The 103,057-nt window shown below is 71.8% G+C and carries 97 protein-coding genes and 1 pseudogene; 57 read left to right on the top strand and 41 right to left on the bottom strand.

Features of this window, described 5'->3' with window-relative positions:
* The 8 genes and pseudogenes from ACIQMX_RS38590 to ACIQMX_RS38555 form a co-directional block, all read right to left on the bottom strand.
* Window positions 1-1,418: pseudogene (locus tag ACIQMX_RS38590) on the bottom strand (cell division protein FtsK); the annotation flags it as partial.
* Between the two features lie 89 nt (window positions 1,419-1,507).
* Window positions 1,508-1,831, bottom strand: coding sequence for a hypothetical protein (locus ACIQMX_RS38585; protein WP_402485295.1), 324 nt, complete (start codon window positions 1,829-1,831; stop codon window positions 1,508-1,510).
* Window positions 1,832-1,843: 12 nt separating this feature from the next.
* Window positions 1,844-2,041, bottom strand: a complete 198-nt coding sequence (locus ACIQMX_RS38580; RefSeq protein ID WP_402485293.1) for a hypothetical protein — start codon at window positions 2,039-2,041, stop codon at window positions 1,844-1,846.
* 77 nt (window positions 2,042-2,118) lie between these two features.
* A complete protein-coding gene (locus ACIQMX_RS38575; RefSeq protein WP_402485290.1) occupies window positions 2,119-2,427 on the bottom strand; it encodes a hypothetical protein in 309 nt (102 codons plus the stop codon).
* Window positions 2,424-3,278 (bottom strand): hypothetical protein, encoded by an 855-nt coding sequence (locus ACIQMX_RS38570; RefSeq protein ID WP_402485287.1) that lies wholly within the window; start codon window positions 3,276-3,278, stop codon window positions 2,424-2,426. The genes ACIQMX_RS38575 and ACIQMX_RS38570 overlap by 4 nt, the downstream gene beginning before the upstream one ends.
* On the bottom strand, window positions 3,275-3,640 hold the full coding sequence (locus ACIQMX_RS38565) for a DUF6907 domain-containing protein (RefSeq protein WP_402485284.1): 366 nt from the start codon (window positions 3,638-3,640) through the stop codon (window positions 3,275-3,277). The genes ACIQMX_RS38570 and ACIQMX_RS38565 overlap by 4 nt, the downstream gene beginning before the upstream one ends.
* Window positions 3,637-3,864 carry a hypothetical protein gene (locus ACIQMX_RS38560; RefSeq protein WP_402485281.1) on the bottom strand — a complete coding sequence of 76 codons (228 nt, stop codon included), beginning with the start codon at window positions 3,862-3,864 and terminating at the stop codon, window positions 3,637-3,639. The genes ACIQMX_RS38565 and ACIQMX_RS38560 overlap by 4 nt, the downstream gene beginning before the upstream one ends.
* A complete protein-coding gene (locus tag ACIQMX_RS38555; RefSeq protein WP_402485278.1) occupies window positions 3,861-4,409 on the bottom strand; it encodes a hypothetical protein in 549 nt (182 codons plus the stop codon). Before ACIQMX_RS38555 ends, ACIQMX_RS38560 begins: the two co-directional genes overlap by 4 nt.
* Before the next feature lie 589 nt (window positions 4,410-4,998).
* Between ACIQMX_RS38555 and ACIQMX_RS38550 the strand changes: the two genes are divergently transcribed.
* Window positions 4,999-6,087 (top strand): acyltransferase family protein, encoded by a 1,089-nt coding sequence (locus tag ACIQMX_RS38550; RefSeq protein ID WP_402485275.1) that lies wholly within the window; start codon window positions 4,999-5,001, stop codon window positions 6,085-6,087.
* A 31-nt stretch (window positions 6,088-6,118) separates the two neighbouring features.
* Here ACIQMX_RS38550 and ACIQMX_RS38545 read toward each other — a convergent pair whose 3' ends face one another.
* Together ACIQMX_RS38545 and ACIQMX_RS38540 are read right to left on the bottom strand one after the other, a co-directional pair.
* Window positions 6,119-6,760 (bottom strand): response regulator transcription factor, encoded by a 642-nt coding sequence (locus ACIQMX_RS38545; RefSeq protein WP_363071664.1) that lies wholly within the window; start codon window positions 6,758-6,760, stop codon window positions 6,119-6,121.
* A 2-nt stretch (window positions 6,761-6,762) separates the two neighbouring features.
* The gene (locus tag ACIQMX_RS38540; RefSeq protein WP_402485272.1) at window positions 6,763-8,082 is read right to left on the bottom strand and encodes a sensor histidine kinase; all 1,320 of its coding nucleotides are present in this window, start codon (window positions 8,080-8,082) and stop codon (window positions 6,763-6,765) included.
* Between the two features lie 133 nt (window positions 8,083-8,215).
* Between ACIQMX_RS38540 and ACIQMX_RS38535 the strand changes: the two genes are divergently transcribed.
* Together ACIQMX_RS38535 and ACIQMX_RS38530 are read left to right on the top strand one after the other, a co-directional pair.
* Window positions 8,216-8,950 carry an ABC transporter ATP-binding protein gene (locus ACIQMX_RS38535; RefSeq protein ID WP_402485269.1) on the top strand — a complete coding sequence of 245 codons (735 nt, stop codon included), beginning with the start codon at window positions 8,216-8,218 and terminating at the stop codon, window positions 8,948-8,950.
* A complete protein-coding gene (locus tag ACIQMX_RS38530; protein WP_402485266.1) occupies window positions 8,944-11,469 on the top strand; it encodes an FtsX-like permease family protein in 2,526 nt (841 codons plus the stop codon). The genes ACIQMX_RS38535 and ACIQMX_RS38530 overlap by 7 nt, the downstream gene beginning before the upstream one ends.
* Before the next feature lie 75 nt (window positions 11,470-11,544).
* On the opposite strand, the gene ACIQMX_RS38525 is transcribed toward ACIQMX_RS38530, so the two are convergent.
* Window positions 11,545-12,225: a phosphotransferase gene (locus tag ACIQMX_RS38525; RefSeq protein ID WP_402485263.1), complete on the bottom strand. Its 681-nt coding sequence runs from the start codon at window positions 12,223-12,225 to the stop codon at window positions 11,545-11,547.
* A gap of 197 nt (window positions 12,226-12,422) precedes the next feature.
* Here ACIQMX_RS38525 and ACIQMX_RS38520 point away from each other — a divergent pair, with 197 nt between their 5' ends.
* Both ACIQMX_RS38520 and ACIQMX_RS38515 read left to right on the top strand, forming a co-directional pair.
* Window positions 12,423-13,781 carry an alpha-lytic protease prodomain-containing protein gene (locus ACIQMX_RS38520; protein WP_402485260.1) on the top strand — a complete coding sequence of 453 codons (1,359 nt, stop codon included), beginning with the start codon at window positions 12,423-12,425 and terminating at the stop codon, window positions 13,779-13,781.
* A 123-nt stretch (window positions 13,782-13,904) separates the two neighbouring features.
* Window positions 13,905-14,768: a carbohydrate-binding protein gene (locus ACIQMX_RS38515; RefSeq protein ID WP_402485257.1), complete on the top strand. Its 864-nt coding sequence runs from the start codon at window positions 13,905-13,907 to the stop codon at window positions 14,766-14,768.
* Window positions 14,769-14,996: 228 nt separating this feature from the next.
* Here the strand turns inward: ACIQMX_RS38515 and ACIQMX_RS38510 are convergent, their stop codons facing one another.
* On the bottom strand, window positions 14,997-16,703 hold the full coding sequence (locus ACIQMX_RS38510) for a bifunctional 3'-5' exonuclease/DNA polymerase (RefSeq protein WP_363071652.1): 1,707 nt from the start codon (window positions 16,701-16,703) through the stop codon (window positions 14,997-14,999).
* Window positions 16,704-16,848: 145 nt separating this feature from the next.
* Here ACIQMX_RS38510 and ACIQMX_RS38505 point away from each other — a divergent pair, with 145 nt between their 5' ends.
* From ACIQMX_RS38505 to ACIQMX_RS38495, 3 genes are all read left to right on the top strand, one after another.
* Window positions 16,849-17,760 (top strand): NADP-dependent oxidoreductase, encoded by a 912-nt coding sequence (locus ACIQMX_RS38505; protein ID WP_363071650.1) that lies wholly within the window; start codon window positions 16,849-16,851, stop codon window positions 17,758-17,760.
* An 85-nt stretch (window positions 17,761-17,845) separates the two neighbouring features.
* Complete coding sequence (locus ACIQMX_RS38500) at window positions 17,846-19,027, top strand: DUF2786 domain-containing protein (protein ID WP_363071648.1); 1,182 nt, start codon at window positions 17,846-17,848, stop codon at window positions 19,025-19,027.
* Between the two features lie 339 nt (window positions 19,028-19,366).
* Complete coding sequence (locus tag ACIQMX_RS38495) at window positions 19,367-21,514, top strand: FUSC family protein (RefSeq protein ID WP_363071646.1); 2,148 nt, start codon at window positions 19,367-19,369, stop codon at window positions 21,512-21,514.
* A gap of 15 nt (window positions 21,515-21,529) precedes the next feature.
* Here the strand turns inward: ACIQMX_RS38495 and ACIQMX_RS38490 are convergent, their stop codons facing one another.
* A complete protein-coding gene (locus tag ACIQMX_RS38490) occupies window positions 21,530-22,048 on the bottom strand; it encodes a hypothetical protein (RefSeq protein ID WP_363071644.1) in 519 nt (172 codons plus the stop codon).
* A gap of 251 nt (window positions 22,049-22,299) precedes the next feature.
* Here ACIQMX_RS38490 and ACIQMX_RS38485 point away from each other — a divergent pair, with 251 nt between their 5' ends.
* On the top strand, window positions 22,300-22,542 hold the full coding sequence (locus ACIQMX_RS38485) for a DUF397 domain-containing protein (protein WP_250969074.1): 243 nt from the start codon (window positions 22,300-22,302) through the stop codon (window positions 22,540-22,542).
* A 129-nt stretch (window positions 22,543-22,671) separates the two neighbouring features.
* On the opposite strand, the gene ACIQMX_RS38480 is transcribed toward ACIQMX_RS38485, so the two are convergent.
* Window positions 22,672-23,172 carry an ATP-binding protein gene (locus tag ACIQMX_RS38480; RefSeq protein WP_363071642.1) on the bottom strand — a complete coding sequence of 167 codons (501 nt, stop codon included), beginning with the start codon at window positions 23,170-23,172 and terminating at the stop codon, window positions 22,672-22,674.
* A 332-nt stretch (window positions 23,173-23,504) separates the two neighbouring features.
* Between ACIQMX_RS38480 and ACIQMX_RS38475 the strand changes: the two genes are divergently transcribed.
* From ACIQMX_RS38475 to ACIQMX_RS38455, 5 genes are all read left to right on the top strand, one after another.
* On the top strand, window positions 23,505-24,386 hold the full coding sequence (locus tag ACIQMX_RS38475) for a helix-turn-helix transcriptional regulator (RefSeq protein WP_363071640.1): 882 nt from the start codon (window positions 23,505-23,507) through the stop codon (window positions 24,384-24,386).
* A 54-nt stretch (window positions 24,387-24,440) separates the two neighbouring features.
* The gene (locus ACIQMX_RS38470) at window positions 24,441-25,898 is read left to right on the top strand and encodes an aldehyde dehydrogenase family protein (RefSeq protein ID WP_402485250.1); all 1,458 of its coding nucleotides are present in this window, start codon (window positions 24,441-24,443) and stop codon (window positions 25,896-25,898) included.
* A 113-nt stretch (window positions 25,899-26,011) separates the two neighbouring features.
* Window positions 26,012-26,653, top strand: coding sequence for a PadR family transcriptional regulator (locus tag ACIQMX_RS38465; protein ID WP_363071636.1), 642 nt, complete (start codon window positions 26,012-26,014; stop codon window positions 26,651-26,653).
* A 74-nt stretch (window positions 26,654-26,727) separates the two neighbouring features.
* Window positions 26,728-27,678, top strand: coding sequence for an ATP-binding cassette domain-containing protein (locus tag ACIQMX_RS38460; protein ID WP_402485247.1), 951 nt, complete (start codon window positions 26,728-26,730; stop codon window positions 27,676-27,678).
* Window positions 27,675-28,466: an ABC transporter permease gene (locus ACIQMX_RS38455; RefSeq protein WP_363071632.1), complete on the top strand. Its 792-nt coding sequence runs from the start codon at window positions 27,675-27,677 to the stop codon at window positions 28,464-28,466. The genes ACIQMX_RS38460 and ACIQMX_RS38455 overlap by 4 nt, the downstream gene beginning before the upstream one ends.
* A 64-nt stretch (window positions 28,467-28,530) precedes the next feature.
* Here ACIQMX_RS38455 and ACIQMX_RS38450 read toward each other — a convergent pair whose 3' ends face one another.
* Window positions 28,531-29,955, bottom strand: a complete 1,425-nt coding sequence (locus tag ACIQMX_RS38450; RefSeq protein ID WP_363071744.1) for a glutamate decarboxylase — start codon at window positions 29,953-29,955, stop codon at window positions 28,531-28,533.
* A gap of 131 nt (window positions 29,956-30,086) precedes the next feature.
* Entirely contained in the window at window positions 30,087-31,373 is a 1,287-nt protein-coding gene (locus ACIQMX_RS38445; protein ID WP_363071630.1) for an ion channel protein, read from the bottom strand.
* 135 nt (window positions 31,374-31,508) lie between these two features.
* On the opposite strand from ACIQMX_RS38445, the gene ACIQMX_RS38440 reads away from it, so the two are divergent.
* A complete protein-coding gene (locus ACIQMX_RS38440) occupies window positions 31,509-32,267 on the top strand; it encodes a MerR family transcriptional regulator (protein ID WP_363071628.1) in 759 nt (252 codons plus the stop codon).
* A gap of 47 nt (window positions 32,268-32,314) precedes the next feature.
* On the opposite strand, the gene ACIQMX_RS38435 is transcribed toward ACIQMX_RS38440, so the two are convergent.
* Entirely contained in the window at window positions 32,315-32,680 is a 366-nt protein-coding gene (locus tag ACIQMX_RS38435) for a YbjQ family protein (protein WP_363071626.1), read from the bottom strand.
* Between the two features lie 148 nt (window positions 32,681-32,828).
* Between ACIQMX_RS38435 and ACIQMX_RS38430 the strand changes: the two genes are divergently transcribed.
* Window positions 32,829-33,539 carry a VTT domain-containing protein gene (locus ACIQMX_RS38430; protein ID WP_363071624.1) on the top strand — a complete coding sequence of 237 codons (711 nt, stop codon included), beginning with the start codon at window positions 32,829-32,831 and terminating at the stop codon, window positions 33,537-33,539.
* A gap of 30 nt (window positions 33,540-33,569) precedes the next feature.
* On the opposite strand, the gene ACIQMX_RS38425 is transcribed toward ACIQMX_RS38430, so the two are convergent.
* Together ACIQMX_RS38425 and ACIQMX_RS38420 are read right to left on the bottom strand one after the other, a co-directional pair.
* Entirely contained in the window at window positions 33,570-35,267 is a 1,698-nt protein-coding gene (locus ACIQMX_RS38425; RefSeq protein ID WP_402485243.1) for a threonine/serine exporter family protein, read from the bottom strand.
* 142 nt (window positions 35,268-35,409) lie between these two features.
* The gene (locus tag ACIQMX_RS38420) at window positions 35,410-35,904 is read right to left on the bottom strand and encodes an inorganic diphosphatase (protein ID WP_123525235.1); all 495 of its coding nucleotides are present in this window, start codon (window positions 35,902-35,904) and stop codon (window positions 35,410-35,412) included.
* Window positions 35,905-35,990: 86 nt separating this feature from the next.
* On the opposite strand from ACIQMX_RS38420, the gene dacB reads away from it, so the two are divergent.
* The 6 genes from dacB to folE all read left to right on the top strand — a co-directional run bounded on the left by dacB (window position 35,991) and on the right by folE (window position 43,618).
* On the top strand, window positions 35,991-37,496 hold the full coding sequence (gene dacB, locus ACIQMX_RS38415; protein ID WP_402485240.1) for a D-alanyl-D-alanine carboxypeptidase/D-alanyl-D-alanine-endopeptidase: 1,506 nt from the start codon (window positions 35,991-35,993) through the stop codon (window positions 37,494-37,496).
* 49 nt (window positions 37,497-37,545) lie between these two features.
* The gene (locus ACIQMX_RS38410) at window positions 37,546-38,679 is read left to right on the top strand and encodes a zinc-dependent metalloprotease (RefSeq protein ID WP_363071618.1); all 1,134 of its coding nucleotides are present in this window, start codon (window positions 37,546-37,548) and stop codon (window positions 38,677-38,679) included.
* 201 nt (window positions 38,680-38,880) lie between these two features.
* Window positions 38,881-39,972, top strand: coding sequence for a tRNA lysidine(34) synthetase TilS (tilS, locus tag ACIQMX_RS38405; RefSeq protein WP_363071616.1), 1,092 nt, complete (start codon window positions 38,881-38,883; stop codon window positions 39,970-39,972).
* 96 nt (window positions 39,973-40,068) lie between these two features.
* Window positions 40,069-40,608 carry a hypoxanthine phosphoribosyltransferase gene (gene hpt, locus ACIQMX_RS38400; RefSeq protein WP_037777945.1) on the top strand — a complete coding sequence of 180 codons (540 nt, stop codon included), beginning with the start codon at window positions 40,069-40,071 and terminating at the stop codon, window positions 40,606-40,608.
* 194 nt (window positions 40,609-40,802) lie between these two features.
* Window positions 40,803-42,827 (top strand): ATP-dependent zinc metalloprotease FtsH, encoded by a 2,025-nt coding sequence (gene ftsH / locus ACIQMX_RS38395; RefSeq protein ID WP_363071614.1) that lies wholly within the window; start codon window positions 40,803-40,805, stop codon window positions 42,825-42,827.
* A gap of 185 nt (window positions 42,828-43,012) precedes the next feature.
* Window positions 43,013-43,618: a GTP cyclohydrolase I FolE gene (gene folE, locus ACIQMX_RS38390; RefSeq protein WP_093547466.1), complete on the top strand. Its 606-nt coding sequence runs from the start codon at window positions 43,013-43,015 to the stop codon at window positions 43,616-43,618.
* Window positions 43,619-43,780: 162 nt separating this feature from the next.
* On the opposite strand, the gene ACIQMX_RS38385 is transcribed toward folE, so the two are convergent.
* The 6 genes from ACIQMX_RS38385 to ACIQMX_RS38360 all read right to left on the bottom strand — a co-directional run bounded on the left by ACIQMX_RS38385 (window position 43,781) and on the right by ACIQMX_RS38360 (window position 48,743).
* Window positions 43,781-44,263, bottom strand: coding sequence for a DUF3180 domain-containing protein (locus ACIQMX_RS38385; protein ID WP_402485234.1), 483 nt, complete (start codon window positions 44,261-44,263; stop codon window positions 43,781-43,783).
* 90 nt (window positions 44,264-44,353) lie between these two features.
* Window positions 44,354-44,965, bottom strand: a complete 612-nt coding sequence (gene folK, locus ACIQMX_RS38380; RefSeq protein WP_363071610.1) for a 2-amino-4-hydroxy-6-hydroxymethyldihydropteridine diphosphokinase — start codon at window positions 44,963-44,965, stop codon at window positions 44,354-44,356.
* On the bottom strand, window positions 44,962-45,321 hold the full coding sequence (gene folB / locus ACIQMX_RS38375) for a dihydroneopterin aldolase (RefSeq protein WP_328894785.1): 360 nt from the start codon (window positions 45,319-45,321) through the stop codon (window positions 44,962-44,964). Before folB ends, folK begins: the two co-directional genes overlap by 4 nt.
* Window positions 45,322-45,531: 210 nt before the next feature.
* Complete coding sequence (locus ACIQMX_RS38370) at window positions 45,532-46,014, bottom strand: nuclear transport factor 2 family protein (protein ID WP_363071608.1); 483 nt, start codon at window positions 46,012-46,014, stop codon at window positions 45,532-45,534.
* Complete coding sequence (gene folP / locus ACIQMX_RS38365; RefSeq protein WP_363071742.1) at window positions 46,011-46,808, bottom strand: dihydropteroate synthase; 798 nt, start codon at window positions 46,806-46,808, stop codon at window positions 46,011-46,013. The genes ACIQMX_RS38370 and folP overlap by 4 nt, the downstream gene beginning before the upstream one ends.
* A 93-nt stretch (window positions 46,809-46,901) precedes the next feature.
* Entirely contained in the window at window positions 46,902-48,743 is a 1,842-nt protein-coding gene (locus ACIQMX_RS38360; protein ID WP_363071606.1) for a phosphatidylglycerol lysyltransferase domain-containing protein, read from the bottom strand.
* A gap of 140 nt (window positions 48,744-48,883) precedes the next feature.
* Here ACIQMX_RS38360 and ACIQMX_RS38355 point away from each other — a divergent pair, with 140 nt between their 5' ends.
* On the top strand, window positions 48,884-50,005 hold the full coding sequence (locus ACIQMX_RS38355) for an alpha/beta hydrolase-fold protein (protein WP_363071604.1): 1,122 nt from the start codon (window positions 48,884-48,886) through the stop codon (window positions 50,003-50,005).
* A gap of 219 nt (window positions 50,006-50,224) precedes the next feature.
* Here the strand turns inward: ACIQMX_RS38355 and ACIQMX_RS38350 are convergent, their stop codons facing one another.
* Window positions 50,225-51,415, bottom strand: coding sequence for an ABC transporter ATP-binding protein (locus ACIQMX_RS38350; RefSeq protein WP_402485229.1), 1,191 nt, complete (start codon window positions 51,413-51,415; stop codon window positions 50,225-50,227).
* A 128-nt stretch (window positions 51,416-51,543) separates the two neighbouring features.
* Here ACIQMX_RS38350 and ACIQMX_RS38345 point away from each other — a divergent pair, with 128 nt between their 5' ends.
* From ACIQMX_RS38345 to ACIQMX_RS38330, 4 genes are all read left to right on the top strand, one after another.
* Entirely contained in the window at window positions 51,544-52,257 is a 714-nt protein-coding gene (locus ACIQMX_RS38345; protein WP_363071600.1) for an ABC transporter permease, read from the top strand.
* 3 nt (window positions 52,258-52,260) lie between these two features.
* The gene (locus ACIQMX_RS38340; protein ID WP_306070622.1) at window positions 52,261-52,935 is read left to right on the top strand and encodes an ABC transporter permease; all 675 of its coding nucleotides are present in this window, start codon (window positions 52,261-52,263) and stop codon (window positions 52,933-52,935) included.
* A 155-nt stretch (window positions 52,936-53,090) separates the two neighbouring features.
* Complete coding sequence (locus ACIQMX_RS38335; protein ID WP_363071598.1) at window positions 53,091-54,077, top strand: ABC transporter substrate-binding protein; 987 nt, start codon at window positions 53,091-53,093, stop codon at window positions 54,075-54,077.
* A 101-nt stretch (window positions 54,078-54,178) separates the two neighbouring features.
* Complete coding sequence (locus tag ACIQMX_RS38330) at window positions 54,179-55,213, top strand: hypothetical protein (RefSeq protein ID WP_402485225.1); 1,035 nt, start codon at window positions 54,179-54,181, stop codon at window positions 55,211-55,213.
* A 24-nt stretch (window positions 55,214-55,237) separates the two neighbouring features.
* On the opposite strand, the gene ACIQMX_RS38325 is transcribed toward ACIQMX_RS38330, so the two are convergent.
* Window positions 55,238-56,380 (bottom strand): NADH-quinone oxidoreductase subunit D, encoded by a 1,143-nt coding sequence (locus tag ACIQMX_RS38325; protein ID WP_363071594.1) that lies wholly within the window; start codon window positions 56,378-56,380, stop codon window positions 55,238-55,240.
* Window positions 56,381-56,437: 57 nt separating this feature from the next.
* A complete protein-coding gene (locus tag ACIQMX_RS38320; RefSeq protein WP_363071592.1) occupies window positions 56,438-57,439 on the bottom strand; it encodes an SAM-dependent methyltransferase in 1,002 nt (333 codons plus the stop codon).
* Window positions 57,440-57,535: 96 nt separating this feature from the next.
* Here ACIQMX_RS38320 and ACIQMX_RS38315 point away from each other — a divergent pair, with 96 nt between their 5' ends.
* The 3 genes from ACIQMX_RS38315 to ACIQMX_RS38305 all read left to right on the top strand — a co-directional run bounded on the left by ACIQMX_RS38315 (window position 57,536) and on the right by ACIQMX_RS38305 (window position 60,110).
* The gene (locus tag ACIQMX_RS38315) at window positions 57,536-58,750 is read left to right on the top strand and encodes a sensor histidine kinase (protein WP_363071590.1); all 1,215 of its coding nucleotides are present in this window, start codon (window positions 57,536-57,538) and stop codon (window positions 58,748-58,750) included.
* A gap of 73 nt (window positions 58,751-58,823) precedes the next feature.
* Window positions 58,824-59,498, top strand: coding sequence for a response regulator (locus tag ACIQMX_RS38310; RefSeq protein ID WP_402485221.1), 675 nt, complete (start codon window positions 58,824-58,826; stop codon window positions 59,496-59,498).
* A gap of 3 nt (window positions 59,499-59,501) precedes the next feature.
* On the top strand, window positions 59,502-60,110 hold the full coding sequence (locus ACIQMX_RS38305; RefSeq protein ID WP_363071586.1) for an AAA family ATPase: 609 nt from the start codon (window positions 59,502-59,504) through the stop codon (window positions 60,108-60,110).
* Between the two features lie 21 nt (window positions 60,111-60,131).
* Here the strand turns inward: ACIQMX_RS38305 and ACIQMX_RS38300 are convergent, their stop codons facing one another.
* Both ACIQMX_RS38300 and ACIQMX_RS38295 read right to left on the bottom strand, forming a co-directional pair.
* Entirely contained in the window at window positions 60,132-61,250 is a 1,119-nt protein-coding gene (locus ACIQMX_RS38300; protein ID WP_402485218.1) for a DUF5937 family protein, read from the bottom strand.
* Between the two features lie 80 nt (window positions 61,251-61,330).
* On the bottom strand, window positions 61,331-62,548 hold the full coding sequence (locus ACIQMX_RS38295) for a threonine aldolase family protein (protein ID WP_402485215.1): 1,218 nt from the start codon (window positions 62,546-62,548) through the stop codon (window positions 61,331-61,333).
* A gap of 195 nt (window positions 62,549-62,743) precedes the next feature.
* On the opposite strand from ACIQMX_RS38295, the gene ACIQMX_RS38290 reads away from it, so the two are divergent.
* The 10 genes from ACIQMX_RS38290 (at window position 62,744) to ACIQMX_RS38245 (ending at window position 71,242) form a co-directional block, all read left to right on the top strand.
* A complete protein-coding gene (locus ACIQMX_RS38290) occupies window positions 62,744-63,691 on the top strand; it encodes a Rossmann-like and DUF2520 domain-containing protein (protein ID WP_402485299.1) in 948 nt (315 codons plus the stop codon).
* A complete protein-coding gene (gene panC, locus ACIQMX_RS38285) occupies window positions 63,688-64,704 on the top strand; it encodes a pantoate--beta-alanine ligase (RefSeq protein WP_402485212.1) in 1,017 nt (338 codons plus the stop codon). The genes ACIQMX_RS38290 and panC overlap by 4 nt, the downstream gene beginning before the upstream one ends.
* Window positions 64,701-66,437: an L-aspartate oxidase gene (locus ACIQMX_RS38280; RefSeq protein WP_363071576.1), complete on the top strand. Its 1,737-nt coding sequence runs from the start codon at window positions 64,701-64,703 to the stop codon at window positions 66,435-66,437. Before panC ends, ACIQMX_RS38280 begins: the two co-directional genes overlap by 4 nt.
* A gap of 2 nt (window positions 66,438-66,439) precedes the next feature.
* Window positions 66,440-67,483: a carboxylating nicotinate-nucleotide diphosphorylase gene (nadC, locus tag ACIQMX_RS38275; RefSeq protein WP_402485209.1), complete on the top strand. Its 1,044-nt coding sequence runs from the start codon at window positions 66,440-66,442 to the stop codon at window positions 67,481-67,483.
* Complete coding sequence (locus ACIQMX_RS38270; RefSeq protein ID WP_219567364.1) at window positions 67,483-68,280, top strand: type III pantothenate kinase; 798 nt, start codon at window positions 67,483-67,485, stop codon at window positions 68,278-68,280. Before nadC ends, ACIQMX_RS38270 begins: the two co-directional genes overlap by 1 nt.
* Before the next feature lie 518 nt (window positions 68,281-68,798).
* Window positions 68,799-69,374: a hypothetical protein gene (locus tag ACIQMX_RS38265; protein WP_363071740.1), complete on the top strand. Its 576-nt coding sequence runs from the start codon at window positions 68,799-68,801 to the stop codon at window positions 69,372-69,374.
* Between the two features lie 42 nt (window positions 69,375-69,416).
* Window positions 69,417-69,596 carry a hypothetical protein gene (locus ACIQMX_RS38260; RefSeq protein ID WP_363071572.1) on the top strand — a complete coding sequence of 60 codons (180 nt, stop codon included), beginning with the start codon at window positions 69,417-69,419 and terminating at the stop codon, window positions 69,594-69,596.
* A 112-nt stretch (window positions 69,597-69,708) separates the two neighbouring features.
* The gene (locus ACIQMX_RS38255) at window positions 69,709-70,194 is read left to right on the top strand and encodes a BlaI/MecI/CopY family transcriptional regulator (RefSeq protein ID WP_402485207.1); all 486 of its coding nucleotides are present in this window, start codon (window positions 69,709-69,711) and stop codon (window positions 70,192-70,194) included.
* A gap of 63 nt (window positions 70,195-70,257) precedes the next feature.
* Complete coding sequence (locus tag ACIQMX_RS38250; protein ID WP_363071568.1) at window positions 70,258-70,761, top strand: amino-acid N-acetyltransferase; 504 nt, start codon at window positions 70,258-70,260, stop codon at window positions 70,759-70,761.
* Between the two features lie 145 nt (window positions 70,762-70,906).
* A complete protein-coding gene (locus ACIQMX_RS38245) occupies window positions 70,907-71,242 on the top strand; it encodes an Lsr2 family protein (RefSeq protein ID WP_148020023.1) in 336 nt (111 codons plus the stop codon).
* On the opposite strand, the gene ACIQMX_RS38240 is transcribed toward ACIQMX_RS38245, so the two are convergent.
* Window positions 71,221-71,841 carry an SCO3374 family protein gene (locus tag ACIQMX_RS38240; RefSeq protein ID WP_402485205.1) on the bottom strand — a complete coding sequence of 207 codons (621 nt, stop codon included), beginning with the start codon at window positions 71,839-71,841 and terminating at the stop codon, window positions 71,221-71,223. The two genes, ACIQMX_RS38245 and ACIQMX_RS38240, sit on opposite strands and share 22 nt — an antisense overlap.
* Window positions 71,842-72,283: 442 nt before the next feature.
* On the opposite strand from ACIQMX_RS38240, the gene ACIQMX_RS38235 reads away from it, so the two are divergent.
* The 3 genes from ACIQMX_RS38235 (at window position 72,284) to ACIQMX_RS38225 (ending at window position 77,432) form a co-directional block, all read left to right on the top strand.
* The gene (locus tag ACIQMX_RS38235) at window positions 72,284-74,812 is read left to right on the top strand and encodes an ATP-dependent Clp protease ATP-binding subunit (RefSeq protein WP_148020025.1); all 2,529 of its coding nucleotides are present in this window, start codon (window positions 72,284-72,286) and stop codon (window positions 74,810-74,812) included.
* A gap of 221 nt (window positions 74,813-75,033) precedes the next feature.
* Window positions 75,034-76,227, top strand: coding sequence for a PQQ-binding-like beta-propeller repeat protein (locus ACIQMX_RS38230; RefSeq protein WP_363071563.1), 1,194 nt, complete (start codon window positions 75,034-75,036; stop codon window positions 76,225-76,227).
* A 491-nt stretch (window positions 76,228-76,718) separates the two neighbouring features.
* On the top strand, window positions 76,719-77,432 hold the full coding sequence (locus tag ACIQMX_RS38225; protein ID WP_363071561.1) for a M23 family metallopeptidase: 714 nt from the start codon (window positions 76,719-76,721) through the stop codon (window positions 77,430-77,432).
* A gap of 21 nt (window positions 77,433-77,453) precedes the next feature.
* On the opposite strand, the gene ACIQMX_RS38220 is transcribed toward ACIQMX_RS38225, so the two are convergent.
* Window positions 77,454-78,038: a TetR/AcrR family transcriptional regulator gene (locus ACIQMX_RS38220; RefSeq protein ID WP_363071559.1), complete on the bottom strand. Its 585-nt coding sequence runs from the start codon at window positions 78,036-78,038 to the stop codon at window positions 77,454-77,456.
* Window positions 78,039-78,161: 123 nt separating this feature from the next.
* On the opposite strand from ACIQMX_RS38220, the gene ACIQMX_RS38215 reads away from it, so the two are divergent.
* On the top strand, window positions 78,162-79,736 hold the full coding sequence (locus ACIQMX_RS38215; RefSeq protein WP_363071557.1) for an MDR family MFS transporter: 1,575 nt from the start codon (window positions 78,162-78,164) through the stop codon (window positions 79,734-79,736).
* 77 nt (window positions 79,737-79,813) lie between these two features.
* Here the strand turns inward: ACIQMX_RS38215 and cseC are convergent, their stop codons facing one another.
* The 5 genes from cseC to ACIQMX_RS38190 all read right to left on the bottom strand — a co-directional run bounded on the left by cseC (window position 79,814) and on the right by ACIQMX_RS38190 (window position 84,425).
* Window positions 79,814-81,193, bottom strand: coding sequence for a two-component system sensor histidine kinase CseC (cseC, locus tag ACIQMX_RS38210; protein ID WP_363071555.1), 1,380 nt, complete (start codon window positions 81,191-81,193; stop codon window positions 79,814-79,816).
* Window positions 81,190-81,894, bottom strand: coding sequence for a two-component system response regulator CseB (gene cseB / locus ACIQMX_RS38205; protein WP_363071554.1), 705 nt, complete (start codon window positions 81,892-81,894; stop codon window positions 81,190-81,192). Before cseB ends, cseC begins: the two co-directional genes overlap by 4 nt.
* 10 nt (window positions 81,895-81,904) lie before the next feature.
* Complete coding sequence (locus ACIQMX_RS38200; protein WP_363071552.1) at window positions 81,905-82,684, bottom strand: hypothetical protein; 780 nt, start codon at window positions 82,682-82,684, stop codon at window positions 81,905-81,907.
* A complete protein-coding gene (locus ACIQMX_RS38195) occupies window positions 82,672-83,316 on the bottom strand; it encodes a SigE family RNA polymerase sigma factor (RefSeq protein WP_363071550.1) in 645 nt (214 codons plus the stop codon). The genes ACIQMX_RS38200 and ACIQMX_RS38195 overlap by 13 nt, the downstream gene beginning before the upstream one ends.
* A 206-nt stretch (window positions 83,317-83,522) precedes the next feature.
* The gene (locus ACIQMX_RS38190; RefSeq protein ID WP_363071548.1) at window positions 83,523-84,425 is read right to left on the bottom strand and encodes an A/G-specific adenine glycosylase; all 903 of its coding nucleotides are present in this window, start codon (window positions 84,423-84,425) and stop codon (window positions 83,523-83,525) included.
* 337 nt (window positions 84,426-84,762) lie between these two features.
* Here ACIQMX_RS38190 and ACIQMX_RS38185 point away from each other — a divergent pair, with 337 nt between their 5' ends.
* Window positions 84,763-85,587, top strand: coding sequence for a hypothetical protein (locus ACIQMX_RS38185; RefSeq protein WP_402485197.1), 825 nt, complete (start codon window positions 84,763-84,765; stop codon window positions 85,585-85,587).
* 376 nt (window positions 85,588-85,963) lie between these two features.
* Here ACIQMX_RS38185 and disA read toward each other — a convergent pair whose 3' ends face one another.
* Together disA and radA are read right to left on the bottom strand one after the other, a co-directional pair.
* Window positions 85,964-87,088, bottom strand: coding sequence for a DNA integrity scanning diadenylate cyclase DisA (gene disA, locus ACIQMX_RS38180; RefSeq protein ID WP_363071546.1), 1,125 nt, complete (start codon window positions 87,086-87,088; stop codon window positions 85,964-85,966).
* Between the two features lie 125 nt (window positions 87,089-87,213).
* Window positions 87,214-88,626, bottom strand: coding sequence for a DNA repair protein RadA (gene radA / locus ACIQMX_RS38175; protein ID WP_148020034.1), 1,413 nt, complete (start codon window positions 88,624-88,626; stop codon window positions 87,214-87,216).
* Between the two features lie 184 nt (window positions 88,627-88,810).
* Here radA and ACIQMX_RS38170 point away from each other — a divergent pair, with 184 nt between their 5' ends.
* Window positions 88,811-90,736, top strand: coding sequence for a hypothetical protein (locus tag ACIQMX_RS38170; protein WP_402485194.1), 1,926 nt, complete (start codon window positions 88,811-88,813; stop codon window positions 90,734-90,736).
* A 102-nt stretch (window positions 90,737-90,838) separates the two neighbouring features.
* Here ACIQMX_RS38170 and ACIQMX_RS38165 read toward each other — a convergent pair whose 3' ends face one another.
* Window positions 90,839-91,678 (bottom strand): hypothetical protein, encoded by an 840-nt coding sequence (locus ACIQMX_RS38165; RefSeq protein ID WP_363071542.1) that lies wholly within the window; start codon window positions 91,676-91,678, stop codon window positions 90,839-90,841.
* A gap of 84 nt (window positions 91,679-91,762) precedes the next feature.
* Here ACIQMX_RS38165 and ACIQMX_RS38160 point away from each other — a divergent pair, with 84 nt between their 5' ends.
* From ACIQMX_RS38160 to proC, 10 genes are all read left to right on the top strand, one after another.
* Window positions 91,763-92,713 carry a Ppx/GppA phosphatase family protein gene (locus tag ACIQMX_RS38160; protein WP_363071540.1) on the top strand — a complete coding sequence of 317 codons (951 nt, stop codon included), beginning with the start codon at window positions 91,763-91,765 and terminating at the stop codon, window positions 92,711-92,713.
* Window positions 92,714-92,820: 107 nt separating this feature from the next.
* A complete protein-coding gene (locus ACIQMX_RS38155) occupies window positions 92,821-93,630 on the top strand; it encodes a sugar phosphate isomerase/epimerase (protein ID WP_363071736.1) in 810 nt (269 codons plus the stop codon).
* Window positions 93,627-94,304 (top strand): TetR family transcriptional regulator, encoded by a 678-nt coding sequence (locus ACIQMX_RS38150; protein WP_363071538.1) that lies wholly within the window; start codon window positions 93,627-93,629, stop codon window positions 94,302-94,304. The genes ACIQMX_RS38155 and ACIQMX_RS38150 overlap by 4 nt, the downstream gene beginning before the upstream one ends.
* A 182-nt stretch (window positions 94,305-94,486) precedes the next feature.
* A complete protein-coding gene (gene ilvD / locus ACIQMX_RS38145) occupies window positions 94,487-96,337 on the top strand; it encodes a dihydroxy-acid dehydratase (protein ID WP_402485189.1) in 1,851 nt (616 codons plus the stop codon).
* Between the two features lie 143 nt (window positions 96,338-96,480).
* Entirely contained in the window at window positions 96,481-96,927 is a 447-nt protein-coding gene (locus ACIQMX_RS38140) for an acetyltransferase (protein ID WP_402485186.1), read from the top strand.
* A gap of 125 nt (window positions 96,928-97,052) precedes the next feature.
* Window positions 97,053-97,625, top strand: coding sequence for a hypothetical protein (locus tag ACIQMX_RS38135; protein ID WP_402485184.1), 573 nt, complete (start codon window positions 97,053-97,055; stop codon window positions 97,623-97,625).
* 24 nt (window positions 97,626-97,649) lie between these two features.
* Window positions 97,650-98,438, top strand: coding sequence for a class I SAM-dependent methyltransferase (locus ACIQMX_RS38130; protein WP_402485182.1), 789 nt, complete (start codon window positions 97,650-97,652; stop codon window positions 98,436-98,438).
* A gap of 74 nt (window positions 98,439-98,512) precedes the next feature.
* A complete protein-coding gene (locus ACIQMX_RS38125) occupies window positions 98,513-99,280 on the top strand; it encodes an ABC transporter ATP-binding protein (protein WP_402485179.1) in 768 nt (255 codons plus the stop codon).
* Window positions 99,277-100,044, top strand: coding sequence for an ABC transporter permease (locus ACIQMX_RS38120; protein ID WP_363071526.1), 768 nt, complete (start codon window positions 99,277-99,279; stop codon window positions 100,042-100,044). The genes ACIQMX_RS38125 and ACIQMX_RS38120 overlap by 4 nt, the downstream gene beginning before the upstream one ends.
* Window positions 100,045-100,103: 59 nt before the next feature.
* Complete coding sequence (proC, locus tag ACIQMX_RS38115; RefSeq protein WP_363071524.1) at window positions 100,104-100,913, top strand: pyrroline-5-carboxylate reductase; 810 nt, start codon at window positions 100,104-100,106, stop codon at window positions 100,911-100,913.
* A gap of 55 nt (window positions 100,914-100,968) precedes the next feature.
* Here proC and ACIQMX_RS38110 read toward each other — a convergent pair whose 3' ends face one another.
* Window positions 100,969-101,553, bottom strand: a complete 585-nt coding sequence (locus tag ACIQMX_RS38110; RefSeq protein WP_402485174.1) for a cysteine hydrolase family protein — start codon at window positions 101,551-101,553, stop codon at window positions 100,969-100,971.
* Window positions 101,554-101,627: 74 nt separating this feature from the next.
* Between ACIQMX_RS38110 and ACIQMX_RS38105 the strand changes: the two genes are divergently transcribed.
* Window positions 101,628-102,650 carry a GlxA family transcriptional regulator gene (locus ACIQMX_RS38105; protein WP_402485171.1) on the top strand — a complete coding sequence of 341 codons (1,023 nt, stop codon included), beginning with the start codon at window positions 101,628-101,630 and terminating at the stop codon, window positions 102,648-102,650.
* Window positions 102,651-103,057 lie beyond the last annotated feature (407 nt).

The raw sequence follows: 103,057 nt of genomic DNA, 5'->3' as shown, positions 1-103,057 counted from the left end.
ACGAAGATGACCGGCAGGTTGTACCGGGCTACCAGGTCCGGGGTCAGCTTGCCCTCGGGGCACAGCGAGGTGGGCAGGTCCCGCAGGATCGCGAACCGGCGTTCCATCTCCAACAGCAGCTCCTGCAACATGGCCTTGAGCGCCTGGCAGGCGTCGTCCTCGGCGCCCATGACCAGGCGGTGCGCGACGGCCTTCATCGGCATCCAGTCCGCACCGCCCTTCCCATCGGCGACGTAGTGCCGCACGTGGCTGTCGAGCAGCCCAGCCGCGGTCATGAGGCGCTGCGTGAACGTCTTACCGCGGCGCGGGAGGCCGCCGAAGAACAGCGACTGCCACATCACCGGCACCTCGATGCGGTTGCCGCGGGCATCCTGCCCGAACGGGATCGGCTCCCAGATCGAGAACCGTTCCGCCGTGGCGAGCGGCGACGGGTTCGGCGTCCCCAGGTACGGGTCGTCGTCGGCGACCCACATGCTGACGCGGCCGGCGTTGCCGCCCTTGGCCGCGCGGACGCGGGACATGATGACCTGGATCTCATCGACCCCGAGTTCCTGCGCGATGACCTCCCGCTTCGCGAGCACGTCCGAGGCGGTCTTGCCGCCGCCCCGGGGCAGGTCAAAGATCACCGCCCAGCCACGGCCGTCACGAACCGGGCCCATCGTGCACGACACCCGCGGCGCTTCCTCGTCTCCCCGGCCGCTTTTCAGGAGGCCAGCAGCGCGCAGGGCGTCGTTGAGCTGCTGCGCGGACATGTCGACGCGCAGCGGCGGGGCGCCCTGGTCAAGGAACTGGGCATCCCTCCCCCTGCCGAGGTAGGCCAGCGGGGTGACGACTGCGGCGGCGACACCGGTCTGCACGAGCGGGTCGGCCAGGGCGATGCCGATCGTGGCCGCGGCGACCGCGACGGCCGCCGTACCGAACCGCCAACGGCGGGTGCGGGTGCGGATGCCGTGGGCGAGCTGGAGCCGGGCGGCCAGCTCGATGTCCTCGGGGCGGGCCTTGGACTGGGCCTTGAGGGCCCGGACCACGGCGGTGTGGTCCTGCGCGGACAGGGTCGGCCACAGCCCGACGGTGGCCCGGAAGAAGCCGCGGGCGGCCAGCAGCACGGTCCGCACGAGGTACTTCGGGGTGCGCACGCTGTGGTAGCGGGCGTGCCACCACGACAGCCGCACGAACGCCGCCGTGTTGGCCCGGATCGAGGCGGCCGACCTCGCCCACGCGGGCAACACGGGGGCGTCGGGCACGGTCAGCCAGTCAGCGAGCGGGTTGTCCGCCCGGTCGACAGCCTCGACAACGTCGACGGCCGCGGGTTCCGCCGGCGCGGGGGCGGGTGTCTCGGTGTCGAGGGCGTCCGGGGGGATGGGGTGCAGCTTGGTCAGGGTGTGCCCGTTGACAGGGCGGGCGATGGTTTCCGACATGATGGTCTCTCCTGCTGCTCGCATGGGTGGTCAGGTGGCACGGGGCGGCCGAACGTCCTTGGCCGGTGTGCGGCCGCCCCGTGGCGTGTTCAGGAGTTCTCGGCCCGGTTCACGGCCCGCTCGGAGCGGCGCAGCTGCTGCTCGGCGTCCCGGACCTTCTGCCGGGCGGAGGCACGGTCCTGCCGGGGCGCGGTGCGCATGGCGGCCTTGGCGTTGGCGACGGCCTGCCGGTCCGTCTCCCGCACCGCGTACAGGGCGTTCAGCTCCCGCTGTCCGCGCTCGGCGGCCGCGGCGTCGATGCGCTCGATGCGCCGCTCCAGGGCGGGGTCGACGCAGTCGGCGAGCGCCTGGCGGAAGCCCTTGCGGAACAGCTTGTTGCGTTCGCGCTTCTCGGCCGGGGTGTAGCTGTGCATGGCGGGGTCCTCTCAGGAGTTGTTGGCGAGCAGGGCAGCGGCCTTCGCGATGTCGGCGTAGACCGCGGCCAGGCCGCCCAGGGCAGCGATGACCGGGGCGTTGTGCTCGGTGTTGTGGGTGCTGCCGTCCGCGTAACTGGCGGCCTTGTCGGCGTAGTGCACGGCCCGGGTCAAGGCTCGGGCGGCGGTGTCCTGCGGGCTGGTGGCCATGAGGCGTCCTTTCCTGCGGGCCGGCCTGTTCCGGCTCCCCTTGGCGCCCGGTCCTCACCGGGCGCCGCGGGCAGCCGTCAGTCCTTCCGGCGGACGTCCTGCCACACCGACCGCAGCACGAGCACGCACACCGTCAGGGCGACAGCGGAGATCGCGACGGCGACTGCGGACACGGCCACGGCGAGCAGCAGCACCGACCCGCCGACCCCGATCGCGAGCCACTTCGCCACGCCCCCCGCGTCGCGGCCGGCAGGCGGGTGCTGGCACCCGGGCGCCTGCTGCTGGGCAAGCTGCTGCGCCTGGAGCACGGCGAGGATCAGGGCCACCTGCTCGCTGTTCGCGGCCGCGTCGACGGCGTCCTGCGACGCCTTGTTCAGGTCGCTCATGCCGACACCTCCTCGGCGACGAGGGCAAGCGACACCGGGGCCGCCGCCGCTGCCTGTGCCTCGGTCAGCTGGGTGAACACCTTCGCCACGTACGACGCGCTGCGGGTGGACAACCGGGCGGTCTCCCGCACACCCGCCCCGTTCACCCACCCCGCCTCGATGACCTCCCGCGCCTGCTCAGCGGACAGCCGCGTGTTCACCTTCGGCGGGTCCGGGACCGGGGGCACGGTCAGGGTGAACACCCGGTGCGCACCACAGATGACCTGCCGTTCCAGCCCCGGGGCCGCATCGGCGGCCGGGAGCTCGACAGGGGCGGGGGTGTGCACGGGGACAGCGGTGGACACCGGGTACACGGACTGCTGTTCACCCAGAACGGGCGCGGCGACGACCGGCAGCAGGGCGACCCCCTCGGGCACCACCTTCGGCACCGGGCGGACGACCACCGGGTCCCCGTACCGCTGCGGCGCCGGCACTACAGGCACGGGCTCGGTGTCGGGCGCCTCGGCGGCCGCTGGCTGCTCGGTCTCCTGCCCGGTCCCGGTGATCGTGTGAAGGCGGTACAGGACCAGCGGCGCGATCGCGGACACCCCGACGACCAGCGACACCGACACCGACAGGAGACCGGCCGTCACGAGGTGGCTGGCCGCGTTCACGAGGATCATCGCGACGACCGCGGCGAGGACGTCCCGGTGCTGGCGCATCGCCCGCACCGTCCACACGTCCAGGGCGCCCGGCACAGCCGCGGCCACCCACTGGTTGTAGCCGACGGCCCGCGCCAACTCGTACTCGGCGGACGCGGTGGCGACCAGGGCGCACGCGAGCGCCGCCCACTTCAGGTAGTCCCGGTTCATCGGCCGGCCTCCTCGGTACGGAGCACCGCGAGTTGCAGCGCGAGAGGGCGGAGCTGGGCGGAGGCTGCGGCGAGCACGGTGGCCAGGGCCTCGACACCCTCGGGGGCGAGCGAGGCGGCGTCGGTCACGGCCTCGATGTACAGGTGGATGTCGCGGGGGCCGCTGCCGTGCGGGTACTGGGAGAGCTGCGCGACGAACACGGCCTGGTCGTCGGTGCCGAGGAAGTGCTCAGTTCCCCGGTGCCCGAGGTCGCACAGCGCGTTGACGGGTTCACCGTCGTGCCCGACGCACCAGCCGGGCTCGGGCACGGTGACGTCGCCGCAGTCGAGGGTGGGCACCGTGACGGTGCGGTCCTCGCTCATCGGCTGGCCTCCTCGTCGAGGGCGGCGACCAGGGCACGGAGACGCATCTCCAGGGTGACGGCGGCGCGCAGCATCTCGGTGTGGTCGTGGATGTTCGCGGTGGCCTTGTCGTCAAGGGCGTTCCGGGCGAGACGGAGCGCCGCGTCGAGGGGCGGCACGTAGGAGTCGCCATCGACGGCCGGGTCATACAGCGGCTGGTGGGCCGCGCTGGTGTCAACGCTCATCGGCCGGCCACCTTGTCCAGCAGCGCCAGCAGCTGGTCACTGCTTATGCGGGTGTCGTCGTACATGACGACGCAGCGCCCCTTGCCGCGCTGCTCGATGCGAGCGGGCAGTTCGTCGGCCGGGAGGCTCGTGATGACCGTGCACCCGATGTTCGTGAACGCCACAGCACGGGCGCCCGGGTACAGGGCGTTCGCCTCGGCGATGAGCTCGCGGGCGTTCTCCAGCGTGGTCTGCGCCGGGTCGAAACTCGCCCGCAACGCGGCGCCCTCCCGGCTGAACATGACCGGCACGCCCAGGACGTGCGGGTGCTCCTCGAACACCGGGGCGGACTGCGCCTCGGCGCGCAGCGCGGCCAGCCGGGGGAACTGCGCGTTGACGCTGCGCTGTGCGCGGCAGACGTCGGGGTCGGTGCAGGCGAACAGCTGCACACCGGACGGGGAACGGTCACCCGTCGGCCGCTGCTCGGTGTCGTCCGCCCCGCAGACGAAGCAGGCCAGCCCATCGAGCTGGGCGGCGGTGAGGTTGGTGGGTACGGTTGTGCGCATGGTTCGGTCCCTTCACAGAGGGTCGATACCTAGGCCCCGGGCGGCGCGACAACGCCGCCCGGGGCCGCCTCACGTTCTGAGGTGGTGTGTCCACCATACACACCATGGTGTTCAAAGTGAACACAATGCATGTGGTGGGATTACCTCGACGCAGTACGCATGCCGTACGCATGAGAACTAGATAGAACGATGGAAAGCGATAGAGGGCGATATAGCATTTCCGCAGGTCAGCGGCCCATGCGGCAGTCCTGGCAGCTCGGGCAGGCGCCTTGAAAGACCTCGTAATGCGTAGGTCTCGGGTTCGAATCCCGAAGGCGGCTCGGATCAGCCCCAGGACTCACTCGCCGTGACCTGGGGCTTTTTCATGTCCGGGGCATGGTGCGCCGACTTCGGCGGGACGGCCCAGGGGCTCCGTGTGTCCCCGGTGGCCGGGCGGTGGCCGGAGGGGGAATACCGTGGGGCGGCGCGGGGTCTCTTCGGCGCCGTCTGTCGGGGGCCGGTGTGTATGATCGCCGACCGGGCCGGTCGGCCGGCCTTCTGCGCCGCTGCAATGGACTCGATCAGCAGGGTGTTCTGGAGGAGACGGCGGATGACAAGCGCCATGGGCGGGGAGATACCGGGTCCGGCAGGCGAGAGGGCCGTGCTGACGGCGCCCCCCGCGACGGAACGTTCGGCTGCGCCCGCGCCCCGTCGGGACGGCAGGGATCCCTTTTTCGACAATGCCAAGTTCCTGCTGCTCGTCCTGGTGGTCTGCGCGCATTTCTGGGCCGACTGGATCAACCACAGTGATGCCGTCAGGTCTGCGGCGGCCTGGGTCTACTCCTTCCACATGCCCGCTTTCATCGTGCTTTCCGGCTACCTCTCCCGCAGTTACACCGGGCGCCCGGATCAGGTGAAGCGGCTGATCACCGGGGTTCTGGTCCCGTACCTCATTTTCGAGACCCTCTACGCGCTCTTCCGGCAGTACGTCCTCGACGAGGGCGAGATCGACATCACGATCCTCCAGCCCTGGTTCGTCTGCTGGTTCCTCGTCGCTCTGTTCATCTGGCGGATCACCACGCCGGTCTGGCGAGCCGTGCGGTGGCCGGTGGCCGTCGCTGTCGTGATCTCGATGCTTTCGGGCCTCACCAGCAACGGGAACATCCTGCAGTTCGCCCGGGTGCTCCAGTTCCTGCCCTTCTTCGTGCTGGGTCTGCAGCTGCGCAGGGAGCACTTCGAGTGGCTGCGCTCCCGGAGCATCAGGGTGGTCTCGGCCGTGGTGATGTGCCTCGCGCTGCCCTTCTTCTATGTGGCGGCTCCGCGGCTGAACGACTGGGAATGGTTCAGCTGGCGGCACGACTACACCGAGCTGCACGTATCGCTGTCGTTCTGGTTCTTCATGCGGATCGCGCTGTTCGTGGCCGCGGCCGTCATGACGGCCGCGTTCTTCTCCCTCGTCCCGAACCGCAGGACCTGGTACACGGTCATGGGCACGCGCACCATGTACGCCCTCCTGCTGCACCCGCTGCTCTACCGTGCGGCGGTGGACGCCGGGGTCTACGACCGGCTCGATTCGCCGTGGGGCAAGCTCGCGCTGACCGCCGTGGCCGCCGTGGCCGCCGTCGTGCTGATGACGGCTGTGGTGCAGCGGATCTTCCGGCCTCTCGTCGAGCCCCGTCTCCAGCGGTTCATGGCCTGAGTTCCCGGGGTGCGGGGGTGCCCGGCGCCGGTCAGCCCCGCAGGTACGCCAGCACCGCCAGCACCCGGCGGTTCGTGCTGTCGTCCAGCGAGAGGTCGAGCTTGCCGAGGATGCTGCCGAAGTGCTTGCTGACCGTGCCCTCGCTCACCGTCATCGCCGCGGCGATCGACGCGTTGGACCTGCCCTCCGCCATCAGGGACAGGACCTCCTGCTCGCGCGCCGTCAGCCGTTCGAGCGGGTCGCGGCGGCGGCGGATCAGCTGGCGGACCACCTCGGGGTCCACGACCGTGTTCCCGGCGGCGACCCGGTTCAGGGCGTCGACGAACTCCTCGACGTGACCGATGCGTTCCTTGAGCAGATAGCCGACGCCCGCACCGTCGGCGGAGTCGAGGAGATCCTCGGCGTAGGCGCGCTGGACGTACTGGCTGAGTACGAGGACGGGCAGTTCCGGCTGCCGGGTGCGCAGTTCGATCGCGGCGCGCAGGCCCTCGTCGGAGAAGCCGGGCGGCATGCGCACATCGGTCACCACGATGTCCGGGCCGTGCTCGGCCACGGCCGCGATCAGCTCGTCCGCCGTGCCGGCGCCCGCCACCACCTGATGGCCGAACCGCTCCAGCAGCCCGATCAGGCCTTCGCGCAGGAGCACGCTGTCCTCGGCCAGTACGATGCGCACGCTCACGTCCTCGTGTCCGCAGGTGGGAGGGGGACCTGCAGCCGAAACACCGTGGGCCCGCCGGGCGGACTGGACACTAGCAGGTGGCCGTCGAGCACCGAGATACGGTCGGCCACGCCCTGGAGCCCCGTGCCGCCGCGGGTGTCGGCGCCGCCCGTACCGTCGTCCCGGACCTCCACCGTCAGCCGGTCCCCGTCCGTCCGGCCGCTCACCCGGGCGCGCCCCGCGCCGCTGTGCTTGGCCACATTGGCCAGTGCCTCGCAGACCGCGAAGTACACGGCTGTCTCGACCGCTCGGGGAAGCCGGTCCGGCAGGTCGAAGTCCGTGTCCACCGGGACCACCGACCGGTCCGCGACGTCCTCGACCGCCGCTCGGAGGCCGCGGTCGGTGAGGACCTGGGGATGGATGCCCTGGATGAGCTCCCTGATCTCCACCAGCGCGATCCCGGCCTCCTCATGGGCCTTGGCGAGCAGCCCGGCCAGTGGTTCGGCCGGGTTCTCCAGCCGGGCCAGACCGAGGGTCATGGACAGGGCGACCAGCCGTTGCTGTGCGCCGTCGTGCAGATCGCGTTCGATTCGCCGGCGCTCTGCCTCGAAGGCGTCCACCAGGCGCATCCGGGAGCGGCCCAGTTCCCGGATGCGGGAGTCCAGCCCGGCCTCCGGCGCGGAGAGCAGCTGCCGGGTCAGTGCCGCCCGGCCGGCCGCCAGGACCCCGAGCGGATACGCGAACAGCGGGAGCAGCACCAGTCCGGCGAGGAGCGCCGCGAAGGCGGGCGGGTAGCTGTGGATCAGCCAGATCTTGAGTACGCGCGCCTCCTCGCCGCCGCTCGCCGCCAGCATCACGGGGGCGGCGGTCAGGCCGCAGCACACGACGAGGGCCGTGCCCGCCGCCAGCGCCTCCAGCGGCCACAGCACCAGGGCGAACAGCAGCGCGTAGCCGAACTCCCGCCAGGTGGACCGCTCCTGGAGGCGGGTGCGCAGCCAGGCGGAGAGGCCGGTGCCGTCCGGTTCGCGGTGTGCCGGGGCGAGGGGCCGCGGGTCGAGCAGCCGTAGCCTGCGCCGTTCCAGGGCGGCCAGCGGGATGCCCGCGAGCACGAGGGTGAGGAGCAGCGGGATGCCGATGAGGAGCACGGTCAGCGTGCTGCCCGCGACGGCCAGGAGGAGGAGCGCGGTGAGGGTCGCGAGGCCCAGCGGCACGCTCGTCAGCAGGTAGAGCGTGGCGCGCCAGGGCCAGGCGCTGCGCAGGTAGCGACGCTGCCGCAGGGCCTGCCGGAGGCCCTGGGAGGGTGCGGGGGCGGCGGAGGGGCCGGCGGGGGAGGGCATGGGGGAACGGTAGGCCGGGCCCGGTGGGGTGGACCACCCGGCGAGGTGGAGCGTGGGGGTGGAGCTACCTCCACCTCCGGGACTCCCCTTCGCTGCGATGTGCCGCGCGAGCCGCGGCGGTTGAGTGGCCGTCATGAATCAAGCAGCTGTCCGGCTCCGCTCGGTCACCCGGTCCTACGGCAGGAACACCGGCGCGGTGACCGCGCTCGACGGAGTCACCCTCGACGTCCCGCGGGGCACGTTCACCGCCGTCATGGGCCCGTCGGGCTCCGGCAAGTCGACCTTGCTCCAGTGCACCGCCGGTCTCGACCGGCCCACCGGCGGACAGGTGTTTCTCGGTGACACCGAACTGACCGGGCTCAGCGAGCGGAAGCTGACGCTGCTCCGCCGCACCCGCATCGGTTTCGTCTTCCAGGCGTTCAACCTGCTTCCCTCGCTCAACGCCGAGCAGAACGTCGCTCTTCCGCTGCGGCTGGCGGGCCGCCGGCCGAAGCGGGCGGAGGTCCTGGACGTACTGGAACGGGTGGGGCTGCGCGAGCGGGCCGGGCACCGGCCCGGTGAGCTCTCCGGCGGCCAGCAGCAGCGCGTTGCCCTGGCCCGTGCCCTGGTCACCCGGCCCGATGTGCTGTTCGGCGACGAACCCACCGGAGCCCTGGACTCCACGACCGGCCGGCAGGTGCTGACGCTGCTGCGGACCATGGTGGACGGCGGTCAGACCGTGATCATGGTGACGCACGACCCGGTCGCCGCCTCGTTCGCGGACCGGGTGCTGTTCCTGGCCGACGGCCGCGTGCGGGACGAGCTGTCCTCCCCGTCCGCCGAGCAGGTCGCGGCGCGCATGACGCGGATGGCGGCCGTGGCGTGCTGAGCATCGCGCTGCGCGGCATGCGGACCCGCTGGGTCACCTTCGTCGGCTCCTTCCTCGCGCTGGCCCTCGGTGTCGGGATCGTCGCCACCACCGGGCTGGCCCTCGCCGCCACGTTCGACGCGCCCCGGCACGGCCCCGAGCGGTTCGCCGCGGCGCCCGTCGTGGTCCGGGGCGAGGACCGGCTGCGGGTACGGACCCCGATCGGGTTCCGCACGCAGGAGTTGACCTCGCCCCGCCCGGTCCCGGCGGAGCTCGTCACCGCCCTCGCGGCCCTGGGCCCTACGGTCGAGGACCGCACGTTCCCCGTCACGGTCCGCGGTGCCCGCCTCGGCGGGGACGGTGCGGGAACGGCCGACGGCGCCCGCCCCGGCGGGGGAACGGCCGGCCACCCGTGGCCCGTCGCGGCCGCCACGCCCTACCGGCTGGCCACCGGACGGGCCCCGGCCGCCGCCGGAGAGGTCGTCGTCACCGCGGGGAGCGGCTCCGGTGTGCGTACGGGGGACCGGATCACGGTCACCACCGGCTCGGGGACCGCCGGCCGGACCGTCGTCGGCACGGTGCGCCCCGCCGGGTTCGAGACCGCGGTGTTCTTCACCGCGGCCGAGGCGGCCAGGATCTCCCCGGCCGTCGACGCGGTGGTGGTGCACGCGGAACCTGCGGCGGTGCGCGCGGTCGTGGGCCGCGAGGACCGGATGGCGGTGCTCACCGGCGACGACCGCCGCCGGGCGGATCCGGACCCGGACCGGGACGCCGAGGCACTCGTCTCCGTGAACGCGCTGCTGGGAACGGCCGCCGGCATCACCGTGTTCGTCTCCGTCTTCGTGGTCGCCTCGACGTTCTCCTTCGCGGTCGCCCAGCGCCGCCGCGAGTTCGGCCTGTTGCGCACGGCGGGCGCGACCCCCGGTCAGGTGCGGCGGACGGCGTACGCGGAAGCGGTCGTCATCGGCGTACTGGCGTCGGCTGCGGGCTGCAGGCTGGGCGTCCTCGGTGCGCCCCGGCTCGCCTCCTGGATGACCGGTGAGCGCATCGCGCCGCACTGGTTCGTGATCGGGGACCAGAACTGGCCGCTGCACGCCGCCTTCTGGACCGGAGTGGCGGTGGCGCTGGCCGGAGCGGTCGCCGCCGCACGCCGGGCCGGACGGGTGGGGCCGGTCGAGGCGCTGCGTGAATCCGCCGTGGACAGCGCCTCGATGCCCCTGAGCCGGGTGCTGCTGGGCGCGGCCGTGCTGCTGACCGGGGCCGTGCTGATGGGCGCCGGGCTCCTCCAGGACCCCGGCAGCCTCCTCAAGCGCAAGACGTACGTCACCCAGCCGATGCTGCTGATCGTCGGGTGCGCCCTGTTCGCGCCCGTGCTGGTACGTCCCGTCACCCGCTTCCTCGCCTGGCTGCCCGCCCGACTGCCGGGCGCCACCGGCATGCTGGCCAGGGAGAACGCCTCCGCCGGGCTGCGCAGGACGTCTGCCGTCGCCGCGCCGGTGCTCGTCACCGTGGCGCTGGCCGCCTCGCTGATGGGCACCACGGCGACGCTCGACGAGGCCCGGGCCGCCGAGGCGCGCACCCAGGTGACCTCGGACTTCGTGGTCACGGCGGGCAGCGAGGGCGCCGAGCTCCCGCCGGAGTTCGTGGAGCGCGCCCGGCGGATCCCGGGCGCCGTCGTCAGCGCCTCGCGGTCCACCTCCGTGACCGTTCTGGAGGAGGGCACGGCACTCGTCACCTCCGAGGCGCGGGCGGTGGACCCGGCCGATGCGGCGGCGGTGTCGGAGCTTCCCGTGGTGGCGGGCAGCCTCGCCGGGCTCGACGACGGCTCGCTCGTCGTCAACGAGGAGTGGATGACCACGACGGTCGGCGAGCGCGTCGGCGTCTGGCTGGCCGACGGCCGCAAGGTCACCCTGCGGGTGGCGGCCGTGCTGAGCACCGGCACGGGGAACAACGGGGTGTATGTGACCCCGCGCAACGCGGGCGGCGCCGCGGTCGACCGGATCGACGTCAGGGTCCGGGCAGGCGAGGCGCGTTCGGCCGTCTCGGCGCGGCTGGCCGCGGCGGGCCGGGCGACGGGTACGGAGGTGGCGACGAGGGCCGGGTGGCTGGCGGAGAACCACCGCAGGAGCAGCGGGAACACCCGGCTCGGGCTGTTGATGATCCTGCTCATCGCCGTGGTGTACACGGGCATCGCCCTGGCCAACACGCAGGTGATGGCCACCTCGGACCGGGTGCGCGATCTGGCGGTGCTCCGGCTCGCCGGGGCGACGAAGGCCCAGGTGCTGCGGCTGGTGGGGGCTGAGGCGCTGGTCGTGGTGGCGGTGGGGGCGGTACTCGGCGGGGCGGTGGCCGCGCTGAACCTGCTCGGCGTACGGGCCGCGCTCGCGCTGCTCGGCGTCGGCTCGGGGGTGGTCGTTCCCTGGGGGGCCATCGGCTCGGTCGTCGCGGTGAGCGCGCTCCTGGCCGTGGTCTTCGCGGTGCTGCCGGCCGCGCTCGTGCTGCGCGTCGGGCCGGTCGGACGGGCGGGCGCGCGGGAGTAGGGCCTGGCGTTCGGATCAGGCCCGGCCGCGCGAGCCCGGCATGACCCGGACGAGAGCTGCCGGGCGGGCGGGGCCTCAGCGGGAGAGCGCGGCGACCAGGGACGCCGCCTCGCCGATGAGGTCCCGTTCGGCCGGGCTCATCGTCGGGTTGGCGTCCCGGCGGGCCGCCGCGTCGGCGAGATGGCGGGCCGGGATGCCGCCGTCCGCGATGAGGAGCGGCATCAGGGCGGTCAGCAGTTCGCGTCCGCCGTCCGCCGCCGGGTGGGCCGGATCGACCGCCACCTGGGCCAGGATCAGCGCCGACATGGCCCGGTCCAGGGCCGGCGGGCCCTCCTCGGCATTGCTCCAGTCGATCACCACCGGGCCGTCGGGCGTCAGCATCACGTTGTCCGGGTGCAGGTCGAGGTGGAGGATCCGGTCCTCGGGATCCGGCGAGAGCCGGGCCGGGACGGTGTGCAGTTCGGCCAGCAGCCGGGCGAGCAGGGCGGAGCCCTCGGCGGCGTCGATGCCGCCGCCGAGGAGGGACTCCAGCATCGTCGGACCGTTCAGCCGTTGCAGGACCAGATCGCCGGGACCGGCCGACGGGGGATGCGGGCCGAGCCGGGGGACCGGGTAGCCCGAGGCCGAGAGGTAGGACATGACCGGCAGTTCGGGGGAGGCGTCCAGCCCGTAGCGGTAGCGGCGCAGGACCCACGCCTCGTCCAGTTCGTATACGTCGGCGTCGCGTCCGCTGCCCAGCAGTTGGCCTATTCGCATGGGTGGAACCTACTCGTGACGGGTGCCCACGGGGAGATCGTTCGCGCGTGTCCCCGTACTGCGGCCGGTCAGGACGGCTTCCGAACCGCCCCATAACGCGATGCGATGGGGCGGACGGGATCTCCTGGAGATGACGTGTACGCGGCTACGTTGACGGCAATTCCCCCGAAGTCAAGGAGAGTTCCGTGGAGAGATCCATGCTCCGCAGACGTGCACTGGCCGCGTGTACCGCCACCGTGGCCGTCGGCGCGCTCGCGCTGGCCGGGCTGACCGGCTCCGCGTCCGCCGACCCTTCCCCGAGCCTGTCGCCGGCCGCGGCGGACCAGCTCTCGCCCGGTCTGCTGAAGGCCATGCAGCGCGATCTGGGACTCACCGCCGACCAGGCGGCGCAACGGATCGGCAACGAGTCCCGTGCGGCCGCCGTGGCCGCCGGGCTGCGCCGTTCGCTCGGCACCGGATTCGCCGGCGCCCGGCTGAGCGGCGACGCGGCGGAGCTGACCGTCGCCACGACCGATGCCGCGGACACCGGAAGGATCTCCGGGGCCGGCGCCCGGGCCGTCGTCGTCGAGCACAGCCTGGCCGAACTCGACTCCGCCAAGGCCGCCCTGGACCGGGTGGCGCTGCGCAAGTCCCCGCAGGACGTACCCGTCTGGTACGTCGACGTGCGCACCAACCGTGTCGTCGTCCAGGCCGCACGGGCCGACGCCGCCGACACCTTCCTCGCCGCGGCCGGCGTCGCGCGGGATCTGGTGACGGTCACCCGAAGCGCCGGGCAGCCGCGCACGTTCGCGGATCTGCGGGGCGGCGACGCGTACTACATGAACGGCTCCGGGCGCTGCTCCATCGGCTTCCCCGTCAAGCGCGGCACCCAGGGCGGCTTCGTCAGTGCCGGTCACTGCGGAACCCCGGGTGTCAGCACCAGCGGATACAACCAGCAGGCCCAGGGCTCCTTCCAGGGATCCACCTTCCCCGGCCGTGACTACTCCTGGGTCGCCACGAACACCGGCTGGACACCGCGCCCGCTGGTGAACGGATACGGCAACGGCGATGTGACGGTCACCGGGTCCACCGAGGCGCTGGAGGGTTCGTCCGTCTGCCGCTCCGGCTCGACGACCGGCTGGCACTGCGGCACGGTCCAGCAGCGCAACACCAGCGTCACCTACCAGGAAGGCACCGTCTCCGGGGTGACCCGCACCAACGTGTGCGCCGAACCGGGCGACTCCGGCGGCTCGTTCATCTCCGGAAGCCAGGCCCAGGGCGTCACCTCCGGCGGGAGCGGCAACTGCTCCCAGGGCGGTACGACGTACTTCCAGCCCCTGAACCCGGCGCTCCAGGCGTACGGACTCACCCTGGTCACCAGCGGCACCCCGACCGACCCGCCCACCGACCCGACGGACCCGCCGACCAACCCGGGCGGCACCTGGGCGGCCGGCACGTCCTACGCGGCCGGTGACGTCGTGACGTACGGCTCCGCGAGCTACCGCTGCCTCCAGGGACACCAGGCGCAGCCCGGCTGGACGCCCCCGAACGTCCCCGCGCTCTGGCAGGCCCTGTAGCGCGGGCAGCCCGGCCGAGACCCCTCCGGCGACAGAGGAACGGGGGGCGGGGGTCCGAACCTGACCTCGGGCCCCCACCCCCGCCCCGCACGTGCCCTCCCCCACCACCCCGAGGAATCAGCCATGACCCCCGACCTGACCCCCGTCCCCGATCGGGCACCCGGCCCGTCCGGCGGTGACCGGCCCATCAGCCGCAAGGCCCTTCTCAAGGCGGCCCTGGTCGCCACCGCAGTCCCGCTGCTCACCGGGGGCGGGGTCGCGCTGGCCCGCGACGCCGGTGCCGCCGGAGTACGGCTCGCCCCGACGCCGGACTGCGACGACGGCGACGACCCCACGCACGACCAGATGGAGGGCCCGTACTTCAAGCCCAACTCCCCGCTGCGCACCAGCCTGGTGACCGCCGGCACCCCCGGCGTTCCGCTGACGGTCAGCGGCTATGTCTTCGGCCGTGAGTGCCGGCCCGTCCCCGGAGTGCTGCTCGACTTCTGGCAGGCCGACACCAACGGTGCGTACGACATGAGCGGGTACGCCTTCCGGGGCCACCAGTTCACCGACCAGTCCGGGGCGTTCTCGCTCACGACGATCGTGGCGGGGCTGTATCCCGGCCGCACCCGGCACATCCATGTGAAGGCCCAGGCACCCGGTTCGGGCATCCTCACCACCCAGCTGTACTTCCCGGGCGAACCGCGCAACAGCACCGACGCCCTGTACGACCCGGCGCTCCTGATGAACGTCCGGTCCGTGGGCTCCGGGAAGGAGGGGACCTTCGACTTCGTCCTCGACGTCGCCCAGGACCCCACTGATCCGACCGATCCGCCGACCGGCCCGACGGACCCGCCGACGGGCGGCAGCTGGACGGCCGGAGCGCTCTACAACGCGGGCGACCGCGTCACGTACGGCGGGGTCACCTACCGCTGTCTGCAGGCTCACACCGCCCTGACCGGCTGGGAGCCGCCGAACGTCCCCGCGCTGTGGGAGCGCGGGTAGACGGGCAGACCGGCGGGGTACCTCCGCCGCGCGCGCCCGCCCCGGGCCTCTTCCCGGGGTGTGCGCCGCGCCAGGCCCGGGCCGGATCCTTCCGGCCCGGGCCGCTTCCCTGCCGCGCGTGAACGCGGGTTGGGGCCGCTTCCCCGGCACGTGCGAACTCCGCTGAAGCAGGTTCCCAGCGGGTTCGGGCACGTTCCCTGCCGCGCGTGAACTCCGTCCGCCTCCGGTTCACTTCGCGTCGGAATACCGTTCCACCACCGCCGTGGTGAACGGGAAGCGGACCGGTGTGTCACCGAAGGCGGTCCGCCCGGCCAGTTCGCCGGCCGCCCGGATCGCCTCCACCACGGTCCCGGCCTCCTCCTGGGGGCAGTGCACGATCACCTCGTCGTGCTGGAAGAAGACCAGCTCCGCCCGGAGCCCGGCCGCCGTGATCGACTGCCGCAGCGCGGCCAGGAGCAGCAGCGCCCAGTCGGCCGCACTGCCCTGCACCACGAAGTTACGGGTGAAGCGGCCCCGCGCACGGGCGTTGGAGGAGGCGTAGCCCGGGGTGAACGCGCCGTCCGCCGCCGAGCCGTCCGGCGTCGGGTCCTCGCTCTCCTGCGGGATGCCGGCCTCCCCGTCGTCCCCGCTGCCCGCGGCGGGCGGGCTGGTCCGGCCCAGCCAGGTCCGTACGAGACGGCCCTCCTCGCCGGCCTTCGCCGCGTCGTCCACGTAGGCGACCGCGTGCGGGAACCTCCGGCGCAGGGCCGCCAGGTTCTTCAGCCCGTCCCCGGACGTCTGGCCGTAGACCGCGCCGAGCAGCGCGATCTTGGCGTGGTCGCGGTCGCCGTGGAAGGCGCGGTCGGACAGCGTCGTGTACAGGTCGCCGTCATGGCCGGCCACCTCCATCAGGCCGCGGTCGCGGGAGATCGCGGCCAATACCCTCGGCTCCATCTGGTCGGCGTCCGCGACGACCAGGCGCCAGCCCTCGTCGGCCACCACCGCCCGCCGGATCACCTTCGGGATCTGCAGCGCACCACCGCCGTTGGTCGTCCAGCGGCCGCTGACCGTGCCGCCGGGCTGGTACTCGGGGCGGAAGCGGCCGTCGCGGACCCAGTCCTGGAGCCAGCTCCAGCCGTGGGCCGTCCAGATCCGGTACAGCTTCTTGTACTGGACGAGCGGGCGCACCGCCGGATGATCCAGCTCCTCCAGCTCCCAGCGGCGGGTCGACCGCACCTTGATGCCCGCCTGCGCGAAGGCCTTCACCACGTCGGCGGGAAGGTCCGGACGGACCCGGCGGCCGAACGCGGCGGACACCTCGTCGGCGAGCTCGGCCAGCTTCCGGGGCTCGCCGCCGCCCGCGTACCGCTCGCCGAGGAGCTCGTGCAGCACCTCGCGGTGGACGTCGGCCCGCCAGGGCAGGCCCGAGCGGTTCATCTCGGCGGCGACCAGCATCCCGGCGGACTCGGCGGCCGTCAGCAGGCGCATCCGGCCCGGCCGGTCCGTGGCGTCGTGCCGGGCGAGCTGGTCCGCGTACACCTGGAGCAGGGCGTCGAAGGGCAGCCCGGTCCCCGACTGCGGCTCGAACAGGGAGGACTGGGAACCCGGGACCGCGGATCGCGGCGGCGGATCGGGCGGCACCGGGCCGCGCAGCAGACGGGCGTGGGCGGCGGCGGCGGAGCGGGGTTCGCCGAGCCGGCCCTCGTGCCCCAGCAGGAGCGACTCGGCGACCTCGATGTCGTAGCAGCGCGCGACCGGGACGCCGGCGGCCAGCAGCCGTGGGTAGACCTCGGCCGTCGAACGCCACACCCAGCGGGTCACACCGGGTCGCGAGCGGACGGCCTCGACGAGGTCCGGTTCGGTGACGGCCGGGGCGGTGGGACGGCCGGTGCGGTCCAGCGGGGCGAGGCGCGCGCCACCGCTCTCCGTGACGGCCACAGCCCAGCGTTCGGTCATGGATTCGAGTCTGGCACCCGGCACTGACAGCGAGGCGGAGCGCGCGCGGGGGGCGACGCTGGAAGGATGGGCCGGGCCCGGGCAAGCGGGACTTTTCGTAGCATGCCCGGTCCGGATCCGTTGCGACGAGGAGGCACACGACCCGATGGAAGCAATCGTTTTCGAGGAGTTCGGCGGACCCGAGGTACTGCACCCGGCCCGGGTCGAGGACCCGCATCCCGGTCCCGGGCAGGTGCGGGTGAAGGTCCGGGCCGCCGCGGTCAACCCGATGGACTACAAGATCCGGCGCGGCTGGATGGAGGACGTGTTCCCGACCTCGCTGCCGGCGATTCCCGGCGTCGAGTTCGCCGGGGTGGTCGACGTGACCGGTGAAGGGGTCACCGGCGTCGCGGTGGGCGACGAGGTGCTGGGCTGGAGCGCCACCGGTTCCTACGCCGAGTACGCCCTGGCCGACGCCTCCCTCGTCGCCCGGAAACCCCCGGAGCTGAGCTGGCCGGACGCGGCCGCCCTGACCATCGCGACGAACACCGCCCAGCGCGTCCTGGACGAGCTCGCCGTGGAGGCGGGGGAGACCCTGCTGCTGCACGGTGCCGCCGGAGCGGTCGGATCGGCCGCCGTCCAGCTGGCATCGGCCCGCGGCGCGACGGTCATCGGCACGGCGTCCCCGCGCAACCACGACTACCTGCGGGTGCTCGGCGCGACCCCGGTGGCGTACGGGGACGGGCTGGTCGGCCGGGTCCGCGCACTGGCTCCCCAGGGTGTGGACGCGGTCTTCGACGCGGCGGGGCGCGGGGCGCTCCCGGACTCCATCGAGCTGCGCGGCGGCACCACCGACCGGATCGTCACCATCGCGGACCCGGACGCGGGCAAGCACGGCGTCGCGTTCTCCGGCGGCGGCTCCCGGTCCGGGAAGCAACTGGCCGAGCATGCCCGCCAAGCGGCCGACGGCGAGCTGCGGGTGCCCGTCGCCGAGACGTTCCCGCTCGACGAGGCGGCCAGGGCGCAGGAGCTGAGCGAGGCGGGGCACGTACGCGGGAAGGTCGTCCTGCTGCCGTGAGGGACGGATGGGTGCGCGGCCCGGCAGAAGTTGTCCACAGGGTGTGGATGAAGTCCGGCGAGTCCGCCCTGCCTACCCTGACCTCATGGAACCGGTGATCGACCAGGCCTTCGCGGCAGCCCTGTACTCGGACGACGACTCCGGCCTCGACACCGGCGCGTCGCTTCTCGCCGCCGACCCGGCCTCCGACGCGGAGCTGCTGCGCCGGGGCGAGGAGTTCGTCCGGCGCGCCTGGGACCGGGGCTGGCTGCCCGCCGACCTCGTGCGCCTGGTCCGTCGCGAACTGGACGAGCACGCGGCCGGCCTGGCCGCCGGGCTGATCGGTTCGGAGGTCCGGCGCTACGAGGTGCTCCCGCCCCGCTGGCAGGCCCAGCTGGACGAGCTGCCCGCCCCGCCGCCGACGGGGCGGCCGGACCGCTTCTCGTACGCCTCCGCGCTCCTGGCGCTCCACCGGCTGCTGCTGCGGCTGCCCGCGATCGAACCCGTCGGGCCGCCGCCCGGCGCGTTGCGCGATGCCCTGCACCTGCCGCCCGCGCACGACGAACCGCGCATGCTGACCCGGATCCGCGCCCTGCTGGCCAAGGCCGAGGCGACGGGCTTTCCCGAGGAGGCGGAGGCGCTCACCACCAAGGCGCAGGAACTGATGGCCCGGCACAGTATCGACGAGGCCCTGCTGGCGGCCCGTACGCACAGCGGCAGTGTGCCCGGCGCCCGCCGGATCGGGGTGGACGCCCCGTACGAGACGGCCAAGGCGATCCTGCTCGACGCCGTCGCCTCGGCGAACCGCTGCCGGGCCGTGTGGAACAGCGACCTGGGCTTCTCCACGGTGGTCGGTTTCGAGCCGGACCTGGAGGCCGTGGAACTGCTCCACACCTCGCTGCTGGTGCAGGGCACGGCGGCGATGACCCGGGCCGAAGCGGGCCAGCGGGCCGGCGGCCGCAAACGGACCAAGACCTTCCGGCAGTCCTTCCTGATGGCCTACGCCCAGCGGCTGGGCGCCCGGCTGGCCGACGGCACCGCCCGCGCCACCGCCGAGGCCGAGGCGGAGGGCGCGGTTCCCGGCGCGTCGTCCGCCGGGGCCGCTCTGCTGCCCGTGCTGGCGGCCCGGGACGTGGCGGTCACCGGCGCCGCGGAGAAGATGTTCCCCGAGACCACGACGACCCGGGTCCGCGGTGCCACGGACCTTGACGGCTGGACCCACGGCACGGCCGCGGCGGACCGGGCCCGGATGGGCAAAGGCGGAAGCACCCCGGAGATCCCCGGCTGAGAAACGGCCCTTCCGGCCGGGCGCCCCCGGTGGCACCGCTGGTCCTGGCGCCCGGGCTGCGCCGCGGGGCGGGGTCTGCGGGCCGGAAGGGTGGCGCTCTTACGCGTGGTCCGTGAACCGGAAGGGCCGTGCCGCTGGTCCTGGCGCCCGGGCTGCGCCGCGGGGCGGGGTCTGCGGGCCGGAAGGGGTGGCGCCCCTTCCCGGGGTCCGTGGGCCGGAGGACGGCGCTCCTCCGCGGGGGCCGCGAGCCGGAAGGGCGGCGCTCCTCTGCGGGGTCTGCGGGCCGGAAAGCGGAACCGACAACTCGGGCATATCGGGAAATCCGGTTAGGCTCTGGGCATGAGCTGGCTCCGGGCGCTGAGGGAGACCGCGCGCTCGGGGCTGACGATCGAGCGGAAGCGTCTCGAACCGCTGATCGCCATCCGCGGCGCGGCAGGTCTCGCCCTGGTGATCGGGGTGACCCTCGCGCTGTTCGGGCCCGTGGTCGCCGCCAGCTCCGCGTTCGGCGCCTACCAGGCGGCGATCGCCACGTTCCAGCGCAGCTGGCGGCCCCGGCCCGTGCTCGCCCTGGTCTCCGGCTTCAGCCTCGGCTTGTCGACGTTCCTCGGCTACATCACCAACACCCATCTCCCGCTCTTCCTGGTCCTGCTGGTGGTCTGGACCTTCCTGGCCGGGCTGGCCTGGGCGGCGGGCCCGACGGGCGGCATCATCGCCGCCTCCAACGTCGCGATCATGCTGGTGACGGTCACGCTGCCCACCTCCGTCGCCGAGGCGGCCCTGCACGCCCTGATGATCACCTTCGGCGGGGTGGTCCAGGCGGCCCTCATCGTGCTGTTCCCGGTCCGCAGATGGGGCGCCCAGCGAGACGCCCTGGCCGACGCGCTGGCCGCCGAGGCCGACTACGCCCGCAGGCTGCGCCACGACCCGGTCGCCCACTTCGACCCGGTGCCGCTGATGGAGGCCCGGGAGGCCGCCGCCGTCACCGCCCGCCAGGCCCGCCGCCGCCCCGCCGAACTGCACGGCTCACGCGGCGCCGCCGAGCGGATCAGGCCCGTCCTCGCCTCGCTCGCGGACCCGGCGATGGGCGTCCCGTCCGAGGGGCCCGAACGCGACCGGGTCCGTGAGCTCCTCGCCGCGGCCGGCTCCCTGCTCGACGCGGCCGCGCGGGCCATCCGCCACGGCGACCCGGTGCGCCTGCCCGCCCCCGCCGTCGCCGCGCTGAAGACACCCGACACCGGCGCGCTGCTCACCGGCCCCCCGCTCCGCGCCGCCGACCGGCTGGCCGCCCTGCTCTCCGACGTCATCGAGGCCGCCGAGGGCGAGGGCACGAAGGAGGAGCGGGCCGGGGCCGCGGAGGCCGCCGAAGCCATCGAGGCCGGGCGGGGCGGCCGGCTCCCCGCCGAGCACCACCGGCGGCCCACCCTGCTGCGGCTGGTCCCGGTCGTGATCGCCTCGATGCGCCGCGAGCTGCACCACGGCTCCCCGATCCTGCGGCACGCGATCCGGATCTCCGTCGTCGCCCCGGCCGGCTACCTGCTGGGTCTCGCGCTGCCGTACGGCCACGGCTACTGGGTGCCGATGGCGGCCGTCATGGTGATGCGGCCGGAGTTCTCCCGTACGTACGAACGTTCCGTGGCGCGCTTCGGCGGCACCGTCGTCGGGGTCTTCGTCGCCAGCGTGATCGTCCAGGCGTCCCACCCGCGAGCCGCGCTGTCCGCCGTGCTCGCCGTGGTCTGCGCCCTGCTGATGTACCTGCTGATGCGCACCGGCTACGCCGTCAGCCAGGCGTGCGTCGCCGCGTATGTGGTCTTCCTGCTCGGCATGGCGGGCGACGACCTCTCGCAGACCGTGCTCGAACGGGTCCTGCTGACCCTTCTCGGCGGGGTCCTGGCGATGATCTCGTACGCCGTCTACCCGGCCTGGGAGACCCCGCGGCTGCGCGGCCGGCTCGGCGACTGGCTGAAGGAGGACGGCCGGTACGCGGCCTCGGTCGTCGACCAGTACGCGGATCCGGCCGACCGCGGCCACGACGACGTCCGCCAGGCCCTGCTCGCCACCCGAAACGCCCGCGTCGCCTGGCAGGAGGCGGTGGCCACCGCCCAGCACGAGCCGGTGCGCAACCGCGGCCTCTCGCGCGCCGCGGCCGACGACACCCAGCACGCGCTGGCCCAGCTCGGCCGGGTCGCGATGCTGATGGAGGCGCACCTGCCGGAGGGCGGTGCCACTCCCGTACCGGCCGCCGCTCCGCTCGCCGACGCGCTGCGCCGGGCCACCGAGCAGGGCGCCAAGGCGGTGCGGGAGCGGCGGGTGCCGGACTGGACGGCGGTGCGGGAGGCGCTGGCGCAGTGGGACGAGGAGGAGAGGCTGCGCGAAGGAGGCGGGGACCCGGTCGTACGGAACGGGGCCGACCTCCTGCTCAAAGCCCTGGAGGAGTTCTCCGAGGGCCTGGAAGGCGGCGCGTCGAGCTCCCGCGCCTCCCGTGACTGAGTGACTGACGGGTGGTCAGGACCGGGCCGCCGATCGGGGGTCAGGGGTCGGCAGATCGGGCAGGCCCTCCAGGGAGTCGGCGTCGGTCTTGGCGAGCGTGTCCTTGGTGCCGCCGTCCCACGTGACGACGACGGTCCTGCCGTCGTTGGACTCGACGGCTCCCGCGGTCCGGGCGGTGTCGCCGTCGGCGCACTTCAGTGACAGCACCGGTTTGTCCGTGTCCTTGGCGGTCCCCGAGCAGACATGGGAGTCGGCGACGACGACGGCCTTCCCGGATGCGACGGACAGCACCACGGCCTTGCCGTCGGTCTGTCCGGCCCAGGCGCCTTCCAGCGCCTTGACCCCGCCGGTGGCGTCGTCCGCCCCGGAGCCCGAGTCGTCGCCGCCCGTGCTGCCGGCCGGGGCCGGGGTGGCGGTGGAGCCGGAACTCCGGTCCGCGCCTTCCTTGTCGCCGTCGCTGCCGCACCCGGTCAGGGCGAGAGCGGTCAGCAGTCCGGTGGCGAGGACGACGCCGGTACGTACGTGCCTGTACATGCTGAATTCCCCCTGGTAGACGAATGACCGTCCAAGCTACCAGCCGGTCACCAACGGAGCGGAGCGGTCAACTCCCGGAATCGGGAGCGGAACAGCTCTTTCGTTCGTCTTTCTTCTGCAGAGAGCTGTAACCGAGGGAACACCGCGCGTGCACGTGCATCTGCCCATGCATCCGCTCATGCACCAGGAATTGAACACAGCTATGATCCGAGACAGTTGACACTTGCACTTTGCAACTCGGGGAGCGTCCTGTGCACCACGTGTACAACGGCATGGCGGCCACAGAGCTCCGCGGAGTCGTCTGGCAGAAGAGCAGGCACAGCAACTCCCAAGGATCCTGCGTGGAGTTCGCGAAGCTGCCCGACGGCGATGTGGCGATGCGCAATTCGCGCCACCCCGACGGGCCGGCGCTGGTCTATACGCCCGCGGAGATAGAGGCTCTGCTGCTCGGCGTGAAGGACGGCGAGTTCGACCACCTCATAGCGGAGGCGTGAGCGCTTTACGCGGGGCGCGGGTCCGGGTGGCCGCTGCGCTGCGGACTCCCGTGCTCGCGCTGTCGGGGCGTCATACGTGCGCGGGGCAGAGCCTTTTCGCCCACGCGTCGCACGCCTCCCGTCCGCCTGTCAGGCGGGCTCGGAGAGCCTGAAAAGCGCCCAGACGACCTTTCCGCGCGGAACGGGCCCGGCGACGGCGCTTCCCGTCGCCCATACGGGTGAAGGGTGCCAGCCCCAGCAGTCGCTGAAGGAGTCCACCAGGAAGAGCCCGCGGCCCGACTCCGCGGAGTCCTCGGCCTCGGACGCGACGGGGCTCGCCTGGCTGGGATCGCGCACCGCGCAGACCAGGCGCGAGGTCCACCGCATCAGGTGCAGGCGGACCGGCGGGTCCTGGGGCTCGCGCGGCGTGTCCGTGGGCAGGGCGTGCCGCAGGGCGTTGGTGACCAGTTCGGACACGACCAGGGCGACGTCGTCGAAGCGCTCGCTCAGGCCCCAGCCGCTCAGGGTCGCCCGGGTGAACTGCCGGGCCCCGCCGACGGCTTCGTAGCGAGCGGGCAGGGCGCAGGTGGCCGAGCCGGAGACGGCGGAGGGGTCGATGGGGGGAAGCCCCTGCCGTAACGGCTCGAGCATCGTCGATCCATTCGTCCCCATGCGAGGCACTCCCGAGAATCGCGGCTGTATCGGTACTGCGGGTACGCGGCTACAGCGGCACAACACGAACGAGCACGCAGGTGCGCGTCGCCCATGGTTCCGAATGCGCAGAGCAGATGCAAGGGCAGATGCACGTGCACGCGCCTGACCTGTCCGATAGCGTGCCGGTTCTTGCTCATTTCTTCCTGTGCGGAGTTTCGGGACCTTCGGGAAGTCTTCCCATTTCCGTAATCGAATGAGTACGGGCTGAAGCGTTTTGATGGCAGAATCCGGCTCTTGGGGTTCGGGGGGGCCCCGATGCCCAGGAAGCGATGGGGAGGGTTGGACCGGTGGCGGCAGGCGAGTCGAGTGGATCCGTGGTGCGGCGCATCCTGCTGGGTTCGCAGCTGAGGCGGCTGCGGGACTCACGCGGCATCACGCGCGAGGCGGCCGGCTACTCCATCCGGGCCTCCGAATCGAAGATCAGCCGCATGGAGTTGGGACGGGTGAGCTTCAAGGCCAGGGACGTCGAGGACCTGCTCACGCTCTACGGAGTCACGGACGAGGCGGAGCGCGGCTCCCTCCTCGGCCTGGCCCGTGAGGCCAACGTGGCGGGCTGGTGGCACAGTTACGGAGATGTGCTTCCTGGCTGGTTCCAGACGTACATCGGCCTGGAAGGCGCCGCCTCACTCATCCGCATCTATGAAGTCCAGTTCGTGCACGGTCTGTTGCAGACCGAGGATTACGCGCACGCGGTCGTCTCGCGAGGCATGCGGGGCGCTCCCGCCGCCGAGATCGACCGCCGGGTCGCGCTTCGGCTGGAGCGCCAGAAGGCCCTCGTGTCCGAACGGGCCCCCCGCTTCCACGCCGTTCTGGACGAGGCGGCGCTGCGCCGCCCGTACGGCGGGCGGGAAGTGATGCGCACCCAATTGCGCCATCTGATCGAAATGTCGGAACGGCCGAACATCACGCTCCAGGTCATGCCTTTCAGCTTCGGCGGGCATGCGGGTGAGAGCGGTTCCTTTACGATGCTGCGATTCCCGGAATCCGATCTGTCGGACATTGTCTATTTGGAGCAGCTGACAAGTGCGCTCTATCTGGACAAGGCCGAAGAAGTCGCCCAGTACGAAAAGGCAATGACCCGGCTCCACGACGAGAGCCCCGGGCCGGAGGAGAGCCGTGATCTGCTCCGTGGTCTTCTCCAACTCTCCTGATATTTCAGTACGATGACGTTCCGACAGGAGTCTGCACCTGCAGTAAGGGATCGCATGTCCTTCTTCCACGAGCTGGCAGCCCAGTACATCGACGGTGAATGGCGCACCGGTACCGGCTCGTGGGACATCATCGATTTCAATCCCTACGACGGTGAGAAGCTCGCCGCCATCACCGTCGCCACGGCGGACGAGGTCGATGCCGCCTACCGTGCCGCCGAGCGCGCCCAGCGGGAGTGGGCCGCCACGAGTCCGTACGAGCGCCGCGGCGTTCTGGAGCGGGCCCTGCGGATCACCGAGGAACTGGCCGACGACATCGTCGAGGCGGTCATCGACGAACTGGGCGGCACCCGGGCGAAGGCGCTGTACGAACTGAGCGGCGCCCAGGACTTCCTGCGCGAGGCGGCGCGTCAGGCACTGCACCCGGAGGGCCGGATCCTGCCCTCCCCGGTGGACGGCAAGGAGAACCGCCTCTACCGGCTCCCGGTCGGCGTCGTCGGTGTCATCAGCCCCTTCAACTTCCCCTTCCTGGTGACGATGAAGTCCGTCGCGCCGGCCCTGGCGCTCGGCAACGCGGTCGTGGTCAAGCCCAACCAGAACGCGCCGGTCACGGGCGGTGGGCTGATCGCCCGGATCTTCGAGGAGGCCGGGCTGCCGGCCGGGCTGCTCAATGTCGTCGTCACCGACATAGCCGAGATAGGCGACGCGTTCATCGCGCACCCCGTCCCCAAGGTGATCTCGTTCGCCGGGTCGGACCGCGTGGGCCGTCACGTCGCCGCGACGGCGGGTGCGCTCTTCAAGCGCACCATTCTCGAACTCAGCGGCAACAGCGCGCTGGTGGTGCTCGACGACGCGGACATCGACTACGCGGTCGACTCCGCCGTCTTCAGCCGCTTCGTCTACCAGGGCCAGGTCTGCATGGCAGCCAACCGGATCCTGGTGGACCGGGCCGTCGCCTCCGAGTTCACCGAGAAGTTCGTGGCCCGGGTGGCCGCGCTCCGGACCGGCGACCCGCGGGACCCGCAGACGCAGATCGGCCCGGTCATCAACACCTTCCAGGCCGACGCGCTGACCGCCCTCGTCGACCAGGCGCTCGCGGACGGAGCCACGGCGCCGGTCCGGGGCCGCACCCGCGGCAACCTCGTCGAGCCGACCGTGCTCACCGGGCTCCAGGCCGGATCGCCGCTGCTCTCCCAGGAGATCTTCGGCCCGGTGGCGCTGCTGATCGAGTTCGACGGCGAGGAGGAGGCCGTGCGGATCGCCGACGACAGCCCCTACGGGCTCAGCGGCGCCGTGCACACCGCCGATGCCGAACGCGGAGTGCGCTTCGCCCAGCGGATCGACAGCGGCATGTTCCACGTCAACGACGCCACCGTCCAGGACGATCCGCTGGTCGCCTTCGGCGGCGAGAAGGACTCCGGGAACGGCCGGCTGAACGGCGAGGCGACGGTCGAGGCCTTCACCACCCGGAAGTGGATATCGATCCAGCACGGCCGGAGCCACTTCCCGCTCTGAACCCCGGAGCGACTTCCGGCCCCGGAGCCACCACCCGCCTGCCCCTGAGCCCTGCGCCGTTCCCGATCGCCGCACCGATACTCTCGTCAAAGTTGAGTAGAGAGGTGGGTGGGATGTCAGCGATCCGGTTGTTGGTCCTCTGCGCCGTGCGGCAGCACGGCCGGGCGCACGGCTATCAGATCCGCAACGACCTGGAGTACTGGGGCGCGCACGAGTGGTCCAACGCCAAGCCGGGGTCGATCTACCACGCACTGAAGCAGATGGCGAAGCAGGGCGTGCTGCTCGCCCACGAGGTCGCGCCGAGCACGGTGGGCGGCCCGCCGCGCACCGAGTACGAGATCACCGAGCAGGGCGACGAGGAGTACTTCACGCTGCTGCGCGCGGCGCTGACCTCGCACGACCAGAAGCTGGACGTGCTGTCGGCCGGGCTGGGCGGGATCGTCGACCTGGAACGGGCCGAGGCGGTGGCCCTGCTCAAGGAGCGGGTGGCGGGCCTTGCCCGGTGGCGGACCTCGGTCACCGAGTACTACACGCCCGAGGAGGGGCCCGAATCGATCGGGCACATCGGCGAGATCATGAACATGTGGGTGCACTCGGCGGACTCGGGGGCGGAGTGGACCCGGGGCCTGATCGAGCGCATCGAGGGCGGGGCGTACACCTTCGCGGGCGAGGGTGATCCGTTCGTCGGGGTGCTGGCCGAGGGGGAGGTGAACCCGTATGCGAGCGGGGTCGCCGATCCGGGGGATGCTCACTAATCAAGTTTGACGAATGCGGTTCGGTCCGTTACCTTTCCCGTTCTAGTCAAGTTTGACTAATAGGGGGTGTGGCGATGTCTGACGACGCGATCGTCGTCGAAGGAGTGCACAAGCGCTACGGCACGAAGCGCGCGCTGGACGGCCTCGACCTCAGGGTCGCCCGTTCCACCGTGCAGGCGGTACTCGGCCCGAACGGGGCGGGGAAGACCACCGCGGTCCGCATCCTGTCGACGCTGTCGCGGTACGACGAGGGCCGTGTCGAGGTGGCGGGGCACGACGTGCGGCAGCGGCCGGCAGAGGTCCGGCGCCGGATCGGGCTGCTCGGCCAGAACGCGGCGGTGGACGAACAGCTCGGCGGGCGGCAGAACCTGGAGATGTTCGGGCGGCTGTACCACCTGGGCGCACGCCGGGCGGGAGCCCGGGCGGACGAACTGCTGGACCGGTTCGGTCTCGCGGACACCGGCCGCAAGGCGGTCGCGGAGTACAGCGGCGGCATGCGGCGGCGGCTCGACCTGGCCGCCTCGCTGATCACGGATCCGGAGGTGCTCTTCCTCGACGAGCCGACGACCGGTCTCGACCCGCGCGGCCGGGCCGAGGTGTGGGCGGCCGTGCGGGCCCTGGTCGGCAGCGGCACGACCGTACTGCTGACCACGCAGTACCTGGAGGAGGCCGACCAGCTCGCGGACCGGATCTCGCTGGTCGACGGCGGGCGCGTCGCCGCGGAGGGCACGGCCGACGAGCTGAAGGCGCGGGTGGGCGGCGACCGGATCGACGTCGTCGTCCGCGACGGCGCGCAACTGGACCGGGCGGCCGCCCTGCTCGTGGGCGGAGCGGTGAAGGACCCGGACCGGCGGCTGGTCGGCGCACCCGCGGGGGACCGGATGGCGACGCTGTCGCGGACCGTACGGGTCCTGGAGGAGGCGGGTATCGAGGCGGAGGACATCGCGGTGCGCCGCCCGACGCTGGACGAGGTGTTCCTGTCCCTGACGGGGAGCGGTCAGGACGACGTGGAGGTGACGGTATGAGTATGAGTACGGCGGGCTGGGCGGCAGTCGATTCCTGGACCATGACCCGGCGCGAACTGGCGCACTGGGCACGGCAGCCCGTGCAGGTCGTCGTGGGGCTGGTCTTCCCCGTGATGCTGCTGCTGATGTTCAACTACCTGGTCGGCGGCGGCCGGGGGGTCGACGGGGACACCACCGACTACCTGGTTCCCGGCATGCTCGCCCTCACCATGGCCTTCGGCCTGGAGTCGACCATGCTCGCGGTCACCCAGGACCTCGACAAGGGCGTCGTCGACCGGTTCCGCTCGATGCCGATGGCCTCCGGCGCGGTGCTGGTCGGGCGGGCCGTCGCGGACATGCTCCAGTCGGTGGCCGGGCTGGCCGTGATGACCGGGGTGGGGTACGCGATCGGCTGGCGCTGGCACCACGGGCCGCTCGCGGCGCTGGGGGCCGTGGGGCTGCTCCTGCTGCTGCGGTTCGCGATGCTGTGGCTGGGCATCCTGCTGGCGCTGGTGGCGGGGCGGCCGGAGATGGTGCAGGCGGTGCAGATCCTGGTCTGGCCGGTCGGCTTCCTGTCCAACGTCTTCGCGGTGCCGGAGTCGATGCCGGGATGGCTGGGCGCGGTCGTCGAATGGAACCCGATGTCGGCCACGGCCACGGCGGTGCGCGACCTGTTCGGCAACCCGGGCGGTGGCGGGGACTCCTGGGCCGCCGGCCATGCCGGACTGCTGGCGGTCGCGTGGCCGCTGGTGCTGCTGGCCGTCTTCTTCCCGCTGGCGGTCCGGCGGTTCGCGCGGCTCAGCCGCTGACGGGGGGCGTACGGCTCCGGCCCCCGCCCGGCGTTCACGGGCGGGGGCCGGAGGGCGCAGCCGCTCAGTGGTGGAACGACGTCGCCGGGCCGTGCTCGGCGCTCAGCGGGTGGTCCTGGCCGCGCAGCTCGGGCAGCAGCAGGCGCAGGTCCTCCAGCAGCAGCTCCGCCAGGTCGGACGAGAAGCCGTTGCGGCACACGATCCGCAGCACGGAGAGGTCCTCGCGGTTGGCCGGGAAGGTGTACGCGGGCACCAGCCAGCCGCGTTCGCGGAGCCGGCGTGACACGTCGAAGACGTCGTACGCCGTCACCTCCGGCTTGGTCGTCACCGCGAAGACGGGCAGCTGGTCGCCCCGGGTGAGCAGCCGGAAGTCGCCGAGCTCCTCGAACTTCGCAGCCAGCCCCGTCGCGACGTCCCGCGACGCCTGCTGTACGGCCCGGTAGCCCTCCCGGCCCAGCCGCAGGAAGGTGTAGTACTGCGCCACGACCTGGGCGCCCGGCCGGGAGAAGTTCAGCGCGAAGGTGGGCATGTCGCCGCCGAGGTAGTTGACCCGGAAGACGAGTTCCTCGGGCAGTTCGGCGGGCGAGCGCCACAGGGCCCAGCCGACGCCCGGGTAGACCAGGCCGTACTTGTGCCCGGACGTGTTGATCGAGGAGACCCGGGGGAGGCGGAAGTCCCACACCAGGTCCTTGTCCAGGAACGGCGCCACCATCGCGCCGGACGCGCCGTCGACATGGACGGGGATGTCGAGGCCGGTGCGCTCCTGGAGGGCGTCGAGGGCCGCACAGAGCTCGGCGATGGGTTCGTAGCTGCCGTCGAAGGTGGAGCCGAGGATGCCGACTACCCCGATCGTGTTCTCGTCGCAGAGATCGGCGGCGGCCTGCGGATCGAGATGGAAGCGGTCGCCCTCCATCGGGACGAGCCGCGGCTCGACCTCCCAGAACGTGCAGAACTTGTCCCAGCAGACCTGCACGTTGACGCCCATGACCAGGTTGGGCCGGGCGGTCGCCGGATAGCGGTCGGCGTTCTTGGCCGCCCAGCGGCGTTTGAGCGCCATGGCGGCCAGCATGCAGGCCTCGCTGGACCCGGTCGTCGAACAGCCGACGGCCGTGGCGGGGTCGGGGGCGTTCCAGAGGTCGGCGAGCATCGCCACGCAGCGCCGTTCCAGTTCGGCGGTACGCGGGTACTCGTCCTTGTCGATCATGTTCTTGTCGCGGCACTCGCCCATCAGGACACCCGCCTGGGGTTCCATCCAGGTGGTGACGAAGGTGGCGAGGTTGAGCCGCGAGTTGCCGTCGAGCATCAGCTCGTCGTGGACGAGTCCGTAGGCGGTGGCCGGCGGCAGCGGTCCGTCCGGCAGTCTGTGCCGGGGCGGAGCGGATTCCATCCCGGCGGTCGGGTCGGCCTCCCCGAAGAACGGGTTGAGCGCGAGCCGGCGTCGCGGGTCGGACGGTTCGGTGCCGTGTGCGGAGCCCTTGTGGAGCGCCATCGCAGACCTGCCCTTCTCGGCTGTCGCCGACATGACGGAATGAATCCGGCTATACGGACAATCTCTGACGATACGGATGCCGGAGAGGTCCGGCGCGCCGGACACCCGCCCGCCCGGCCGCATCGCCCGCCTCAGCGCAGCGGCGTGCCGTCCGCGCGCAGCTGCATCAGCGGCCGCCCGGTCACGAGCAGCCAGGCCGGGAGCGTGGCGACGCAGAGCAGGGGCAGCAGGGTCATGTCGGAGGCCAGTACGGCCGCCGTGAACAGGCTGAGCCAGCCCTGCCGGGTGATGGCGAGCAGGATGCCGAGCACCCCGCACGTCACCGCGAGAGCCAGCGGGACCCCGTCGACCAGGGCGTGCGCGCACAGCCCGAGCGCGACGCCGCAGAACACCGCCGGGAAGATCCGGCCGCCCCGGAAACCGCAGGCGGCCGCGATCATCAGGGCCGCGGTCTTCACCACCGCCATGCCCCCGAACTCGCCCGCCGACCAGCCGTCCGGATCGGCGGCGAGCACCTTCACCTCGTCGAGCCCCTTGAACAGGGTGAGGTGTCCGCCCAGCGCTCCGAGCAGGCCGAGGATCAGCCCGCCCGCCGTCATGGCCAGGACCGGGTGCCGCAGGGCGAGGAAGGCGCGGTGGGCGTAGGGGAAGGCGTACACCGCCGCCAGCCCGAGCAGCGCGCCCGCGGCGGCGATCACGACGGCGGAGAGCAGGTCGCCCCAGTCGGCCCCGGTGTACTCGGGCAGCGACAGGTCGAAGCTGGGGTGGGCGGCCAGCGTCATGGTGAGCGCTCCCGCGGCGCCCGCCGCGAGCGGCCCGAAGAGGCGGTCCCAGAGTGCACCCTGGCCCGGGGTGCCGGCGAGCGTCTCGGTGAGGATCAGCGCGGCGGCGACCGGGGTGCCGAAGAGTGCGCCGATGGTGCCCGCCGCGGCGAGCGCCAGCCAGAGCTGGGCCGGGGCGCTCGGTGCGAACCGGCGGCCCGCCCAGCAGGCCAGCGCGATGTTGACGGCGGTGATCGGATTCTCCGGACCAAGGCTGACCCCGCCCGCCAGCGCCAGGACCGTCACGATCAGGAGCCCCGGCAGCACGGCCGGCGGCAGGGGCGGGTCGACCAGCCCCGTGGTCGCCGGGTCGGGTCCGGCGTGGCCGGGCACCGTCCGGATGGCCAGTCCGGTCACCAGGCCGATCGCGGTGAGCATCACGATCATCCACAGCGAGGAGTACCGGCCGATCGACAGGGCGTCGGGCAGCGTCTCCCACAGGACGTCCTGCAACTGCTCCGCGAGCAGGCTGACGCCGAGCAGGACGAGGGCGGAGACCACGCCGACGGCCAGTGCGGGCACGATGAGCATCAGCAGGCGGCGCGCGGGGGCCGGTTCGGCGGAGACCGGGGAACCGGCGGCGGATTCGGTGGCCATCGGCTCACCATAGCGACGCAAAAGCCTTATAACTCCTCAAATGGTCCAGCGTCTGCGGTATTTCGGCTTGCACCTCACGTCACGTCAGGGCCGAGGCTCGGACACGTACCGAGCACAGGGAAGGAGCGGGGAGCCATGGAGCACTCCGTGGGACAGGTCGCCGGGTATGCCGGGGTCACGGTGCGCACGCTGCACCACTACGACGGCATCGGGCTGCTCTCGCCCGGCGGGCGCAGCCACGCGGGCCACCGGCGTTACGACGACGCCGACCTCGACCGGCTGCAGCAGATCCTGTTCTACCGGGAGCTCGGCTTCCCGCTCGACGAGATCGCCGCACTGCTCGACGATCCGGACGCGGACCCGCAGGAGCATCTGCGCCGCCAGCACGCGCTGCTGTCGCACCGGATCGCCGAACTGCAGCGGATGGCCACGGCCGTCGAGACAGCCATGGAGGCACGGAAGATGGGCATCAACCTCACGCCCGAGGAGAAGTTCGAGGTCTTCGGCGACAAGGACCCGGAGCGATACGCGGAGGAGGCCGAGCGCCGCTGGGGCGGCAGCGACACGTACGCCGAGTCGCAGCGCCGGGCCGCCCGCTACACCAAGGAGGACTGGCAGCGGATGCAGGCCGAGGTCACCTCCTGGGGCGAGCGCTACGACGCGCTCATGGAGGACGGCGAGCCGGCCACCGGCGCGCGGGCGATGGACCTCGCCGAGGAGCACCGGCTCCACATCACGACCTGGTTCTACGAGTGCACGACGGAGATCCACCGGGGACTGGGCGAGATGTACGTCGCCGATCCGCAGTTCAAGGCGTTCTACGACTCGATGCGGCCGGGGCTTGCCGAGCACCTGCGCGACGCGATCGACGCCAACGCGGAGCGCCGGGAGTAGCGGGCGTCACGCGTACGGGGGCGGGGCGCCCCGCCCCCGTACGCCGTTCAGTTCCTGCTGATCACCGCTGCGGTGCCGTACGCACAGATCTCCGTGCCCACGTCCGCCGCCTCGGTCACGTCGAAGCGCATCATCAGCACCGCGTTGGCGCCGCGGGCCCGCGCCTGTTCCACCAGTCGCTCCATGGCCTGGTTGCGGGTCTCGACGAGCGTCTTGGTCAGCCCCTTCAGCTCGCCGCCGATCATGGACTTCAGTCCGGCGCCGATCTGGCTGCCCAGATGGCGCGACCGGACCGTCAGGCCGAAAACCTCGCCGATGACCTGCGTCACCTGGTGGCCGGGTACGTCATTGGTGGTGACGACCAGCACATCGGACTGTGCCGTCTGGCCGCCGCCGTAATCCTCAATGCCCATGGTGTGGCACCTCCTGGGACCGAGTTTTGCCCTGGTTCATCCTGTGTGCATCTCCACGGGGGCCAGTGGAACCGGGAGGGGGTCTGCGGCGTTGATAGCTTTGGGCGGCCACGCAGCCGCCATCGACCACATCCTGGAGCCCGGACCCTTGAATACGCTTGCGCTCGGACCGAGCTGGCTGGACCCGGACCACCTCATCGGGCAGTTCGGGCTGATCGGTGTGCTGGTCATCGTCTTCGCCGAGTCCGGGCTGCTGATCGGGTTCTTCCTGCCCGGCGACTCGCTCCTGTTCACCACGGGTCTGCTGGTGACGACGGACAAGCTGGACACGCCGCTGTGGCTGGTCTGCGTGCTGGTCGCCCTGGCGGCGATCATCGGCGACCAGGTGGGCTATCTGTTCGGCCGCAAGGTCGGCCCCTCGCTCTTCAACCGCCCGGACTCCCGCCTCTTCAAGCAGGAGAACGTCGAGAAGGCCCACGAGTTCTTCGAGAAGTACGGGCCGAAGTCGCTGATCCTGGCCCGCTTCGTGCCCATCGTGCGCACGTTCACGCCGATCATCGCCGGTGTCAGCCGGATGAACTACCGCTCGTTCATCACGTTCAACATCATCGGCGGAATCCTGTGGGGCGTCGGCGTGACGCTCCTCGGCGCGGGGCTCGGCCAGATCGAGTTCGTCCACAAGAACATCGAGGCGATGCTGGTCCTGATCGTGCTGATCTCGGTCGTGCCGATCGGCATCGAGTTCCTGCGCGCCCGCAGCAAGGCGAAGAAGGAAATGGCGTCGGGCGAGGACGAGGACCCGGCCGCCGGTGGCAGCGCGGCCGCAGGCCGCCGCGGTGGCCGCCACGCCAAGCGCTGACGCCGCTCCCGGTCAGCCCGCAGGCCCCCGTCAGAAGCCGCGCGTCCGCTTGGCCGCGCGGCGGTTCGCTCCGCCGACCGCCCCCGGCACCCGCATGAACAGCCGGGAGATCTCGCTTCCCAGATTGACCCCGATCGCGATGGCCAGCGCCGTCGCCACCGCGGTCGACAGGGAGGCGAGCCCCCGGTCCAGCTCGTTCTGCGCGACACCCAGCAGACCGAAGTACGTGGCCGAGCCGGGCAGCAGCGGACCGATCGCGGCCGTGATGAACGGCAGCGACGAGGTGTAGCGGTAGCGCGAGAACAACTGCCCGAACAGCCCGACGAGCCCGGCAGCCGCGGCCGTGGCCGCCACTGCGGAGAGATGGCCCGTCCGTGCCATCGCCCCGTAGATGACCCAGGCCACGCCGCCGTTGAGCGTCACCGCCAGCACCGTGGACCGCTCCTGCTGGAGCAGGATCGCGAAGGCCAGCGTCAGCACCATCGACGCCAGGATCTGCGTCACCGGCCGGTCATGGGAGATCAGCCGCGCCTCCGGATCCAGCTCGGCACCCAGCTGAAGCCCCCCGTAGAGAGCCAGCAGCACCCCGGCGACGATCGCGATGAAGAAGTACATGACCTCCAGCAGGCGCGCCGACGCGGTGATGTAGTAGCCGGTCAGGCCGTCCTGCACCCCCGCGACCAGCGCCCGCCCCGGCAGCAGCGCGAACAGCCCACCGGTGATCACCGCCGACGGCCGTACGTCCGACCAGTGGGTGAGGGTCAGCGCCACGCCCATCGCGGCCGGCGGCATCGCCGCCACGACGAACTGGTAGAACTCCGGCAGCCCGCGTCCGGCACACAGCCAGGCCAGCCGGTCACCGAGCATCGCGCCGAGCGCGGCGATCACGAACACCAGCGGCCCACCGCCGACCAGCACCGATGCCGCGCCCGCCAGACTGCCGGCGGCCATGGTGAGCACCCAGCCGGGGTACGGATGCCGGTTACGGCGGATCTCCGCGAGGCGCCGGTAGGCTTCCTCCAGCGAGACCTCGCCCTCCACGGTCGTGATGTCGTCGATCAGCCGGAAGACCGCGGCCAGCCGGGTGTAGTCGGTGCCGCGGCGGCGCACGGTCCGGCTCGCCGTCACCGGGTCCTCGACCAGCGAGGGCTGATGCGAGATCGACAGCAGCGTGAAGGTGACGGTCGGCTCGCAGCGGTCGAGCCCGTAGCTGCGGGTCACCGCGAACATGGCCGCCTCGACGTCCTCGGCGCCCTCACCGCCGGCGAGCAGCAGCTCCCCGATACGCAGGGTCAGGTCGAGCACGCGCGGCACGGCGGGGCCCGCGTCGTCGTGCCGCTGGACCGGTTCCGGCGCCGGGCGGTCGGCGACGGGCATCCGCAGCATCGTGCGCATCCGGTCCTGCCAAGGGGCCTCCTTGGTCAGCCGGATCATCGGGATGCCGTGCGCGGGCGTGAACGCGGGCGGCGAGCTCCGGGCGTCGTAGGTGCTCGGCGGGGCGAAAGCGGAACCGATCGTGTCCGATCCGGAAGCGGAACCCGTCCCCGGGCCGGCCGCCGGACCCTGTGGCTCGGGTGTCACACCGGTCGGCAGCGAGAACTCGGACGTCGGATGGTCGTCCTCCGGCGGCGACGGGGACTTGTCGACCCCGGCGGGCTGTGAAAAGGCGCTGCGCGCCTCGTCGGACTGGGGCTTCTGGTCATCGGGACCGCCCGGTTCCGCCACCACTCGACCTCGTTCCTCGTCGGCTGCGCGTCTTCGGCCGCACTCCTGCCCAGTATGGCCACGCCTATGGGCGGTCATGCGAACGGGCGGCACACCCGTGAAGGTGTGCCGCCCGGCAGCTTGCTCAGAACGCGCAAGCGGAACGTCAGTGCGCGCCGCCCTGCGCCTCAAGGCGCTTGTACGAGTTCTCGATCTCGGCCTCGGCCTCGACCCGGCCGACCCAGTCGGCGCCCTCGACGGACTTGCCGGGCTCCAGGTCCTTGTAGACCTCGAAGAAGTGCTGGATCTCCAGGCGGTCGAACTCCGACACGTGGTGGATGTCGCGCAGGTGCTCCACCCGGGGGTCGGAGGCCGGCACGCACAGCAGCTTGTCGTCGCCGCCGGCTTCGTCCGTCATCCGGAACATGCCGATCGCGCGGCACTTGATGAGGCAGCCGGGGAAGGTCGGCTCCTCCAGGATGACCAGCGCGTCCAGCGGGTCGCCGTCCTCGCCGAGGGTGTTCTCGACGAAGCCGTAGTCGGCCGGGTAGCTGGTCGAGGTGAAGAGTCGACGGTCCAGGCGGATCCGACCGGTCTCGTGGTCCACCTCGTACTTGTTCCGCGAACCCTTCGGGATCTCGATAACGACGTCGAACTCCACGGGTGGCTCCTCCATGATCAACACATACGACTGATGGTTAAGTGTCCCCCACGGAGTTGTGTGCTCGCGAAAGGGGCTGGTCAACGGTGGCCGAGCCGGTGAAAAGACCGTCGATCAATCCGTTCTCCGCACAGACCAGGACGGCACTCGCGGACCGGCTGGGCATGCGCGGAGGACTGAGCAACCGGCAGTTCACGGCCGTCTCCGCTGCCCTGGGCCTGGCGCTCGCAGCCGGCGCCGCCTTCGCCGCCGGTCCCTGGGACTCGGGTCAGCGTAAGGCCGAGCAGGACTGGGCGGCTGCCCGGGACCGTACAGGTGGCGCACATCACGAGCCCGCCGCCCCCGCCGAGCCCGCCCCGGCGCCCAGCGCCCCGGCCGTGCTCGCGGCACTCGGCACGGGTGCCGACAAGCCCGCACCGGACACCGCCGCCGCCCCGGACGGAGCAACGGCCGGACTCCGCGCCTTGCTGGACCCGCTGCTGAAGAACGCGGCACTCGGTACCCGGCGCAGTGCCGTCGTCATCGACACGGCCACCGGCAAACGGCTGTACGGGCTGGGGGCCGACACCCCCATGACGCCCGCGTCCACCGTCAAGATCGCCACCACGGTCGCGGCCCTGACCGCCCTCGGCCCGGCCCACCGCATCCCGACCACCGCCCGGGCCACCGCCGATCTGCGCACCGTGACGCTGGTCGGCGGCGGCGACCCCACCCTCGACCGGGCGGCCCTGCGCTCCCTGGCCGGCGACACGGCCCGCGCCCTCAAGGACGGCGGCGTCCGCTCGGTACGGCTGCGGTACGACACCTCCGGCTACTCGGGACCCGCACTTCACCCGATCGGCCCCAACGAGAACATCGCGCCCGTGAGCGCCCTGATGATGAACGAAGGGCGGCTCGACGACACCTCCAGCGGACCCGCCCCGCGCAGCGACGACCCGGCCCGCGACGCCGCCGACACCTTCGGTGAACTGCTGGACGAGGCCGGGATCGACATCGGGGACGGTGCCGCCCCCGGCCGCGCGGCGGCGAAGTCCCGGCCCGTCGCCCGGCACCTGTCCGCCCCGCTGTCCGCCCTCGTCGAGCGCGCGCTGACCAACAGCGACAACGACATCGCCGAGGCACTCGCCCGGCAGACCGCGCTCGCCACGGGCGAACCGGCCGACTTCAAGGGCGGCCGACGGGCCGTCACCGGGCAGCTGAAGAAGCTGGGCCTGCCGCTGAAGGGCGTGGCCGTCGCCGACGGCAGCGGACTCAACCGCAAGGACAAGGTCACCGCCGCGCTGCTCGCCGGGCTCCTGGCCCGCGCGGCCGACCAGGAGCACCCGGAGCTGCGCTCCGTCCTCACCGGTCTCCCGGTCGCCGGCTTCAGCGGCACGCTCAGCGACCGCTACACCACGAAATCCGGCGGCACCGGGCTCATCCGCGCCAAGACCGGCACCCTCACGGGCGTCAACAGCCTCTCCGGCACGGTCGTCGACCCCCACGGCCGGCTGCTCGCCTTCGCCTTCCTCGCGTCGGGAACCACCGCTCCTTCCGAGGCCCAGTCCGCACTCGACGCACTCGCGACCGCACTGGCCGCCGGACGGCGATGACCGGCTCAACACCTCACCGCATCAAGGGCAGAGCACGTACGGTTGACGCATGACGAGCATCGGTGGTGCCGGGATGGTCGACTGGAATCTCGCGGTCGCGACCGCGACCCGGCTTGTGCGCCCGGGTCCCGAGATCAGCCGCGAGGAGGCCCGCGAGGTCGTCGCGGAGCTGCGCAGGCATGCCAAGGCGGCGGAGGAACACGTCCGTTCCTTCACCCGGATGATTCCGGAAGGGGCCGAACCGGAGGACACCCCGGTCCTGGTCGTCGACCGGGCGGGCTGGATCAAGGCGAACGTCGCGGGCTTCCGGGAACTGCTGCGCCCCCTCCTGGAGAAGATGGAGGAGCGGCGCGGCGGTGGCGCGGGCGGTGCCGTGCTCGGCGCGGTCGGCTCCAAGGTGACCGGTGTGGAGGTGGGGATGCTGCTGTCGTTCCTGGCCTCCCGGGTCCTCGGTCAGTACGAGACGTTCGCCCCCGCCACCCGTGAGCTGCCGGCCTCGGCCGACGGCGGCGGCAGGCTCCTGCTGGTCGCGCCGAACATCGTCCACGTCGAGCGGGAGCTGGAGGTGGACCCGCACGACTTCCGCCTCTGGGTCGCCCTCCACGAGGAGACCCACCGCACGCAGTTCACCGCGGTGCCCTGGCTCCGCGACCATCTGCAGGGTGAGATCCAGTCATTCCTCGACGAGACCGACGTCGACCCCATGACGGTGCTCGAACGGCTCCGCGAGGCCGCCCAGTCGCTGGCCGGAGGCCGGCCCGAGGGCGAGGAGGGCGAGGACGGCGGCCGCAGCCTCGTCGAGATCGTCCAGACGCCCGCCCAGCGCGAGATCCTCGGCCGGCTCACCGCGGTGATGTCCCTGCTCGAAGGACACGCCGACTACGTGATGGACGGCGTCGGCCCCGAGGTCGTGTCCTCCGTCGGCGAGATCCGGGAGAAGTTCCAGCAGCGCAGGGCGCGCGGCGCGAGCCGCCTCGACCAGGCGCTGCGCAAGCTCCTGGGACTCGACGCCAAGCTGCGCCAGTACCGCGACGGCGAGCGGTTCGTGCGCGCCGTGGTCGACGAGGTCGGGATGGACGGCTTCAACCGGGTCTGGACCTCGCCCAACACCCTCCCGACCAAGGCGGAGATCGCCAGACCGGAGGACTGGATCGCGAGGGTGCACCGTAAGGCAGAGTCATGATCACGGCTCGCGCACAGGCCCGGGACCCGAGGGCAACGCGCCGGTAATCACCCATCCGAGGGACCGTAGGGGCATGGGAAGGCGTGCAATGCTCGATGAACGGGTTTGCTCTGTCACCATCGACGCACTCTGAGTGACGGCACTTTTCTCTGTCCCGCCACTCGGAGGCACCTCTCCAGAACTTCACGAAGGGCACCGGACATGGGTCCCCATCCTGCGGTCGCGGCGATACGCCTGGCGGTCCGCCGCGTACTCCACGACATCATCACCGACTGCGCCGAACAGGCCGAACGCACCGGGCGCGCCCCCCGCGCCCTGCATCCCGAGCTCGCCGAAGCCGGGACGGGCAGCCGGCGCTCCGCACTTCCCGAACGTCCCGACACCCCCCTGGTCCTGGTCGCGTGCTCCGGCGGCGCCGATTCCATGGCGCTCGCCTCCGCCCTCGCCTTCGAGGCCCGGAAACTCGCCGTCCGGGCCGGTGGCATCACCGTCGACCACGGCCTTCAGAACGGCTCCGACACCCGCGCCACCGAGGTCGTCGGCCGCCTCACCGCCATGGACCTCGACCCGGTCGAGGCCGTCGCCGTGCGGGTCGGCCACGACGGCGGGCCCGAGGCCGCCGCCCGCGACGCCCGGTACGCGGCGCTGGACGCCGCCGCGGAGCGCCACGGCGCCGCCGCCGTCCTGCTCGGCCACACCCGCGACGATCAGGCGGAGACGGTGCTGCTGGGCCTCGCCCGCGGTTCCGGCATCCGCTCCCTCTCCGGCATGGCCGCCGCCTCCGGACCGGCCGGCCGCTACCGCCGTCCCTTCCTCCAACTCGACCGGCAGACCGCCCGCACGGCCTGCATGGCCCAGTCCCTGCCCGTCTGGGACGACCCGCACAACATCGACCCCGCCTACACCCGCTCCCGGCTGCGCCACGAGGGCCTGCCCGCCCTGGAGAAGGCGCTGGGCAAAGGAGTCGTCGAGGCACTGGCCCGTACGGCGCAGCTCTCCCGAGACGACGCCGACGCCCTGGACACCTGGGCCGCCGAGGCCGGACGTGATGTACGCGACGACGCGGGCCGGCTGGAGTGCGCCAAGCTGCACGCGCTGCCTCCCGCCGTCCGCCGCCGCGTCCTGCGCCGCGCGGCCATAGAGGCGGGCTCCCCGGCCGGATCCCTCTTCGCCCGGCACATCGAGGAAGTCGACCGCCTCATCACCGGCTGGCGCGGCCAGCAGGCCATCAACCTCCCCGGCCGCGTCGAAGCCCTGCGCCAGGGTGGCAGACTGGTGATTCGGCAGAGCTGACGTACAAGCGGCTGACATGCAGGCGAGCGGCCGCGCAGGCCCGGGCACCGTCCCGGACCGGCAGGCAAGAAAGAGACGCGGGTGAACGAGAAGGACATGGGCACCGACCTTCAGTCGGTGCTCCTCACCAAGGAAGAGATCGACGCGAAGCTCGTCGAGCTGGCCGCGAAGATCGACGCGGAGTACGCGGGCAAGGACCTGCTCCTCGTCGGAGTCCTCAAGGGCGCGGTGATGGTCATGGCGGACCTGGCGCGCGCGCTGTCCACCCCCGTCACCATGGACTGGATGGCCGTCTCGTCGTACGGCGCGGGCACCCAGTCCTCCGGTGTCGTCCGGATCCTCAAGGACCTCGACACCGACATCAAGGGCAAGCACGTCCTGATCGTCGAGGACATCATCGACTCGGGCCTGACGCTGTCCTGGCTGATGTCGAACCTGGGCTCGCGCGAGCCCGCATCGCTGGAGATCTGCACCCTGCTGCGCAAGCCGGACGCGGCGAAGGTCGCGCTCGACTGCAAGTGGGTCGGCTTCGACATCCCCAACGAGTTCGTCGTCGGCTACGGGCTGGACTATGCGGAGAAGTACCGCAACCTGCCCTTCGTCGGCACCCTCGCCCCGCACGTGTACGGCGGCTGAGGCGGCACGGCGAACCCGCCCCGGCGGCGGGGAACCCTCACCGATTTCCCGCCGTTGAGCCTTCGAAGGCCGGTTTGACAGACGTCCCCGACGGTCGTCGGTGACAATGCTGGGGTACCGTCCGAAGAACAGTCTTTACTCACAGCAGCATTTACCTACGGGCAGGAGGGACGGGGCGACTTCGCTCCGTATGGATGGACGTGAAGCGATACTTCCGTGGGCCGGTCATGTGGATCGTGCTGGCCGTCCTCGCCGTGGTCGTGTTGATGAATGTCGTCGGCTCGGGTGGCGGCTACAAGACGGTGGACACCGGCAAGGTGATCCAGGCGATCAGTAAGAACCAGGTGGATGAGGCCAAGCTCACCACCGGTGACGATCACATCATCAAGATCGAGCTGAAAAAGGGTCAGAAGCTCTCGGGCGAGTCCGGCAGCAAGTTCCAGGCGAGCTACATCGGCAACCAGGGCGTCGAGCTCGCCGATACGCTGCAGAAGAAGTTCGAGAGCGGTGACATCGAGAACGGCTACACCGTCTCGCCGTCGAAGCAGTCCCCGTTCGTCTCGATCCTCTTCTCGCTGCTGCCGTTCGTCCTCATCGTGGTCGTCTTCCTGTTTCTGATGAACCAGATGCAGGGTGGCGGCTCCAAGGTCATGCAGTTCGGCAAGTCCAAGGCCAAGCTGATCACCAAGGACACCCCGAAGACGACGTTCGCCGACGTGGCGGGCTCGGACGAGGCGGTCGAGGAACTCCACGAGATCAAGGAGTTCCTGCAGGAGCCGGCGAAGTTCCAGGCCGTCGGCGCCAAGATCCCCAAGGGCGTCCTGCTGTACGGGCCTCCCGGTACGGGCAAGACGCTGCTCGCACGCGCCGTCGCCGGCGAGGCGGGCGTCCCGTTCTACTCGATCTCCGGCTCCGACTTCGTCGAGATGTTCGTCGGTGTCGGTGCCTCCCGTGTCCGTGACCTCTTCGAGCAGGCCAAGGCGAACGCCCCGGCGATCGTCTTCGTCGACGAGATCGACGCTGTCGGACGGCACCGCGGTGCCGGCATGGGCGGCGGCCACGACGAGCGCGAGCAGACGCTGAACCAGCTGCTCGTCGAGATGGACGGCTTCGACGTGAAGGGTGGCGTCATCCTGATCGCCGCCACGAACCGTCCGGACATCCTCGACCCGGCGCTCCTTCGCCCGGGCCGTTTCGACCGGCAGATCGCGGTCGACCGGCCGGACATGCTGGGCCGTCTGGAGATCCTCAAGGTCCACCAGAAGGGCAAGCCGGTCGCACCGGACGTCGACCTCGGCGCCGTTGCCCGTCGTACGCCCGGTTTCACCGGTGCCGACCTGTCGAACGTGCTGAACGAGGCGGCGCTCCTGACGGCGCGCAGCAATCAGAAGCTGATCGACAACAACATGCTCGACGAGGCCATCGACCGCGTCGTGGCGGGTCCGCAGAAGCGGACCCGGATCATGTCCGAGAAGGAGAAGAAGATCACCGCGTACCACGAGGGCGGACACGCCCTGGTCGCGGCGGCCTCACCTCAGGCGGACCCGGTCCACAAGATCACGATCCTCTCCCGCGGCCGCGCCCTCGGTTACACGATGGTGCTCCCGGAGGAGGACAAGTACTCCACGACGCGCAACGAGATGCTCGACCAGCTGGCTTACATGCTGGGCGGGCGCGCGGCCGAGGAGCTGGTCTTCCACGACCCGACGACCGGCGCTGCGAACGACATCGAGAAGGCCACGGCGACGGCCCGCGCGATGGTCACGCAGTACGGCATGACGGAGCGGCTCGGCGCGATCAAGTTCGGTGGCGACAACACCGAGCCGTTCGTGGGCCGCGAGATGGGCCACCAGCGCGACTACTCGGAAGAGGTCGCCGCGCTGGTCGACGAAGAGGTCAAGAAGCTCATCGAGACCGCGCACAACGACGCGTGGGAGATCCTCGTCGAGAACCGCGACGTTCTGGACGCCCTGGTTCTCCAGCTCCTTGAGAAGGAGACCCTCGGCAAGGCGGAGATCGCCGAGATCTTCGCTCCGATCGTCAAGCGTCCGGCCCGCCCGGCGTGGACCGGCTCCGCCCGGCGCACGCCGTCCACCCGGCCGCCGGTGCTCTCGCCGAAGGAGCTCGCCCTCACCAACGGCGCCACCACGGCGAACGGCTCGGTCACGGACACGGTTCCGGTGACCGAGGCGATCCCCGAGGAGCGTCCCGAGAGCTAGACACCGACCCCGGTGTGGCCCCTGTCACGGGGGCTTCACCGGGCCCGGAATGGATGCCGCGCCCCCCAGGTTTTAGCCTGTGGGGGCGCGGCTTTTCCCTTGGGGCTGTCCGACCCCGATTCCCGGACAGGCCCCACACCTGCGTGGATGTCCACGCAGTGACAGCTCTGAGGAACGAGGCACAGATGACCGACCCGGTGACGCTGGACGGCCAGGGTTCGATCGGCGAGTTCGACGAGAAGCGGGCCGAGGCGGCCGTACGCGAGCTGCTCATCGCCGTCGGGGAGGACCCGGACCGGGAAGGGCTGCGGGAGACGCCGGGGCGGGTGGCGCGGGCGTACAAGGAGATATTCGCGGGCCTGCACCAGGAGCCCGAGGACGTCCTGACGACCACGTTCGACCTGGGCCACGACGAGATGGTGCTGGTCAAGGACATCGAGGTGTTCAGCACCTGTGAGCACCACCTGGTGCCGTTCCGCGGAGTGGCGCACGTCGGGTACATCCCGGCGACCAGCGGCAAGATCACCGGCCTGTCGAAGCTGGCCCGCCTGGTGGACGTCTACGCCCGCCGGCCGCAGGTCCAGGAGCGGCTCACCACGCAGATCGCCGAGTCCCTGATGGAGATCCTGGAGCCGCGCGGCGTCATCGTCGTCGTGGAGTGCGAGCACATGTGCATGTCGATGCGCGGGATCCGCAAGCCCGGGGCGAAGACCCTGACCTCGGCGGTGCGCGGACAGCTCCGCGACCCCGCGACGCGCGCCGAGGCCATGAGCCTGATCATGGCGCGCTGACGCCGGGCGGGAAACGGGCAGAACAGGCGGCACCAGCAGGCTGCGAACGGGCAGAACGGGCGGCACAAGCAGGCTGCGAACGGGCAGAACGGGCGGCACGAGCAGGCTGCGGAATGCGGAGAACGGGCGGCACAAGCAGGCTGCGGAACGGGCGGCGGCGGTCTACGCCGCCGCCGCGTTCTTGTTGTCGTCCTCGTCGTCCGGGAGCTTGCAGACCCGCTCCAGGAACAGGGCCGCCGCGATCACCGCGATGCCGGCCAGGACCGCGAAGCCCGCGTAGATGGCCTGGTCGCGGCGGGCCGGGATGTCCAGGGAGCCGAGCAGGAAGACTCCGATGCCGCCGTACATCCCGGCCACCAGGGCGACGACGAGGGCGCTGGCCTGGCCGAAGACCACGGCACGGGCCGCCATCAAGGGCTCGACGCCCTTCGCGCCCGGCCGGCGCTCGCGCTGGGCGCGCAGCCGGGAGCGGAGGGAGAGCGCCGTCGCCAGCAGGACCACGGCGATCACCGCGAGTACGACGGGGGCGAACAGCGGGACGCTCGGCAGGGTGCCGAGGGAGTCCCAGAGGCGGGCTCCGGCCCAGGACAGCACCCCGGCCCCGGCGAAGAGGCCGGCCAGTACTCCGAGCCGTAGTTGCTTCACCGGGTGAGCCGCCCTTCGCCGCCTGTGGATGTCCAGGCCGGTGGATGTTCCGGCCTGTGGATGTCCTGCTGTTTCCTTCGAGCCTAACGACTACTCGGGCAGCCGGAGTTCCAGGTCGGCCCGGGGCAGTACGCCGTCGCGTCCCACACCGGCCAGCAGAGCGGCGACGGCGCCGGCGCCGGGCAGTTGGGCCTCGGGATCCACGTCGTGCCACGGGGCGAGCACGAAGGCGCGCTCGCGGGCCCGGGGGTGGGGGAGGGTGAGCTCCGGGTCGTCGGAGACGACGTCGGCGTACGCGACGATGTCCACGTCGATGGTGCGCGGCCCCCAGCGCTCCGCGCGTACCCGGTCGAAGGCCTCCTCGATGGCCTGGCCGCGCTCCAGCAGGGAAGACGGGGGCAGCGTCGTCTTCACGACGACGACCGCGTTGAAGTACGACGGCTGGGAGCCGGGCTCGACGCCCCATGGCTCCGTCTCGTACACGGGGGAGACGGCCTTGACCCGGAGGCCCGGGGTGTCCTCCAGGGCGTCGATGGCGCCCTGGAGGGTCTCCAGGCGGTTGCCCAGGTTGGAGCCCAGGGAGATCACGGCGCGTTTGGGGTTGGAGAGGGTCATGTCCGCGGCGTCCACCTGCTCGACCACGGAGGCGGGAACCGGCTGTACGGTCGGGTCGCTCTGCCCCTCGGTAGAAAATGCAGTCATGCTCGGCTCCGGGTGATGGTGACGGTGACGTCGTCGAAGGGGACGGTGATGGGCGCATCCGGCTTGTGGACCACGACCTCCACCTCCTCGACGCCTTCGTGCTTGAGGCACTGCTGGGCGATGCGTTCCGCGAGCGTCTCGATCAGATCGACCGGTTCGCCCTGGACCACGGCCACGACCTCTTCGGCGACCACGCCGTAGTGCACGGTCCTGGTGAGGTCGTCCGCGGCTGCCGCGGGGCGGGTGTCGAGGCCGAGCACCAGGTCCACGATGAACGTCTGTCCCTCTTCCCGTTCCCGGGGAAAGACGCCATGGTGCCCACGGGCCTTGAGGCCGCGCAGCGCGACACGATCCACGCGAATCACTCCTGCTGTTGTTGTCGACGGGGCACGGAGCCACGTGCGGGCGGCCGCGTACCCATTTCCGAATCTACCTGCGAGCGCCGACAGTCCCGCCCCGCGGGGCTGTGGACATGGCGGTACGGGACAGGTAGCCGCTGATACCCCGATGTGCCCGGTTCCAATCCCGCGAGCTGCCTTTCGGGCGCACAGCGGCGTTGCAGCCGTTCAGGACGGGGAGTCTTCGTCCTCTTCCTCACCGGTTTCGGCCAGTACGGGCGAGCCGTGGTGGGACCAGAGCTTCCAGCCGTCCGGAGTGCGGCGGAACACATTGGTCGCGACGACCAGTTGGCCGACGAGCGGCCCCAGGGAGCTGCCCTCCTCGGCGGGACCGCCGCTGAGGATGTTCTCGGTGCACGTCACCAGGGCGGTGTCGCCCGTCATCGAGATCCCGACGTCGGTCAGGAAGAACTGGATGTACTCGGTGTTCGCCATGATCAGGGCGTAGCTGCGCAGTACCTCGCCGCGTCCCGTGAGCACCGGCCAGCCGGGGTGGACGCAGGAGACGGTGAGGTCCTCCCCGGGCAGCCAGAGCCCGGTCAGCTCGTCGAGGTCGCCGCGCTCCATGGCTTCGTAGAAGGCGGTGTTGGCCCGCTCGACCGCCTCGATGTCGTCGGCGGCGGAGGTCTGCTCGTCCTGCGGCTCGTTCACGCGGCTCCCTCGACCGCGCGGGCGACCCGGACGGCGTCGGCGGTGGCCCGCACCTCGTGGACCCGGACGGCCCAGGCACCGGCCCGGGCGGAGAGCGCGGAGACCGCGGCGGTGGCCGCGTCGCGCTCGCGGGCGGGCGGCGGGGCTCCGGCTTCACCGGCCAGTACGTGCCCCAGGAACCGCTTCCGCGACGCGGCGACCAGCAGCGGGCGGCCGAGGCCGTGCAGCGCGTCCAGCCGGGCGATGAGCGACAGGTCGTGGGCGGCGTCCTTGGCGAAACCGAGGCCCGGGTCGATCACGATCCGTTCGGGGGCGACACCCCCGGCGACCACGGCGTCCATCCGGACCCGCAGCTCCTCGACGACCTCGGCGACGACGTCCCCGTACACCGCCCTGCTGTTCATGGACTCGCTGAAGCCGCGCCAGTGCATGACGACGAACGGCACCTCGGCGGCGGCGACGACCGGCACCATGTCCGGGTCGGCGAGCCCGCCGCTCACGTCGTTGACCAGGACCGCTCCCGCGGCGACGGCCTGCTCGGCGACCCGGGCCCGCATGGTGTCCACGGAGACCGTTACCCCCTCCGAGGTCAGGCCGCGGACCACCGGGACCACGCGCCGCAGCTCCTCCGACTCGTCCACCCGGCTCGCGCCGGGGCGGGTCGACTCACCGCCGACGTCGACCAGGTCGGCGCCCTCGCCGACCAGGTCGAGGCCGTGCTTGACGGCCGCGGTGGTGTCGAACCAGCGGCCCCCGTCGGAGAAGGAGTCCGGGGTCACGTTGACGACACCCATGACCGCGCAGCGGTCCCACTCCGGCAGGCCCTGCACCGTGCCTCGTCCATGCAACGTACTCATACGACCAGCGTAGGCCCGTACGGGGACCGGTCACGCCGGACGGACACCGTGCTCCCCCGTGGAGGCCCGCACGTGCGGGCACGGGCGCCGCCCGCCGGCCGGCAGCCGGCGGGCCAGCGGGCGGGGGAGCGCGAAGCTGACGAATCCTTCCGCCTGCATGGCCGCCAGCGAGATCCGGGGCAGGTCGCGGGCGGTGCGGTAGACCACGAACCGGGGCTCCCAGCGGGGCCGGAACTTGGCGTTGAACTTGTACAGGGACTCGATCTGGAACCAGCGCGACAGGAAGACGAGCAGCCCGCGCCAGACCCGCAGCACCGGCCCGGCCCCCAGCTTCTCGCCGCGGGCCAGCGCGGAGCGGAACATCGCGAAGTTCAGCGAGACGCGTGCGATGCCGAGCCGGGGCGCGGCCTGCAGGGAGGCGACGATCAGCAGCTCGTTCATCCCCGGGTCCGCGGCGCGGTCGCGGCGCATCAGGTCGAGGGACATGCCGTCGGTGCCCCACGGGACGAAGTGGAGCACGGCCTTCAGATCGCCGTACGGGGAGTCCGCGTCCTGCTCCCCGGCCTTGTGGGCGGTGGCGACGAAGCAGTCCTGGTCGGCGCCGTCGCCGATCCGGCCGAGTGCCATGGAGAAGCCGCGCTCGGTGTCGGTGCCGCGCCAGTCGGCGGCGGCCCGCCGGATGCGGACCAGTTCGGCCTCGCCGATGTCGGCGACGCGCCGGACCCGCGTCCGGTACCCCCCGCGCTCAATGCGCTTCACCATCTGGCGCACGTTGCGCATCGCGCGTCCGGCGAGCGAGAAATCCGCGACGTCCACCACCGCCTCGTCGCCCAGTTCCAGGGCGTCGAGTCCGGTCTCGCGGGTCCAGACCTCGCCGCCGGTCTCGCTGCAGCCCATCACGGCGGGGGTCCAGGAATGCGCCCTGGCCTCGTCCATGAAGCGTTCGATGGCGCCGGGCCAGGCCTCCACGTCGCCGATCGGGTCGCCGCTGGCCAGCATCACCCCGGACACCACGCGGTAGCAGACGGCGGCCTTGCCGCTGGGGGAGAAGACCACGGCCTTGTCGCGGCGGAGCGCGAAGTGCCCCAGCGAGTCGCGGCGGCCGTGCCGCTCCAGCAGGGCGCGCAGCCGGACCTCGTCGTCCTCGGTGAGACGGGCGGCCGGGTGCTCGGGCCGGAAGGCGAGGTAGATCGTGGTGACGGCGGTCAGCAGGCCGAGCGCGCCCAGTGAGTAGGCCACGGTCCAGGAGGTGTCCCCGGCGTAGTCGACCGGGCCCTCGAAGCCGAACAGCCCGTACAGCACGTGCTGGAGCCGGTCCGCGATGCCGGGGTTCCCGACCAGACGGCCCGGGTGGACGCTCACGATGACCAGGCCGAGTCCGAGCGATCCCGCGCCGAGCAGGACGAAGTTGGCCAGTGCCCTCCAACGGCTGCGCGGGTCGGGGAGCGCGGCGAACTCACTCCGGTGGCGCACCAGCAGGTAGCACAGCGTCAGCGAGACGACGGCGCCCAGGACCGAGTGCCGGTAGGTGAACTGGGCCACCGCACCGGCCGGGAGCAGGACGACGGCGGCCCGCCAGGCCCGGCGCTTGTGGCGCTTCAGGCCGTGGGCCAGGAGCAGCAGCAGGACACCGGCGCTCAGTGAGAGCGCGGCGGCGAAGGGGCCGAGGGCGCCGGGGAGCACCTCGGCGAGGGTGTGCATCCGGCTGTGCCGGAAGCGCGGGAAGACACCCGCGGCGACGTCGATCAGGCCGACGGCGGTGCAGGCGGCGCCGACGAGTGCCGGCACGGTCTCGGGCCGCGGTCCGTGTACCAACTTGCGTACACCATTCGGAACCGATCCCGATTTATCCCCATCTAGCGTGACAGACATCGCTTCCCGTGGTTCCGCGAGAGATTCTTGGAGTCCGTCGGCCGGAGCCCTGCGGACGATGTGCGACCTCTAGGACGAGGCTTCCGGCCCGTGGGTTCACCCGGCACCCGGAAATTTCCTGACAAGAAAGTTCTACCGTCATGGGCCTTACCGGCAACGCAGTGCTGATCCTGGCGATCACGCTGGCCGTCGTGCTGTTCGCCGTCACGATCTGGTGCTGGCCCGGGCTCGCCCGGCGCAGCGTTCCCGTGGTGTTCGGCAGGGTGGGTCTGTTGCTGGCGACGCAGGTGGCGGTCTTCGTGGCCGTCGGGCTGATGGCCAACAACTCGTTCCTCTTCTACGGCTCCTGGGCCGACCTGTTCGGCCGGCAGCAGGATCTGGGCGTGGTGACCGACCATGCCCGGGGGACCCTGGCGGAGAAGAACATCGTCCGGGTGGGGACGCGGCGGCCCGATGTGCCGGGAGGCTCCCGTCCCGCCTCGGCCGGGCGGATCGACAAGGTCGTGATCGCGGGCCGGAGCTCGGGGATCCAGACCTCGGCCTATGTGTACCTGCCGCCGGAGTACTTCCAGGAGGCCTACGCCCGGCGGAAGTTCCCGGCGGTGGTGGTGCTGACCGGATACCCGGGCACTGCGGAGAACCTCATCAAGGGCCTCGACTACCCCAAGACATCACTCGGACGGGTGCGGGCGGGCCGCTCCCAGCCGATGATCCTGGTGATGCTGCGGCCGACCGTGGCGCCGCCGCGGGACACCGAGTGCGTGGACATAGCGGGCGGTCCGAAGACCGAGACCTTCTTCGCGGAGGACCTGCCGAGCGTCGTCTCGGCGGCGTACCGGGTCGGGCACCACGCCCGTAACTGGGGGATCATCGGCAACTCGACCGGTGGCTACTGCGCTCTGAAGATCGGCCTGCACCATCCGGGACGCTTCGCGGCGAGCGCGGGGCTCTCCGCGTACTACAAGGCGGCCGAGGACCCGACGACCGGTGACCTCTTCCACGGCGACCGGCGGGCGCGCGAGCGCGCCGATCTGCTGTGGTCCCTGGACCACCTGCCGCAGCCCGCGTCGTCCTTCCTGGTGACCACATCCCGCCGGGGCGAGGCGAACTACGCCGCCACGCGGAAGTTCGTGGCCAAGGTGAAGGGGCCCGCGCGGGTCTCGTCCATCGTGCTGGACAGCGGCGGGCACAACTTCAACACCTGGCGCAGGGAGATCCCCGCGGCCCTGGAATGGATGAGCAGCCGGCTCAGCGAGAACTGAGCGCAGGTCCCGCCGGATCCCACGGTGGGCCGTCCGGCGGGAGCTGGGCGCGGGCGCGGCGGTGGGGCGCGTCCGTCCCCACGCGGCGGGAGCTGGGCGCGGGGGCCGGGGCCGTGTCTGTTTCCACGCGGCGGGAGCCGAGCGCGGGCGCCGCGGCGGGGCGCGTCCGTCCCCACGCGGCGGGAGCCGAGCGCAGCCGCCGGGCCGGGCCGGGCCGCGTCAGTCGCCCGAGGTCTTCGCGACGACCGCCACGCTCTCGACGGCCACCTCGGCGCGCGGCACGGCCCGGTCGTCGGCGCTGATCGAACGGCGCAGCGCCTCGTGGAGCCGGGCCGGGGTGAGCACTCCGAGGAACCGGCCCTCGCTCTGCTCGTCGATGACCGCGATCCAGCCGGCGTCGTGCTGGAGCATGGTGGCGAACGCCTGCTTGAGCGGGGCGCCGACGGGCAGCCAGGCCTCCATCCGGCGGGCGTGTTCGCGCACCGTGCCCCGGGTGTCGTCGCCCAGTGCGGCACCGGCCGGGATCCAGCCGTGCAGCCTGCCGTCACCGTCCAGGACCACGGCCCAGCGCGCGCCCTCCGCGCGCAGCCGCTCGGTCGCCCGGTCCAGCGGGTCGTCGAGGTGGACGACCGGCGGCCGGTCGAGGTCGCTCTCCTCGACGGGGGTGACCGAGAGCCGTTTGAGGCCGCGGTCCGCGCCGACGAAGTCGGCGACGTAGTCGGTGGCGGGGGCGCCGAGCACGGTGGCCGGTGAGTCGAACTGCTCGATCGAGCCCTGTCCGTAGACGGCGATGCGGTCGCCGAGGCGGACGGCCTCCTCGATGTCGTGCGTCACGAACAGCACGGTTTTGCGGACCTGGGCCTGAAGCCGCAGGAATTCGTTCTGGAGCCGTTCCCTGACCACCGGGTCGACCGCGCCGAAAGGCTCGTCCATCAGCAGCACCGGCGGGTCCGCCGCCAATGCGCGCGCTACGCCGACGCGTTGGCGCTGGCCGCCGGACAGCTGTTCCGGATAGCGGTTGCCATAAACGGAAGGATCCAGTCCGACCAGGTCGAGGAGTTCCGCGGCGCGGGCCCGGCCCTTTCCCCGTTTCCAGCCGAGGAGATGGGGGACGGTCGCGGTGTTCTCCAGTACGGTCCGGTGCGGAAACAGTCCGACCTGCTGGATCACATAGCCGATGCGGCGCCGGAGTTGGACGGGGTCGATGGCGGATATGTCGTCCCCGTCGAGGAATATCCGGCCCTCGGTCGGTTCGATCAGCCGGTTCACCATCTTCATGGTGGTCGTCTTGCCGCAGCCCGACGGTCCGACGAGCGTGACGAGTTCACCTTCGGCGACCTCGAAGGAAAGGTCGTCGACGGCGGTGGTGCCGTCCGCATACCGCTTGGTGACGTGCTCGAAACGGATCATGGTTCCCCATTGTCGCGCGTGTTCTGTGAAGGACGTGTTGCTGGAATACAACGGCCTCGGCGATTGTCAGTGGTCGAGGATAGGCTCGCCGGACATCAGTACGAGAGGCGATCGGGAGGTGGGGGCGGATGGCCGGACAGAACTGCCTGGTGACGAACGACTGGATCTGCGGTGAGTATCTCCGCTCCCGCAGCCAGGAGTTGACGGACGCGACGGTCCAGCACATCTGGATCACCGCGGTCTCGGTGGCGATCGGGGTGGCCGTGGCCTTTCCGCTGGCGCTGCTCGCCCGTCGTGGCCGGCACTTCGCCGGACCCGTGCTCGGGCTGACGACGGTGCTCTACACGGTGCCGTCGCTCGCGATGTTCTCGCTTCTGCTGCCGCTGTTCGGGCTCTCCGCGGCCCTCGTCGTCACCGGGCTCGTGCTGTATTCGCTGACGATTCTCGTACGGAACATCCTGGCGGGTCTCCAGGCCGTTCCGAAGGAGGCGAAGGAGGCCGCCCGGGGCATGGGGTACGGGCCGGTGCGGCTGCTGTGGGAGGTCGAACTCCCGCTGGCGATGCCCGCGTTGATGGCGGGAATACGGATCGCCACGGTGTCCACGATCGCGCTGACCACCGTCGGGTCGATCGTCGGCCGCGGCGGCCTGGGCAACCTGATCGAGGACGCTCTGCCGAGCTTCTTCAAGGCCCAGGTGCTGGCCGCCTCGGTGCTCTGCGTGCTGCTCGCGGTGGTCGCGGATCTGCTGCTGCTCGGCGTCCAGCGGTTGCTGACCCCCTGGACCCGCATACCGGCCGCCCGTGATGCCGCGGGCGCACCCGTTCCGGCGAAGGCGGGCTGACCCGTGGGAGTTCTCGGCGAGGCCTGGACCTGGCTCACCACCGGCGCCAACTGGTCGGGGGAGAGCGGGGTGGCCCACCGGCTCGGCGAGCATCTCTACGTCAGCGGAGTGGCGCTCGCCCTGTCCTGCGCCATCGCCCTGCCCATCGCCCTGTACCTCGGGCACATAGGGAAGGGCGGTGCGCTCGCCGTCAATATCTCCAACGTGGGGCGGGCGATCCCGGTCTTCGCGGTGCTGGCCCTCTTCATGGTCTCGCCCCTGCGCAACGCGGGATACATACCGACGATCATCGCGCTGGTGCTGTTCGCCGTGCCGCCGCTGCTGACCAACGCCTACGTCGGGATGACGGAGGTGGACCGTTCGGTGGCGGAGGCCGCGCGGGGCATGGGCATGTCGGGCGGCCAGCTCTTCCTCCGGGTCGAACTGCCGCTGGCCTACCCCATGATCATGACCGGGCTGCGTTCGGCGGCGGTTCAGGTCGTGGCCACCGCGACGATCGCCGCGATGGTCGGCCAGGGCGGTCTCGGCCGGATCATCACCGCCGGCTTCAACACGTACAACACCCCGCAAGTGGTCGCGGGCGCCCTGCTGGTCGCCGTCCTGGCGCTGCTGGTGGAGACGGCACTGGTCGGCATCGACCGGCTGCTGTCCCCGCTGCGCCGCCGCAGGACCGCATGAGCGGCCCCGCTGCGCCGCCGCAGGACCGCATGAGCGGCCCCGCTGCGCCGCCGCAGGACCGCACGGGCGTCCGGCGGACCCGCTCGACCGATCACGCACATCGCAACCGATAACGCACATCGCATATGGCCTCGTTGCCGTGGACGGAGAACAGTATGAGCAGGACCTCGCGCCTGGCCGGCGCGGTCATCGGCATCGTCGCGCTCGCGGGCTCGCTCGCCGCCTGCGGAGGCGACAGCCTGGAGAAGGACAAGGGCGGATCCGCCGCGTCCGACGCGGACAAGGGCTCGGGGAAGAAGGGCTCGCTGGTCGTCGGCGCCGCCGCCTTCACCGAGTCCAAGGTGCTCGCGGAGCTGTACGCCGGAGTTCTGTCGGAGGCCGGATACAGCACGTCGGTCACCACGGTGAAGAACCGCGAACTCTACGAACCGTCCCTGGAGAAGGGTGAGATCGACGTCGTGCCGGAATACGCGGCGACGATCGCGGAATTCCTCAACGCCAAGGTGAACGGGGCGAAGGCGGCCGAGGCCGAGCCGGTCGCCTCGGGCGACACCGCGGCCACGGTCGCCGCCCTGGAGAAGCTCGCCACTCCGCGCGGGCTGAAGGTGCTGCCGGCCGGTGCGGCCGTCGACCAGAACGCCTTCGCGGTCACCAAGGAATTCGCCGACAAGAACAAGCTCAAGACACTCTCGGATCTCGGCGCCTCCAAGATCAAGGTGAAGATCGCGGCGGGCGACGAGTGCGAGGTGCGGCCGTTCTGCGCACCCGGGCTGAAGAAGACGTACGGCATCGACGTCACCGGCATCGACCCCAAGGGAGTCGGTACGCCGCAGTCCAAGCAGGCGGTCAAGGACGGCAAGGACCAGCTTGTCCTGACCACCACCACGGACGCGGTGCTGGACACCTTCGGCCTGGTCTTCCTGGAGGACGACAAGAAGCTGCAGAACGCGGACAACGTGCTGCCCGTCCTCAATGCCGAGGACGCCGGTGCGCAGGACATCGCCGACGCGCTCGGCAAGCTCACCGACGCGCTCACGACACAGGATCTGGCGGAACTGAACCGCAAGGTCGACGCCGAGCGCGCCAAGCCCGCGGATGTGGCCAGGGAATACCTGGAGACGAAAGGTCTGATCAAGAAGTAGCAAGGGCGGAATGCGCGATTCAGGGGCCGTCAGGTAACTGCCGGGGAACAGATTGCCGGGCGGCCTCCCAAGAGGACCGTACGCACGGTAAATTTCAGGCCATGTCACGTGGACGCCATCGCCATTCGCCACCTCTGCACAGAATCCTTCCGCCTTCGGTCGTCGCCGGAGCGGCGGTCCTCTGTGGAGCGGGAGCCTGGCTGCTCGCCGAACCGCTGGTCCTGCGCGGGCTGGTGGCCGCAGCGGCGGCCGCCGCCGTCACCGGCGCGTATCTGATGCGCAGCTGGGACCGGGAGGCGGGCCGCCGCGTAGCGGAGCTGACGCGCGCCCGCGCGAGTGACGAGTGGCGCGCCGAGGAACGCGTGGCGGAGCTGGAAGCCGATCTGGAGGAGTCGCGCGAACTGCGCGCCCGCCTGGAGACGAAGCTGCGCCGCAAGCGCGTGGAGCTCGCCGGGCTGCGGGGCGAGCACGCCGCGCTGCTGCGGCGGTACGCCAACGCGGAGACCGAGCGCGCCAGTGTCCTGGAGAGCCGCAGGCAGCTCGCGCTGGAGGCGGCCGCGCCGCCCCGCGAACTGCCCGCGGCGCGCAGCACCCCGACCCCGTCCGCGTATCTGCGGGCCGCCCAGGCCCTCGACGACCTCTCGCGCAACGGGGCGCTCCAGGAGGCCCGGCGCACCGCCGAGCAGGCCAGGGCGCGCGATCTCGCCGAGCGGGCCCGGGAGGCGGAGGAGCCGCGGGGCAAGCACGCGGCGGCCGCGGACCGCCGGGCAGCCGCCGGGCAGTCGGGCGCCGAGCAGCACCGCCGTCCGCAGGCCGCCCTGCCGGCGAGCCGGCCGGACCGGGCCCTGCCCGCCCCGCGCCCGGTTCCGGCCGCCAGCGCGGTCGTTCCGTACGCGGCGGCGCGCCGCCACCTGGTGCCGCAGGGCAGCTTCGACTTCTTCGGCACGCAGAAGGCGCACGAAGCGATCGAGTCCGTACAGAACGAGGACCTCGCCGACGTGGTGGGCGAGGAGGCGCTGGCCGCGCACCGTACGGGCGCGGCCGAGAACCGCGCCGTCGGCAAGGTCATCGACCTCACCGCGCACGACGAGACCGAGCAGCTGGACGTGGCGGAGCTGCGCAGCGCGATCTCGTAGGACCGGGCAGCGGCGGCCCGTCGGTTACTTGTCGATGTCGCCGACGACGAAGAACAGCGAACCGAGAATCGCCACCATGTCGGCGACGAGCGTGCCCGGCAGCAGTTCGGTGAGCGCCTGGATGTTGTTGAACGAGGCGGAGCGGAGCTTCAGCCGGTACGGGGTCTTCTCGCCCTTGGACACCAGGTAGTAGCCGTTGACGCCGAGCGGGTTCTCGGTCCAGGCGTAGGTGTGGCCCTCGGGGGCCTTCAGTACCTTGGGCAGCCGCTGGTTGATCGGCCCCGGCGCCAGGTCCGCCATCCGGTCCAGGCAGGCGTCCGCCAGGTCCAGCGCGTTGTGCGTCTGCTCCAGCAGGCACTCGAACCGGGCCAGGCAGTCGCCCTCGGTACGGGTGACGACCTTCAGGGTGTCCCGGAGCTCTCCGTACGCCAGATACGGCTCGTCGCGCCGCAGGTCGAAGTCGACGCCCGAGGCGCGGGCGATCGGTCCGGAGACCCCGTAGGCGTGCACCGCCTGTGCCGACAGGACGCCCACCCCGCGGGTACGGCCCCGGAAGATCTCGTTGCCGAGCACCAGCTTGTCGTAGACGTCCATCCGGGAGCGGACCGACGCGACGGCCTCCCGGGCGCGGCCGAGCCAGCCCGCCGGGAGGTCCTCCTTGAGGCCGCCGACCCGGTTGAACATGTAGTGCATCCGGCCGCCGGAGACCTCCTCCATCACGGCCTGGAGCTCCTCGCGCTCCCGGAACGCGTAGAACACCGGGGTGATCCCGCCCAGTTCCAGCGGGTACGAGCCGAGGAACATCAGGTGGTTGAGGACCCGGTTCAGTTCGGCGAGCAGGGTGCGGGTCCACACCGCGCGCTCCGGCACCTCCATGCCGAGCATCCGCTCGACGGCCATCACGACGCCCAGTTCGTTGGAGAACGCCGACAGCCAGTCGTGGCGGTTGGCGAGCATCACGATCTGCCGGTAGTCACGGGCCTCGAAGAGCTTCTCCGCGCCGCGGTGCATATAGCCGATGACCGGTTCGGCGTGCTGGATGCGTTCGCCGTCCAGGACGATGCGCAGACGGAGCACGCCATGGGTGGAGGGGTGCTGGGGGCCGATGTTGAGCACCATGTCGGTGCTTTCCGCCGCGCCGCCGATGCCGACTGTCGTCTCCGTCATGGGGGACAGTATCGCCTGCGGTCCGGCGTCGCGGGGCTCCGCCCCGGACCCCGCTCCTCAAGCGCCGGAAGGGCCGGACCGTGCCGGGCCCGGGACGCGTTGCGTCAGCCAGCCGAAGTCGCCCAGTCCGCCCCGGGCCGTGAGTTCCGCGGCCTCGCCCGCCGAGGCCAGCGCCCGCACGTAACCCGCCGGATCGCGCGACGCGAGCGACAGCGGCGGGCGTTCACCGCTGACGCCCAGCTCCCGCAGCGCCTCGCGCTGGGTGCGGATCTCCGCGCCCGGCCCGCCCGCCGCCGCGCACGCGTCCAGGGCCACGTGCGAGGTGAGGTCGCAGCTGCCGTCCGGCACCGGCCGCACCTCGCGCCCGGCCCGGAAGCCGGTCAGCGTGCCGAAGGGCGGCCGCTCCTCCCGTACGTGGCAGTAGTCCACCGCCACGGCGAGCCCGCCGGACAGTGAGGCCACCGCGTCCGCCCACGCCTCGTCGCGCGGGCGGCCGATCTCCGCCCTGCTGCCCGGCCCCGCCGGGGGCCACCAGCGGCGCAGCCACTCCGCGTCCGCCCCGCTCACCGGTTCCCCCAGCCGCTGCGCACCGTCCGCCGTCCGCACCAGGACGTACCGCCGGACGCCGTCCGGGTCCGTCCCGGCGACCGGCACCGGCACGTTGTCCAGCCACTCGTTGGCGAACAGCAGCCCGCGCGTCCCCCGCGGCGGCTTCGCGCACCACTGGATCCGTGGGTCCAGACCGGGCGGACGGGCGGCGAGTTCCACGGCGTACGCCCGTACCGTGAGCCCGTCCCCGCCCTCGGCCGGGAGCGCGGCGAGCACGCCCGTCAACAGCTCTCCGCGCCCCGCCCCCAGATCCACCAGGTCCACACACGAGGTCCGCAGTTCCCCGGCCGTCCTGACCAGCAGCCGTGCGACGGCCGCGGCGAACAGCGGGGAGGCGTGCACCGAGGTGCGGAAATGCCCCGCAGGCCCCTCCTGGCTCAGGTAGAACCCCCCGTCCCCGTACAAAGCGGTCTCGGCCGCCTCCTGCCACCCACGCCACTCATCCGTCACGTTCCCAAGTCTCCACCTTGGGGAGTACGGTCTCCGGACCCGGATCGGCCCTTCGGCTGACCCCTGCCCCCCTCGCCCTTCCCTACGCTGGGTTACGTGCAGCGCCTCTACGACTTCATCCGCAGACACCCGACGGGCGTCGACAGCTTCTGGGCTGTCTTCCTCCTCGGGCTCTCCGGCATGACGATCGTGGTCGGCGACCCCGGGCTCGGCGGCCGCGCGGAGCGCATCGCCATCGTGCCGGTCGTCATCGGCCTCTGCGTCGTCGTGGCGCTGCGCCGGCGCGCCCCCGAGAAGATGCTGCTGCTCGCCATCGCGATGGGCGTGGCCCAGCTGGCGTTCGGGGTCAGACCGACCGTCGCGAACTTCGCCATGCTGGTGATCACCTTCACCGTGGCCACGGTCGGCGAGCGCTGGGCCTCGCGGCTCGCCCTGGCGTGCAGTCTGTGCGCGGCCACGCTCTCCCAGCTCCGCTGGCCGGAGCGGGAGGACGTGCCGCGCGGCTGGGCGGAGTCGGTCTTCCTCGTCGTCGTGATGACGGTGCCGTTCGTGCTGGCCTGGGTGCTCGGCGACTCGATGCGGACCCGGCGGGCGTATTTCGACCAGCTGGAGGAGCGCGCCGCCCGGCTGGAGCGGGAGCGCGAGGCGCAGTCGAAGGTAGCGGTGGCGGCGGAGCGGGCCCGTATCGCCCGCGAGCTCCACGACGTCGTCGCGCACAACGTCTCGGTGATGGTGGTGCAGGCGGACGGCGCCGCCTATGTGATGGACGCGGCCCCCGACCAGGCCCGGCAGGCGCTGGAGACGATCTCCAGCACCGGCCGGCAGGCGCTCGCGGAGATGCGCCGGCTGCTGGGCGTGCTGCGCACGGGCGACGGCCCGGAGACGGGGGAGTACGTACCGCAGCCCGACGTCGAGCAGATCGAGGATCTGATCGAGCAGGTCAGAGCGGCCGGTCTGGCCGTCGACTTCAGGATCGAGGGCACCCCGCGCACGCTGCCCAGCGGAGTGGAGCTGACGGCTTACCGCATCGTGCAGGAGGCCCTGACCAACACCCGCAAACACGGCGGTCCGAACGCCGGGGCCAGTGTGCGGCTGGTCTACTTCGACGACGGGCTCGGCCTGCTGGTGGAGGACGACGGCCGGGGCGCGGCGCACGAACTGTACGAGGACGGCGGCGCCGACGGCGCGGGCCACGGCATGATCGGTATGCGCGAACGGGTCGGCATGGTCGGCGGCACACTGGACGCCGGCCCGCGCCCCGGCGGCGGATTCCGGATCAGCGCGCTGCTGCCGCTCAAGGCGGCGAACTAAGGCGTGTTTCGAGGCTTCCGGGCCTGCCGATACGCCGATACCGACCGCAGGACGAACAGGAGACAGGGACCCCATGGCGATCCGCGTGATGCTCGTCGACGACCAGGCGCTGCTGCGTACCGGCTTCCGGATGGTGCTCGCCGCGCAGCCGGACATGGAGGTCGTCGCCGAGGCCGGCGACGGCGCGGAGGCGATCGAGAACCTCCGTTCCACCGCCGTCGACGTGGTGCTCATGGATGTGCGGATGCCCCGGCTGGACGGTGTCGAGGCCACCCGCCGCATCTGTGCGGAGCCCGATGCGCCCAAGGTGCTCATCCTGACGACGTTCGACCTCGACGAGTACGCCTTCTCGGGGCTGAAGGCGGGGGCCAGCGGCTTCATGCTCAAGGACGTGCCGCCGGGCGAACTGCTCGCCGCGATCCGTTCCGTGCACAGCGGCGACGCCGTGGTCGCCCCGTCCACCACCCGCCGGCTGCTCGACCGCTTCTCGCCGATGCTGCCCAGCAGTACGGCCGAGCCGCAGCACAAGGACGTCGCCAAGCTCACCGAGCGCGAACGCGAGGTGATGCTGCTGGTCGCCCAGGGCCTGTCGAACGGCGAGATCGCGGGGCGGCTGGTGCTCTCCGAGGCGACCGTGAAGACGCATGTCGGCCGGATCCTGACCAAGCTGGGCCTGCGCGACCGGGTGCAGGTCGTGGTCCTCGCGTACGAGACCGGGCTGGTGCGCGCCGGCGGCGGGGCGGGCTGACCGGTGGGCGCGCTCCTGTGGATCAACGGACCGTTCGGTGGTGGCAAGACACAGACGGCGTACGAGCTCCGGCGGCGGCTGCCCGGAAGCGTGGTCTGCGACCCGGAGCACGTGGGCTTCGGGCTGCACCGGACGCTGCCGCCCGCGCTGCGCGGTGACTTCCAGGACCTGCCGGCCTGGCGCCAGGGGGTGCACGACATGCTCGCGCTCGCCCTGAGCGGCCATCCCGGCACGGTCATCGCCCCGATGACCCTGGTCGACCCCGGCTACTTCGCGGAGATCGTCGGGCGGCTGCGCGAGGAGGGGCGCACGGTGCGTCACTTCGCCCTGCTGGCCGAGCGCGAGACCGTGCTCGGCCGACTGCGCGAACGCGGCCTCGGACGCGGCCTCAAGCGCGAGAGCTTCGCCGTCGCGAAACTGGACCACTGCCTGGAGCGGCTCGAAGCCCCGGAGTTCGCCGAGCACATCCGTACCGACCGGCTGACGGTCCCGCAGGTCGCCGACCGGATCGCCGCTTCGGCGGGCCTCACGACGCTGCCGGACACGGACAGCGCGCTGCGGCACCGGGTGCGGCGGGCCTGGACGGGCATCCGGCACATCCGGTTCGACTGAGAGGGCGCGCCCGCCGGGCCCTCAGCGCAGGATCCCCTCCAGGAAGTCGCTGCCGAGCCGCGCCACCACGGTCAGGTCCAGCTGGTGCAGCACGTACCGGCCGCGGCGCCGCGTCGTGACCAGGCCCGCCTTCTTGAGGACGGTGAGATGGCGGGAGACCTCGGGGGCCGTGATCCCGTTCGTGTCGGCGAGCTCGCCCGTCGTGTAGGGCGAGCGGGCGATGTTGCGGCACAGGCGCATGCGCAGCGGGTGGGCCAGGGCCTCCATCCGGAGCTGGAGCAGTTCCACCGAGGCGGGCGAGGGCAGCTCGGGCCGGTGCACGGGGTAGTGGATCACCGGTCGCCAGCCGGGGGCGTGCAGCACCATCAGATGCGGCCAGCCGAGGCTGGTCGGGATGAGGGTGAGACCGGCGCCGACGGCGGGATCGGTGGCGTCGGTCGAGCCCTCGGTCAGCTTGTCCACGCTGATCCGTGTGCCGTCCTCGTCGACGGAGAGCGCGGGCGAGACCGCCCGCACGGCCTCCGCGATCCCCTTGTGGCGCAGCAGATCCGTCTTGTGCCGTGCGTCGGCCGCCAGCGGGACCCGCACCCGCTGCCAGGTGTCCGCGAAGAACGCCTGGTCGCAGTCCTCGAAGAGGCGCCGGATCCAGCGGCGCACGGGCGCGGGGTCGGCCAGCAGCCGCTGGGTGAACTCCACCTGCTGCGGGCCGCGCGCGGCCGCCATGTCCAGGGCCCGGGCCCGCATGCCGGGATCGTGGAGCGGGGAGGCCGCACCGGTCCCGTACAGGCTGGCGCAGGTGAACTCCAGGGCGGCGGAGACGAACCGCTCGTCGTCCAGCCGGTCCAGGATGTCCAGGTCCTCGGCGAGGTCGGCGCCCGTCCTGCCGCTGCCGCCGAGGACGCCGGCGAACGGCATGAAGATGTCCGAGAACGTGTTCCGCCACAGGAAGTCCGCTTCGTGCAGCCGGTCGGCCAGGTCGGGTTCCAGGGATGTGGTGGCGGCGGTCGCCCAGCCGTGCAGTCCCGGGTGGTGCCCCGGCTCGGAGAGCGCGTGCAGGGCGACCCCCAGCTCGACGAGGGGCGAGGTCTCGAAGACGACGTGCCGGGGGTCGAGGCCCGCGATGTCGATGGTTACGCTCACCCGTCCATGGTGCGGGGTGCGGGGGACGGCCCGGACCCCGATGGACGGCCGGCGTCAATCGGCGGCCCGCCGGGCCCGCCTCACTGCTGCCGAGCCACCCGCTCCAGGAAGTCCGCCGCCGCCGCGCGGACGTCGGCCGCCGTCCACTCCAGCCCCGCCTCCGACACCGTGACCTCGGTGAACGACACCCCGGGCGGCCCCGCCGCAGCGGGGTGCCACAGGCGGAACAGGGCCACGCCCGTCTCCTCCACCTGGCACAGCGCCGCCTCCTCCAGCACGTCCGCCGGGTAGGGCAGCCAGACCTGGAACTGGTGGGTGTGCGGCGGATCCGGATGCACCCGGAACCATCCGGCACCGGCGTCGGTGAAGCCCTCGGCCAGCGCCGCCGCGACCACCTTCGCCCGGGCCACGTACGACGGCAGCTTCGGCAGCTCGCGGTCCAGGCCGATCAGCGCGGCGAGCGCCGCCGGGAACTGCTGGAAGAGCTGGCCGCCGTACCGGTGCCGCCAGGTGCGGGCCTCCTCGATCAGCGAGGCGGACCCGGCGAGCGCCGCCCCGGAGATTCCGCCGAGGGTCTTGTAGAACGACACGTACACACTGTCGGCGAGCGCGGCGATCTCCGGCAGTTCCCGCCCGAAGCGGTCGGCGCACTCCCACAGCCGCGCTCCGTCGAAGTGCACCACCGCGTCGCGTTCGCGGGCTGCCGCGACCACGGCCTCCAGTTCCTCCCAGGTGGGCAGGACATAGCCCGCGTCCCGCAGCGGGAGCTCCAGCATCAGGGTGCCGAACGGCTCCGCGAAGTCGCGGATCTCGTCGGCCGTGGGCAGTCGCGGCTCGTGGGTCGGGTGGACCGTGCGCAGCCCGCTGACCGAGGAGAGGGCGTCGCGCTCGTGGACCTCGGGGTGGGCGAGCGGGTGCAGGGCCACCACCGGGTTTCCGGTGCGCCCGGCCCAGCAGCGCAGCGCGACCTGCTGCGCCATCGTGCCGGTCGGGAAGAACGCGGCGGCTTCGGTGCCCAGCAGTCCGGCGATCCGGCGCTCCAGCTCGGCGACGATCCCGTTGCCGTAGATGTCGGCGGGCCGGTCGAGATCGGTGACCGTGGCCGCTCCCGCGGTCAGCGCCGCCAGCTGTTCGCCGAGCGGGCGGTCCACCGGCGAGCGGGACAGGAGTTTCCGGGCCCGGCGCCACGCGGCGATGCGGCGCAGCCGCTGCGGGTCGGGCTCCTCGTCCCCGTATCCGCGGGGGGCCGGCGGTCCGTCCGCCGCCTCGTCGTGCACCTGCTCGTCTGTGTCTGCCATGGGACGATCATCACGCAGAACTCCGTCCCTGCCCAAAGGATATGGACGGCACCGGCCCGTCCGTGCCGCCGCGGCCGGGACTGTCCACAGCCTGTGGACAGCCGGGTGCCCGGGCGATGCGCTGGCGTAGCATGCAGAGGAATCGTCCGGTACCCCCCGCGGACTGGAACGGAAGGCCGCCGTCGCGTGAACGCAATGACCCCCCAGGAGCCCCTCGACGCGAGGGACCGTCCCGCCCGGCTCACCGTCGGCGTCGTCGGCGCGGGCCGTGTCGGCCCCGCTCTCGCCGCCTCCCTGGCGCTCGCCGGGCACCGCCCGGTCGCCGTGTCGGGCGTCTCCGACGCCTCGGTGCGCCGCGCCGCCGCCCTGCTTCCCGATGTCCCGCTGGTCCCGCCCGCCGAGGTCCTCGCGCGCGCGGAGCTGGTCCTGCTGACGGTGCCCGACGACGCCCTGCCGGGGCTCGTCGAGGGCCTCGCCGAGACCGGAGCGGTCCGCCCGGGCCAGCTGATCGTCCACACCTCGGGGCGGTACGGGACGAAGGTGCTGGACCCCGCGCTGCGGGCCGGCGCCCTGCCGCTGGCCCTGCACCCGGCGATGACGTTCACCGGCACCTCCGTGGACGTCCAGCGGCTGGCCGGCTGCTCCTTCGGGGTCACCGCCCCCGAGCAGCTGAGGCTCGCAGCCGAGGCGCTGGTCATCGAGATGGGCGGTGAGCCCGAGTGGATCGCCGAGGAGTCCCGCCCGCTCTACCACGCGGCACTCGCCCTCGGCGCGAACCACCTGGTCACCCTGGTCGCCCAGTCGATGGAACTGCTGCGTACGGCCGGGGTCGCCGCCCCCGACCGGATGCTCGGCCCGCTGCTCGGCGCCGCCCTGGACAACGCCCTGCGCTCCGGCGACGCCGCCCTGACCGGCCCGGTCGCCCGCGGCGACGCGGGCACGGTCGCCGCGCACATCGGCGAGCTGCGCGTCCACGCCCCGCAGACGGTGGCCGGTTACGTCGCGATGGCCCGCGCCACCGCCGACCGCGCGCTCTCCCACGGCATGCTCAAGCCGGAGCTGGCCGAGGACCTGCTCGACGTCCTGGCCGACGGCTCGGGCGCCCCCGGCAGTACCGGAACCGGACCGGAGGAGTCCCGATGACCGCATCCGCCGCCACGCTGCTGCGTACCGCCGCCGAACTGGCGGGGTACGCCCCCGGGGGTGACCGGGCCGAGCGGGCCGTCGTCATGACGATGGGCGCCCTCCACGAGGGCCACGCCTCCCTGATCCAAACCGCGCGTGCGGTTGTCGGACCGGCCGGCCAGGTCGTCGTCACCGTCTTCGTCAACCCGCTCCAGTTCGGCGAGAGCGCCGACCTGGACCGCTACCCCCGCACCCTGGACGCCGATCTCGCCGTGGCCGGCGCGGCCGGCGCCGACGTGGTCTTCGCGCCGTCCGTGGACGAGGTCTACCCCGGCGGCGAACCCCAGGTCCGGATCTCCGCGGGGCCGATGGGTGAGCGGCTCGAAGGCGCCTCCCGGCCCGGACACTTCGACGGCATGCTCACGGTCGTCGCCAAGCTGCTCCACCTGACCCGCCCCGATGTCGCGTTCTTCGGGCAGAAGGATGCCCAGCAGCTGGCGCTGATCCGCCGCATGGTGCGCGATCTGAACTTCACCGTGGAGATCGTGGGCGTGGAGACGGCCCGGGAGGCCGACGGCCTCGCGCTCTCCAGCCGCAACCGCTTCCTCGACGCGTACGAGCGCCACACCGCGCTCGCTCTGTCCCGGGCCCTGTTCGCGGCCCGCGACCGGCTCGCCGCCCAGCAGGCGCTGCACGCCCGCGCGCAGACGACGGGCGCGACGGAGGGCCGGGCCGCCGGGCTCAACCGGCTCGGCGAGGCCAGGCTCGCGGCCGACGCCCAGGCCGTCGCCAGGGCCAGGCCGGACCAAGGCCCCGCCGCCGTGCGCGCGGCGGCCCGCGCGATCCTGGACGACGCGGCGGCCGAGCAGCCCCCGCTCGCCCTCGACTACCTGGCGCTCGTGGATCCGGCGGACTTCACCGAGATCCCCGACGACCGCACCGCGGGCGACGCGATCCTCGCCGTCGCCGCGCGCGTGGGCACCACCCGCCTCATCGACAACATCCCGCTGACCTTCGGAGCCATCGCGTGACCGGAATACGGCTGACCGCCCCCGCCCCTGGCTGGTCCATCGACGCCGACGTCGTCGTGGTCGGCTCCGGCGTGGCCGGTCTCACCACCGCGCTGCGCTGCGCCGCCGCGGGCCTCGCCACCGTCGTCGTCACCAAGGCCCGCCTCGACGACGGCTCCACCCGCTGGGCGCAGGGCGGCGTCGCCGCCGCCCTGGGGGAGGGCGACACGCCGGAACAGCACCTGGACGACACGCTGGTCGCCGGCGCGGGCATGTGCGACGAGACGGCGGTACGCACCCTCGTCACCGAGGGCCCCGACGCCGTACGCCGGCTGATCGACACCGGCGCCCACTTCGACACCGCGGACGACGGCACCATCGCACTGGGCCGCGAGGGCGGCCACCACCGCCGCCGCATCGCCCACGCGGGCGGCGACGCGACGGGCGCGGAGATCTCCCGGGCCCTGGTCGAAGCGGTCCGTGACGCCGCCCTGCACACCGTCGAGAACGCCCTCGTGCTCGACCTGCTCACCGACGCCGAGGGCCGCACCGCGGGCGTCACCCTGCACGTCATGGGCGAGGGCCAGCACGACGGGGTCGGCGCGGTCAACGCCCCCGCGGTCGTCCTCGCCACCGGCGGCATCGGCCAGGTCTTCTCCGCCACCACCAACCCGCCGGTCGCCACCGGCGACGGCGTGGCACTCGCGCTGCGGGCGGGCGCGGAGGTCTCGGACCTCGAGTTCGTCCAGTTCCACCCCACGGTCCTCTTCCTCGGCGCCGGTGCCGAGGGCCAGCAGCCGCTCGTCTCGGAAGCGGTACGGGGCGAGGGCGCCCATCTCGTCGACGCGGCCGGCACGCGCTTCATGCTCGGGCAGCACGAACTGGCCGAGCTCGCCCCGCGCGACATCGTCGCCAAGGCCATCACCCGCCAGATGCAGCTGCACGGCACCGAGCACATGTACCTCGACGCCCGCCATTTCGGCGCCGAGATGTGGGAGCAGCACTTCCCCACCATCCTGGCGGCCTGCCGGACCCATGGCATCGACCCGGTCACCGAGCCGATCCCGGTCTCCCCGGCCGCGCACCACGCCTCCGGCGGCGTCCGTACCGACCTGCGGGGACGTACGACCGTGCCCGGTCTGTACGCCTGCGGCGAGGTCGCCTGCACCGGGGTGCACGGCGCGAACCGGCTGGCGTCCAACTCGCTCCTGGAAGGCCTCGTCTTCGCCGAGCGCATCGCGGCCGACATCGTCGCCGACCGGCCCCGGTCCGGCCGCGCCACCGTCGCCGACGCCCCCGCGCCCTTCCCGCTGCTGCCCCCCGAGGCCCGGAGCACGATCCAGCGCATCATGACCCGCGGCGCCGGCGTCGTGCGTTCCGCCGACAGCCTCGCCCGGGCCGCCGAGGAGCTGGAGGACCTGCACCGCAGCGCCCTCCTCACGGCCGGGGCGGCCGAGCCCAAGGAGGCGGTGCCCGGGGTCGAGGCCTGGGAGGTCACCAACCTGCTCCTCGTCTCCCGGGCCCTGGTCGCCGCCGCCCGGGAGCGCGAGGAGACCCGCGGCTGCCACTGGCGCGAGGACCGGCCCGAGCGCGACGACGAGAACTGGCGCCGCCACCTCGTCGCGAAGCTCACCCCGGACCGGCAGCTCGTCCTCCGTCGGACGGATACCCAGGCGTTCGGGCCCGTACAGCCGTCCGGGGCAGCAGACTGCGCAGCAACGAGCACCACCCACCCCACTCCCGAGGAGCCGTAACCGTGAGCACGCCCGAAGAGAATCCGCGCCCCACACCCGTGGACGTACCGCTGATCCAGATCGGCGCGCCCGCATCCGCCGTGGGCGGCTGCGGTGACGGCTGCGGCTGCGGCGGGGAGGACGGCTACGACCTGGACGCCCTGGAGTGCGGCCTGGACCCGGCGCTCGCCCAGCTCCTCGCCGACGCGGGTCTGGACCCGGTCACCGTCGAGGATGTCGCGCACGTCGCCATCGAGGAGGACCTCGACGGCGGGGTGGACGTCACGACCGTCGCCACCGTCCCCGAGGACGCGGTGGCCACCGGTGACTTCACCGCCCGCGAGGCGGGCGTGGTGGCCGGTCTGCGGGTCGCCGAGGCCGTTCTCTCCCTCGTCTGCACGGACGAGTTCGAGGTCGAGCGGCACGTCGAGGACGGCGACCGCGTCGCACCCGGCCAGAAGCTGCTGACCGTCACCACCCGCACCCGTGACCTGCTCACCGGCGAGCGCAGCGCGCTCAACCTGCTGTGCCGGCTCTCCGGCATCGCCACCGCCACCCGCGCCTGGGCCGATGTGCTGGAGGGCACGAAAGCCAAGGTCCGCGACACCCGCAAGACGACCCCGGGCCTGCGCGCCCTGGAGAAGTACGCGGTGCGCTGCGGCGGCGGGGTCAACCACCGCATGTCGCTGTCCGACGCCGCACTGGTCAAGGACAACCACGTGATCGCGGCGGGCGGGGTAGCCGAGGCGTTCAAGCGGGTCAGGGCGGAGTTCCCGGACCTCGCGATCGAGGTCGAGGTCGACACCATGCAGCAGGTCACCGAGGTCCTGGACGCCGGTGCCGACCTGATCCTGCTGGACAACTTCACCCCGTCGCAGACCGCCGAAGCGGTCGCGCTGGTCGGCGGCCGCGCGGTCCTGGAGTCCTCGGGCCGGCTGTCCCTGGACTCCGCCCGCGCCTACGCGGAGGCCGGTGTGGACTACCTGGCCGTCGGCGCGCTGACCCACTCCTCGCCGATCCTCGACATCGGCCTGGACTTCCGCGACACCGACGGGGCCGGCGTCTGATGCTGCTCACCATCGACGTCGGCAACACCCACACGGTCCTCGGGCTGTTCGACGGTGAGGAGATCGTCGAGCACTGGCGCATCTCCACCGACTCCCGCCGCACCGCCGACGAGCTCGCGGTGCTGCTCCAGGGCCTGATGGGCATGCACCCGCTGCTGGGCATGGAGCTGGGCGACGGCATCGAGGGCATCGCGATCTGTTCCACCGTCCCGGCCGTCCTGCACGAACTGCGCGAGGTCACCCGCCGCTACTACGGCGATGTTCCCGCCGTTCTCGTCGAGCCGGGCATCAAGACCGGTGTGCCGATCCTGATGGACAACCCGAAGGAGGTCGGCGCGGACCGCATCATCAACGCGGTCGCCGCCGTCGACCTGTACGGCGGCCCGGCGATCGTCGTCGACTTCGGCACCGCCACCACCTTCGACGCGGTCTCCGCCCGCGGTGAGTACACCGGCGGCGTCATCGCGCCCGGCATCGAGATCTCGGTCGAGGCGCTCGGCGTCAAGGGCGCGCAGCTGCGCAAGATCGAGCTGGCCCGGCCGCGCAGCGTGATCGGGAAGAACACCGTCGAGGCCATGCAGGCGGGCATCATCTACGGCTTCGCCGGCCAGGTCGACGGGGTCGTCGGACGCATGAAGAAGGAGCTGGCCGCCGACCCCGACGACGTCACCGTGATCGCGACGGGCGGCCTTGCTCCGATGGTGCTGGGCGAGTCCTCCGTCATCGACGAGCACGAGCCGTGGCTCACGCTCATCGGGCTGCGCCTGGTGTACGAGCGCAATGTGGCCCGCCTGTAGGACCGCTCGTCCGGATCGTGCCGGGCTCGCGGGGCCCGGCACGCGCTCCCCCGGGTCGCGGCCCCGCCCGGCCCGGGGGACCGCCTCCGGCGTCGTCGTCGGTCGCCCCTGCTCCGCAGCGACTCCCTCCTCCGCCTTGCGGCCCCACGCACCGGACCCCGCTCCCTGATCCGGTCCGATCCGGACGAAAGCCCCCAAGGGCTGTCCCGTCGGGCCGCCCGGCACGCACAGTCGCCGCGTCGGCCGAGGCCCCGGCAGCTCTCCCTCCACCGCCCGGAGGGCAGCGGAAGGGCCCCGCCAAGGGCTTGTGGCCGCCTTGCGATCGCATGCCCGGGAAGGCGCTCCTCACGGGGCGGGCCCTGCCGGTCGTGGTACCGGCGACACGCGGCGCCGACCGGGAGGTTCTCGGCGCGTCGGCTCGGCGGAGCCGCCGCGCCGCCGACGGCCAGTTAAACGGATTTTGTCTATTTAGCACGTATTGTCGCGTTATGCCCACGCCTTACGGATCACGCGGCGGTATGGCGTTCAGCGCGGACGAGCTGCGAGTGCTCCGCCGTGCCCTCGCCATCGCCCTCCACCCCGCGCCCCTGCCCGACGAGGACGTCCAGGACTGCCTACGGCTGGCGGACGCCGTCGATGAGGCGGTCGGCGAGGCCGGACGGCTGCGCGCCTTCCTCCTCGCCGACCTCGTCCGCTACCGAAACGCCCTCCCCGGCTCCCTGAGCGGCTACCTGGAACGCCTCCAGGACGCCCTGGCCGCCGGGTACGACCCCCGCCCCGAGGATCTCGCCGCGCTGCGCGCCCTGCGTGGCGGGCCGGTCGCCGCGGCGCTCCTGGAGCGCTGCCAGGTGCTCGCCGAGCGTTCGGTGCGGGCCCGTCTCGCCGGACGCGCGGTCCCCGCCACGGCGCCCGCGCCGCGCAGCCGGCTGCTCGCGCTGCCGGGCGGACGTGCCGCGGAGCCGGAGAAGCCGAAGGCCCCGGCGGCCCCGGCCCGTCCGGCGGTGCCGTCCGGGCGCCCGGCGCCCAAGCCCTCCGAGGTCTTCCCGCCCCGCCGCCGTCCGGTCCCGCCGCCGCAGGAACGCGCCGCGGGGTAGGGGCCTGCACCGGGAGGGGCCGGGCTCGCTACTCTGGACGCCATGGACTACGTATCCGCGCTTGTGCCCCCCGTGGTGATGGCCGCCTTCTTCATCGGCCTGGTCGTGACGATCGTCAAGAGCCAGGGCGGGCCGAACAAGGCCAAGGAGGACGCGGCCGTGGACGCCGCGATCACCCGGGCGGAATCGGCGCAGCGCACGCCGCGTACCGACGGGGTCTGACCTCCCGGCGCGCACACCACGCACACGAAGGGCGTACGGCTCACAGCGGCCGTACGCCCTTTTGCTGTGTAAATAACCGCTCATTCCAGACATCTGGCACTAAGGTGACGCTGTGCCCCGCCAATTGGGAGAGCTGGAAGACGCCGTGATGACGCGGGTCTGGCAATGGAACCGACCGGTAACCGTTCGGGAAGTCCTTGAAGACCTTCAGCAGGAGCGGTCCATCGCCTACACCACCGTCATGACGGTTATGGACAATCTCCATCAGAAGGGCTGGGTCCGCAGGGAAGTGGACGGCCGCGCATATCGATATACGGCGGTCTCCACCCGGGCCGCGTACGCGGCCGCACTGATGAACGAAGCCTGGTCGCAGAGCGACAACCCCGCCGCCGCACTGGTCGCGTTCTTCGGCATGATGTCGGCCGACCAGCAGGAGGCCCTCCGGGACGCCATGCGGATCGTTCTGCCCACACTTCCCGGGGGTTCCGTTCCGACGGCCGGTGAAGGTACTGGTGAAGGCGCGGGTGAAGGTGCCGGGGGCGGATCCGGTGAAGGTGCCGAAGCGGCCGATGACGCGGAGCCGGGCGCCGGGCGATAGCGTCTGGGTATGTCCTCAGATCTTCCGCATGCCGATTTCCAGACCGCACAGTCGGTTATAAACATGGCCATCACCGTCCGCCGTGCGAGGACGAGTGATGTTGCCTCGGTCCGGCGTCTCCTCGACGGCTACGTACGAGAAGGCATCCTGCTCGACAAAGCGACGGTCACGCTTTACGAGGACATCCAGGAGTTCTGGATCGCCGAACGGGACGAGGACGCCAGGGTCATCGGCTGCGGCGCACTGCATGTGATGTGGGAAGACCTGGCCGAAGTGCGTACTCTCGCCGTCGATCACAGCGTCAAGGGCGCTGGAGTCGGGCATCAAGTACTGGACAAGTTGTTGCAGACCGCCCGTTGGCTGGGTGTGCGACGGGTTTTCTGCCTCACCTTCGAAGTCGACTTCTTCGCGAAGCACGGCTTCGTGGAGATCGGCGAGACGCCGGTCGACGGAGATGTCTACAGCGAGCTGCTGCGTTCCTATGACGAGGGAGTCGCGGAGTTCCTCGGTCTCGAACGAGTGAAGCCGAACACCTTGGGCAACAGCCGGATGCTTCTGCACCTGTGAGCTTCGGAAGAAGCCCGATCCCTATGTCCGAATCGCGCACGTTTCCCGTCTTCTTGTGCTCCTGAACCTCTCCCGGGGGTTTGTGTTTTCCGGTGAAAAGCGGTTTCCTTTCCGCGTACTCCATTTTCGATGAAAGGAAATCCCGGTGGCACAGAAGGTTCAGGTCCTTCTTGTTGACGACCTCGACGGTGGCGAGGCGGACGAGACCGTGACGTTCGCTCTCGATGGCAAGACGTACGAGATTGACCTCACGACGAGCAACGCGGACAAGCTCCGGTCCCTTCTGGAGCCGTACGCGAAGAGCGGCCGGCGCACCGGTGGCCGTGCGGCCTCCGGCCGTGGCAAGGGCCGTGCCGTTCCCGGCGGCAACAAGGACACCGCCGAGATCCGTAAGTGGGCACGCGAGAACGGCCACAGTGTGAATGACCGCGGCCGTGTTCCCGCGGAGATCCGTGAGGCCTACGAGAAGGCCAACGGCTGAGCAGCCGTTCTTTTGGGGGGCAACCCCGTCCGGGCACGCGTCAGCCGTGCCCGGTGGCATTCCGTCGCCACGGCGTCCACGAGCCGGATGAGATCGGGAGCATCCCCACCCCTGCTCCCGAAGCCGGAGAGGGCCGGGAACACCGGCTTCCCCTCCTGCTCGTGCGGTGGACAGGGGGGCCGCAGCCATACGGCGGCCCCCGGCGGACCCGGCCGGCCCGGCGGCGGCGGCGCGGTGATCCGCCCGCCCGCGCCGAGAGCGGTCAGTTCGAGCGCGACTCCGCCCCATTCCAGCCAGTCGAGCAGCCCCGGCAGCTCGTCGGCGCCTCCCGGGGCCACCAGCAGACTCATGCGCCGGCCCGCCAGCGCCACGGGCCCGGTCCGGCCCACCCGTTCCAGCGCCGCGTGACCGGCCGCAGCCGGGACGACGAGCGCGTCGAACCGCAGCCCGGTCAGCAGCCTCACCGGCGCGCTGCCGGCCGTGGCCCAGCCGAGCTCCTGCTCGTACCACCGGGCACACGCGCCCCGTGAGACACCGCCGGCACGGCTGTCCCGCTCTGCGGGGAGCTCCGTGCGGGGAGGCGGGACGGTGGGGGTCATGACGGAAGAACTCCCGAGCGGCGCCAAGAGTTACGCAGAGTTCCCGACCGAACGCATAGGGTGTCCGGGTTGGGGGCGTACGGGCGCATTCGGGAGTACGAAGATGTTCGCCCGTAGCGGAGGGAACCCGCGTACGCCGCATGGACTGTCTGTAATTGCGGGTAAGACATCCCTAGTGGGGAGGGGCGACACGCAAGCCACCGGACATCTCACGTTCGCCATCGGCGTACAGGCGATAGGGGTATCTGCCTGGCCTGCGGGAACATCGTCTCGCACCATCGGGTTGGAGCAGTTGTCGGCGTTCGGGGCATGAGATCCCCCGGGAAGCAGGGCCGGGTGTCGGCAGTTGAAATGAGCGGTCCCCGCTTGCGGGACTAAGCTGCGGAAGGACAGGGAGGGGACCGACCCCTTACTGCCTGACCGCTCTGAGGAGCGATTAACGATGTTCGAGAGGTTCACCGACCGCGCGCGGCGGGTTGTCGTCCTGGCTCAGGAAGAAGCCCGGATGCTCAACCACAACTACATCGGCACCGAGCACATCCTCCTGGGCCTGATCCACGAGGGTGAGGGTGTCGCCGCTAAGGCCCTGGAGAGCCTCGGGATTTCGCTCGAGGCGGTCCGCCAGCAGGTGGAGGAGATCATCGGTCAGGGCCAGCAGGCCCCGTCCGGGCACATCCCCTTCACGCCCCGAGCCAAGAAGGTCCTGGAGCTGTCGCTCCGCGAGGCCCTTCAGCTCGGCCACAACTACATCGGCACCGAGCACATCCTGCTCGGCCTGATCCGCGAGGGCGAGGGCGTCGCCGCCCAGGTCCTCGTGAAGCTGGGCGCCGACCTCAACCGGGTGCGCCAGCAGGTCATCCAGCTGCTGTCCGGCTACTCGGGCGGCAAGGAGGCGGCCACAGCGGGCGGCCCCGCGGAGGGCACGCCCTCCACGTCGCTGGTGCTCGACCAGTTCGGCCGGAACCTCACCCAGGCCGCTCGTGAATCCAAGCTCGACCCGGTCATCGGGCGCGAGAAGGAGATCGAGCGGGTCATGCAGGTGCTGTCCCGCCGTACGAAGAACAACCCGGTCCTCATCGGCGAGCCCGGCGTCGGCAAGACGGCGGTCGTCGAGGGCCTGGCGCAGGCCATCGTCAAGGGCGAGGTGCCCGAGACCCTCAAGGACAAGCACCTCTACACCCTCGACCTCGGCGCGCTGGTCGCCGGCTCCCGCTACCGCGGTGACTTCGAGGAGCGCCTGAAGAAGGTCCTCAAGGAGATCCGCACCCGCGGCGACATCATCCTGTTCATCGACGAGCTCCACACCCTCGTGGGTGCGGGCGCCGCCGAGGGCGCGATCGACGCGGCGAGCATCCTCAAGCCCATGCTGGCGCGAGGCGAGCTCCAGACCATCGGCGCCACCACGCTCGACGAGTACCGCAAGCACCTGGAGAAGGACGCCGCTCTCGAGCGACGCTTCCAGCCCATCCAGGTCGCGGAGCCGTCGCTGCCGCACACCATCGAGATCCTCAAGGGTCTGCGCGACCGCTACGAGGCCCACCACCGCGTCTCCATCACGGACGAGGCGCTGGTCCAGGCCGCGACGCTGGCCGACCGCTACATCTCGGACCGCTTCCTGCCGGACAAGGCGATCGACCTGATCGACGAGGCCGGATCCCGGATGCGTATCCGCCGGATGACCGCGCCGCCGGACCTCCGCGAGTTCGACGAGAAGATCGCGGGCGTGCGTCGCGACAAGGAGTCGGCCATCGACTCCCAGGACTTCGAGAAGGCGGCGTCTCTCCGTGACAAGGAGAAGCAGCTGCTGGCGGCGAAGGCCAAGCGCGAGAAGGAGTGGAAGGCCGGCGACATGGACGTCGTGGCCGAGGTCGACGGCGAGCTCATCGCCGAGGTCCTCGCCACCGCCACCGGCATCCCGGTCTTCAAGCTGACGGAGGAGGAGTCCTCCCGTCTGCTGCGCATGGAGGACGAGCTCCACAAGCGCGTCATCGGCCAGAAGGACGCCATCAAGGCCCTCTCGCAGGCGATCCGCCGTACGCGGGCCGGTCTGAAGGACCCGAAGCGTCCCGGTGGCTCGTTCATCTTCGCCGGCCCGTCCGGTGTCGGTAAGACCGAGCTGTCCAAGACGCTCGCCGAGTTCCTCTTCGGTGACGAGGACGCGCTCATCGCCCTCGACATGTCGGAGTTCAGCGAGAAGCACACGGTCTCGCGGCTCTTCGGTTCTCCTCCCGGCTACGTCGGGTACGAGGAGGGCGGCCAGCTCACCGAGAAGGTGCGCCGCAAGCCGTTCTCCGTCGTCCTCTTCGACGAGGTCGAGAAGGCCCACCCCGACATCTTCAACTCCCTGCTCCAGATCCTGGAGGACGGTCGCCTGACCGACTCCCAGGGCCGGGTCGTGGACTTCAAGAACACGGTCATCATCATGACGACCAACCTCGGGACCCGGGACATCTCCAAGGGCTTCAACCTGGGCTTCGCCGCCCAGGGCGACGTCAAGACGAACTACGAGCGGATGAAGACGAAGGTCAACGAAGAGCTCAAGCAGCACTTCCGGCCCGAGTTCCTCAACCGTGTCGACGACACGGTCGTCTTCCACCAGCTCACCGAGGAAGACATCATCCAGATCGTCGACCTCATGCTCGCCAAGGTGGACGAGCGCCTGCGGGACCGCGACATGGGCATCGAGCTGAGCCCGGCCGCCAAGTCCCTGCTGGCGAAGAAGGGCTACGACCCCGTGATGGGCGCCCGGCCGCTGCGCCGGACGATCCAGCGCGAGATCGAGGACATCCTCTCCGAGAAGATCCTCTTCGGCGAGCTGCGCCCCGGTCACATCGTGGTCGTCGGCACCGAGGGCGAGGGTGACGAGCAGAAGTTCACCTTCCGTGGCGAGGAGAAGTCGGCTCTGCCCGACGTTCCTCCGATCGAGCAGGCGGCAGGCGGCGCCGGCCCGAACATGACGAAGGAAGCGTGAGCGGCGCCTAGCGCCCGAGCGCACGAAGAGGCGGCCCCGAACCGGTATCACACCGGTTCGGGGCCGCCTCTTTGCTGTTGCGTACACGGTGACGGGCATGTCACAGAGATGTCCCGGTCGGGTCCGTGCCGCGCAGCGGCGGAAATTCGCTGGCTAGTCTGGCCCGGCTCCGGACGCATCGTCCGGGCGTGGACGAGACGGCGAGGGGGACGGGGCAGATCATGCGCAGAAGCGATGTGTCACGCAGGCAGATGATGAAGGCGGCGGGAGCCGGGCTGGTGCTGCTGGGGGCCGGGGCTTCGGCCTGCGGGCCGGAGGACGAGCCGGGCGCCGGCGGACCGGACGTGCCGAAGGAGTCGGCCGGCGCCCCGGCGCCGGGTGCCAAACCGCAGCCCGCCTGGCAGCACGCCTCGACGTACGACGGACTGGCCTGGATCTCCGCGATCGCGGTCGTGGGCAACGTCGTGCTCGTCTCGGGCGATCCGCTCGTGGCCCGCGACCTGTCCACCGGCAAGGAGATCTGGTCCCGCGCCGAGGTCACCACCCCGGGCGCCAACATGCTCGTAGGTGACGGGACGCTCTATCTGCAGAGCGCCCGGTACGACGGGAACATCGTCGGCCTGGACCCCGCGACGGGCAAGGACACCTGGCGCAGCCGGATGGAGAAGCAGTACTCCCAGCCCCGTCCCATCGCCGCGGACGCGAACCACGTGTATGTCGTCGCGGGGATCCTGGACAAGGAGTTGAGGACGCCGGAGAACGTGATCGCGGCGATCGACACCACCTCGGGCAAGGTCGTCTGGCGGGAGAAGCGGGACAAGGGGACGGAGCAGAACGGCATCACCGCGCGGGTGGCCGGCAACCGTCTCGTCTACACGGACTTCCGGGAGAACCTCACGGTGCGCGACACCGCGACCGGCCACCAGGTCTGGACGAAGAAGATCGGCCGGTCCAACAACCGCGGATTCGTGGTCCACGAGGGCCTGGTCATCCTCGCCAACGGGCAGCGGATGCGCGCCTACGACCTGGCCGACGGCAAGGAGCGCTGGTCCTTCGAGACCGAGAGGTTCAGCCGCTTCAACGACCCGGCGGTCCTGGACGGGGTCCTCTACGTCTCCGACAGCGCGCACGGCCTCTGGGCGGCGGACCCCGCGACCGGGAAGGCGCACTGGCACGACAAGGGGAGCCTGGACGTCGCCGCCCCCTGGCAGTTCGCGAAGGTGGGCGACGTCCTCTACGGGGCGACGGAGTTCGACAAGGACGGCGGCATCCACGCCTACGATCCCGGCAGCGGAAAGCTGCGCTGGACGTACAACGACGGCAGCGGCGACCTTCAGCGCTGGTACCTGGCGGCGGGCGGCAAGCAGCTCGTGGCCCTGCACGCGAAGAAGGTGACGGCGCTGCCCGTCGGGTAGCACCGCAACCCCGGGCCGCGGCGCCGCCTGGCGGTGGTGCAGCCGCTTCGGGCCGCGGCACTGCCCGCCGGGCAGTGCCGCCACCCCGGGCCGAAGGTCCCGAAACGGACAGTCCTTGGTCCCACCGCCGGTGACAAGGCGCACAGCCCTTTCGAGGCCTACTAGGCGCGTTAGGAGAAAACGCCCTGAACGCGGACGGGACCTTCGGCCCGGTGCGCGGTGGGGCCTTCGGGTGTTTGGAGCGAACTGCCTGGATGGCGGGGCTGTGTCCAGTATGAGTGGTTTGGAACTGGGGTTAAACCTGTCCTGGCGAAGACTTTCGGACAGTGGCCGGAGGTGCGGACCGGGCCTTGTGGCGACGAATTCCCGGGCCTCCGTCTACGGCTTTTCTTCGTAGATGGGGGGTTTGAGTGCATCCGGGGGTGCGGGTTACCAAGGTATGGCCAGCCCGGCACGCCGCCGGGTCCAGTCATCCCGGAGGTTTTCTGCTTATGTCGAAGCGCGTTACGTTCCAGACCCGCCGCCCGTCCGCTTCCCGTGTCCGTGGCGCAGTCCTGGCAGCCGGTCTGGGGACGTCGATGGTTCTCGGTGCGGGCGCTGCGTTCGCGGCCGGCACGGCGGGCACCACCAACACGGCGAGCCTGGCGAGCGCGACCACCGCCGAGTCGGTCGCCCAGCAGGCGGCCGCACAGGGCAAGGCGGCCCAGCACACCGCGGCGAAGAAGGCCGAGGCGAAGAAGAAGGCGGCGGCGAAGAAGAAGGCCGCAGCCAAGAAGGCCGCGAAGCTCGCCTGGGAGACCCCGGTCGACCACTACAAGCTGAGCGCGACCTTCGGCAACGACGGAGCCCGCTGGGCGCACAAGCACTCCGGCCAGGACTTCGCCGTGCCGATCGGCACCAAGGTCGAGGCCGCGCACAACGGCACCGTCGTGAAGGCCGGCCCGAACGGCGGCGGCGACGGCCCCGCGTACGGCAACGCCATCGTGATCAAGCACAGCAACGGCACGTACTCGCAGTACGCGCACCTCTCGAAGATCCAGGTGCACATCGGTGAGCACGTGAAGAAGGGCGAGAAGATCGCCCTCTCCGGCAACACCGGGAACTCCAGCGGTCCGCACCTGCACTTCGAGATCCGGACCACCGCGAACTACGGTTCGGCGGTCAACCCGGTCAACTTCCTGCACCACCACGGCATCTCGGTCTGATCCGGCCGGGACACCATCCCGCTACTGGGCGGAACCCGGGTCGTGAGCCCGGGTGACCAGTTCGACGGCGACTTCGAGGGCGGCCTTCCGCTTGTCCTCGGGGTCGCCGTCGACGTCTTTCAGCGCGAGCATCCCGGCGTGCAGGGCGAAGAGCGCCGTGAAGCACCGCACCTGGTCGGTGAGCGGCGCGTCGGGGTCCTTGATCAGGTCCACCAGGGCCAGGACCCGGTCCTTGATCGTCACGCCGATGCTCAGGTCGCGCACGGTCGCCTGGTTCTCCTGCATGAAACGGAAGAGCGCGGAGGCGTTCACCAGGGCGTTGCTGTAGCGGACGAGGATCTCCTTCTTCGTCTCCAGCGTGCGAGGCTGCTCCGCGCCCCAGGCGATCAGTTCCTCGATCGGCCGGTTCAGGTCCTCGAAGATGCTGACGAGGATGTCTTCCTTGGTCTTGAAGTGGTAGTAGAGCGCGGCCTTCGTGACATCGAGGTGCTCGGCGATCTCGCGCAGTGAGGTCTTCTCGTAGCCCTGCTCGGCGAAGAGGCTCAGGGCGACGTCCTGGATGCGCTGGCGGGTGTTGCCCCGGCGCGGCTGCGGCGTGCTGCCCATGGTGCTCTCCCAAAAACTTACTTGACGCCCGGCTAGTTACGGGGCTACCTTCCCCGAGTGTAGTCAACTAGCCGGGCGGCAAGTAAGGGCCCGGTGTACAGGGGAACCGGGGAGTTGGGGAACATGGCGGACCTGATGAAGGCAGCGGACGGGAAAGCGGGGGCACCGCCCGGACCGGCGGAGAAGCCCGCCCCGCAGCAGCGCAGCGTGCGGGTGGTGGTGTTCGCCCTGATGATCGCCATGCTGCTCGCCATGCTCGACAACCTGATCATCGGGACCGCCATGCCGACCATCGTCGGCAGTCTCGGCGGTCTGGAACACATGTCCTGGGTGGTCACCGCCTACACCCTGGCGACCGCCGCCTCGACTCCCATCTGGGGCAAGCTCGGCGACATGTACGGGCGCAAGGGCATGTTCCTCACGTCCATCGTGATCTTCCTGATCGGCTCGGTCCTCAGCGGAATGGCTCAGGACATGAGCCAGCTGATCGGCTTCCGGGCGGTTCAGGGGCTCGGCGCCGGCGGTCTGATGGTCGGCGTCATGGCGATCATCGGCGACCTCGTGCCGCCCCGCGAGCGCGGCAAGTACCAGGGCATGATGGCCGGCGTCATGGCCTTCGCGATGATCGGCGGACCGCTGGTCGGCGGCACCATCACCGACCACCTCGGCTGGCGCTGGAGCTTCTACATCAACCTGCCGCTGGGCGCCGTCGCCCTGGCCATGATCATCACCGTGCTGCACCTGCCCAAGCGGGAGCGCACCGAGGCGAAGGTCGACTACCTGGGCGCCGGACTGCTGACCGTCGGCATCACGGCGATCGTGCTGGTGACCACCTGGGGCGGTTCCGAGTACGACTGGAACTCCGCCGTCATCATGGAGCTCATCGCGATCGGCGTCGCCGCGCTCGCCGGCTTCCTCTTCGTCGAGACCAAGGCCGCGCAGCCGATCATCCCGCTGCACATCTTCCGCAACGCCAACTTCACGCTGATGTCCGTGGTCGGCTTCATGGCGGGCTTCGTGATGTTCGGCGCGGTGCTCTACCTGCCGCTGTTCCAGCAGTCCGTCCAGGGCGCGTCCGCGACCAACTCCGGACTGCTGCTCCTGCCGATGCTGCTGGCGATGATGATCGTCTCGCTGGTCGCCGGACGGATCACCACCAGCACCGGCCGGTACAAGATCTTCCCGATCGTGGGATCGGTCCTGATGGTCACCGGACTCTTCCTGCTCTCGACGATGGACACGGACACCACCCGGTTCGTCTCCGGCGTCTATATGGCGGTCCTCGGCGCTGGCATGGGCTTCCTGATGCAGATCACGATGCTCGTCGCGCAGAACAGCGTCGAGATGAAGGACATGGGTGTCGCCTCGTCCTCCACCACCCTGTTCCGCACGCTCGGCAGCTCCTTCGGCGTCGCCATCATGGGCGCGCTGTTCACCGGGCGGGTCCAGGACGAGATGGCCGCCCGCGGCGGCGGCGGAGCCACCATGCACTCCGCGACGCTGGACGCCGAGGGCATGGCGAAGCTGCCGGTGCCGGTGCGCGAGGCGTACGAGTTCGCGGTGGCCTCGGGCACGCACATCGCCTTCCTGGTGGGCGGATCGGTGGCGCTGATCGCGCTGGTGGCCGCGCTGTTCGTCAAGGAGGTCCCGCTGCGGGGCGCCGGACCGGAGAAGGCGCCGGTGGCCGAAGCGGTCTGAGCGGCTGCCGGTACACGGGGAAGGCCGCGGGGCAAGCGCCCCGCGGCCTTCCCCGTACCGCTGTCCGGCCCGGCCCCTCAGCGGTCGGGGCGTGTGCCGCCGCGAGCGTCGGACGTCCTGCGCCTCGGCTCCGGACCACGCTGCTCGCCCAGCTGGAGCATGGGGAAGCTGCCGGTGTCGGTCGGCGCGTGCTCGGGCAGCCACAGGACGGCGATCGCCCCGCCGGTACCCTCGGGCGCACCCTCGGGGGCCGCGTTGCGGAAGGTCAGCCGGGCACCGAGCACCCGGGCCTGACCGGCCGCGATCGTCAGCCCCAGCCCGTGCCCGTGCCCGGCCCGGTCGGTGGATCCGGTACGGAACCGGCTCGGTCCCTCCCGCAGCAGCGCCGCCGGGAACCCGGGACCGTGGTCGCGGACCCGCACCACCCGGCCCTCGACCGTGACCTCCACCGGGTTGGAGCCGTGCTTGGCGGCGTTGCCCAGCAGATTGAACAGGATGCGCTCCAGCCGGCGCGGATCCGTGCTGACCCACGACTCGTGGACCACCTGGACCCGCACCCCCCGGTCCAGCAGCGCCACCCGGCGGCTGACGAACTCGCCCAGCGCGACCTGCTGAAGCTCCGCCCGCTCGGACGCGCTGTCCAGCCGGGCCACCTCCAGCACGTCCTCGACCAGCGTGCGCATCGCTTGCGCCCGGTCCCGTACGAGCTCCGTGGGGCGGCCCGGCGGCAGCAGCTCGGCGGCCGTCAGCAGACCCGTCACCGGGGTGCGCAGTTCGTGCGCGATGTCCGCGGTGACCCGGCGTTCCGCCTCGATCCGTTCGTTCAGCGCGTCCGTCAGGGCGTCCACCGCGCCGGCCAGCTCGTCCGTCTCGTCCCGCACGACCCCGCCGACGGCGTCCCCGACCCGTACATCGGTATGGCCCTGCGCGACCCTCCCGGCGGCGGCCGCCGCCTTGCGCAGACGCCGCGAGAGCTGGCCGCCGATCAGCACGCCCAGCGCGGATCCGCCGAAGACCACCGAGACCGAGCCGATGATCAGGGCCCGGTCGAGATCGCCCAGGATCGTGGTGGAGCGGTCGGCGAAACGGGTGTGCAGCGAGAGCACGTCGCCACCGGGCAACGGCACGGCCGCCCAGACGTCGGGCACTCCGCCGCCGTCCTCGACGTGCGTCGCCCGCCGGTTGCGCCGGGTCTCCCGGCGCAGGCTCTGCGGCATCGTCGGATCGTTGAGCTTCGCGCCGAAGCGGGGGTCGGCCTTCTTCGTCTTCGTCGCCTCGTAGAGCAGCTGGGCGTAGTTCAGCCGCTCCAGCTGGACCTCGCGCGCGTTCTCCAGCATGGAGACCCGGGCGGCGTTGTGGACGACCAGGCTCAGTGCGACCGCGATCAGGGCGCCGACCGCCGCGATCGCGATGCTGATCTTCCAGCGGACGCCCGTCCGCAGGGCCGGGCGCCTCATGGCCTGAGCTTGTAGCCGAAGCCGCGGACCGTTTCGATCCGGTCCTGGCCGACCTTCGTACGCAGCCGCTGGACATGGACGTCGACGACCCGGGTGTCCCCGCCCCAGCCGTAGTCCCAGACCCGCTCCAGCAGTCTGTCGCGGGAGAGGACCGTGCCGGGCGCGGCCGAGAACTCCAGCAGCAGCCGCATCTCGGTGGGGGTCAGGCCCACCTGCTCGCCGCCCTTGCGCACCTCCATGCCCTCGGTGTCGACCTCCAGGTCACCGAAGACGAGCACGCCGCCCTCGGCCCCCTCGGCCTTCTCGCCGCCGCCCGCCCCGCTTCCGGCGGCATGGCCGAAGCGGCGGAGCACGGCCCGGATCCGGGCGACCAGGACCGCTCCGTCGAACGGCTTCGTGACGTAGTCGTCGGCGCCCGCCTCCAGGCCGAGCACCACGTCGATCGAGTCGGCCCGCGCCGACAGCATGATCACCGGAACCGTCGACTCGTCCCGGATGCGCCGGCAGAGGCTGACCCCGTCCAGGCCGGGGACCATCACATCGAGCAGCGCGATGTCGGGCCGGTCCCTGCGGAACGCTTCGAGGCCGAGGAGGCCGTCGGGCATCGCGGTGACCACGAAACCGTCCCGCTCCAGCGCCAGCTGGGTGGCCTCGCGGATGACGTCGTCGTCCTCGACGAACAGGACATGGGTCTCGGCCATCGGACTGCTCTCAGTTCTTCGCCGGTTCGGCGGGCGCGGGGAATTCCCCGTCCCCGGTACCGACGGCTCTGTTGAAGTCGTTGTGCACCCGGTCCTGCTCGCTGAACCGGGTGTTCGCCCAGTGGTACGTGATCACTTCCTCGCCCGAGGGATAGGCGACCGCGTCCTTCTTCCCGTACTCCTGCGTCGTCACCACCAGATCGCCGCGGTCGATGGTCCCGTAGACCGCGGGCTGCTCGATGGTGAACACGTTCTCGTACGTGCCGTCGGGCCGCGGCCGGTACACATAGGTGCCCACGCCGACCGAGTCGCCGCAGGTCATCACGTTCACCACCACGTCGGCGGAGGGGCCGTCGGTCAGGGTGCCGTACGAGGTGTCCACCGGGTACTCGTCACCGGTGCAGGGCCTCAGATCGGTCCGGACCCGCTCGCTCACCCCGGAGTCCGCCTTGAGCAGAGCCACCGCGTCGACCCGGGGCGTCGGCTTGGCCGTCGACGGGGCGGTGGCACTGGGCGTGACCTGGGCGACCGGCTGGGTACCCGCCGGGCCCTCGTCCCGCGTGCCGGTGCCTCCGGTGGAGCAGCTGACGGCGAACAGCCCGAAGGCGGCGAGCCCGGCCAGAGCCGTGCCACTCGCCGCCCAGCCGGTCAGCCCGGGTCTCCGACCGCCGCCGGTCCCGTCGCCCGTGGGTTCTCCGGTGACCGTGCCGCCGGTCCCGTCGCCCGTGGATCGTCCGGTGAAGGGGCCACCGCTGCCACCGCCCTCACCGCTGCCTGTCAGGCCGCGCACCGCTCCCGCCCCCGCTCGTCGTGACGCCCCTCCCGGGGCGCCCCTGCCTGTTCCCGCGACCGGACCGGGGTCCGGGGCGCCGCGACGCGGACAGCCGCCACGCGCTCCCCGTCCTCACGGATCCGCTCGGCACGGCTCGCCGCCTCCCTGCTCTCCAGCTCCTGGCGCAGCCGGGCCAGGGCCCGGTGCAGGGTGCTCTTCACCGTACCGGCCGACATGCCGAGGGCCGCGGCCGTCTCCTCCGTGCTCATCTGCTCCCAGTGTCGCAGCACGACCACGCTGCGCTGCTTGGGAGCCAGCACGCCCAGGACGTCCATCAGCAGGGCGCGGTCGGCACGCTGCTCGGTGCCGTCCTCGATGCTGGCGTCGGGGAGCTGCTCGGTGGGGACCTCGTCGAGCTTGCGCGCACGCCACCACTCGGTGCGGGTGTTGATCATGACGCGGCGCAGATAGGCGTCGGCCAGGGACTTGTCGGCGATGCCGTCCCACCGGCCGAAGGTGCGGGCCAGCGCGGTCTGCAGCAGGTCCTGCGCGTCCACGGGATCGGGGACCAGCCGACGCGCACTGCGCAGCAACGCGTCCTGCCGGGTACGTACGTACTCCTCGAAGCCGAGCACCTCACCCTGCGCCATGACAACCGCCTCCGTCCCCGTGAATCCCCGTATGACCGCCGCCAGCCGCTTGGTCGTCGGGCTGACTTCGGTGACGCTACGGAGCTGTTGTCACGAGGCTGTGCGGAGCAGCCGTACGCGGACGCACGGCTGCCCATCGGTTGTGTAACAGCGCAGGAGGAGAGGGACAAAGGGGCCGGGGGAGCGGAACGGCTCCGCCCGGCCCTTCAGGTCAGCGGCAGCCGGTACTGGCCACCCGCCAGCGGCTCGACCAGGCCGTCGGAGACCAGGCCGTCCAGCGCACGGGCCCGCTGCACCGGCTCCTCCCACACCGCGTCGAGCGCCGACTGCGGCACCGGACCGACCGACTCGCGCAGCACCGCGAGGAGCCTGCCGCGCACCTGCCGGTCCGTGCCGGCGTAGGTCTGGCCGCGGCGCGGGGGCCCCTGGTGCGCGGGCTTCCCGGCCAGCCGCCAGGCGCACTGCTGCGAGATCGGGCAGCGGGTGCAGTCCTCGTTCTTCGCGGTGCAGACGAGGGCGCCCAGCTCCATCGTCGCGGCCGCCCACCGGGCCGCCTGCTCGTCCTCGTCCGGCAGCAGGGCACGGGCGAGCTTGCGCTCGGCGGCGGTGGTCGCGTTCGGCGGGTACTGGATGCCGGACGCGGCCCGGGCGAACACCCGGCGGACGTTCGTGTCGAGGACGGCGTGCCGCTGCCGGTACGCGAACGAGGCCACGGCCGCTGCCGTGTACTCGCCGATCCCCGGCAGCGCGAGCAACTGGGCGTGCTCGCTCGGTACGTCTCCTCCGTGGCGTTCCGTTATGGCCTGGGCGGCGCCGTGCAGGCGCAGCGCTCGCCGCGGGTAGCCGAGCCGGCCCCAGGCGCGGACCGCCTCGCCGGGCGGTTGCGCTGCGAGGTCGGCGGGCCGCGGCCAGCGGGCCAGCCACTGCTCGTACACCGGGAGGACCCGGTTGACGGGGGTCTGCTGCAGCATGAACTCACTCACCATCACGCCCCAGGCGCCCGCTTCGGGGCGGCGCCAGGGCAGATCGCGGGCGTGCTGGTCGAACCACCCGATGACGGGAGTGTGGAGGGAGGCGGGGGGCGTCTGTGTCGCAGTCGTGGCAGTCATCGCACCGTCGATCCTGGCACGGAAGTGTGGAGAGAGGTCGGGGGCACGGGGGTGTCGTCCCTCATGGAAGCCCTTGGAGTGATAGTGACCTCCGTCTTTCCGCACCCCACAGGACTCGCGTTCCGGCAAGTGGCCGCACGTCCCGCGAGCCGTTGCGGCAACTGGCCCATGACCCTCCGACGGCATCACTCGGCGCGTTGAGGTGATCACGTTGGGTGTCCGAAGTGTGCGGGCGGAGCGGGAACGGGCCGCCCCGGGATGATGATCCGCAAAACTTGGACGCCTGTAGCGGCGGGTGGGGCGGGAGTTGGTGCCGTTCTCTCGTACAGTTTGCGCCGTGGGATCTCTGCGTAATCCGATCGGGCCGCTTCCCTCCACCATCTACTGGCGACGGAGGGCGGTAGCGGCGACGCTGATTGCGCTGCTCGCGTTGCTGGTCGTATGGGCCGTCACCAACGGTGGTGACAAGGGGAATCACGACGATTCACGGGCCCCCGGCTCCGGTCCCGTGAACTCGATCACGCCCGGACCTTCCGGTTCCGGCCCGGCGATCAGTGAACAGCCGGGCGGGCGCGACGAGTCGGACGACACCGGCGGCAGCGACGCGACCGGCGGCGGCAGTTCGGACGCGGGCTCCGACGGAACCGGCGACGGAACGAGCGACAGCGGCAACGGAACGGGCGCGGAAGCCGGTTCCGGTACGGGTGGCGGCTCCAGCGGCACCACCGAGGGGCAGCAGCTCCCGCCCGGCTCCTCGCTCCCGGTCTGCGCCCCGGCCACGCTGCGGCTGACGCTGAAGACGGAACTCCGCTACGGGCCCGGCGAGAAGCCGAAGTTCCGGCTGATCGCCACGAACACCTCGTCCACCGCCTGCAAGGCCGACTTCGGCCCGAAGTCCGCGGTCCTCACCGTCACGGAAGCCGGCGGCGGGGACGAGGAGGTGTGGTCCTCCAAGGACTGCCCGCGCGACGCGGCCGCCGTGCTCCTGAAGGTGCCGGCCGGCGCGACCGTCGAGCACGCCGTGGAGTGGGACCGCGCCAAGAGCGCCCCGAAGTGTGCGACGCCGCCTGCGGGAGCCGTGGGCGCCGGTACGTACCTGGTCGAGGCGAAAGCCCCGGGCGAGCCCGTACAGCGTGCGTCGTTCGTCCTCGCGAAGGACTGACGACGCCGAAGGGCTGAGGGCGCCGAGGGGCTGAGGGCGCTGAGGGACCGGCGACGCCGAGGGACCGGCGGCCCCGGGAGGCCGGCGACGCCGAGGGGTCGGCGCGGCGGCGTGGGGCGGGCGACCCCAGGGGACCGGCGACCCCGAGGGACCGGCGCGGCGGCGTACGGCGGGCGACCGCGAGGACCGGAACGGCTGACGGCGGCGTAGGGCGGGCCGACAGGCCGACGGGCCGCGCAGGGCGGGTCGGAGCGGCCGGTGGTAGCGCCGGGCTGACCGCGAAGGCTGACCGCGAAGGCTGACCGCGATGGCAGACCGCGATGGCAGACCGGGGGCGGCCGGAGCGGCGAGTGCGCCCGGTCGGGCCGGAGCCCGGTTACACGTACCGTTCGAGGATCGACGACTCGGCCAGTCGCGACAGGCCCTCGCGCACGCTGCGCGCCCGCGCCTCGCCGACGCCGTCGACCGTCTGGAGATCGTCGACGCTCGCGGCGAGCAGCTTCTGCAGACCGCCGAAGTGCTCCACCAGCCGGTCGATGATCGCCCCGGGCAGCCGCGGCACCTTCGCCAGCAGCCGGAAGCCGCGCGGCGACACCGCCGAGTCGAGCGTCTCCGGAGAACCGCTGTACCCCAGCGCCCTTGCCACGACCGGGAGTTCGAGCAGCTCGGTGTGGGACAGCGAGTCCAGCTCGGTGAGCGCCTCCGCCACCGTGCGCGAGCGCTTCGCGGTCGGCTCCGGCACGTAGTCGCGCACGACCAGCTCGCGCTCCGGCTCCACGCCCGCGATCAACTCGTCGAGCTGGAGCGAGAGGAGCCGGCCGTCGGTCCCGAGCTCCACCACGTACTCGGCGATCTCGGTCGCGATCCGGCGGACCATCTCCAGACGCTGGGCGACGGCCGTCACGTCCCGGACCGTCACCAGGTCCTCGATCTCCAGGGCGGAGAGCGTGCCCGCGACCTCGTCGAGCCGGAGCTTGTACCGCTCCAGCGTGGCGAGCGCCTGGTTGGCGCGGGAGAGGATCGCGGCGGACTCCTCCAGGACCCGGCGCTCCCCGTCCACGTACAGCGCGATGAGATGCATCGACTGCGAGACCGAGACGACCGGGAAGTTGCACTGCTTGGAGACCCGGTCCGCCGTGCGGTGCCGGGTGCCCGTCTCCTCGGTGGGGATCGAGGCGTCCGGGACCAGCTGCACGCCGGCCCGCAGGATCTTGGTCATGTCCTTGTCGAGGATGAGTGCCCCGTCGAGCTTGGCGAGCTCGCGCAGCCGGGTCGCGGTGAACTCCACGTCCAGCACGAAGCCGCCGGTGCACATCGACTCGACGGTCCTGTCCATGCCGAGCACGATCAGCCCGCCGGTGTTGCCGCGGAGGATGCGCTCCAGGCCGTCCCGCAGGGCCATTCCGGGCGCGACGGCGGTCAACGAGGCGCGCATCAGCGCCTCGTTACCGGTGCCTTGGCCGGACTTTCCGGGCGATGCTGCCCGGTCGCTGGCTGCCACTGCACTCCTCCGGTCACAGGTTCGCGGGTGCCCTCGGGGCCTCTCGTTCGGATCGATCCCGATCCAGAGGAAAGACCCTATGTCCCTCATACCGTTCGTACGGACGGGCGAGACCAGGGCAAAGTCTACCGGCGTGCGCCGTCCTCCTGTGGGGCCTGTGCGCGAGAGCGGCGCGGGAGCACCCTGAGCGCATCGCCCATGTTGGCCACTTCTGTGACCTTCATACCGGCCGGGACCTTGCCCGGATCGGTCGGGACCAGGGCGTGGGTGAAGCCCAGACGGTACGCCTCGGCCAGCCTGCGCTGGACCCCGGTGACCCGTCTGACCTCGCCCGCGAGCCCCACCTCGCCGATCGCCACCAGGTTCTTCGGCAGGGGTGTGTCGCTGGCCGCGCTGGCCAGGGCGAGCGCGATCGCGAGGTCCGCGGCCGGCTCGGAGAGCTTCACGCCGCCGACCGTGGCGCTGTAGATGTCCCGTTTGCCCAGCGAGCTGATCCGGCCGCGCTGCTCCAGGACGGCCAGCATCATCGAGACCCGGGACGTTTCGAGACCCGAGGTGGTGCGCCGGGGCGAAGGGATCTGGGAATCGACGGTGAGGGCCTGCACCTCGGCGACCAGCGGGCGCTTGCCCTCCAGGGTGACGGTCAGGCAGGTGCCGGGAACGGGCTCGTCGCGGCGGGTGAGGAAGAGGCCGGAGGGGTCGGCGAGACCGGTGATGCCCTCGTCGTGGAGCTCGAAGCAGCCGACCTCGTCGGTCGCCCCGTAACGGTTCTTGACGCCGCGCACGAGCCGGAGCCGGGCATGCCGGTCGCCCTCGAACGACAGCACCACGTCGACCAGGTGCTCCAGCAGCCGGGGCCCGGCGATCGCGCCGTCCTTGGTGACGTGGCCGACCAGCAGCGTCGACATGCCGCGCTCCTTGGAGGCGCGGATCAGCGCTCCGGCCACCTCGCGAACCTGCGCCATCCCGCCGGGCGCGCCCTCGATCTCGGGGGAGGCGACGGTCTGCACGGAGTCCAGGACGAGCAGGGACGGCTTGACGGCGTCCAGATGGCCGAGGACCGCGGACAGGTCCGTCTCGGCGGCCAGATACAGATGGTCGTTGATCGCCCCGATCCGGTCGGCACGCATCCTGACCTGGCTGGCGGACTCCTCCGCCGTGACGTACAGCGTGCGGTGCTCGTCGCTCGCGGCCTTGGCCGCCACGTCCAGCAGCAGCGTCGACTTGCCCACGCCCGGCTCGCCCGCGAGCAGCACGACGGCGCCGGGCACCAGCCCGCCGCCCAGCACGCGGTCCAGCTCGCCCACGCCCGTCGAGCGGGCGGTGGCCTGGCGGCTGTCGACCTGGCCGATGGGGAGCGCGGCGGTGGAGACGCGGCCGGCCGCCGTGGTGCGCACCGCGGGAGCGCCGCCGAATTCCTCGACCGTCCCCCACGCCTGGCACTCGGGGCAGCGGCCGAGCCACTTGGCGGTCGTCCAGCCGCACTCGGTGCAGCGGTAGGACGGCCGGTCCTTCGCGGATTTCGTACGGGCAGCCATGGCGCCACCGTATAGGTGGGGTCGGACAGTGCGGCCCGGCGCGGTGCGTGCGCGGGCGGCGGGGCGCCGGCGAGGGCGCGGAATCACGGATTCCTGTCGCTTATCAAGCGATACGTTCACCCGTAAGGGTTAAATGTGCGCAAGGGGTGCCAAGGCCCCGCGCCGTGCTGCCTACGGTCGCAAGGTGACGAGCAGCAGGCTGGAGACGCCCAGGAACACCCCCGGCGCACACCGGGCGCAGCACCGCGCGCCCCACCCTTCGCCGAAGCAGCCGCCCGCCCGTTACGAGCCCCATCTCGACGGCCTGTTCACGTACTGCCTCTCCGTCCTCTGCGACCACGACGCCGCCACCGAGGCGCTCGGCTGCGTACTGGCGCTGGCCGAGCGGCAGAACGGCCGGTGTCCCACCGGCGAGGAGGAGCGCAGAACCTGGCTGTACGCCCTGGCCAGGTGGATGTGCCTGCGCCGGCTCGGCGAGCAGAAGCAGGGCCGCCGGGCGCATCGCAGGCCCGACGGGCCGCAGGCGCGCAGGCAGTCGGCCAGGGTGCAGGACGACCACCGCGGCACCGCCGTGCCGGGGGTCCGCGCGGGACGGCGTACGCCCGCGGGCCCGCACACCACGAAGACGGCTTCCGCACCACCCACCGCGACTTCCGCGCCCCGGTCCGCCGCCTCGGCGTCCGCGGCTCCAGCCCCGTCCGCCGTGCCCCTCTCGTCCGCCGTGTCCCCGGAGAGTCCCGCGGCCGCCGAGGCACACCGCCGGGAGCTCGCCCAGCTGGCCTGGCCCGAGGCGGCGGGCACCACCCCCGAGCAGCGCGAGGCGCTGGAGCTCGCCGTCCGCCACCGCCTCACCCCGCGCGCCGTCGCCGCCGTCCTCGGGCTGGAACCCGCGACGGCCCGGGAACTCCTGGCCGCCGCAGCCTGTGAAGTGGAACGGACGAGGGCCGCCCTCGCCGTCGTCGAGAAGGGCAACTGCCCCGCGGTCGGCAGGCTGACCGGAGACCACCGCGTGCTGCTCTCCGCCACCCTGCGCCGCGAGCTCGTACGGCATGTGGACGACTGCCCGAGCTGTCGCCGCGCCGCCGAGCGGGCCGGCGCCCAGGGACCCTGGCCGGGCGCCGCGGTCACCCCCGTGGCCGCGCTGGCGGTCGTCGAGGCGCCGCGCCCCTCCGCCTATGTGGCGATGATGTACGCGCAGAAGCATCAGAAGAATCGGTCCGCCACTCCCCGGTTCGACCGGACGGGCTTCCCGATGGACCCGAAGGACCACGCCGCGCGCCGGGACCGGCTGCGGTCCAGGGTCATGACGACGACGGTCGTCGCCACCGTCGTCGCCGCCCCCGTGATCGCTCTGTGGTCCGCCTACCGGGGCGCGCCGCTCACCGGTGAGGGACGCGACGGTTCGGCGGTGACCGCGACCGAGACGGACGACGACCGCGGCGGCGACGACCCGTACGACCACTACGAGAACGCGGGCAACGCCCGCCCCGGGCCCGGCCCCGGCTTCACGGAGGGTGCCCGCCTCCCGGACGTCTCCGCCGAGGTCATCAGCGTGGGTACGGACGGGGACGGGGGCGGCGCGGGTGCGGCGGCGGGCCGCCTCACCGTCGAGGCCCGGTCCTCCGGCGGCACGACGACGATCACGCTCAGCGCGTCGAAGGCGGGCCCGGTCGTCTGGTCGGCCGGCACGGGACAGTCCTGGCTGCGCCTGAGCAGGACCTCCGGAACGCTCGCTGCGGGCGACAGCATCACGGTCCGCGTCCTCGTGGACCACGCACGCGAACCGGTCGGGTACTGGACGGCACGGATCGCCATCGCCCCCTCGGGGTCGGTCGTGGCGATGCACGGGTACGGCGGGCCGGCGTCGACCACCGCACCCCGGCCGTCCCTGCCGAGCGGCCCGTCCCGTCCGCACCCTCCCGTACCGCAGGAACCGTCGCCGTCCGCCCCGGACCCCGATCCGACGCCGACGCCGACACCGACGCCCGACCCGACGGGCAGCACCCCGACGGACCCGGGCACGTCGAGCCCGTCCCCGGACCCGACGACGGAGTCCCCGTCCCCGTCGGACCCGGGCAAGGGCCCGAGCACCCCGCCGGCAGCGGACTGACGGGCCGAGCACCCCGCCGGCAGCGGACCGACGGGCCGCGAACGCTCCCGCCGACGAGGCGCCCGGCCGCGTGGTGACCACGCGGGGTCCGCCGCGCGGGTGCTACGCGGGGTCCGCCGGGTGGGGCGCCATCGGCAGCAGCGAGGAGAGCCGCTCCTCGCAGAGCTCGACGAGCCGGTCGTACGCCTGCTTGCCCATCAGCTCCGTGAGCTCCGGCCGGTACGACACGTACACCGGCTCCCCGGCGCCGTGCGCCGACGTCGCCGACGTGCACCACCAGTGCAGGTCGTGCCCGCCCGGCCCCCAGCCACGGCGGTCGTACTCGCCGATCGTCACCTGGAGGATCCGCGTGTCGTCGGGCCGGTCGATCCAGTCGTACGTACGCCGGACCGGCAGCTGCCAGCACACGTCCGGCTTGGTCTCCAGGGGCTCCTTGCCCTCCCGGAGCGCCAGGATGTGCAGGGAGCAGCCGGCTCCCGCGGCGAATCCGGGACGGTTCTGGAAGATGCAGGACCCTTCCCAGCGCCGCGTCTGGCGCTCCCCGTCGTCGTCGGTCTGGACCCAGCCCGACTCCGTGCCCACGTCGTGGAACTGCCACAGGTCCGGGGTGAGCCGGGCGACGTGACCGGCCACCCGCTTCTCGTCGTCCTCGTCGGAGAAGTGGGCGCCCAGGGTGCAGCACCCGTCGTCCGCGCGACCGGCCTGGATGCCCTGGCAGCCACTGCCGAAGATGCAGGTCCACCTGGACGTCAGCCAGGTCAGGTCACAGCGGAAGACCTGCTCGTCGTCGGCGGGATCCGGGAACTCCACCCAGGCCCGCGCGAAGTCGATCCCCGTCTCGTCGGGCCCCTGGGGCCCCTCTGTCTGCGGCTGCTGCATCTCCTGCTTCGTCTTCTGCTTCTTCGTGGCTTTGCCCGGCTTCGCCTTTTTCGTCTTTGGCACGCGCCCAGAGTAAGACCGCGGAGCACCTGGGCGGGGACCGTGCGCCGGTCCGCCCGCCCCCACGGCCGCAGTAGCGTTCTGCATATGAGACTCGGAGTCCTCGACGTGGGGTCGAACACGGTTCATCTGCTGGTGGTCGACGCGCACCCCGGCGCCCGCCCGCTGCCCGCGCACTCGCACAAGGCGGAGCTGCGCCTGGCCGAACTCCTCGACGCGGACGGAGCGATCGGCCCGCTCGGTGTGGACCGGCTGGTGACGACGATCGCCGGCGCGCTCCAGGCCGCCGAGGACAAGGGCTGCGAGGACGTGCTGGCGTTCGCCACGTCCGCGGTGCGGGAGGCGAGCAACGCCGACAAGGTGCTCGCCCGGGTGCGCGACGAGACGGGCGTCGACCTCGCCGTCCTCAGCGGCACGGAGGAGGCCCGCCTCACCTTCCTCGCCGCGCGGCGATGGTTCGGCTGGTCGGCGGGCAAGCTGCTGGTCCTGGACATCGGCGGCGGTTCGCTGGAGATCGCGTACGGCATCGACGAGGAGCCGGACGCGGCCGTCTCGCTGCCGCTGGGCGCCGGCCGCCTCACGGCCGGCTGGCTGGCCGGCGATCCGCCGGACCCGGCGGAGGTGAGGGAGCTGCGCCGCCATGTACGGGCGCGGATCGCCCGCAGCGTGGGCGAGTTCACCCGCTTCGGCCGCCCCGACCATGTCGTGGCCACGTCCAAGACCTTCAAGCAGCTCGCCAGGATCGCGGGCGCCGCACGTTCCACCGAGGGGCTGTACGTACAGCGCACCCTCAGCCGCAAGGCCCTGGAGGAGTGGGTGCCGAAGCTGGCCGCGATGACGGTGGAGGAGCGCGGGAACCTGCCCGGCGTCTCCGAGGGACGGTCCGCCCAGGTGCTGGCGGGCGCGCTGGTCGCGGAGGGGGCGATGGACCTCCTGGGCGTCGAGGACCTGGAGATCTGCCCGTGGGCGCTGCGCGAGGGTGTGATCCTGCGCCGTCTGGACCATCTGACGTCGAGCGAGGACGTGGCCCTCAACTGAAGGGGCCGTCCCGGGCGTCTCACCGTCATGGCCCTTCTCACTTTCGGCCGGACTCCCTCGGCGCCGCGCACCGCTGCCCGTACGCTGGCTGCGTGGCAGAACCAGTGGTGCGCATCCCGGATGCGAAGGTCGCCCTGTCGACGGCCTCGGTCTATCCGGAGTCGACGGCGACGGCCTTCGAGATCGCCGCGCGCCTCGGGTACGACGGCGTCGAGGTCATGGTCTGGACCGACCCCGTCAGCCAGGACGTCGAGGCCCTGCGCCGGCTCTCGGACTACCACCGGATGCCGATCCTGGCCGTTCACGCCCCCTGTCTGCTGATCACGCAGCGGGTCTGGTCCACCGATCCCTGGGTCAAGCTCCAGCGGGCGCGCGCCGCGGCGGAGAAGCTCGGCGCGTCGACGGTCGTCGTCCACCCCCCGTTCCGCTGGCAACGCAATTACGCCCGTGATTTCGTCACGGGGATCTGGCGGATGGCGGACGAGACCGACGTCCGGTTCGCCGTCGAGAACATGTACCCGTGGCGCTACCGGGACCGCGAGATGCTCGCGTACGCCCCCGACTGGGACGTCGCCAACGACGACTACCGCCATTTCACGGTCGACCTGTCGCACACCTCGACGGCCCGTACGGACGGCATGGCGATGGTCGACCGGATGGGCGACCGGCTGGCCCACGTCCACCTGGCCGACGGCAAGGGATCGGGCAAGGACGAGCACCTGGTGCCCGGCCGGGGCGACCAGCCGTGTGCAGAACTGCTGGAGCGGCTGGCCCGTAACGGCTTCGACGGCCATGTGGTCATCGAGGTCAACACCCGCCGCGCGATGTCCACCGCCGAACGCGAGGCCGACCTCGCCGAGGCGCTCGCCTTCACCCGGCTGCACCTCGCCTCCTCCGCGCAGGTGCCGCGCCCGTGACCCCGGGCGCCGAAGCCCCGGGCCCCAGGCGCCGCGGCCGTCCCGCCCGCAACGCGGCGACGGCGGGCCCCGACGCGCGTACCCGGATCCTGGAGGCCGCCCGCACGGAGTTCGCCGAACGCGGCTACGACAAGACGTCGGTCCGCGGGATCGCGAAGGCGGCGGGCGTGGACGCCGCCCTGGTCCACCACTACTTCGGTACGAAGGACGAGGTCTTCGCCGCCGCGATCGAGCTCTCCTTCGAGCCCGCCCTGGTGGTTCCCGCCATCCTGGGCAGTGACAAGGACGGCCTGGGGGAACGGCTGGCCCGCTACTTCATCGCGATCTGGGAGAACCCGGCGTCCAGGACCCCGCTGCTGGCGGTCCTGCGGTCGGCCCTCACCAACGAGGCGGCGGCGGCCGTCCTGCGCGGCTTCGTCCTGCGACGCCTGCTCGGACGGATCGCGGAACAGCTCGACGTACCCGACCCCACCTTCCGCGCCGAACTGGCGGCCTCGCACATGGTGGGCATCGCGATGCTGCGGTACGTGCTCCGCGCGGAGCCCCTGGCATCGGCGCCTCCGGAGAAGATCGTCGCCATGGTTGCCCCCACCCTGCAGCGTTATCTGACGGACACCAACACGAGCCCCTGCCCCCCGCCGCTTCCGGACACTTCAAGCCCCTCCGGCGATTGAGGAGCGGGGCCCGGGGCAGAGCCCCGACCCCCACGGCCCGCACTCCCCACCAGCCCCTGCCGGCGCCCCGCCACCGCCCACCCCCTGAGCACCACATCCCGCATTCCGGACACCCCGTCCAGATCCTGGCACCGGAGGCGTACGCTCGGAACCAGTCTTTTCTGTCGAAGGAGCGAGAGACGATGCCCCAGCTGAGGTCCCGCACTGTCACCCACGGCCGCAACATGGCGGGCGCGCGCGCCCTTATGCGCGCGTCGGGCGTAGCGAGCGAGGACATCGGCAAGCCGATCATCGCGGTAGCCAACTCCTTCACGGAGTTCGTCCCCGGCCACACCCACCTCGCCCCGGTCGGCCGGATCGTGTCCGAGGCGATCAAGGCCGCGGGCGCGGTGCCCCGCGAGTTCAACACCATCGCGGTGGACGACGGCATCGCCATGGGCCACGGCGGCATGCTCTACAGCCTGCCCTCCCGCGACCTGATCGCGGACAGCGTCGAGTACATGGTCGAGGCCCACTGCGCCGACGCCCTCATCTGCATCTCGAACTGCGACAAGATCACCCCGGGCATGCTGATGGCCGCGATGCGCCTCAACATCCCCACGGTCTTCGTCTCCGGCGGCCCGATGGAGGCCGGCAAGGCCACCCTCGTCGACGGCACGGTCCGCAAGCTCGACCTGGTCAACGCGATCAGTGACGCGGTCGACGAGTCCATCTCCGACGAGGACATCCTCCGCATCGAGGAGAACGCCTGCCCCACCTGCGGCAGCTGTTCCGGCATGTTCACCGCCAACTCGATGAACTGCCTGACCGAGGTCCTGGGCCTCTCCCTCCCCGGCAACGGCTCCGTCCTCGCCACGCACACCGCCCGCAGGGCGCTGTACGAGGACGCCGGCCGCACGGTCGTCGAGATCACCAAGCGCTACTACGAGCAGGACGACGAGACGGTCCTGCCCCGCTCCATCGGCACCCGCGCCGCGTTCGACAACGCGATGGCGCTGGACATCGCCATGGGCGGCTCGACCAACACGATCCTGCACCTGCTGGCCGCCGCCGAGGAGGCGGAGCTGGCGTACAACCTCGACGACATCAACGAGGTCTCCCGCCGGGTCCCGTGCCTCTCCAAGGTCGCGCCCAACGTGGCGCCCGGCGGTACGTACTACATGGAGGACGTCCACCGGGCCGGCGGCATCCCCGCCCTCCTCGGTGAGCTTCACCGCGGCGGTCTGCTCAACGAGGACGTGCACTCGGTGCACTCCGACACGCTCGCCGAGTGGCTCAAGAACTGGGACGTCCGCGGCGGCTCGCCGTCCCCCGAGGCCGTCGAGCTGTGGCACGCGGCCCCGGGCTGCGTCCGTTCCGCGACCGCGTTCTCGCAGTCCGAGCGCTGGGACACCCTCGACCTGGACGCGGCCGGCGGCTGCATCCGCGACGTGGCGCACGCGTACTCCAAGGACGGCGGCCTCGCGGTCCTCAAGGGGAACATCGCCGTGGACGGCTGTGTCGTGAAGACGGCCGGCGTCGACGAGTCGATCTGGACCTTCGAGGGCCCGGCGGTCGTCTGCGAGTCCCAGGAGGACGCCGTCGACAAGATCCTCCGCAAGGAGATCACGCACGGCGACGTCGTCGTCATCCGTTACGAGGGCCCGCGCGGCGGCCCCGGCATGCAGGAGATGCTCTACCCGACCTCCTTCCTCAAGGGCCGCGGTCTCGGCAAGACCTGCGCGCTGATCACCGACGGCCGCTTCTCCGGCGGTACGTCGGGGCTGTCCATCGGCCACGCCTCGCCCGAGGCGGCGTCCGGCGGCACGATCGCGCTCGTCGAGGACGGTGACCGGATCCGCATCGACATCCCGAACCGCTCGATCGAGCTCCTCGTCGCCGACGACGAGCTCGCCACCCGCCGCGAGGCGCTGAACGGCGTGTACGCGCCGAAGAACCGCGAGCGCAAGGTCTCGGCGGCGCTGCGCGCCTACGCGGCCATGGCGACGAGCGCGGACCGCGGCGCCGTCCGCGACGTCTCCAAGCTGGGCTGATCCCACCCGTTTCCGGCCCCTGTCCGCAGGGGCCGGAAACGGCGGCCCGCCCGCAGCAGGTGTGGCGCAAAACCAACTCCCCGTGACCTTCGCCCCGCCATAGGCTCACACTCTTGTCATGCAACGATCATGATTGGGGGAGCATGCGTACGTCTGCACGCCGCTCGGCGATCATCGCGTCGGCCGTCGCCGCGCTCGCGGCACTCGGCGCCACTCCGGCCGGCGCGGCCACGGCGGCCGCCGCACCGGCAGGGGTCTGCGGATCCGGGTACACCCGGATCGACTCGCACGTGTTCCGGAACCCGGTGACCGAACTGGCCCGGGTCCAGCTCTTCTACAACGCGAGCACCCAGTACAACTGCGTCGTCACCTCCCACTCCTCCTCCACCGGCGGCTACACGCTGACCACCGGCGCCTGGCTCGACGTGGACGGGGACGGCAAGGGGCAGGCCAAGGACCAGGGGGCGTACGCCTCGTACGCGGGCCCGGTCAGGCTCGCCGCGGGCAGCCGCTGCGTGAAGTGGGGCGGCATGATCGAGGCAGGCGTCGGCACGTACACCTACACGAGTTCCTGGGAACACTGCGGCTGACCCGGCACAGGCACCCGCACACGCACCCGCACCCGCACCCGCACACGCACCGCATCCGCACCGTGCGCGGCGCCGCCGCGCACGGCTGCCCCGGGCTCCGCCCGGTCCCTGGGATAATCGGTCGCGTGACCGAGAACAGCGACACCCCCGACGGCACGGCTCCCGGCACCCCCGAGTCCGGCGCGAAGCCCACCGGCACCCCCGCGACCGCCCCGGGCCCGAAGCCCGAGCCCATCCGCTTCTTCGGGACGACCTGGGTCGCCCACGACGGCAACTACGGGCTCCGCCGGGCCGGAGCGGCCATCGGTTCGCTGGCCGCCGCGGCCGCCTCCTGCTTCGTGCTGCGCTTCGCCTACCAGGGCCTGGAGATCGCCGACGTCGGCAGCTTCGTCGGCCTGCTGGTCGTCCTGATGTTCGCCATCTGCAGCGCGGTCGCGTTCCGCAAGACGTGGGAGGGGTTCAGCCGCCGCCCGGCCGACCCGGCGCGCGAGGACACGCTGCGCGGCCTGAAGACCATCGGCTTCGTCGGCTCGCTCCTCGCGTACTTCTTCCGTACGTTCACCGAGGCGCCCGGCGAGAAGCTCCGGCGCGCGGAGTACGAGGCGGCCCAGGTCCGGTTCGCGAAGCGCCGTTCGTCCAGGACCGGCAACCCGGCGGCCCGCAAGGCGGCCAAGGCGAAGAAGCCCCGGCGCAAGTAGGACCTGCGGGGCCACGATGGCCCCATGACGGAAACGGACTCCCCGGAACACGCCGCGGGCACTTCTCGCGCCCTGTCCTTCGACCGGGCGGCCGCCCAGTACGCCGCCGCCCGCCCCGGCTACCCCGCCGCCCTGTTCGACGCCGTCGAGGAGCTCGCGGGGCTGCCCCTGCACGGTGCCCGCACGCTCGACGTGGGCGCGGGCACCGGCATCTCCACCCGACGCCTCCACGACCGCGGCGCCCGCGTCGTCGCCGTGGAGCCGGGACCCGGCATGGCGGCCGAACTGCGCCGGTTGCTCCCGCACGTTCCGCTGGTGCGGGGCGACGGCAACAGCCTTCCCTTCGCCGGGGCCTCGGCCGACCTGATCACGTACGCGCAGTCCTACCACTGGACCGACCGCACCCGTTCCACCCCCGAGGCCCTGCGCGTCCTGCGGCCCGGCGGCGCGCTCGCCCTCTGGTGGAACGTCTCCGACCACGCCGTCCCATGGGCCGCCGACCAGGACACCCGGCTGCGCGACTTCTTCCGCGACGAGGTCGGGGCCGAGGACGAAAGCGCCCACGGCGCGCCCGCCCGCACCCGCGGTCTGCTGCCCGCGCTCGACTTCGCGCACCGCCGTATCCCCTGGACCCGGCGCGTCCCCATGGCCGCCCATCTCGCCAACCTCGGCAGCCACTCCGCCTTCCTGGTCCTCGGCGAGGAACCCACCCGGCGCTTCCTCGACGAGGAGCGCGAGCACCTCATGCGGCTCTTCCCGGACGGCACGGTCGAGGAGGCGTACGTCGTCGACCTGAACGTCACCGTCCGCTGACGGCCCGCCCGCCCTTCCGGCGCACGGTCCGGGTCCCTTGACGGCGGCGCCCCGCCGGGATCAAAATTCATCACATGATGAATTCTTCGGGCGTCGCCATCGAGGCCCGTGGCCTCACCGTCGTACGAGGCAGCCGCACCGTCCTGAAAGGCCTCGACTTCACCGTCGAACCCGGCAGGATCACGGGCCTCCTCGGCCCCTCCGGCTGCGGCAAATCCACCCTGATGCGGGCCGTCGTCGGCACCCAGGCCAAGGTCACCGGAAGCCTTGACGTCCTGGGCAGCCCCGCAGGCCACCCCACCCTCCGCCCCCGGATCGGGTACGTCACCCAGGCCCCGTCCGTCTACACCGACCTCACCGTCCGGCAGAACCTCGACTACTTCGCGGCGATCCTCCAGCCGGGCCGCCGGCACCGGGAGGACCGCCGCGCGGCCGTCACCCGCGCGATCGCCGAAGTGGACCTGAGCAGCCACGCCGACAACCTCGCCGGCACCCTCTCCGGCGGCCAGCGCACCCGCGTCTCCCTCGCCGTCGCGCTGCTCGGCACCCCCGAACTCCTCGTCCTCGACGAACCGACCGTCGGCCTCGACCCGGTGCTCCGGCGCGACCTCTGGAACCTCTTCCACAGCCTCGCCGCCGACCGCGGCACCACCCTGCTCGTCTCCTCCCACGTCATGGACGAGGCCGAGCGCTGCCACCGGCTGCTCCTGATGCGCGAGGGCGAGATCCTCGCCGACGACACCCCCGAGGCCCTGCGCCGGGACGCCGGCACCGACACCGTCGAAGCGGCCTTCCTCCACCTGGTCGACGCGGCCGCCACCCGTCAGGAGAACGCCCGATGAGTACGACGACCACCCGCACCCCGCCCCTGAGCGCCGCCCGCACCCTCGCCACCGCCGGCCGGGTCCTGCGCCAGCTGACGCACGACCCGCGCACGATCGCACTCCTGCTGCTGATCCCGGTCCTGATGATCACGCTGCTGCGGTACGTGTTCGACGGCAGCCCGCAGACGTTCGACTCCATCGGTGCCTCGCTCCTCGGCATCTTCCCGCTGATCACGATGTTCCTGGTGACCTCGATCGCCACCCTGCGCGAACGCACCTCGGGCACCCTGGAGCGCCTGCTGGCCATGCCGCTCGGCAAGGGCGACCTGATCGCCGGCTACGCGCTCGCCTTCGGTGCCGTCGCGATCGTCCAGTCGCTGCTGGCCACGGCCCTCTCGGTCTGGGTCCTCGGCCTGGACGTCACCGGATCACCGTGGCTGCTGCTCCTGGTCGCCCTGCTCGACGCCCTGCTCGGCACGGCGCTCGGACTGTTCGTCTCGGCCTTCGCGGCGTCCGAGTTCCAGGCCGTCCAGTTCATGCCGGCCGTGATCTTCCCGCAGCTCCTGCTCTGCGGACTCTTCATCGCCCGGGACCGGATGGCCCCCGTCCTCGAAGCGATCTCGGACGTGCTGCCCATGTCGTACGCCGTCGACGGCATGAACGAGGTCCTCCACCACACCGACATCACCGGCGACTTCGTCCGCGACATCGCGATCGTGGCCGGCTGCGCCCTCCTCGTCCTCGCCCTCGGCGCAGCCACCCTCCGCCGCCGCACCACCTGACGGGCCGGTGCGAGGATGGCGCCACGAGAACCGTGAGCACCGCCCGGAGGGTGAAGCGCATGACCCAGACAGTTGCAGTCCTCGGCACCGGCAAGATCGGCGAGGCCCTGCTCAGCGGCATGATCCGGGCCGGCTGGCGTCCGGCGAACCTGCTGGTCACCACTCGCCGCTCCGAGCGTGCCGCCGAGCTCCACGACCGCTACGGCACCGACGCGGTCACCAACGCCGAGGCCGCCAAGCGCGCCGACATCCTCATCCTCGCGGTCAAGCCCCAGGACATGGGCCGTCTCCTCGACGAACTCTCCCCGCACCTCACCGCCGACCGCCTGGTCATCAGCGCCGCGGCCGGCATCACGACCGCCTTCATCGAGGAGCGTCTCACCGCAGGCACCCCGGTGGTCCGGGTCATGCCGAACACCCCTGTCCTGGTCGACGAGGGCATGTCGGTCATCTCCGCGGGGAGCCACGCCACCACCGGACACCTCGCCACCGCGGAGTCGATCTTCGGAGGCGTCGGCAAGACCCTGCGCGTCCCCGAGTCCCAGCAGGACGCGGCCACGGCCCTCTCCGGCTCGGGGCCCGCCTACTTCTACTTCCTCGTCGAGGCGATGACGGACGCAGGCATCCTGCTCGGCCTGCCCCGCGCCCAGGCCCACGACCTCATCGTGCAGGCCGCCATCGGCGCGGCCGTGATGCTCCGCGACAGCGGCGAGCACCCGGTCAAGCTCCGCGAGGCCGTCACCAGCCCGGCCGGCACCACGATCAGCGCCATCCGTGAACTGGAGAACCACGGCGTACGCGCCGCTCTCATCGCCGCACTCGAAGCGGCCCGCGACCGCAGCCGCGAGCTCGCCTCCGGCAACGGCTGAGCCAGGGCCCGGGTGGGGCTGCCCCGCGGCGTTGCGGGACAACCCCGTCCGGGCCCTACGCCGCGGCAGCGATCAGCTCCGCACTGCGCACCACCTTCGCGAACCCACCGCCGTGCAACGACACGGCGGTGGCCCGCGCCAGCTCGTCCGCACCGAGCGTCCAGCCCCAGGGCCCGACACCGTCGAAGGTGTAGGTCGCGTCGAGCGCGAAGAACACCTCGTAACCCAGGTTCCCCGCCATCCGCGCCGTCGTCTCCGCGCACATGTTGGTCTGGATCCCGGCCACCACGATCTGCCGCACCCCCGCGGCCCTCAGCCACGCATCCAGATCCGGGGTCCCGTAGAACGCCGAGTTCACGCTCTTCGTCAGAAACAGCTCCGCCCCGCCGCCCTTTCCGCGCCGCTCCTCCACGTACGGCTTGAAGCCGTTGCCGGGATATCCCAACCGCAACGGCGAATCGGGCTTGGGCGAGTCATGCCGTACGAAGACGACGGGCCGGCCGCCCGACTGCCAGGCATCGATCAGCCCGGCGATGTTCCCGTCCGCCGCGGGGTTGTTCCGCGGCCCCCAGTACGCCTCCTCCTCGAATCCCTGCTGCACGTCCACCACGACCAGCGCTGCGTTCTCCGCGATCTCCATGGCCACGATCCTGCCGCCCGGAAACCCGGCCGCCCAGAGGACGGAAAGCCATCGATCGATGCTTTACTGCCACCATGCCGACGACCGGTCCACCGCATGCCGCCCCCACCCGGATCGCCCTCGTCTCCTTCCCCGGTGTCCGGGCGTTCGACGTCTCGGTCATCACGGAGGTCTGGGGCGTGGACCGGACGGACCGGGGAGTCCCGCCGTTCGACCTGCGCCGCGCGGCGGCCACCGACGCCCCCATCCCGTTGCGCGGCGGCCTCTCCCTGACCCCCGACCGCACGCTGACCTGGCTGGCCCGCGCCGACCTGATCGTCGTCCCGGGGCTCGACGACCATGTGACGCCGGCCCCGGAACCGGTCCTCGCGGCCCTGCGCCGCGCCCACGCCCGCGCCACACCGATCGCAGCCCTCTGCGGCGGCGCCTTCACCCTGGCGCAGGCGGGCCTCCTGAACGGCCGGCAGGCAGTCACCCACTGGAACCTCACAGACCTCCTGCGCACCAGCCATCCTGCTGTGACCGTCGTGCCGAACGCCTTGTTCGTCCACGACGACAATCTCTGGACGTCCGCCGGCACGGCGGCCGGTATCGACCTCTGCCTGCATCTCGTACGGACGGCCCATGGCGCCGAGGCGGCTGCGACCATCGCCCGCTCGATGGTCACGGCCCCCTTCCGCACCGGCACACAGGCCCAGTTCATCGAGCACCCCACACCCCACACGGACCGCGACGCCGACACGCTCGCCGATGTCCGCGCCTTCGCCCTGACCCGCTTGGCGGATCCGCACACGGTGGCGGAACTGGCCGACCGGGCCGGCATGTCGCCGCGCTCCTTCGCCCGCCACTTCCAGGCGAGCACCGGCACCACGCCGCTGCGCTGGCTGATCGCCCAGCGCATCGCCGCAGCTCAGAAGCTGCTGGAGCGCACCGACCTCCCTCTGCCCGAGGTGGCCCGTCGTACGGGCTTCGGCAGCGAGATCACCATGCGCCAGCACTTCGCCACCCACCTGGGCACCAGCCCGCGTGACTACCGGCTGGCCTTCCACCGCACCCCGACGAGGACCGGGGTTGACACGCCCCCTCCGCATCCGTAGTGTGCTCCGAGTTGTCCGACGTGAGCGCCGACTCCGGTCGGTCCCCGGACAGCCATTCCGCAGTAACCACAACGAACGAGCGACAGCTGTCGCCTGTCTCTGCGTGCGCATTCGCGAAATGAGGAATCCACGTTCGAAGGAACGTGACCCCGATTAGCGTCGGGGCCCTGGATTCCGCTAACGTCTCACTCGTCGGAACGGCCCAACAGCCGCGAGGACAAGCCCCGCTGACTGAGAATCAGGCCCGAAAGGATCTGATAGAGTCGGACTCGCCGGAAAGGGAAAGCGCGAAAGCGAAGAACTGGAAAGCGAAAATGCGAAACCCGCTTCGACCGGGAATCGGACACGAAAGAGTCTGATAGAGTCGGAAACGCAAGACCGAAGGGAAGCGCCCGGAGGAAAGCCCC

The organism is Streptomyces sp. NPDC091416 (genome assembly GCF_044756845.1).
Classification (GTDB): domain Bacteria; phylum Actinomycetota; class Actinomycetes; order Streptomycetales; family Streptomycetaceae; genus Streptomyces.
This window is presented reverse-complemented; position numbering and strand designations above follow the sequence as displayed.

Bases quoted from the DNA above. Each gene is read 5' to 3' on its own strand.
- ACIQMX_RS38470 (WP_402485250.1), top strand. From the start codon at position 24,441: ATGTCCTTCTTCCACGAGCTGGCAGCCCAGTACATCGACGGTGAATGG.
- ACIQMX_RS38235 (WP_148020025.1), top strand. From the start codon at position 72,284: ATGTTCGAGAGGTTCACCGACCGCGCGCGGCGGGTTGTCGTCCTGGCT.
- tilS (WP_363071616.1), top strand. From the start codon at position 38,881: ATGGGTCCCCATCCTGCGGTCGCGGCGATACGCCTGGCGGTCCGCCGC.
- ACIQMX_RS38105 (WP_402485171.1), top strand. From the start codon at position 101,628: ATGCCGACGACCGGTCCACCGCATGCCGCCCCCACCCGGATCGCCCTC.
- ACIQMX_RS38270 (WP_219567364.1), top strand. From the start codon at position 67,483: ATGCTGCTCACCATCGACGTCGGCAACACCCACACGGTCCTCGGGCTG.
- ACIQMX_RS38505 (WP_363071650.1), top strand. From the start codon at position 16,849: ATGGAAGCAATCGTTTTCGAGGAGTTCGGCGGACCCGAGGTACTGCAC.
- ACIQMX_RS38565 (WP_402485284.1), bottom strand. From the start codon at position 3,640: ATGAGCGAGGACCGCACCGTCACGGTGCCCACCCTCGACTGCGGCGAC.
- ACIQMX_RS38535 (WP_402485269.1), top strand. From the start codon at position 8,216: ATGAATCAAGCAGCTGTCCGGCTCCGCTCGGTCACCCGGTCCTACGGC.
- ACIQMX_RS38350 (WP_402485229.1), bottom strand. From the start codon at position 51,415: ATGATCCGTTTCGAGCACGTCACCAAGCGGTATGCGGACGGCACCACC.
- ACIQMX_RS38550 (WP_402485275.1), top strand. From the start codon at position 4,999: ATGACAAGCGCCATGGGCGGGGAGATACCGGGTCCGGCAGGCGAGAGG.
- proC (WP_363071524.1), top strand. From the start codon at position 100,104: ATGACCCAGACAGTTGCAGTCCTCGGCACCGGCAAGATCGGCGAGGCC.
- ACIQMX_RS38490 (WP_363071644.1), bottom strand. From the start codon at position 22,048: ATGTACAGGCACGTACGTACCGGCGTCGTCCTCGCCACCGGACTGCTG.
- ACIQMX_RS38260 (WP_363071572.1), top strand. From the start codon at position 69,417: ATGGACTACGTATCCGCGCTTGTGCCCCCCGTGGTGATGGCCGCCTTC.
- ACIQMX_RS38220 (WP_363071559.1), bottom strand. From the start codon at position 78,038: ATGGGCAGCACGCCGCAGCCGCGCCGGGGCAACACCCGCCAGCGCATC.
- folP (WP_363071742.1), bottom strand. From the start codon at position 46,808: ATGGGTGTCGTCAACGTGACCCCGGACTCCTTCTCCGACGGGGGCCGC.
- ACIQMX_RS38525 (WP_402485263.1), bottom strand. From the start codon at position 12,225: ATGCGAATAGGCCAACTGCTGGGCAGCGGACGCGACGCCGACGTATAC.
- ACIQMX_RS38240 (WP_402485205.1), bottom strand. From the start codon at position 71,841: ATGACCCCCACCGTCCCGCCTCCCCGCACGGAGCTCCCCGCAGAGCGG.
- ilvD (WP_402485189.1), top strand. From the start codon at position 94,487: ATGCCCCAGCTGAGGTCCCGCACTGTCACCCACGGCCGCAACATGGCG.
- ACIQMX_RS38440 (WP_363071628.1), top strand. From the start codon at position 31,509: ATGGAGCACTCCGTGGGACAGGTCGCCGGGTATGCCGGGGTCACGGTG.
- ACIQMX_RS38310 (WP_402485221.1), top strand. From the start codon at position 58,824: ATGGCGATCCGCGTGATGCTCGTCGACGACCAGGCGCTGCTGCGTACC.
- ACIQMX_RS38500 (WP_363071648.1), top strand. From the start codon at position 17,846: ATGGAACCGGTGATCGACCAGGCCTTCGCGGCAGCCCTGTACTCGGAC.
- ACIQMX_RS38345 (WP_363071600.1), top strand. From the start codon at position 51,544: ATGGCCGGACAGAACTGCCTGGTGACGAACGACTGGATCTGCGGTGAG.
- folE (WP_093547466.1), top strand. From the start codon at position 43,013: ATGACCGACCCGGTGACGCTGGACGGCCAGGGTTCGATCGGCGAGTTC.
- ACIQMX_RS38570 (WP_402485287.1), bottom strand. From the start codon at position 3,278: ATGAACCGGGACTACCTGAAGTGGGCGGCGCTCGCGTGCGCCCTGGTC.
- ACIQMX_RS38540 (WP_402485272.1), bottom strand. From the start codon at position 8,082: ATGCCCTCCCCCGCCGGCCCCTCCGCCGCCCCCGCACCCTCCCAGGGC.
- ACIQMX_RS38250 (WP_363071568.1), top strand. From the start codon at position 70,258: ATGGCCATCACCGTCCGCCGTGCGAGGACGAGTGATGTTGCCTCGGTC.
- panC (WP_402485212.1), top strand. From the start codon at position 63,688: ATGACCGCATCCGCCGCCACGCTGCTGCGTACCGCCGCCGAACTGGCG.
- ACIQMX_RS38230 (WP_363071563.1), top strand. From the start codon at position 75,034: ATGCGCAGAAGCGATGTGTCACGCAGGCAGATGATGAAGGCGGCGGGA.
- ACIQMX_RS38130 (WP_402485182.1), top strand. From the start codon at position 97,650: ATGACGGAAACGGACTCCCCGGAACACGCCGCGGGCACTTCTCGCGCC.
- ACIQMX_RS38435 (WP_363071626.1), bottom strand. From the start codon at position 32,680: ATGGGCATTGAGGATTACGGCGGCGGCCAGACGGCACAGTCCGATGTG.
- cseB (WP_363071554.1), bottom strand. From the start codon at position 81,894: ATGGCCGAGACCCATGTCCTGTTCGTCGAGGACGACGACGTCATCCGC.
- ACIQMX_RS38120 (WP_363071526.1), top strand. From the start codon at position 99,277: ATGAGTACGACGACCACCCGCACCCCGCCCCTGAGCGCCGCCCGCACC.
- ACIQMX_RS38580 (WP_402485293.1), bottom strand. From the start codon at position 2,041: ATGGCCACCAGCCCGCAGGACACCGCCGCCCGAGCCTTGACCCGGGCC.
- ACIQMX_RS38355 (WP_363071604.1), top strand. From the start codon at position 48,884: ATGGGCCTTACCGGCAACGCAGTGCTGATCCTGGCGATCACGCTGGCC.
- ACIQMX_RS38195 (WP_363071550.1), bottom strand. From the start codon at position 83,316: ATGGCGCAGGGTGAGGTGCTCGGCTTCGAGGAGTACGTACGTACCCGG.
- ACIQMX_RS38125 (WP_402485179.1), top strand. From the start codon at position 98,513: ATGATGAATTCTTCGGGCGTCGCCATCGAGGCCCGTGGCCTCACCGTC.
- ACIQMX_RS38290 (WP_402485299.1), top strand. From the start codon at position 62,744: ATGACCCCCCAGGAGCCCCTCGACGCGAGGGACCGTCCCGCCCGGCTC.
- ftsH (WP_363071614.1), top strand. From the start codon at position 40,803: ATGGACGTGAAGCGATACTTCCGTGGGCCGGTCATGTGGATCGTGCTG.
- ACIQMX_RS38225 (WP_363071561.1), top strand. From the start codon at position 76,719: ATGTCGAAGCGCGTTACGTTCCAGACCCGCCGCCCGTCCGCTTCCCGT.
- ACIQMX_RS38445 (WP_363071630.1), bottom strand. From the start codon at position 31,373: ATGGCCACCGAATCCGCCGCCGGTTCCCCGGTCTCCGCCGAACCGGCC.
- ACIQMX_RS38585 (WP_402485295.1), bottom strand. From the start codon at position 1,831: ATGCACAGCTACACCCCGGCCGAGAAGCGCGAACGCAACAAGCTGTTC.
- ACIQMX_RS38410 (WP_363071618.1), top strand. From the start codon at position 37,546: ATGACGAGCATCGGTGGTGCCGGGATGGTCGACTGGAATCTCGCGGTC.
- ACIQMX_RS38460 (WP_402485247.1), top strand. From the start codon at position 26,728: ATGTCTGACGACGCGATCGTCGTCGAAGGAGTGCACAAGCGCTACGGC.
- ACIQMX_RS38190 (WP_363071548.1), bottom strand. From the start codon at position 84,425: ATGACTGCCACGACTGCGACACAGACGCCCCCCGCCTCCCTCCACACT.
- ACIQMX_RS38110 (WP_402485174.1), bottom strand. From the start codon at position 101,553: ATGGAGATCGCGGAGAACGCAGCGCTGGTCGTGGTGGACGTGCAGCAG.
- ACIQMX_RS38520 (WP_402485260.1), top strand. From the start codon at position 12,423: ATGCTCCGCAGACGTGCACTGGCCGCGTGTACCGCCACCGTGGCCGTC.
- ACIQMX_RS38495 (WP_363071646.1), top strand. From the start codon at position 19,367: ATGAGCTGGCTCCGGGCGCTGAGGGAGACCGCGCGCTCGGGGCTGACG.
- ACIQMX_RS38295 (WP_402485215.1), bottom strand. From the start codon at position 62,548: ATGGCAGACACAGACGAGCAGGTGCACGACGAGGCGGCGGACGGACCG.
- ACIQMX_RS38560 (WP_402485281.1), bottom strand. From the start codon at position 3,864: ATGAGCGTTGACACCAGCGCGGCCCACCAGCCGCTGTATGACCCGGCC.
- ACIQMX_RS38510 (WP_363071652.1), bottom strand. From the start codon at position 16,703: ATGACCGAACGCTGGGCTGTGGCCGTCACGGAGAGCGGTGGCGCGCGC.
- ACIQMX_RS38555 (WP_402485278.1), bottom strand. From the start codon at position 4,409: ATGCGCACAACCGTACCCACCAACCTCACCGCCGCCCAGCTCGATGGG.
- radA (WP_148020034.1), bottom strand. From the start codon at position 88,626: ATGGCTGCCCGTACGAAATCCGCGAAGGACCGGCCGTCCTACCGCTGC.
- ACIQMX_RS38215 (WP_363071557.1), top strand. From the start codon at position 78,162: ATGGCGGACCTGATGAAGGCAGCGGACGGGAAAGCGGGGGCACCGCCC.
- ACIQMX_RS38330 (WP_402485225.1), top strand. From the start codon at position 54,179: ATGTCACGTGGACGCCATCGCCATTCGCCACCTCTGCACAGAATCCTT.
- folK (WP_363071610.1), bottom strand. From the start codon at position 44,965: ATGACTGCATTTTCTACCGAGGGGCAGAGCGACCCGACCGTACAGCCG.
- ACIQMX_RS38265 (WP_363071740.1), top strand. From the start codon at position 68,799: ATGGCGTTCAGCGCGGACGAGCTGCGAGTGCTCCGCCGTGCCCTCGCC.
- ACIQMX_RS38475 (WP_363071640.1), top strand. From the start codon at position 23,505: ATGGGGAGGGTTGGACCGGTGGCGGCAGGCGAGTCGAGTGGATCCGTG.
- hpt (WP_037777945.1), top strand. From the start codon at position 40,069: ATGGGCACCGACCTTCAGTCGGTGCTCCTCACCAAGGAAGAGATCGAC.
- ACIQMX_RS38515 (WP_402485257.1), top strand. From the start codon at position 13,905: ATGACCCCCGACCTGACCCCCGTCCCCGATCGGGCACCCGGCCCGTCC.
- ACIQMX_RS38575 (WP_402485290.1), bottom strand. From the start codon at position 2,427: ATGAGCGACCTGAACAAGGCGTCGCAGGACGCCGTCGACGCGGCCGCG.
- ACIQMX_RS38465 (WP_363071636.1), top strand. From the start codon at position 26,012: ATGTCAGCGATCCGGTTGTTGGTCCTCTGCGCCGTGCGGCAGCACGGC.
- ACIQMX_RS38325 (WP_363071594.1), bottom strand. From the start codon at position 56,380: ATGACGGAGACGACAGTCGGCATCGGCGGCGCGGCGGAAAGCACCGAC.
- cseC (WP_363071555.1), bottom strand. From the start codon at position 81,193: ATGAGGCGCCCGGCCCTGCGGACGGGCGTCCGCTGGAAGATCAGCATC.
- ACIQMX_RS38335 (WP_363071598.1), top strand. From the start codon at position 53,091: ATGAGCAGGACCTCGCGCCTGGCCGGCGCGGTCATCGGCATCGTCGCG.
- ACIQMX_RS38480 (WP_363071642.1), bottom strand. From the start codon at position 23,172: ATGCTCGAGCCGTTACGGCAGGGGCTTCCCCCCATCGACCCCTCCGCC.
- ACIQMX_RS38455 (WP_363071632.1), top strand. From the start codon at position 27,675: ATGAGTATGAGTACGGCGGGCTGGGCGGCAGTCGATTCCTGGACCATG.
- ACIQMX_RS38140 (WP_402485186.1), top strand. From the start codon at position 96,481: ATGCGTACGTCTGCACGCCGCTCGGCGATCATCGCGTCGGCCGTCGCC.
- ACIQMX_RS38450 (WP_363071744.1), bottom strand. From the start codon at position 29,955: ATGGCGCTCCACAAGGGCTCCGCACACGGCACCGAACCGTCCGACCCG.
- ACIQMX_RS38360 (WP_363071606.1), bottom strand. From the start codon at position 48,743: ATGTCTGTCACGCTAGATGGGGATAAATCGGGATCGGTTCCGAATGGT.
- ACIQMX_RS38160 (WP_363071540.1), top strand. From the start codon at position 91,763: ATGAGACTCGGAGTCCTCGACGTGGGGTCGAACACGGTTCATCTGCTG.